Raw genomic sequence first — 113919 nt, forward strand, 5'->3', positions numbered from 1 at the left:
TCCACCCAGATCGGCTGGCGCAGCCCCAGGCCGAGCGGCTGGTCGGCCGCCAACAGTGTTGGTGGCGTAGTGCCCTCCAGGGTCCAGGCGAACCGCTGACGGCGACAGTTCGGGTCGCCCTTGGCCATGGGCTGGCCGAGGGGCCAGCAGATGGCCGCCACATTTACCTCCGGCGGCTGCGGGTCCAGCGGTTGGGCGATGCCGCGCTGGGTGTCGCGGTTCATTAACAGGTCATGCACCTGCAGCAACAGCGGCGCGGCCGACGCCAGGCCGAACTGGCCAGGTACCGGGGTGCCGTCGGGGCGGCCTATCCACACGCCGATCAGGTGACGCGGGCCAACGCCGATGGCCCAGGCATCGCGCAAGCCATAGCTGGTGCCGGTCTTCCAGGCCAGCACCGGGCGCTGGGTCAGCCTTGCACGCGGGTCGCGGTCCGGGCGGGCCTGGCCGGCGAGGATGCGGCGGATGATCCAGGCGGCGCCGGGCGACAGCAGCCGACGCTCCTGCAGCACGTCCTGGGGCTGCAGGCGCAGGTGAGCGACGCGGCCCCGGCGAGCGAATGCGCTGTAGCCGCTGACCAACTCCTCCAGCTTGCTGCCGGCACCGCCGAGGATCAGCGCCAGGTTGGGTTCACTGGCCGCCGGCAGCACCAGCGGTACGCCGACGTTGCGCAATTCCCCAGCGAAGCGCTTCGGCCCATAGGCCTCCAGTAATTGCACAGCGGGCAGGTTGAGGGACATGCCCAGCGCCTCGCTGGCAGACACCGGGCCGGTGAACCCCGCGGCAAAGTTGCCGGGACGGTAGTCGCCGTAGCGCCGCGGCACATCCTGCAGCAGGGATTCGGAATGGATCAGCCCGGCGTCCAGGGCCATGCCGTAGAGGAAGGGTTTGAGGGTCGAGCCGGGGGAGCGCAGCGACTCGATCATGTCCACATGGCCGAAGCGGCGCTCATCGGTGATGTCGACCGACCCCAGGTAGGCACGCACGGCCATGGTCTGGTGCTCCACCACCAGAATCGCCGCCGAGGTGCGCTCTGGAAGGCGCGCACGCCAACCCAGCAGTAGATCTTCCAGACGACGCTGCAAGGCGGCGTCGAGGGTGGTGCGGATCAGCGGCGGGCTGTCGGGTTTATTCAAGCGCCGCGCCAGCAATGGCGCCAGGCTGGGCTCCTGGCGCGGCGCCAGGAGCACCGGCTCCTCCATGGCCTCTTTCACGGCGCCCTCTGGCCAGACCTGGAACTGCGCCAGGCGTCGCAGCACCTTGTCGCGCGCAGCCTGGGCGCGTTCGGGATGGCGGTCAGGGCGCAGACGGCTGGGGGCCTGGGGCAGCACGGCAAGCAGCGCAGCCTCGGCGCGGGTGAGCTGGGATGGCGGTTTGCCGAGGTAGGCCCAACTCGCCGCCGCCACGCCCTGTAGGGTGCCGCCGAAGGGCGCGCGGTTGAGGTAGAGGCCGAGGATTTCATCCTTCGACAGGTGCCACTCCAACTGCGCCGTGCGCCAGAGTTGACGCAGCTTTCCGGTGTAGGTGCGGGGGTGCGGATCGAGCAGCCGCGCCACCTGCATCGACAGGGTGCTGCCGCCGGAAAGCACGCGCCCGCCGGTAAGGTTGAGCCAGGCGGCACGGGACAGGGCCAGCGGATTTACGCCGGGATGCTGGTAGAACCAGCGGTCCTCATAGGTGAGCAGCGCTTCCAGGTAATAGGGAGACACCTGGTCCAGGCTGACCGGGTAACGCCACACCCCCTCGGCATCGGCGAAGCGCCAGAGCGGCGTGCCGTCCTCGGCCAGCACCACCCGCGCCAGGTCGTCGCCCGGCAGCGGCAACGGGAACAGGCGGTCGGCCGACCAGAGCAAAGCCAGAATCAGCAGCGGGATGGCGAGCCAGGAGGCGCGGATACCAGGTTTGAACCAACCGATCTTCATGGAATTCGAACGCGCCTGATCGAAACCGCTTCCCGAATTTCATCCAGGCTACCAGGATGGGCAAGATCGTAGCCCGGATGGAATCCGGGAGCGACCTCACTCGCCCGCACTGACGACATCCAGTTCTGCACCACCCGCCCAATCCATGGGCAACATGCCCTTCTCGACGAAGCGATGAAAACTGGAAAGTCGCCAGTCACGCACTGCACCGGCCAAGCCGTGCCTGACTGGATTGAAGTGGATGTAGTCCACATGGGCAGCGTAATCCCGTTCATCGCGAATCAAGTGCTCCCAGAAGCGGCGCTGCCAGATATTGGCCTCGCCTTTCGCATTGAACGCCACGCCGACTTCAGGCCGCTGGCCTAGCAGCGCGACAAAAGCCGACTTCACCCTGCGTACCCGGGATGAAAAATCCGCATCTCCCGAAGGAAGCTCCATCAACAAATGAAGGTGATCAGGCAAAACCACGATGGCCGGTAGCTTGAAAGGGCTTCGCGTCATGGCCTGCCCCAGGGACTGGCGCAATTCCTCGTGGTAGCGGACAAGCAGATCACGCCGTCTGTCTTGCAGTGCAAGCGTAATGAAATAGCAGGCGCCGGGTACCCTCGCCCTTCGATAGTTGACCATCCTGCGACCTCCCTGCCGCGCAACTTCCCGGATTTCATCCGGGCTACTGGAGTGACATGCCTTTCGAATACCTGGCGTCAAAAATAAATCTATTTAATTCAATCACTTCGAAACCACTCATCGCTTTGTCAATACCGCATGCACCGTCCTCCACCACCGCACCTTTACAGGCAGCCGCCCAGCTTCTATACGACCATCAAACTGACATCACGGAGGCGACTATCTCCGCGATTCAGCCGAATGCGATGAAGTCCACAGGCAAGATCAGATAACTCATCACCGGGCACTGCACTGAAAAGTGGTGGCTCCACGCTTGCGCCCAACACTAGGAGAAACGAAAGATGAACGCAGCGATTTTGCGTGGTTCGCAGTTTCAGGTGGCAGTGCTAACAGCGCTGCTGACATCCGCCAGTCACGCCTTTGAACCCTCCATTGAGATTGTCGAGCCCAGCGGCACCCAATACGTCAGTGGCTTCCCCGCCCTGGTGAACGTCGGTTTGAACATTTCGGTATTCAACTCGCAAGGTGCCTGTCTGACCAATGCCATCAAGTCGCTGGTTGTGGACGCCCAGCATGCAGACGCAGCCGATCCGACGACAATCCATACCTCGCTCACCAATCCGTTCAACAATAACCCGGCGCTCTGCCCAGCCCCCTATAGCTTCCAGTGGAGCGTCCCCGGCCCTGGCACTTACAGCCTGGTCGCCACGGCAACCCACGGCAGAGACGATGGGTTCGAAAGCGCGATTGTCGAGTTTCTGATGCTGGCGGTGGAATTTCCAGCGCCGCCGGCAGTGGCCAACACCTACATCAACGGAATACCCGACTACAAAAGCGCCAGCGGCAAGAAACGTGGTTGCGTCATATCCAAAATCGCCGAGAACCATGCCAAGGACTCGAAATACGGTCCAAAAGGCGGTCCATACAGCGAGCCGATGATCACCGCAGACGTCGACGAGTACTACGCCAACGGGGCCTGCCCGGCCAAGTAGCAGCTGCAACAACGACGAAGCGGCTTGCGCCGCCTCGTCTTCGGTGGCGGATGACGATTCACCGAGATCGCTCGCTATTTCTCCTTGACCACCAACTGCTCCGGCGCATCCCCAAGGGCCTGCCAGTTCGGCCGGTACATGGATTCCACCGTGGGCGGCGGCACGCGGTAGGTGCCGGGGGTAACGGCACGGGCCAGGTAGAGCAAGTGGGTGGTGCCGTAGTCGCCGACATCCAGGGCGGCCACGTAGCGGTCGTCGCGAAACTCCTGGTGTTTGATGGCGGCGTTCTGCATGGACTTCTGCCACGCCTTCACCGCGCTGCTGGCGTCGTCCAGGCTTGCGGCGCTCTGGGCGAGGTTCTGGTTTTCCAGTTCCAGGCCGGCCGGCAGCAGGTCCACCACCAGCGCGTCGGGGACTCGTTCCTTGGCTTCGATGGCCAGGTGCACCAGCACCAGTTCGCCGCTGTCCAGGGTCTTGAGGTCGAGGCGCTGGCCATCCACGCCGAGGAATTCGCGGCGAATGGTGAGGTTATCGCCTCCGGCAGGCGGTGCCGCCAACGGATAGCCGGACAACGTCAGCTGCTGATAAAGCGGTTCGCTGCCGCCAGAGGCGATATGAAGCGGCTCGGCCAGCAGGGCGCCGTCCAGCTTGAGCCCCGGCTGCTGGTTGTTCAGCTCGCGCTGCTGGTCACCCGCGGTGAGCTGCGCGCTCCAGTTCGGCTCGGGTTTGCCCAGCAGGCCACGACCGGCCAGGTACAGGGCGTTGCGCTCCTGGGTGGACAGCCAGCGCTCGCCGGCCACCAGGTCGGCCAGGTCGAACAGGCGCTGCTCGCGGACGCCGGCGGCCAGGTCATGCTCCTCCAGCACGGCGAGAATCAGCGCCTGGTCGCGCAGCGGGCTGCCGTAGTCGGCCAGCCAATCGCGGCTCTCGCGTTGCACGCGCAGGCCCAGTTCGAGGGCCTGGTCGGCGCGAGGCGCGTCGCCCATTAGTTTGAGGGCCACCGCCAGTTGCACCAGCGGTAGGCCGGAGCGGGAATCGGCGCGACGTTCCCACAGGCTGCGCAGGGCACCCAGGGGCGCCTGCTGGCTGCGCGCCAGGACGTAACCGGCATAGGCCTGCACGGCGAAGCGCGTGTGGTCGGCATTCTGGCTGTAGCTGATCTCGATCAGGCCGCGCTCCTGCAGGTAGCGCAGCAGCCGCTCGCTGGCCTTCTTCAAGGCTTCCGGCGGCACGGCGAACCCCTGGTCACGGGCGCGCAGGAGGAAGTCGGTGACGTAGGCGGTCAGCCAGTATTCCTCTTCACCGTCCGAACTCCACAGGCCGAAGCTGCCGTTGTAGCGCTGCATGCCCAGCAGGCGTTCGATGCCCAGTTCGATGGACTTGCGGCGTTTGTCGTCCGGTTCGCCTTCCAGGCCCAGGCGCTTGAGGGAAGCGGCATCGGCGTAGAGCGACGGGTAGAGACCGCTGGTGGTCTGCTCGGCGCAGCCGTAGGGGTAGGCCTTGAGGGCGCGCACCTGCTCACCCAGATTCAGTGGCGGGCGGCTGGAGAGTTGCAGCAAGGCCTCGCGCCCATTCGGCTCGAAGGCGTCGAGAGTGCCCGCTGGCAGGCTCCAGGCATCGCCCTTGAGCACCGCGCGGAACTGCTTGAGCTGGGCCGGATAGGCCGGGCGCACGCCAAGGGTCCATTCGCGGCTGAACGGCGGCAGGTTCTCGCCCGGCAGTTCCAGGCCGTTGACCGTCACCTTGAAGCTGCCCTGGCCGTAGCCGCCCACGGCACGCACCGGGATGCGCAGGGTGGTGCGCTGGCCATCGGCGAGCTGGACGGGCGCAGTCTGGGCGCCACCGCTCTGGGCAAGGTCCAGTTGGCCGCTGCTTTCCAGGTTGATGTCCAGGCGCTGCGGCTTGCCGGAGAGGTTGGTCAGGTCCAGCGCCAGGGTGGTCTGGTCGCCACCAGCGAGGAAGCGCGGCGCAGCCAGTTCCGCTACCAAGGGTGCGGCCACGACGGTCTTGGCCTCCGCCATGCCGTAGCGCTCATCGGTCCAGGCCTGGGCCATCAGGCGCAGTTCGCCGTTGAAGTCGGGAATATCCAGGCTGACCTCACCCTGGCCCTGATCATCCAGGGTTACCGGCGCGCTTTGCAGGGCGACGATGGTGATGCTGGTCTGCGGGCGTTTGCCGCCGCCGGCCAGGGCGGCGTCGCCACCGAAGGCCAGGGTCGCCAGGCGCCCCTGGCCGGCTTCGATCAGTTGGCCGTAGACGTCCAGTTGGTCAGCACCGTACGCCTTGCGGCCGAAGAGCGTGGCGAAGGGGTCAGGCGTGGCGTAGCGGGTGATGTTGAGGATACCCACGTCCACTGCGGCCACCAGCACGTTCACCTGCTTGGGCAGGCTGCCATCGGCGTTCTTCGCCTGTACCTGGACCTTCAGCGGCTGCTTGGGCCGCATCTTCTCAGGCGCGGTGAGTGTGAGGGCCAGCTTGCGCGGCGCCCGTTCCAGCGGCAGGTGCAAAAGGCCCACGGCGCGCTTGGGCGTGACGCTGGCCTTGCGCTCGCCGGGGCGGATCACCAGCGCGCTGACATAGAGGTCGTGACGCGCCCAGTCCTTGGCCACCGGGATATCGAAGCGCTTGCCTTCGGCCGGTACGTCGATGGGTTGCCACCACAGCGGCCCTTCGGCGGACTCCACCAGCAGGTAGCCGCTGCCGGCGCTGGGCGGGGTGACGGTGACTTTGGCGGTTTCTCCGGCGGCATAGGCCGGCTTGTCCAGCGCCAGCTTGACCTGGTCCGGGCGCACTGCGCCGCCTTCGGCGTTGTCTTGCCAACGGTAGCCGGCCCAGAAGCGCAGGCTGCTGGTGATGCCGGTCTGCGGGTCTTCCACCTCCACGCGGTAGGGGCCCCACTCCACCGGGAAGCTGACCTTGGCGGTGCCGCCGGCTGCCACCTGCACCTGTTCTTCGGAGAGGTTCAGGTACTTCTCGTTGAAGTGGTAGGTCCAGCCATCGTTGTTGGAGTAGTTCCAGTAGTAGTCGCGGCGCTCGCGCACCAGACGCACCTTGAGGTTGTCGGCGGCCAGCTTGTTGCCTTCGGGGTCGGCCACCAGCAGCTCGAACTCGGCCAGGCTGTCGGCGTCGGTTTCCTCGCCGTCGAACAATGCGCGCAGGCCCGGCAGGCGCTCGGCCGGCCACACCGGCTGCACCAGGCGACGGGTGATCGGGCGGCCGCCGGATTCCTGCAGGCTGGCCTGGAGGATCAACTGCAGCGGCGACTTGGCCCCGGCCCAGCGGGTTTCGATGTTCAGCTCGGTCTTTCCGTCGGCGTCGAGTTGGGTTTCGTCCAGCTCGATGTCCTGTTTCAGCTCGTCCTCGGTCACCGAACCGAACTGGTAGCCGGGCAGTCCTTTCACGGCTTCACGCAACGGTCGCACGTAGAGCTGGCCAGTCAGACGGTTGCCGGAGGCGGGCGCGCCATAGAGGTAGCGGCCGGTGACCTGGAAGCGCGCACTATCGTGGGGCGCGAACGGCTGGTCGCTGCCCTTGAGCTCCAGGGCCATGCGCTCTGGCAGGAAGTCTTCGACAAGGAATTCGTAGAGCTGCGGCTTGCCATTACCCAGATCGAAGAGCAACTGCCAGCGTCCGGTGGGTGCTTCGGCGGCGAGCTGCAACGGGTACTGGTAGAAACCGCCCTCCCCGGATTCCCAGACGAAGCGGCGGCTGACCTGTTCGTCGGGTCGGCGCACTTCCACGGTCACCGGCTGGCCCGCCACCGCGCGACCATCGGCGTCGCGCAGCAAGGCGTTGAGCAGTACGGTCTCGCCCGGACGGTACAGGTCGCGCGGGCCGAAGACAAAGAACTGCAGGGCGTGGCTGGCCGGGCCGGCGATGTCGAACTCAGCCAGGTCCAGCGCGGGCGCGGACAGGCGCAACAGGCTGGTCTGTTCATCCTTGCGGGCGATCAGCACCTCGGCCTTGGGCGCCAGGGGCATTTCGGCGTGGCCCTTGCCGTCAGTCTTGCCCTCAGCCAGTACGCGGCCTTCGCCGTCCAGCAGCTCCAGGGCGATATCGGCCTGGGCAGCGCCCCCTTCCAGGGCCTGGGTGAAGACGTCCAGGCGGTCGCTGTAGCGGTGGGCGGAGAGGCCGATGTCGCTCAGGGTGAAGAGCGTCGCCGGGTTGGAATAGGTGTAGCTGCCGGCTTCCTTCATCACCGCCAGGTAGACACCGGGCTGCTTCATCGGATCGAGGTTGGCGATGGGCAGCAGCAGGGTTTCGCGGGTGTTGCGGGCGGGCTTCAGGTCGAAGCGGCCGGTGTAGACCAGGTCGGCCATCCTCAGCAGTTCGCGGGCTTCCCAGACGTCCAGGGCACCGCGCTTGCCCCAGCGGGCGAGGAAGCCCGGCAGGGATTCGGTCTTCACGCGGAAGAAGTCCACATCGACCCTGTCGACGTTCAGCGCGATCACCGGCAGGCCTTCGGCCAGGCGGGTGGGCAGCAGCGAGCCACGGCTGGCGAAGCCGACGGTGGCTTGCAGGTCGCGGGTTTCCAGGCGGGTGATGTGCTCCTCGGCCAGGCGCGCGTCATTCACCGCACGCAGCCCGGGGTCGATGGTCAGTACCAGCTTGCGCTTGGGCTCAAGGTGGCGCAGGCGCAGCTCCATCAGGTTGTCGGAGAGCTCCCAGGCGCCGTCCACCTTGCCGTCCTTGCTGTCCACCAGGTGCAGGCGCTCGGCGAACGTCTGCTCCGGGTCCAGCGGCACTGAGAAGGTCACCGACAGCGCACTGGCGCCGTCGAGCTGCACTTCGGACACATCGATCACCTTCAGCTCACGGCCGGCGTAGCGCGAGGCCAGGGCAGCGGTGTCGACGGCCGGGCGCGCCGCCTGCTCGATGGCGGCAGGTGGCGACTTGCTCGCGGCCTGCTCGGGGGTGGAGGAATCGCAGGCGCTGAGCAGGCTCAGCGCCACGGCCAGAAGTAGTCCTTTCTTCGGCATGGCAGGCTCTCGATGGGGAGTGCGTATAGGCGGCGAACTATAGACCAGCGTGGCGCTCCGGTGGCAGCCGGATGACGGCAGGGGCAATACGCCTCTCGAAACGTCGCGCGGCTATACTGCGCGGCTTGACTGGAGCCCTGCATGAGTCTGTTCCTCGACGCCTGGCGGCATTCCCCGACCCACAAGAAGGTCTGGGCGCTGGCCGCTCCCATGATTCTCTCGAACATCTCCGTGCCTCTGGTCGCTCTGGTGGACAGCACGGTGGTGGGCCACCTGCCCCATGCCCACCAACTGGGCGCGGTGGCAGTCGGCAGCACCCTGTACATGCTGCTGCTCGGTGTACTGGGCTTCCTGCGCATGGGCACCACCGGCTTCGCCGCTCAGGCCGCCGGCCGCGCGGACGGTGGCGCCCTGCGCCAGGTGTTGCTGCAGGGGCTGGGCCTGGCCTTGGGTCTGGCCCTGCTGCTGGGGCTGCTGGCAGTGCCTTTCAGCGACCTGGCCCTGGGGCTGATGAACCCCTCGGCCGAGCTGGACGCACTGACACGCGAATTCTTCCACCTGCGCCTGCTCGGCCTGCCAGCGGCGCTGGCCAACTACGCCCTGGTCGGCTGGTTCCTCGGCACCCAGAACGCCCGCGCGCCCCTGGCCATTCTGCTGGGCACCAACCTCGCCAATATTGCCTTGGCGCTGTGGTTCGTGCTCGGACTGGACTGGGGCGTGGCCGGTGCAGCGCGGGCGGCGGTGATTGCCGAGTGGAGCGGCGCGCTGATCGGCCTGGCGCTCACCCGTGGCGCCCTGCGTCGCCACCCCGGCCGCATCGACTGGCCGGCGCTGCGGCTGTGGTGCAACTGGCGGCCGTTGCTGGCGGTCAACCGCGACATCTTCATCCGCTCCCTGGCACTGCAACTGGTGTTCTTCCTGTTGACAGTGCAGGGCACGCGGATGGGCGACGCCACGGTGGCGGCCAACGCCTTGTTGCTCAATGGCCTGCTGGTCACCGCGTACGCCCTGGACGGCCTGGCCCATGCCGTGGAAGCCCTGTGCGGGCACGCCATCGGTGCCCGCGACCGCCTGAGCCTGCGCCGCTCCCTAGTGGTGGCCGGTGGCTGGTCGCTGCTGGCGAGTCTGGCCTTTGCGCTGTTCTTCGCCGTTGCTGGCGGCCTGTTCATTGATATGCAGAGCGATATCACCGCCGTGCGCGAGGTGGCTCACATCTACCTGCCCTACCTGGCGCTGCTGCCACTGATCGCGGTCTGGAGCTACCTGCTGGACGGCCTGTTCATCGGCACCACCCGGGCTCGCGAAATGCGCGACGCCATGCTGCTGGCAGTCACCCTTAGCCTGCCGCTGGGTTGGGGGCTACAGTTTCTCGGCAACCACGGACTCTGGCTCGCCTTCCTCGCCTTCATGGCAGTGCGCGGGCTCAGCCTCGGTACACTGGCATGGCGTCTGAACAAGCGCGACGCCTGGTTCGCCGGTGCCCACGAATAAGGAGTAGACAATGCTGGCCGCCCCCTGCCACCCCGATGAACCACGCCGCCTTCAGGCACTGCAGAACCTGGAGATCCTCGACACACCCGCCGAGCACTACCTCGACACCCTGGTGCGACTGACCCGCGACCTGTTCAACGTGGCCACGGTACTGATCAGCTTGATCGACCAGGATCGCCAGTGGTTCAAGGCGCGCATCGGCCTGGCGGCACAGGAAACACCACGGGACGTTTCCTTCTGCGGCCACGCCATCCTCAAGGACGACTTGTTGCTGGTGGAGGACGCCCGCCGCGACCCACGCTTTGCCGATAATCCGCTGGTGTTGGGCCCGCCCTACCTGCGCTTCTACGCCGGCCAGCCGATCTACTCCGCCGACGGCCAACCCATCGGCACCCTCTGCCTGCTGGACCCGACCCCGCGCGCCTTCAGCCGCTTCGAGCGCACCCGCCTGCGCGACCTGGCGACTCTGGCCCAGGGCTATCTGCAGATGCGCATGCTCAGCCAACAGACCCGCAACCTGCGCGAGGCGGTGGACCGCGAACAGCGCAAGGCGCTGATGGACCCGTTGACCCAGCTGTGGAACCGCGGCGGCTTCAACCAGTTCTACCCGCTGGAACTGGCCAAGCTACTCGGCAGCGACCTCAAGCTGGGGGTGATCTACTGCGACCTGGACCACTTCAAGAAGGTCAATGACCAGCATGGTCACGGCGCTGGTGACCAGGTGCTGTGGGAAAGTGCCCGCCGCATGAGCGCCGCGTTGCGGCCCCAGGACTTACTGGCACGCCTGGGCGGCGAAGAATTCGTCGCCCTGATAACGGTGCATGACGAGACCGAGTTGTTGCAGGTGGCCGAGCGCCTGCGCCGAGCCATCGAGCAGGAGCCCATCCCGCTGGAAGGCCACTCCCTGGTGCAGACCGCCAGCTTCGGCGCGACCCTGGTACAGCCCGGCGATACCCGGGTCACTGCCCTGGAACGCGCCGACCGTGGGCTTTACCTGGCCAAGCAGAATGGCCGCAACCGGGTGGAGTACGTCGCCCGGCAAGGATGACCACAACGACAACGATCCTGATGACTGAAGGAGTTCCCATGGGACAAGCTATTGCTGCGTACCTGCATTTCCTGTCGATTTTCGTGCTCTTCGCCCTGCTCGTCCTGGAGCATCGACTGTTCAAGCTGCCGCTGGACCTCGAACGCGCCCGCAGCCTGGTGCGCGTCGACATCGCCTACGGCCTGGCCGCCGGTGCGGTGCTGGCCACCGGCCTGGCGCGGGTGGTCTGGTACGGCAAGGGCCTGGACTACTACCTGGGTAACGCGATGTTCCACGCCAAGATGGGGCTGTTCGTGCTGATCGCCCTGCTCTCCAGCTTCCCGACCTTCGTCTTCCTCAACTGGCGCAATACGCTGAGCGCCGGGCAAGTGCCGGAGATCAGCCCCGGCAAGGCCAAGGCAGTGATCATGGTGATCCGCCTGGAGCTGTTGCTGGCATTGATCCTGCCACTGTTGGCGGTGCTGATGGCACGTGGCTTCGGTGTGATCGGCAACTGAAGGCAGGCGGTGCAGCTTGTAGGGTGGAAGTCGCCCTTTGCGTCCACCATTCGATAACGCCCCCAACACTGATCGTGGACCGCTGAAGCGTGGTCCACCCAACGTCACCGGGGATGCTGCGCATCCCTTGGCGAATGAATAGGCCCCTTCTACAGGACTACGTCGGGGAACGGCTCGGGGGCGAAGACCGGATTGAACGACAGGCGCTCGCGAGCCTGTTGCAGGGCCGCCGCCACGGCTTCGTCGCCATCGGCCAGGCCCTGCAGGTGGACGTACTCCACATGATGCAGGCCGATGATGCCGAGCACATGACGCAGGTAGGGGGAAAGAAAATCCATCTGCTTGGCCTTGGCCCCCAGGTAATGCCCGCCCGAACTCAGCACCACGAAGGTGGGCCGGTCTTCCAGCAGGCCGTCGCGCCGGCCGTCGTGTATCTCGAACGTGCGATGGATGCGCACCACGTAGTCCAGCCAGAGCTTCAGCGCCGCCGGCACCATGTAGTTGTGCATCGGCGTCGAGATGATCAGGTAGTGGCTCGCCTCCAGCTCACCGATCAACTGCTCCGAAAGGGTGAAGGCTGCCTCCGGGCAATCCGACTTGCCCACCACCGCCTCGGCATAACCTGCACAGAGCGGCGGCAGCGGCTCGCGCACAAGGTTGCGCACGATCACCTCGGCCTTTGGATGGATGCGCCGGGCCATTTCCCGGGCCAACTGGCCGCCGGGGGATGCCAGGTCGTTGGGGCTACATTCGAGCAGGAGGACGCGCGGCATTTGAGGTGCTCCGGACAAACCAGAATGGGCTGGCGGAAATGAAAGCGCCGGATCGGGGAATTTGCCAGGGGGTTGGTCGGATCGCGGCCCAGGAAAAAGCCCGGCGCGGAGCCAGGCTTTCTCATTCACTCGGCCATCAGAGCCTGTTCACGATTGTGCGAGCTAGAGAAGAACAAGGCGAAACTGGCGGAGGAAGCGGAGTTTACGACCGTAAAGGAGCATTCCGAAGCCAGTTTCAACGCAGTTGTTCCGACGCGCAGCCAATCGTGGACCGGCCCTCAGGACGACAGGTAGGACGAGCGCGTCAGCCCCAGCCGCAGGGCGTCAATGTACTGGGTACGCTCGCGCGGGCTCAGTTTGGCGCTGGCCACCTTGTCGCGGTAGTGCGCCATCAGCTCTTCAGGAGACAGGTGCACATAGCGCAGCATGTCTTCGATGGTGTCGTGGGTTTCGATGCCGGCGTGATACGCGCTGCCGTCATCATTCTGGTAGACGTTCACCGAGTCGGTGTCACCGAAGAGGTTGTGCATGTCACCGAGGATCTCCTGGTAGGCACCTACCAGGAACACGCCGAGCAGGTAGTCCTCACCCTCGCGCACCTCGTGCACCGGCATGCTGGTCTCGATGCTCTGCTCGTCCACGTACTGGTTGATCTTGCCGTCGGAGTCGCAGGTCAGGTCCTGCAGCACGGCGCGGCGCAGGGGCTCCTCGTCCAGGCGGTGCAGCGGGATGATCGGCAGCACTTGGCCGATGGCCCAGGTGTCCGGCAGGCTCTGGAACACCGAGAAGTTGCAGATGTACTTCTCCGCCAGCTTGTCGTTCAACTCGTCGAGCACCTGGCGATGGGAACGCTGGCGGGCCTTGAGCTGGTTATGCAGGCGACGGCAAATGGCGAAGTAGGTCTGCTCGGCCAAGGCCTTCTCGGCGAGGGTCAGTTTGCCCTCGGCGTATTGAGAGGCGGCATCCCCCATGTAGTGGGTGGCACGCCAGTAGGTCTCGGTGACCATCTCGGCATCGGTCGGGCCGAGCAGGTCCATCAGCCAGCGGACGATCTCCGGCTGCTCGGCGACGTTGTCGATATGCGGCACGGCGTCGTTGTGGCGTTCGACGTCGGTCACCTGCATCACCAGCACGGCGTGGTGCGCGGTCATGGCGCGGCCGCTCTCGGAGAAGATGTGCGGGTGCGGCAGGCCCTGGGCGTCGCAGAACTCCTTGAGCATGCCCACCACCACGCCGGCGTAGTCGTCCATGTCGTAGTTGATGGAGCTGGCGTTGCGCGAGTGGGTGCCGTCGTAGTCGACGCCGAGGCCGCCGCCGACGTCGATGTGGTCGACCGGCAGTCCGAGGTTACGCAGCTCCGCGTAGTAGCGGATGGCTTCCTTGAAGCCGTGCTGGTAGTCGGCCAGGTTGGCGATCTGCGAGCCCATGTGGAAGTGCAGCAGGCGCACGCCCTGGTCCAGGCCAGCCTTGCGGAAGCGCTCGACCACGGAAAGGATCTGCGCGGCGGAAAGGCCGAACTTGGACTTCTCGCCACCGGTGTCGGCCCACTTGGAGGACGCCAGGGACGACAGGCGCACGCGCAGACCCACCTGGGGGGCAACCTTGAGCTCGGCGGCGATGTCGATGACGAACTCCACCTCGGCTTCCTTCTCGATCACGATGAAGACGTTGTGGCCGAGCTTCTGGCCCATCAGTGCCAGGCGGATGAACTCACGGTCCTTGTAGCCGTTGCAGACGATGGTGCCGCCCTTCGGCGCCAGTGCCAGGACTGCCAGCAGCTCGGGCTTGGAACCGGCTTCCAGGCCGATGGATACGTTCTGGGTGGCGATGATGTTTTCCACCACCGCTTCCTGCTGGTTGACCTTGATCGGGTACAGGGCGGTGTAGCGGCTCTGGTACTCCAGACGCTCGATATTGGCGTCGAAGGCGCCGGTCAGCTGGCGCACGCGCTCTTGCAGGATATCCGGGAAGCGCACCAGCAGCGGCAGGCTGAGGCCTGCTTCGCGCAGGGTGTCGACCTGCTCGAAAAGATCGATCGGCGCACTGCCGGGACCGCGCGGCCGTACTTCGACTCGACCCGATTCGTTGATCGCGAAAAAGCCGGCCCCCCAGTGGCGAATGCCATAGACACTGCGGCTGTCGGCCACGGTCCAGCTGGTGCCATCGTCCTTGCGCGTGCGTCGTGCAGACATCGGTTTCCCCCTATGGGATAGAAAAGGGCCATGCCCGCCGGATCGTGCCGGGCGGGCGCGGACAGGTTAATTCGGTCGTGTGACGTTGGAGTGTTGACCGCTGCTATGACGGTCAGTTTAGAAAGCCGTGGCTCAGCCGCCGGATTTCTTGGCCTTGAAGCCGCGCTTGGCGAGTTCTTCAAGCAACAGGTCCACGTGGTCGCCCTGGATCTCGATCACGCCGTCCTTCAGGGCTCCACCGGTTCCACAGCGACGCTTGAGCGCACTGGCCAGATCCTTCAGGGCATCTTCGGCCAGCGGTACGCCGCTGACGGTGGTGACGGTCTTGCCGCCACGGCCCTTGGTTTCACGGCGCACGCGCGCAATGCCATCGCCAGCAGGCACGGCGGCTTGCTTGCAGACACAGGCGTCGAGAGGCTGGCGGCATTCCGGGCAATGCCGGCCGCTGTCGGTGGAGTACACCAGGCCGCCCAGGGCGGCAAAGGACGAAGCTTTCTTGACCACCGGCTTTCCTCGTAGGGGTCAGGATAGCGACTGGTCGGCGGGGCGCCGACCGCGAAGCCCCACTCTGGCAGGGGCAGCGCTGCCTGGCTGGGAGGCCAGGGTTGAAAGGCGGCGAAATTTAGCAGTTATCGCGGCGAATGCTAAGTACGAAAATGCGCCATTGATCGACAGATTGGCGACCTCGTGCAGCATCCCGCACGAAAGGGTCCGGGATTCTGCACAAACCCGCGCTGGGCGCGGGTTTGGAGGGGTAAAAGGCGCATTTCATTGTGAGGGCGATTTCAATCGCTGAGGGTTGCGCAGCGACCCCAATGACTGGTGAGGGCAACCCTGCGGGCTGCTTAGCGAATGAATTCGCCCCCACATCGTTCCCACGACTTAAAGCGTGGCGAGGTACAGCTTCAGCGCCTTGAGGGAGTCCGGGCAGCAAGGCTGCTGGACCAAAGCGTCCTGCACGTCCATGAACCGCGCGTCCATCACTTCCTCCGGCTGCAGCTTGAGCGGCGCGTCGGAAACGGCGGAGAACACTGCCCCCCAGAGGCGGTTGCCCGGCTCGTCGAAATAGAAGCGGCCATGTTCGCGAAGCGGCACGCCACCAATGCCGAGTTCCTCTTCCAACTCGCGGGCAGCAGATTCTGCGTACTCCTCGCCTTCCTGCACCATGCCCCCGGCGGCCACATCCCAGTAGCCCGGATAAAGCGCCTTGCTCAGGGTGCGGCGATGCACGCAGAGCTGGCCAGAAGAGTTGAACAACAGGATGAAGGTGCCGCGGGAGATCAGTCCGCGCTCGCGCAACTCGGCGCGAGGCAGACCGCCGAGTGGGCGGTCATCCTCATCGACCCAGGCCACCCGCTCCGCGTCGGAGGCGGCACGATGGGCCGCCTCGCGCTCGTCGATCATCATCAGCCCTGCTCCAGCAACTGGCGCAGGTCGATGACAGCGGCATTGGCGCGGGAGATGTAGTTGGCCATCACCAGCGAGTGGTTGGCCAGGATGCCGTAACCGCTGCCGTTCAGCACCATGGGGCTCCACAGCGGCTCCTGGGCGGCCTCTAGCTCGCGGATGATCTGCCGCACGCTGATGGTGGCGTTCTTCTTCGCCAGGACGTCGGCGAAGTCGACTTCAATGGCGCGCAGGATGTGCGACAGCGCCCAGGCCTGGCCACGGGCTTCATAGAAGACGTTGTCGATCTGCAGCCAGGGCGTCTCGACGACCTCTTCGCTCACGGCCGGCACCTGGCCACTGACCGCGGCAGCTTCCGGGCTGATATCGGTATTCAGGCGCACTCGGCCGACGCTGGCGGACAGTCGCTGGGACAGCGAACCGAGACGGGTGGCGACGTCGCCCAGCCAGTTGTTCAAGTTGTCGGCACGGGAATAGAACTGTGCGTTGGGTTGCTTGGGGTCGGACAGGCGGGCGAGGTAGCGATCCAGGGAACGGATACCTTCCTTGTACTCGGCCTCTGCGGCGGGCAACGCCCAGCTCTTGTTATCGAAGTTGAAGCGCGGCTCGGCCTTGGCCAAGTCCGGATCCTCGGTGGACTGAGACTGGGAGCGGGCAAAGTCTTTGCGCAGGGCGCGGGACAGGTCGCGCACCTGGACCAGCACGCCGTATTCCCAACTGGGCATGTTGTCCAGCCAGAGGCCAGGCGGGGCCAGGTCGTTGGAGAGGTAGCCGCCGCTCTTGTCGAGCAGGGTCTGAGCCACGGTCTTGAGGGCTTCCACCGTGGTGTAGCCATTGACCATCTGACGACCGGCGCGCTCGGCGGCCGCCTGGGCGTTCTGCTGCACAGGGAAGAGGTCGGGCTCGCGGCTCCAGTACCAACCCACCACCACACAGGCGAGCAGGTAGATCACCAGCAGGCTGCCGAGGGCGCGGCTCAACCAGATACCACCCAGGTAGCTGCGCACATCGTCAACCGAATCATCGACGCGCTCGCGTGCGTCGCCCATACGCTTCTTCCAGTCCAGCATGGCAGTGTCCTTCGAGTTTCGATCAGCACGGAAAGGTTCGACCACGCTCCGCCTAGGGCGTCGTGGGCGAGTCCTGCACTATAAGGGATGCGCGGGCGCGGCGCAGTGGCCGCGAACCAAACCATCATCCGGCGCGCGCACCTGTTTCGGCCCCTTGACCAGCGGCTGACGATATTTACCCCGCATTTCGTGAAAAACCGGGACAGGTGGCACTCGCGTACCGAACACAAGGTGATAGCATGAGGCCATTACTTAGATCGTCTCCAGGCGACACCCCGGCCATGACCGAGCACGAAGACCCCAGTCGCGACAGACTCAAGAACCACTTCGCCCAGCGGGTGATCAACCAGGCGCGGCATGTCCTGGAGATCTGGCAGCGCCTGCAACGCAGCGAGTGGAGCACGACCTGCATGACCGAGCTGGCCGACGCCAGCCTCAACCTGCAGCGCTATGCCGAACGCTTCGAGCAGCCCGAGCACACCCGCCTGGCAATGGCCATAGGTAATTGCCTGCGTGGCGTCGAGGAGAATCGCGGGCGCCTGTCCAGCGACCTGATCACTGAGCTCAGCCTGCTGATGCAGCGCCTGTCGCGCACCGGCCTGCGTCATGGTGACCAGTTCGAGCAGACCTTTCTGCCGCCCTTGCGCAAACCGGTTTACCTGGCGCTGCAAAGCAAGGAGCGCGCCGAGCGCCTGACCCAGCAACTGGATTTCTTCGGCCTCAACGCCCAGCTCTGCGAGAGCGCCAACGCCTTCCGCTCGGCCATGGCCGAACGGCATCCGGCTGCCATCGTGCTGGAAGTGGATTTCTCCGGTCCGGGCCAGGGCCTGGAGCTGGCACACGAGGCCCAGCAGGGACTGGAACAGAAGCTGCCGATCATCTTCTTCAGCCATGACGAGGCCGACGCCCCGACCCGCCTGACTGCCGTGCGCGCCGGCGGCCAGGAGTTCTTCACCGGGGCCCTGGACGCATCCAGCCTGCTGGAGAAGCTGGAAACCCTGACCCGCACCGCTCACTACGACCCGTTCAAGGTGCTGGTGGTTGACGACTCCCGAGCCCAGGCCACCCATACCGAACTGGTCCTCAACTCGGCCGGTATCGTCACCCGCGTCATCACCGAGCCGGTACAGGCCCTGTTGGCCCTGGCCGATTTCCAGCCAGACCTGATCATCCTCGACATGTACATGCCCGAATGCCTGGGCACTGAGCTGGCCAAGGTCATTCGCCAGCACGAACGCTACGTCAGCGTGCCGATCATTTATCTGTCGGCCGAGGACGACCTGAATAAACAACTGGACGCCATGAGCGAGGGCGGCGACGACTTCCTCACCAAACCGATCAAGCCGCGCCATCTGATCGCCACGGTGCGCACCCGCGCCAAGCGTGCGCGCAGCCTGAAGGCGCGCATGGTGCGCGACAGCCTCACCGGGCTGTTCAACCACACCCATACCCTGCAGTTACTGGAAGACGCCAGCTCCCGGGCACGCCGGGACGGCAAGCCGCTGTGCTTCGCCATGCTCGATATCGACCACTTCAAGAAGGTCAACGACACCTACGGTCACCCCATGGGCGACCGGGTGATCAAAAGCCTCGCCCTGTTCCTCAAGCAACGCCTGCGCAAGACCGACCACATTGGCCGCTACGGTGGCGAGGAATTCGCCGTGGTACTGCCCGATACCGACCTGGCGGCTGCGCAGCGTGTGCTGGAAGAAATCCGCCGACGCTTCGCCGAGATCCGCTACCCGGCGCAACCCCACGACCTGTCCTGCACCTTCAGTTGCGGTATCGCCCAACTGCAGGACGGCCTCGACATCAACCAGTTGTCCAAGCAGGCCGACGAAGCGCTCTACCGCGCCAAACACGGCGGGCGCAACCGGGTGGAGTTGCACCAGGACTGACCTCCCCGCCGTCACGGGACTGTCACCAAACAGCAATATCATCTGGCCATCCCTCAGAAGTCTGTCGAGGACAAGATGCGCCTGAAACTGCTCACCAACCTCATTACCCTGCTGCTGGTCACTGTGTGCCTGGCATTGGGGGCCACCCTCTGGTGGTCGCAGCAGGCCCTGCAGCGGCCCTACCAGCTAATGGAGCAGTACCTGGAACTGGCCCAGCACTTTCGCGCTGAAGTGGCGGACAACGTCCAGGCCTATCTCAACAGCGGCGACGCCCTGCGTCACAGCGCGGCCAGCCAGGGCATCGACAGCCTGGAACAGCGCCTCGGCCAGCTTCCCGACGAGTTCACCCGCGACCTGCTGCCCAGCTTCGTCGAGCTGCGCGAATTCACGCGCGGCGAACTGCTGGCCGCCGGCAAGCTGGCGGGCGACCCCCAGGGTCTGCTGATCCAGGCCGAGCGGGAAATCGCCGGGTCCCTCGACCAGCTCGCCCAGTACGCCGACTCCGCCAGCACCCCGACCGCCGGCGACTACCGCGCGCCCCTGTTCGCCGCCGCCCAGCACCTCAATCGCCTCAGCCAGGCCCGGGCCAAGCTGGTTGCCAGTGGCCGCGACGAGTTGGCCGCCGATGTCGAGCGTGAGCTGGAAGCCCTGGGCCGCGATAGCGCCCAGCTTGAGCAACTGCCCCTGCTCGGCGTAGCCGACAGCAGCAACTCGGCCGCCAACGACTTCGCCGCCATGATGGGCCTGGAAAGCAGTAGCGAAACCAGTCAGGCCGAGGACCGGGGCATCGCCCTCAAACGCGAGCTGGCCGGCCTGCTCAAGCGCTACCCTGGCGAGCTGACACGCACTCGCGAACTGATCCAGCGTCGCGCCGAACTGGCCGCCGCCACTGCCCGGCGAGTGGATGCCCTGCAAGCCGCACTGGCCGCGCTGGAGCCACAAGTGCGCGCCGAGCACGGCCGCATCCAGGGCGAGGTCCGCCTGATGCAGGGTCTGATGATCGGCCTGATCCTGCTCATCGCCCTGTGCATCGACCGCATCCAGCGTCGACTGACGCAGGTCCTCGGCCGCCTGGTTGTCGCCCTGGGGGCCTGGGCCGCCGGCGACTTCAGCCGTCCCATCGCCCTGGGCTCCAGCACCCTTGACCTGCGCCGCATCGAAGACTCGCTCAACCGCTTGCGCGATTACCTTGGCGAACTGGTCGGCACCATCCGCCAGCACGCCGAACGGGTTGCCGGCAGCAGCAGCGCCTTGGCCGACCTGAACAACGGCTTGCACGCCGGCGCCGAAGACCAGGCCGGCGGCACCGCGCAGATACGCGATGCACTGGGCGAGCTGGAAAGCACCATCCAGCAGGTGGCCGGTGACGCCAGCCTGGCCGCGGATGCCAGTCGCGACGCCGGGCTTGCAGTGGAGCAAGGCCAGAGCGTGATCGACCAGAGCCTGGCCGGCCTGCACCAACTGGTGGGCGAAGTGCAGAACAACGCCCAGGCGGTAGAGCGCCTGGCCGAAGAAACCGAAACCATCGACAAGGTGCTGACGGTGATCCGCGGCATTGCCGAGCAGACCAACCTGCTGGCACTCAACGCTGCCATCGAAGCCGCCCGCGCCGGCGAAATGGGCCGCGGCTTCGCCGTCGTTGCCGAGGAAGTGCGCTCCCTGTCCCAGCGCACCACCGGCGCCACCACGGAAATCCAGCAACTGATCGCCCGCCTGCAACAGGCGGCGCGGCAGTCGGTGGAAGCCATGCGCATCCAGGTGGAGCACGCAGAAGCCAGCGCCGAGCAGGCCGCGGCCGCCGACGGCGCGCTGGTGGAAGTGGTCAGCGCCATCCGCACCATCGCCAGCATGGCCGAGCGCATCGCCGACGCCACCGCCCAACAGAGCGGCGCGGTCAGCGACATCCGCGACCACAGCGAGCAGATCCATCAACTGGGCGGCGACAACCTGGCACGCATCAGCGAAAGCCGCAGCCAGGGCGAGCGCCTGCTGCAGCTGGGTGGCGAACTGCACACGGCGGTGCAGGCCTTCAGGGTGTGAGCCGAGCGCGACCTTTTGTCGCGCCGGAGCTTTCTGGAAGAGTGAACTTGCTCGCGAACCCATTGGCGTCGAAGCGTTCGCGAGCAAGCTCGCTCCTACAATCCGGCACCCGACCTTTCAGCCCGAGGACAAAACCGCTTACAGCCTGGAGCCTGCAGGAAGGCGCCGAGGTTCGCTATGATGCGAGCACTTTCTGCCCAAGAGACTTCCATGCGCCGCCTGCTGAGCCTGATCCTGCTGCTGGTGGCCCTGCCCGCTGGCGCAGGGTTGCTGGACAACCGCCCGAACCCGACCCTGGGTGCCTCCCTCAATAACAGTGGCGATTTCCTGCCGGTGCGCGAGGCCTTCCGCCTCAGCCTGGTAGAACGCACGCCTACCTCGGTGAAGCTGCGCTTCACCAATGCCGAGGGCTACTACCTCTATCGCCATCGCTTCCAGTTCCGCGCCGAACCCGCCGACAGCGGCCTGGGACAACCGGTGCTGCCCGCTGGCGAGCACAAGACCGACGAGTACTTCGGTGATGTGGAGGTCTATTACGGCGTGCTGGACGTGGACCTGCCGGTAGACCCGGCTCGCAAGGCACCAACCGAGCTACGCGTGACCTATCAGGGCTGCGCCGACAAGGGCCTGTGCTATCCGCCGGAAACCGAGGTGCTGAAGCTGGCCAATGGCGCGGCGGGCGGCGATGCGTCCGGGATTGGCGGCACCGCCACAGGCAAGAGCTGGAGCTGGCACGAACTGGCGCTGTTCTTCCTCGCCGGCCTGGGCCTCACTTTCACCCCCTGCGTGCTGCCGATGCTGCCGATCCTCTCGGGCGTGGTACTGCGCGGCCAGGCGGGTGGCAGCCGCGGCCTGGTGCTGTCTTTGGCCTACGTGCTGCCGATGGCCGCTTGCTTCGCCCTGCTGGGCGCGCTGATGGGCGTGTTCGGCGCCGAACTCAACCTCCAGGCGCGACTGCAATCCCCCTGGGTACTGGTGCCTTTCGCCGCCTTCTTCACCGCCTTTGCCCTGGCCATGTTCGGCCTGTACGAACTGCGCCTGCCGCGCTTCATCAGCGGTCCGCTGGATACCCTGGCCGGAAGCACCAAGGGCGGTTCGATCTGGAGCGCCGCACTGCTCGGCGTAGTCTCCAGCCTGCTGGTTTCCCCTTGTGTTTCCGCACCGCTGGCCGGAGCGCTGCTCTATATCAGTGCAAGCGGCGATGCCCTGGGTGGCGGCCTGAAACTCTTCGCACTCGGCCTGGGCATGGGCGCTCCCCTGGTGCTGTTCGCCACTGGCGGTGGCGCGCTTCTGCCCAAGGCCGGCCAGTGGATGGTCGCCGTACGCAACGCCTTCGGCGTGCTGTTGCTGGCGGTGGCGGTGTGGATGCTCGAACGCGTCCTGCCCGCCCCCCTGGCCCTGGGCCTTTGGGGCCTGCTGGCCGGCGGCGTGGCGCTGTTCCTCGGGGCCCTGGAGTTCACGCCCAAGGCGCCCCGCGAGCGCCTGGCGCAGCTCGGCGGCCTGGTCCTGCTGGTGTACGCCGTGGCCGCCTGGGCCGGCGCCCTTCAGGGCGAATCCGACCCATTGCGCCCGCTGGGCCGCACGCACCTGGTTGGTGCGCCGTCCGTCGCGCCGGCTACCGGACAATGGCAGACCATCAAGACCCCGACGGAACTCACCGGCGCCCTGGCCGAGGCCAAAGGCTCTGGCCAGCCGCTGCTGCTGGACTGGTATGCCGACTGGTGCATTAGTTGCAAGGTGATCGAGCGTGAAGTCCTTACTGCCACGGAGGTTACCTCGCAGCTGGGCGGCTACCGCCTGATCCGCTTCGACATGACCGAGAGCAACGCGGAACAACGCGCATTGCTCGACCGCTACAAGCTGTTCGGACCGCCAGCCATCCTGCTCTTCAACGGACAGGGTGACGAATTGGCCGATCTGCGAGTCGTAGGTGAAGTCGATGCCAAGGCCTTTGCCGCTCGTCTGCAACAGGCGAATGCATCGCGCTGATGCATGCAACGTCATATATTTGCCGTAAACACCGGGCATCTTGTCGACTATTGTTGACAACTGGACAGCCTTTCCGGCTATCCGGCATAGTGCCGCCTGGCCTCCAATAAGGAACAAAACAGCATGGCCACCCTGCTTGTCCTGCATGGCCCCAACCTCAATCTGCTGGGGACCCGCGAACCCGACAAATACGGGGCTACCACCCTGGCCGAGATCAACCAGGACCTGGAGCGACGCGCCCGCGAAGCCGGACACCATCTGATGTACCTGCAGAGCAATGCCGAGTACGAACTGATCGACCGGATTCATGCCGCCCGTGGTGAAGGAGTGGACTTCATCATCATCAATCCTGCGGCTTTCACGCATACAAGTGTCGCCCTACGTGACGCATTGCTCGCAGTGAGCATCCCATTCATCGAAGTGCACCTGTCCAACGTGCACAAGCGAGAACCTTTTCGCCATCACTCCTACTTTTCCGACGTTGCCGTGGGAGTGATCTGCGGTCTGGGTGCCACCGGCTACCGCCTGGCCCTGGACGCGGCGCTAGAACACCTTGAACGCCCCTGACCTCACCCTTGGGAGTTGATGATTAATGGATATCCGTAAAGTCAAGAAACTGATCGAACTGCTGGAAGAGTCCGGTATCGACGAACTGGAGATCCGCGAGGGCGAAGAGTCCGTGCGCATCAGCCGTCACAGCAACAAGGCCTTCGCGGGTCAACCCATTTACGCTGCCGCACCCGCGCCGGTAGCTGCTCCGGTCGCTGCTGCCCCAGCCGCCGCTGCTGAAGCCGCGGCCCCGGCTGCACCGAAGCTGAACGGCAGCGTCGTGCGCTCGCCGATGGTCGGCACCTTCTACCGCTCGCCGTCCCCGACGACTGCTTCCTTTGTCGAAGTTGGCCAGAGCGTGAAGAAAGGCGACATCCTCTGCATCGTCGAAGCCATGAAGATGATGAACCACATCGAGGCCGAGACCAGCGGCGTGATCGAATCCATTCTGGTGGAAAACGGTCAGCCGGTTGAGTACGACCAGCCGCTGTTCACCATCGTTTGAACCGCGGAGAGCCTGCGATGTTGGAAAAAGTCCTGATCGCCAACCGTGGCGAGATTGCCCTGCGCATCCTGCGCGCTTGCAAGGAGCTGGGCATCAAGACGGTGGCAGTGCACTCCACGGCCGACCGTGAGCTGATGCACCTGTCCCTGGCCGACGAGACCGTCTGCATCGGCCCGGCTTCGGCAGCCCAGTCCTACCTGAGCATCCCAGCGATCATCAGCGCCGCCGAGCTCACCGGTGCTACCGCGATCCACCCGGGCTACGGCTTCCTCGCCGAGAACGCCGATTTCGCCGAGCAGGTGGAGAAATCCGGCTTCGCTTTCATCGGCCCGAAAGCCGACACCATTCGCCTGATGGGCGACAAGGTTTCGGCCAAGGACGCCATGAAGCGCTCCGGCGTACCGACCGTACCGGGCTCCGATGGCCCGCTGCCGGAAGACGAGGAAACCGCACTCGCCATCGCGCGCGAAGTGGGTTACCCGGTCATCATCAAGGCAGCCGGTGGCGGCGGTGGTCGCGGCATGCGCGTGGTGCATGACGAAGAAGAACTGATCAAGTCGGCCAAGCTGACCCGTACCGAAGCCGGTGCGGCGTTCGGCAACCCCATGGTCTACCTGGAGAAGTTCCTCACCAACCCGCGCCACGTCGAAGTCCAGGTCCTGTCCGACGGCCAGGGCAACGCCATCCACCTTGGCGACCGCGACTGCTCCTTGCAGCGCCGTCACCAGAAGGTGCTGGAAGAAGCCCCTGCCCCGGGCATCGACGAGAAGGCCCGCGCCGAAGTACTGGACCGTTGTGTCCAGGCCTGTATCGAAATCGGCTACCGCGGCGCCGGCACCTTCGAGTTCCTCTACGAGAACGGTCGCTTCTACTTCATCGAGATGAACACTCGCGTGCAGGTAGAGCACCCGGTTACCGAAATGGTCACCGGCATCGACATCGTCAAGGAAATGCTCAGCATTGCCGCCGGCAACAAGCTGTCGATCAAGCAGGAAGACGTGGTCATCCGTGGCCATGCGCTGGAGTGCCGGATCAACGCCGAAGACCCGGACAACTTCATGCCCAGCCCCGGCAAGGTGAGCTACTTCCACGCCCCGGGTGGCAACGGCGTTCGCGTCGACTCGCACCTGTACAGCGGCTACGCGGTTCCGCCGAACTACGATTCGCTGATCGGCAAGCTGATCACCTACGGCAAGGATCGCGACGAAGCCATGGCGCGCATGCGCAATGCGCTGGACGAGATTGTCGTCGACGGGATCAAGACCAACATCCCGCTGCACCGCAACCTCACGCGCGACAAGGGTTTCTGCAAGGGTGGTATCAACATCCACTACCTGGAAAAGAAACTCGGCATGGACAAGCACTGATCACCGTCGGTGCCTGATCCACGACACAAGGGCTGCCAACTGGCGGCCCTTGTGTTTTTCCAGCCTGTGCTCAAGTAAGCTTGCGCGCCTGCCGCGTGTGCACGCTGAATATTCAAGAGGTCCCGCCATGCCCTGGTTACAAGTTCGTCTCGCCATCACCCCGGAACAGGCGGAAACCTACGAAGACGCCCTGCTGGAAGTGGGAGCGGTCTCAGTGACCTTCATGGATGCCGAGGACCAGCCGATTTTCGAGCCGGATCTGGGCACCACCCCGCTCTGGACCCACACCCACCTGCTGGCCCTGTTCGAAGCCGACACCGACGAAACCAGCCTGGTGGCGCACCTTGAACTGCTGACCGGCGGCACACTGCCTGAGCACCTGATAGAGCGCATCGAGGACCAGGATTGGGAACGCAGCTGGATGGACAACTTCCAGCCCATGCGCTTCGGCCGCCGTTTGTGGATCGTACCGAGCTGGCATGAAGCGCCCGAACCGGGCGCGGTGAACCTGCTGCTGGACCCAGGCCTGGCCTTTGGCACCGGCACCCACCCGACCACCGCCCTGTGCCTGGAATGGCTGGACGACCAGAAGCTCGACGGTTGCGAAGTACTGGATTTCGGCTGCGGTTCGGGCATCCTCGCCATCGCTGCTTTGCTGCTGGGCGCGCGCCAGGCCGTGGGCACCGACATCGACCCCCAGGCCCTGGAAGCCTCTCGCGACAACGCCTCGCGCAACGGCATCGACCCGGCGCACTTTCCGGTCTACCTGCCTGCCGACCTGCCGGCCAAGCCCGCCGAAGTGGTGGTGGCCAACATCCTCGCCGGCCCCCTGGTGTCCCTGGCGCCGCAGATCACCAGCCTGGTGGCACCGCACGGACGCCTGGCCCTGTCCGGAATCCTCGCCGAGCAGGCCGAAGAAGTACGCGCCGCCTACGCCGACGCATTCGACCTCGACCCCACGGCAGAGAAGGACGGTTGGGTACGCATCAGTGGCGTGCGCCGCTGAAGCGCTGGAAACCCAATGGATCGAGTAAAATAGCCTTTAGTTTCGACCGGATCGCCGCATGACCGACAGTTTCGTCACCCAATGCCCACAATGCCAGACCAGTTTCCGCGTCAGCCGCGCCCAACTGGCCGTGGCCCATGGCGCCGTGCGCTGCGGAGCCTGCCTGCATGTGTTCAATGCGGCGCAACAGCTGTTGGCGGCGAAGGGCCAGGCGGCTCCGACGGCCAGTAAACCCAAGACCCCAACCCCGGCCCCGGCCCCGGCCCCGGCGCCCAGGACAGAGGCGCCCCAGGTCGCGGCCCCCAGTGTCGCCACCGTGCTCAAGCAGCCGTCTGCACCGCAGGCGCAGGCCAAACCGGCCGGCAGCGAAACCCTGTGGATCCACGACGACCTGGACCTCGACAGCCTCGACCTGGATGAGGAGCTGGCCAAGCTGGAACAGGAAGAACAACGCCTGTCCCGTGACCTGCTCGGCCCGAACGCACCGGTACGCGCCGAAGCGCAACCTGCACCCCGCCCCGACGAAGGCTGGGCCGAAGCCCTGCTGGAAGCCGAAGAGCACAAGGCCCCTTCGGAACCCGCCCCCGAACCGGAGCCAGCGCCAGAGCCCGACTTCGAACGACGCGCCGAGCCCAGCGCCGAACCGGTCAGTCGCACCCCGGTGGAGCCACCCAAACCGGCTCCACGCACCGAGCCCAGCCTGTCCATGGACCTGGTGGAAGACGAGCCAGGCCCGGACTTCAGCCTCGGCTCCGCCCGCGACGACGAGCCCGACGACCTGGACAACGAAGTCGACGATGACCTCGACGAGCCGCAAACCGCCGCCCCCGCACGCCAGCAGCCCCAGCGCAGCGAGCCCGGCCTGCGCGAAGAAGGCCTGCTTGACCTCAGCGACGAGCCCCTGCAACTCGACTGGCAGGAATCCAGGCGCCCCTGGGGCCGTTGGATCGGCTGGACCCTGTTGAACCTGTTCGGCGCCTTCGCCCTGGCTACTCAGTACATCTGGTATCACTTCGACGAGTTGGCGCGACAGGACCAGTACCGCCCCTGGTTCCAGCAAATCTGCCCGGAGATCGGCTGCCAGCTGCCCTCCAAGGTGGACATCGCCCTGATCAAGAGCAGCAACCTGGTGGTCCGCAGCCACCCCGAGTTTTCTGGCGCCCTGGTGGTGGACGCGATCCTCTACAACCGCGCCGCCTTCGCCCAGCCCTTCCCGCTGCTGGAACTGCGCTTCGCCGACATCAATGGCCAGTTGCTGGCCAGCCGCCGCTTCAAGCCCGGCGAATACCTCTCCGGCGAACTGGCCGGGCAGGCAGAGATGCCGCCGCAGACCCCCATCCACATCAGCCTGGACATCCTCGACCCGGGCACCAAGGCCGTGAACTACAGCCTCAGCTTCCACTCCCCCGAATAAGCCGCAAGCGCCGGATTCCGGCGCTTCCAGGACATTTCTAACTCCCGGCAATAAGCGCAGGGCTGTTCAGAATTTGTTCAAAACAGCCTTTATCCAGTCATCGAGAGCGGGTATCATGCCCACCCTTTTTCGAACTCCCCCAGCACTCTTCTGAGCAGGCCCCAAAACAGGGAAGACCTATGTCGGCGGTTAGCATTGGCCCTTATGCCTTGCCCAATCAGGTGATACTCGCCCCCATGGCGGGTGTGACCGACCGGCCGTTCCGACTGCTTTGCCGCCGCCTCGGCGCTGGCATGGTGGTATCGGAAATGGTCACCAGCGACGTGCGCCTGTGGAACAGCCGCAAGTCGCGGCTGCGCCTGCTCCACGAAGGGGACCCGGAGCCCCGCTCCGTCCAGATAGCCGGTGGAGACCCGGACATGCTGGCAGAAGCGGCAAGGGCCAATGTTGAACTCGGTGCGCAGATCATCGACATCAACATGGGCTGCCCGGCGAAGAAGGTCTGCAACAAGGCCGCCGGCTCAGCGCTGATGAAGGACGAAGCCCTGGTGGCCGACATCCTCAACGCTGTGGTCAAGGCCGTCGACGTGCCCGTCACCCTGAAGATCCGGACCGGCTGGGACCGATCGAACAGGAACGGCATCACAGTGGCGAAAATCGCCGAACAGGCTGGTATCCAGGCCCTGGCCGTCCACGGCCGGACCCGCGCCGACCTGTACACCGGTGAAGCGGAGTACGACACCATCGCAGCGATCAAGCAGGCGGTGTCGATTCCGGTCTTTGCCAACGGCGATATCGATTCGCCACAGAAAGCCAGACAGGTCCTCGACGCCACCGGTGCCGATGCCCTGCTGATCGGTCGAGCGGCCCAGGGACGACCCTGGATCTTCCGCGAGATCGCGCATTACCTGGCGACCGGTGAACTACTGCCGGCGCCGGGCTTGATCGAGGTGGAACGGATACTGCTGGAACACCTGGCCGCACTGCACGCCTTCTATGGCGACGAGATGGGCGTTCGCATCGCCCGCAAGCATGTCGGCTGGTATCTGGCAACCCTGCCGGGCGCCAGGGAGTTTCGCGCCAAGTTCAATCGTTTGGAGTCCACGGACGCGCAGTGCGCCAACGTTCGGGAGTTCTTCGCCGAGCGTCACAACGAAGGGGAAAAGGCCGCATGACGACGATGACCGAGAATTTTTTTGATGGGGCAACACCCGTGAGCGACAACGCTAACCTGAAACAGCACCTGACGGCGCCCACCGCAGAGGGCCAGACCCTGCGTGGCAGTGTCGAAAAGGCACTGCACAACTATTTTGCCCATCTTGAGGGCGCCGCCGTCACGGACGTGTACAACCTGGTGCTTTCCGAAGTGGAAGCGCCGTTGCTGGAGTCCGTGATGAACTACGTCAAGGGTAACCAGACCAAGGCTTCCGAGATGCTCGGCCTCAACCGGGGCACGCTGCGAAAGAAGCTCAAGCAATACGACCTGCTCTGACGGTCGGGAGCTGGAAGCCGGAAGCTTGAAGCGGGACGCTCCCCGACGGTCAAGCTTCCGGCTTCCAGTTTCAGGCCTAGCCGCTAAATCCTCTCCCACTCGAATGGTTCCGAAATGACCGACCAGACCACCCGCCTTCCCGTTCGCCGCGCCCTGATCAGCGTCTCCGACAAGACCGGCATCGTCGAATTCGCCCGTGAACTGGCTGCCCTTGGCGTGGAAATCCTCTCCACCGGCGGCACCTACAAGCTGCTCAAGGACAACGCCATCGCCGCCGTGGAAGTCGCTGACTACACCGGCTTCCCGGAAATGATGGACGGTCGCGTGAAGACCCTGCACCCGAAGATCCATGGCGGCATCCTCGGCCGTCGCGACCTCGATGGCGCGGTGATGGAACAGCACGGCATCAAGCCGATCGACCTGGTCGCGGTCAACCTCTACCCCTTCGAGGCCACCGTCGCCAAGCCTGACTGCGATCTGCCCACCGCCATCGAGAACATCGACATCGGCGGTCCGACCATGGTCCGCAGCGCCGCGAAGAACCACAAGGACGTCGCCATCGTGGTCAACGCCAGCGACTACACCAGCGTCCTCGAAGGCCTGAAAACCGGCGGCCTGACCTACGCCCAGCGTTTCGACCTGGCCCTCAAGGCGTTCGAGCACACCTCCGCCTACGACGGCATGATCGCCAACTACCTGGGCACCATCGACCAGGCACGTGACACCCTGTCCACCGAAGGCCGTGGCACCTTCCCGCGCACCTTCAACAGCCAGTTCGTCAAGGCTCAGGAAATGCGCTACGGCGAGAACCCGCACCAGAGCGCGGCGTTCTATGTAGAAGCGAAAAAGGGCGAGGCCAGCGTCTCCACCGCCGTGCAGCTGCAGGGCAAGGAACTCTCCTTCAACAACGTGGCTGATACCGACGCCGCGCTGGAGTGCGTGAAGAGCTTCATCAAGCCGGCCTGCGTCATCGTCAAGCACGCCAACCCGTGCGGCGTGGCCGTGGTACCGGAGAACGAAGGCGGCATCCGCAAGGCCTACGACCTGGCTTATGCCACGGATACCGAATCCGCCTTCGGCGGCATCATCGCCTTCAACCGCGAGCTGGACTTTGATACCGCCAAGGCCATCGTCGAGCGCCAGTTCGTCGAAGTCATCATCGCGCCGAAAATCTCCGCCGCCGCTCGTGAAGTGGTCGCTGCCAAGGCCAACGTGCGCCTGCTGGAATGCGGTGAATGGCCGGCTGAGCGTGCCGCAGGTTGGGACTTCAAGCGCGTCAACGGCGGCCTGCTGGTCCAGAGCCGCGACATCGGCATGATCAAGGCAGAAGACCTGAAGATCGTCACCCAACGCGCCCCGAGCGAGCAGGAGATCCACGACCTGATCTTCGCCTGGAAAGTGGCCAAGTTCGTCAAATCCAACGCCATCGTCTACGCCAAGAACCGCCAGACCGTCGGCGTCGGCGCCGGCCAGATGAGCCGCGTCAACTCCGCCCGCATCGCCGCCATCAAGGCCGAGCATGCTGGCCTGGAAGTCAAAGGTGCGGTCATGGCGTCCGACGCCTTCTTCCCGTTCCGCGACGGCATCGACAACGCAGCCAAGGCCGGCATCACCGCGGTGATCCAGCCGGGTGGCTCCATGCGTGACAACGAAGTCATCGCCGCCGCCGACGAAGCAGGCATTGCGATGGTGTTCACCGGCATGCGCCACTTTAGACACTAACGGTCGCCCTCGAGCAGGCATCTGCTGTGTTGCCCGCCCCGTCCCCAATGCTCATTGCCAGAAGGCAACGCCGCTTGGTGACGGGGCAGGCGCCTTGCATCTACCAGCTCGATCGCAACCTCGACATTCGTAGGTTGGGTGGAGCGAAGCGATACCCAACGATCCGGCTCCAATCGGAGCCGATCAGGAGAACGCAATGAACGTACTCATCATCGGCAGCGGCGGTCGTGAACACGCCCTGGCCTGGAAAGTGGCCCAGGACCCGCGCGTGGCGAAGGTCTTCGTGGCTCCGGGCAACGCCGGCACGGCGACCGAAGCCAAGTGCGAGAACGTCGCCATCGACGTGCTGGCCCTGGAACAACTGGCCGATTTCGCCGCCAAGAACGTCCAGTTGACCATCGTCGGCCCGGAAGCGCCGCTGGTGAAAGGCGTGGTCGACCTGTTCCGCAGCCGCGGCCTGGACATCTTCGGCCCCACCGCCGGCGCCGCCCAACTGGAAGGTTCCAAGGCCTTCACCAAGGACTTCCTGGCCCGCCACAAGATCCCCACCGCCGACTACCAGAACTTCACCGAAGTGGAGCCGGCCCTGGCCTACCTGCGCGAAAAAGGCGCTCCCATCGTGATCAAGGCCGACGGCCTGGCTGCGGGCAAGGGCGTGATCGTCGCCATGACCCTGTCTGAAGCTGAAGACGCCGTGCGCGACATGCTCGCCGGCAACGCCTTCGGTGACGCCGGTTCGCGCGTGGTGATCGAAGAATTCCTTGATGGCGAAGAAGCCAGCTTCATCGTCATGGTCGACGGCCAGAACGTGCTGCCCATGGCCACCAGCCAGGATCACAAGCGCGTTGGCGACGGCGACACCGGCCCCAACACCGGCGGCATGGGCGCGTACTCCCCCGCGCCGGTCGTCACCGCCGACGTGCACCAGCGCGTGATGGACGAAGTCATCTACCCGACCGTGCGCGGTATGGCCGAGGAAGGCAACGTCTACACCGGTTTCCTCTATGCCGGCCTGATGATCGACAAGAGCGGTGCGCCCAAGGTCATCGAATTCAACTGCCGTTTCGGCGACCCGGAAACCCAGCCCATCATGGTGCGCCTGGAGTCTTCCCTGGTCCTCCTGGTGGAAGCCGCCCTGGCCAAGGCCCTGGACAAGGTCGAAGCCACCTGGGACCCGCGCCCCACCGTAGGCGTGGTTCTGGCCGCCGGCGGCTACCCCGGCGACTACGCCAAGGGTGACGTGATCGAAGGCCTGGACGATGCCGCCGCCCTGGACGGCAAGGTGTTCCACGCCGGTACCGCGCTGAAGGACGGCCAGATCGTCACGGCCGGTGGCCGCGTGCTCTGTGCCACCGCCATCGGCGCCAGCGTGTCCGACGCTCAACAGCAGGCCTATCGCCTGGCGGAGAAAATCCGCTGGAACGGTGGTTTCTACCGCAAGGACATCGGCTACCGCGCCATCGCCCGGGAACGCAACGACGGGTAAAGGGTCAGTAAATAGTGCTCACCCAGGCGGCCAAGTGGCCGCCTTGGTCATATTCCGCACAAGAGGGGCTTGGCTATAATCCGGCCACTCACCCACGAAGGGACCTCGACCGTGCTTCGGCTCAGGATTGCCACAGGATTGATCGCCAGTCTGCTACTGGCCCTGCTCTATCTGTCGCCCGCCCAGGCGGCGGAAGAGCGGCAGTGGAGCATGCTGCTCGACCCCAGCGCCAACCTGCAGCTGCAGGAAGTCCGCACTCAGCAGGCCCTCTCCCAGTTCACTCCGGTCGACCTCGACCAGCTTTACACCCCCGGTGGCAGCAGCGCCCTCTGGCTACACTACCGGCTCCTGCCCAGCCAGCATGAACAGCTGCTGCGGGTCTTCGCGCCTTACCTGGCCTACCTCGACCTTTACGTCCTCAAGGGCGATGAGCTGGTCGCCCATACCCGCACCGGCAGCCGCCTGCCCTTCAGCGAGCGTCCGCTGCCCAGCCGGGATTTCCTCCTGCCCCTGCCGGTCCAGCAGGAGCCCCTGGACCTCTACCTGCGCATGGCCTCGGAACACGCCCTGCGCCCCACGGTGACGCTGCAGTCTTCGGCGCTGATGGCCGCCGACGATACCCGTCCGCTGCTCTTCGGGCTGATGCTCGGGGGCCTTGGCATGCTGGTTTATTACAACCTCGTGCGTTACGCCTACTCCCGTGCCGCCGTCAGCCTCTGGCTGGCCGCCGCGCAGAGCTGCCTGATCGTCACCAGCGTCAGCCTGCTGGGCATCAGTTCGCCCTGGTTGGGCGACTGGCAGAGCGCGCAACCGCAGATCGCCAATCTTTCCATGCTGATGGCCATGGTCTGCGCCCTGGCCTTCACCGTCAGCTTCTTCCACAAGGTCTGCCCGAACACACCACTGACGCTCTTGTTGCTGGGCGAGATCGTGCTGATCACCCTCACCGCCGCCCTGCTGCTGATCGTCACCGACCTGCAGTTCAACCAACTGGTGTATGGGCTGGCCGCCATCGCCAGCCTGAGCATGTTCGCGTACGCGCTGGTCCACTGGCACCAGGGCTACCACCCGGCGCGGCTGTTCAGCCTGGCCCTGGGCGTGTTCTGCGTGGCCATCCTTGGTGCCCTGCCGGCGCTGTTCGGCTACTGGCACCTGCAATCCGACTGGCTGGCCTACACCCTGCTGGCAATCTCCACCGTTAGCGGCGTGTTCCTCAGCATGGCCCTGAGCGAACGCCAACGACGCCTCCAGAACGAAGCCTTCAGCGCCAGCCGGGCCCTGGCCGCCAGCTCCGCCGAACTCAAGGCCAAGGGTGAATTCCTCGCCAAGATCAGCCACGAAATCCGCACCCCGATGAACGGTGTACTGGGCATGACCGAGCTGCTCCTGGGGACGCCGCTGTCGGCCAAGCAGCGCGACTACGTGCAGACCATCCACAGCTCCGGCAACGAACTGCTCACCCTGATCAACGAAATCCTCGACATTTCCAAGCTGGAATCCGGCCAGATCGAACTGGACGACGTGCAGTTCGACCTCAACGCCCTGATCGACGACTGCCTCGACATCTTCCGTGCCAAGGCCGAACAGCAGCGCGTTGAGCTCATCAGCTTCATGCAGCCCCAGGTGCCCCGCGTGATCAGCGGCGACCCTACACGCCTTCGGCAGATCCTCCTCAGCCTGCTGGACAACGCCTTCAAGCAGACCGACGAGGGCGAAATCCTCCTGGTAGTAGCGCTGGACAACAGCTCGGCCCGACCCCGCCTGCGCATCGCCGTGCAGGACAGCGGCCGCCCCCTGGAGGCCGGCGAGCGCGAAGCCCTGCTCAACGCCGAATTGCAGAGCAGCGACTTCCTCGCGGCGTCCAAGCTCGGCGGCCGCCTGGGCCTGGTCATCGCCCGTCAACTGGCGCGCCTGATGGAGGGCGAGTTCGGTATCCAGAGCGGTTCCGGCCAGGGCAGCACCCTCTGGCTGACCCTGCCCTTGGACAGCCAGCACCTGGAACGCCCCGTTGCCGACCTCGACAGCCCACTGGAAGGTGCACGCCTGCTGGTTGTGGACGACAACGACACCTGCCGCAAGGTGCTGGTCCAGCAATGCAGCGCCTGGGGCCTGCAGGTCAGTGCAGTACCGTCCGGAAAGGAGGCCCTGGCCCTGCTGCGCACCAAGGCACACCTGCGCGAGTACTTCGACGTGGTCCTGCTGGACCAGGACATGCCCGGCATGACCGGCATGCAACTGGCGGCCAAGATCAAGGAAGACCCGAGCCTCAACCACGACATCCTGATCATCATGCTCACCGGCATCAGCAATGCGCCGAGCAAGATCATCGCGCGCAACGCCGGCATCAAGCGCATCCTCGCCAAGCCGGTGGCCGGCTACACGCTGAAGACCACGCTGGCGGATGAGTTGAACCAACGCAAGGCCGGCGGTTCCATCTCGCTGCCGGGCTCCCAAGTCAGCGAACCTATCCACGTCCCCAATGACTTCCGCATCCTGGTGGCCGAGGACAACAGCATCTCCACCAAGGTCATCCGCGGCATGCTGAGCAAGCTCAACCTCGAGCCGGATACCGCCAGCAACGGCGAGGAGGCCCTGAGCGCCATGAAGAACCAGCATTACGACCTGGTGCTGATGGACTGCGAGATGCCGGTACTGGACGGCTTCACCGCCACCGAGATGCTGCGGAACTGGGAAAACCTGGAACAGCGCCCGCGCACGCCGGTAGTCGCCCTCACCGCCCACATCCTCAGCGAACACAAGGAACGCGCCCGTCAGGCCGGGATGGACGGCCACATGGCCAAGCCGGTGGAGCTCTCGCAACTGCGCGAACTGATCGAATACTGGGTAGCCGAGAAGGAAATGCGCGAACGGCATGCGATGCATAGCTGACGGTTTCCCTGCGGCCTCAATGGTGGGCTTAAGCCCACTGTGGGGGCGATTTCAATCGCTATGCGGACCGCAGGTTCGCCCTTCAAATCTTCCAAGGGGCGGCTTCGCCGTCCATAGCGAATAAATTCGCCCCCACAATAGGCTGCTGGCCGGCCCCGCTACGCCCACCTCACCGCAAAAATCGGTGGCAGGTGCCCCGCCACCAGATTCCAGCTATCGCCCTGGTCCTCCGACACCCATAGATGCCCGGTGGTGGAGCCCATCACCAGGCGCTGACCGCTCGCGTCCACATCCAGCCCGTGGCGATACACCAGGTCGTAGCAGAGCTGTTGCGGCAGGCCCTGCTCCAGTACATCGAAGCGCTTGCCACCATCACGGGTGCGCGTAACGCGTAAACGCTGGTCGGCGGGGACGCGACATTCATCCTTTACCGCCGGCACGAACCAGGCACAGTCCGGCTCGGCGGGGTGCACCGCTACGGCGAAACCGAAAGTAGACGGACCGGCCTGCGGGATCTCCCGCCAATTCAGCCCACGGTCGTCGCTGACGAAGATGCCGTTGTGGTGTTGTACCCAGAGTCGCTCCGGATCAACCGGGCAGGCCACCATGCGGTGCGGGTCCTGGATGTCCGGCTCCTCGGCACGCTCCGGCGGCATGTACGCGGCGCGCATGCCACGGGTGCGATAACTCCAGCTCGCCCCCTCATCCTCGCTGTGCCAGACGCCACCGCAGGACACGGCCAACGTCAGGTGCCGGCTGTTGCGCGGGTCCACGCAGATGGAGTGGATACCCGGCTGGTCATAGCCCCCTCCGAACCAGTTGGCCCGTTCCGGGCGCTGCCACAGGCTGTCCACCAGGGCCCAGGAACTGCCATGGTCGCGGGACCTGAACAAGCCACCGGGAATGGTCCCTGCCCACAGGGTGCCTGGCTGGTCGGGGCCGCCAGGCTCCAGGCACCAGATCATCTCAACCGACGCCCCGTCCTCGCCCTCCGCGGCCTGCGCAAAGGCCGGGGCGGCGATCTCTTCCCAGTTGAGTCCCGCATCGGCCGAGCGCCACAGCTTGGGGCCGAAGTGGCCCAGGTGCAGGGCAGCGTAAAGGTGCCCGTCGCGCGGATCGGCCAGCAGCATGCTCACCGGTTCGCCCAGGAAATCCTGACGCGCCAGGCGCCAGCCATCACCCTCAGGCTCGAAACGCAGCAGGCCCTTGCGGGTCGCCACATGGATGCATCGGCTCATGGTCCTTCTCCTTGCGCCGGCTCAGCCGCCGGACAGCGCCTGGACGACGAAGATGTCGCTGGCCGCCCCGACCGGGTCGCTGAGCCGGCGGCAGTCACTGACCTGCTGGGCGTCGACGAAAACCACCACATGCCGGCGCAGGTGCCCCTGGTCATCCAGCAGGTAGCTGCGCAGCCGTGGATTGGCGGCGAAAGCCACCTCCAGCGCCTCGGCCACAGAAACGGCCATGACATCCAGCTCGGGGACATCGAGGTGACGCTGCAGGTTGGGGGTGAAGCTGATGTGCGCCATCAACGGCTCCCTGCGCGACGAAACGACCCAGTGGGAGAAGGTATAGCCGACCCCGGTGGGGCGGTTATAGTTGTGCGCCCAATGGCAGGGCAGCCTCTACACTGAGGAACGGCCCTCGCAGTCACGAACGGATGCCCCCATGCTCGAAAGCCTTTCCAGCCTGTACCTGAAGATGCTGGTGCTCTATAGCCCCTTCTTCGTGCTCTCCTGCTTCATCAGCCTGACCCGTGGCTACACGGTGAAGGAGCGCAAGAGGCTCGCCTGGAAAGTCGCCCTCGGCACCCTGGTCGCCAGTGCCCTGCTCTATCTGTTTGGCCAGGCCATCTTCAATGTCTTCGGCATCACCATCGACGCTTTCCGCATCGGCGCCGGTACCGTGCTGTTCATCTCCGCCCTCGGCATGGCCCAGGGCAAGCCGGCGGTGCAGGCGGACAACGTGCAGCAGGACGTCACCATCGTGCCGCTGACCATCCCCCTCACCGTCGGCCCCGGCACCATCGGCGCCATGCTGGTAATGGGCGCGGGCCATGTGCATTGGGACGACAAGCTCACCGCGCTGTTCGCCATTGCCATCGCCAGCGTAACCGTGGGCGCCATTCTCTATCTCTCCGACCATATCGAACGCCTCCTTGGCGACCAGGGCCTGCAGATCGTCAGCCGGCTGATGGGCCTGTTCGTCTGCGCCCTGGCCGCACAGATCATCTTCACCGGGGTGAAGAATTACCTGGTGTCCTGAACCCCCTGGGGCGTTTGCCTCAACGACGAAGCACAGCCCTCGTAGGATGGGTTGAGCCTGCGATACCCATCAGCCGATGTGATGGGTATCGCTCCGCGCAACCCGTTCTACGTGGTTCAGTCGGAAGCCCGGATGCACCAGCCAGTTGCCGGAGCGGTCCCGGGCGCCCCGGCGCGGTGCGAGCACATCCCCGCGCAGACCACTCCAATAAAGCCCCGAGCCAGCTACCACGCGCCTTTCCCGGATCTGGCACCACCCTTGCTCAAGGAAATTCCAACTTGGATACAAGATGGAACTCCAGAGCATGTCCGACGTCCCTCTCGCCTTTACCCTGACCGACTGGCAACAGGCCTATCGCGATCAACTGCAACCTGCTGACTTGCTGCACGCCCTGCGCCAGCGTCTGAGCACGGAAGACAATGCCTGGATCAGCCTGGCCAGCGCCGAACAGTTGGACGGCCAGCTCAGCGAGCTCGCCGCCCTATTGGCCGCCGCCGACGATCGAATGGAGAGCCTGCCGCTGTACGGCGTGCCCTTCGCCATCAAGGACAACATCGACGCCGCCGGCTGGACCACCACGGCCGCCTGCCCCGCCTTCGCCTACCCGGCCAGCAAGGACGCCACGGTGGTCGCCCGGCTGCGCGCAGCCGGCGCGATCATCATGGGCAAGACCAACCTCGACCAGTTCGCCACCGGGCTGGTGGGCACCCGCTCGCCCTACGGTGCGGTGAGCAACGCCTTCAACCCCGAGTACATCAGTGGCGGCTCCAGCTCCGGCTCGGCCTCCGTGGTCGCTCGCGGCCTGGTGCCCTTCGCCCTCGGCACCGACACCGCCGGCTCCGGCCGGGTGCCCGCTGGCTTCAACAACATCGTCGGGCTGAAACCCACCAAGGGCTGGCTGCCCAACACAGGGCTGGTTCCGGCCTGCCGCACGATCGACTGCATTTCGGTGTTTGCCCTGACCGTGGCCGACGCCGAGACCGTAGCGCGCATTGCCGGCGGCTACGACGCCCGCGATCCCTACTCGCGGAAGAACCCCAACAGTGCGCCGGTGAGCATGGGCGCCAAACCGAAGCTCGCCATACCGGATACGCTGGAGTTCTTCGATGACGAGCAGACCCGCGCCGTCTTCGAGACCGCCCTGGACAAGCTCCGCGCCCTCGGTGCCGAGATCACGCCAATCGACTTCAGCCCCTTCCGCCAATTGGCCGAGCAGCTCTACCAGGGCTCCTGGGTGGCCGAGCGCACCGTGGCGGTCGAGGGGGTCGACCCTGCGCACATCGACCCGGTGGTGCGCGGCATCGTCGAGAACGGCCAGAACTACAGCGCTTGCGACGCCTACAGGGCCGAGTACCTGCGGGCCGAATTGGCGCGCCGGATCAATCTGGCCCTGGAACCCTTCGACGCCCTGGTGGTGCCCACCTCGCCCACCATCCGCCGCATCGCCGAAATGGCCGAAGAACCGGTGCTCTTCAACGCCCAGTTCGGCACCTACACCAACTTCACCAACTTCTCCGACCTCAGCGCCCTGGCCCTGCCCGCCGGGTTTCGTGCCGACGGCCTACCGGCCGGCATCACCCTGCTCGCCCCGGCCTGGCACGACGCCGCCCTGGCCGCCTTCGGCAAACGCTGGCAAACCAGCCTTGACCTGCCGCTGGGTGCCACCCAGCGCGCCCTACCAGCACAGGCGCCGGCCAAGCAGGCCCCTGGCTGCGTGCGGGTGGCGGTAGTGGGGGCGCACCTCACCGGCATGCCGCTGAATTTCCAACTCACCAGCCGCGACGCAGTACTGGTGGAAGAAACCCGCACCGCCGCCGATTACCGCCTGTTCGCCCTCCCCGGCACCGTGCCGCCCAAACCGGGGCTGGCCCGCAGCCAGGACGGTGCGCCGCTGATCGTCGAGCTTTGGGACATCCCCCTGGCGCGCTTCGGCGAATTCGTCGCCGAGATTCCGCCGCCACTGGGCATCGGCAACCTGCAGCTGGAAGACGGCCGCTGGGTGAAAGGTTTCATCTGCGAGCCCTACGCACTGGAAGGCGCTCGCGACATCACCGGCTTCGGCGGCTGGCGCGCCTTCATCGCCAGCCAGCAGCGCTGACCATGCAGCTCGCCAGCACCACTAACGGGCGCCGCGAGCGCCCCGACAGCCTCGCCGGGCGCATCTACGCGAGGCTCAAGACCGAGATCAGCGAGTTCCGCCTGCTGCCCGGCGACCGCTTCAGCGAAGGCGATGTGGCCGAACGCATGCAAGCCAGTCGCACACCTGTACGCCAGGCCCTGCACCGCCTGGAGCGCGAGGGTTACCTGGAGGTGCGTTTTCGCAGCGGCTGGCAGGTGAAGGCTTTCGACTTCGAACATTTCGAGGAGCTGTACGAGCTGCGCATCGTCCTCGAACTGGAAGCGGTACGTCGCCACTGTGCGCGCCCCACACAGGAGCAACCCGAAGCACTGCAACGGCTCAGCCGCACCTGGTTGGTGCAACCGCAACCACGAGACGGCTTCGAAGTGTCACGCCTGGACGAGGACTTCCACTGCCAATTGGTGGAAGCCGCAGGCAACCGCGAGATGGCCCGTATCCACCGCGAAGTCAGCGAAAAGATCCGCATCATCCGCCGCCTGGACTTCACCCAGGCGCCGCGCATCGACGCCACCTACAGGGAGCACGCAGCGATTCTCCAGGCCATTGGCGAGCGAAAGTGCGAAGAGGCACAGCAATTGCTGAGGACCCACATCGAAACGAGCAAGGCCGAAGTACGCAAGATCACCCTGCACATGTTGCACAGCGCTCGGCAAAGACCGCAGCCGGCCCAAGGGTGACGAGGAAGACCCTTTGAAAACTGCCCGGATAACAAGCCAATAAACGCAGTAATTTCAAATACTTGTGAGAATGGAGACCGACCCCATGCAACGTCGCAGCCTGATCAAGGCGTTCACCCTTTCCGCATCCATTGCCGCCATGGGCATGTCCTGGACTATCCAGGCGGCCGAGACCATCAAGGTCGGCATCCTGCACTCCCTGTCCGGCACCATGGCGATCTCCGAGACTTCGCTGAAAGACATGGCGCTGATGACCATCGACGAGATCAACGCCAAGGGCGGTGTGAACGGCAAGCAGCTTGAGCCGGTGGTGGTCGACCCGGCTTCCAACTGGCCGCTGTTCGCCGAGAAGGCCCGTCAACTGCTGACCAAGGACAAGGTGGACGTAGTCTTCGGCTGCTGGACCTCGGTATCGCGCAAGTCCGTGCTGCCGGTGTTCGAGGAACTCAACGGCCTGCTCTTCTACCCGGTGCAGTACGAGGGTGAGGAACTCTCCCCCAACGTCTTCTATACCGGCGCCGCGCCGAACCAGCAGGCCATCCCGGCCGTGGAATACCTGATGAGCGAAGACGGCGGCAGCGCCAAGCGCTTCTTCCTGCTGGGCACCGACTACGTTTACCCGCGCACCACCAACAAGATCCTGCGCAGCTTCCTGCACAGCAAGGGCGTAGCCGACAAGGACATCGAAGAGGTCTACACCCCCTTCGGCCACAGCGATTATCAAACCATCGTCGCCAACATCAAGAAGTTCTCCGCTGGCGGCAAGACTGCAGTGATCTCCACCGTCAACGGCGACTCCAACGTGCCCTTCTACAAGGAACTGGCCAACCAGGGCCTGGAAGCCACCGATGTGCCGGTCGTGGCTTTCTCGGTGGGCGAAGAGGAACTGCGCGGCATCGACACCAAGCCGCTGGTGGGCCACCTGGCCGCCTGGAACTACTTCGAGTCCGTGGATAACCCGGTCAACGGCAAGTTCGTCGAGCAGTGGAAGGCCTACGCCAAGGCCAAGAACCTGCCCAACTACCAGACCGCAGTGACCAACGACCCGATGGAAGCCACCTACGTCGGCATCCACATGTGGGCCCAGGCCGTCGAGAAAGCCGGCACCACCGAGGTGGACAAAGTGCGCGAGGCCCTGGCCGGCCAGACCTTCGCCGCGCCCTCCGGCTACACCCTGACCATGGACAAGACCAACCACCACCTGCACAAGCCGGTGATGATCGGTGAAATCCAGGAAGACGGTCAGTTCTCGGTGGTCTGGCAGACCGAAGGCCCGCTGCGCGCCCAGCCCTGGAGCCCCTTCATCCCCGGCAACGACAAGAAGCCGGACTACGCGGTGAAGACAAACTGAGTTGAACGAGGACGTCCGGAGACTGCGCTGACCCTGACTCCCCTCCCCCCTAGCCCCTCTCCCGCAGGGAGAGGGGAACTGTTCGGAGTCCGCGGGAAAGCTCGGTGTCCGGCACGACGTCACCCCTCTCCCCCTGGGAGAGGGGCCGGGGGTGAGGGAGGTGCCTGCTGGCACAACCCTCTCTCCGCGCCATGAACCAGGAACACCCAATGCCGACAGTCCTCTATCGAATCCTCCTCGCCCTGGCCCTGCTGCTTCCTGTCGAAGCACTGGCCGGCGATGCCAACGACTTCGCCGCCGCCAATCCGGCACAGCAGGCGAAGCTGCTGGAGCGCTGGGCCGCCGAGCCCGACGCCACGCGCCAGCCGCTGCTCGATGCCCTGCAGCAGGGCCGCTTCGCCGTTGACGCCAAGCAGGCCTTCCTCGAACAGGATGGCGCCTATGCCGCCGCCGAAGGTGACGCCGCACCCAGCGGTACACCGAAGAAACTGCGCCTGAACAACCGCCTGCGCGGCCTTCTGATCACTGCCCAGGCCAGCCACCAACTGCTTGCCGCCGAAGCCACCATTCGCCTGGACGCCGCGCGCCAACTGCAGAAGAGCGCCAAGCCCGCCCAATTGCCCCTGCTCAACCAGCGCATGGTGGCCGAAGAGGATACCGGCGTGCGTGACGCCCTCTCCCTCGCCCTGGCCAACCTGCAGCTGGTCGACCCGGACCCGGCCATCCGCCTCAACGCCGTGCGCCTGCTCGGCGAAACCGGCGACCCACTGGCTCGCACCCGCCTCGAAGCCTTGCTCGATCCGGCCGTGGAAACCGATGCGGGCGTGCGCACCGCTGCCGAAACCAGCCTGAGCCAGGTCAAGCGCCGGTTGCTGGTGGGCGAGTTGCTTGGCCAGGCCTTCAGTGGCCTGTCACTGGGCTCCATCCTGCTGCTCGCCGCACTGGGCCTGGCCATCACCTTCGGCCTGCTCGGGGTGATCAACATGGCCCACGGCGAGATGCTGATGCTCGGCGCCTACACCACCTACATGGTGCAGCTGGGCTTCCAGCACTTGGCGCCGGAGATGCTGGCCCTGTATCCGCTGGTGGCGCTGCCCGTGGCCTTCTTCGTCACCGCCCTGGTGGGCATGGCGCTGGAGCGTACGGTGATTCGCCACCTCTATGGCCGTCCGCTGGAAACCCTGCTCGCCACCTGGGGCATCAGCCTGATCCTGATCCAGCTGGTGCGGGTGATCTTCGGCGCGCAGAACGTCGAAGTGGCCAACCCCGCCTGGCTCTCCGGCGGCGTGCAGGTCCTGCCCAACCTGGTGCTGCCCTATAACCGCATCGTCATCATCGGCTTCGCCCTGTTCGTGGTGGCGCTGACCTGGCTGCTGCTGAACAAGACCCGTCTCGGCCTTAACGTCCGCGCGGTCACCCAGAACCGCAACATGGCGGCCTGCTGCGGCGTACCCACCGGCCGTGTGGACATGCTGGCCTTCGGGCTCGGCTCCGGCATCGCCGGTCTTGGCGGCGTGGCGCTGTCGCAGGTCGGCAACGTCGGCCCCGACCTCGGCCAGGGCTACATCATCGATTCGTTCCTGGTCGTGGTGCTGGGCGGCGTCGGACAACTCGCCGGTAGCGTCATGGCCGCCTTCGGCCTCGGCGTGGCGAACAAGATCCTTGAACCGCAGATTGGCGCCGTGCTGGGCAAGATCCTGATCCTGGCGCTGATCATCCTCTTCATCCAGAAGCGCCCGCAGGGACTCTTCGCACTCAAAGGAAGGGTGATCGACTGATGACTCAACCCCTCAACCAGACCCTGCTCGCCCGCGCCACGACGACCCTCGGCCCGCGTGTGTCGCTGGCCATCGGCGTCGCGGTACTCGCCGTCCTGCTGGCCCTGCCACTGCTGCACCTGCTGCCCGCGGACAACCCGCTGCAAGTCTCGGCCTACACCCTGACCCTGGTGGGCAAGATCCTCTGCTACGCCATCGTCGCCCTCGCCCTGGACCTGGTCTGGGGCTATGCGGGGCTGCTGTCCCTCGGTCATGGCTTGTTCTTCGCGCTCGGCGGCTACGCCATGGGCATGTACCTGATGCGCGAAGCGGCCGGCGACGGCCTGCCGGCCTTCATGAGCTTCCTCGCCTGGACCGAACTGCCCTGGTACTGGGCCGGCACCCAGCACTTCCTCTGGGCCATGTGCCTGGTGGTGCTGGCGCCCGGCCTGCTGGCCCTGGTGTTCGGCTTCTTCGCCTTCCGCTCGCGGATCAAGGGCGTGTACTTCTCGATCATGACCCAAGCGCTGACCTTCGCCGGCATGCTGCTGTTCTTCCGCAACGAAACCGGTTTCGGCGGCAACAACGGCTTCACCGACTTCCGCCGCATCCTCGGTTTCGACATCACGGCGCCGGGCACTCGCGCCGTGTTGTTCCTCGCCACGGTGGCCCTGCTAGTGGGGAGCCTGCTGCTCGGCTGGCGCCTGGCGCGGAGCAAGTTCGGCCGGGTGCTCACCGCCCTGCGCGACGCCGAGAACCGCCTGATGTTCTGCGGCTACGACCCACGCGGCTACAAGCTGTTCATCTGGGTGCTGTCGGCTGTGCTCTGCGGCCTGGCCGGCGCGCTTTACGTGCCCCAGGTGGGCATCATCAACCCCAGCGAGATGTCGCCCACCAACTCCATCGAGGCGGCGGTGTGGGTCGCCCTCGGCGGACGCGGCTCGCTCATCGGCCCGCTGCTCGGCGCGGGCCTGGTCAACGGCATGAAGAGCTGGTTCACCGTGGCCTTCCCGGAATACTGGCTGTTCTTCCTCGGCGCCCTGTTCATCCTCGTCACGTTGTACCTCCCCAAAGGCGTGATCGGCCTCGTCAGAAAGGGAGACAAATGATGCGCGCAACCCCGGTACCCGAACTCATGCTCGAACCCGCCTTCGACCCCAACCGCGACGCCGGCAGCGGCCGCGATGCCCTGGGCCTTGGCCATGTCGCCGGCCAGGGCCTGGACGTGCGCCACGGCACCATCCTCACCCTGGAAGACATCAGCGTCAGCTTCGATGGCTTCAAGGCGCTGCGCGATCTCAACCTCTACATCGGCGTCGGTGAGCTGCGCTGCATCATCGGTCCCAACGGCGCTGGCAAGACCACGCTGATGGACGTGATCACCGGCAAGACCCGCCCCGACACCGGCAAGGCCTGGTTCGGCGAAACCCTCGACCTCACACGCATGAGCGAAGTGGAAATCGCCCAGGCCGGCATCGGCCGCAAGTTCCAGAAGCCCACGGTGTTCGAGGCACTCTCGGTGTTCGAAAACCTGGAGCTGGCACAGAAGACCGACAAATCCGTCTGGGCCAGCCTGCGGGCGAAGCTCACCGGCGAGCAGAAGGACCGCATCGACGACGTGCTCGCGGTGATCCGCCTGGAAGCCTCGCGCAATCGCCCGGCCGGCCTGCTCTCCCACGGCCAGAAGCAGTTCCTCGAGATCGGCATGCTGCTGATGCAGGACCCGCAACTGCTGCTGCTCGACGAGCCGGTGGCGGGCATGACCGACGCCGAGACCGAGTTCACCGCCGAGCTGTTCAAGAGCCTCGCCGGCCAGCATTCGCTGATGGTGGTGGAGCACGACATGGGCTTCGTCGGCTCAATCGCCGACCACGTCACCGTGCTGCACCAGGGCCACGTCCTGGCCGAAGGCTCGCTGGCCGACGTGCAGGCCAACGAACAGGTGATCGAGGTCTACCTCGGCCGCTGAAGAAACAACACTCGTAGGGTGGATGACGCTTTTCTCATCCACCGCCTTGCAGGGTGGATCGGTGAAGCGCGATCCACCCTACGCAAAGACAAGGACATCGACATGCTGACAGTCGACAAGCTCCACCAGTACTACGGCGGCAGCCACATCCTTCGCGGCCTGTCGTTCGACGTGAAGATCGGTGAAGTCACCTGCCTGCTCGGGCGCAACGGGGTGGGCAAGACCACCCTGCTGAAATGCCTGATGGGCCTGATTCCGGCCAAGGAAGGTGCGGTGAACTGGGAAGGCCGCGCCATCACCGGTTTCAAACCGCACCAGCGCGTGCACGCCGGCATCGCCTACGTGCCCCAGGGCCGTGAGATCTTCCCGCGCCTGACGGTGGAAGAGAACCTGCTGATGGGCCTTTCCCGCTTTCCCGCCGGCCAGGCCAAGGCGGTGCCGGAGTCCATCTACGAACTCTTTCCCGTGCTGCGGGAGATGAAGCACCGCCGCGGCGGCGACCTCTCCGGCGGCCAGCAACAGCAACTCGCCATTGGCCGCGCGCTGGCCAGTCAGCCGCGCCTGTTGATCCTCGATGAGCCCACCGAAGGCATCCAGCCCTCGGTGATCAAGGAAATCGGCGCGGTGATCCGCAAGCTCGCCGAGCGTGGCGACATGGCCATCTTGCTGGTGGAGCAGTTCTACGACTTCGCCGCCGAACTGGCCGACCAGTACCTGGTGATGAGCCGGGGCGAAATCATCCAGCAGGGACGCGGAGAAAACATGGAAGCCGAGGGCGTGCGCGGCCTGGTGACCATATGATGTACCCGAACCTTTGCACCGCTTGGGTTACGCCGCTTCGCGGCTAACCCACCCTACAAGAACGATCCATGAACGCACCTGCCAACACTGCCCTCTTCACTCCCAGCTGGCACGCCGAGCTGGAGCTGGCCTATGCGCTCGACGGCGCCACCACGCGCCCGGTACAGCGTCGCCACATCGGCCCGCTGCGGGTGCAGAAACACCTGCACGCCGAAGGCCCGCAGGTGTGCCAGCACATCATCGTCCACCCGCCCGGCGGCATTGCCGGCGGCGATCGCCTGGCTATCTCCGCCCGCGTCGGTGAAGGCGCCTGGGCGCAGCTCACCAGCCCCGGCGCAGCCAAGTGGTACCGCGCTGCCGGCCCGGCCTTCCAGAGCGTCGAGCTGAGCGTTGAAGCGGGCGCCACGCTGGAGTGGCTGCCCCAGGAAACCATCGTCTTCTCCGGCGCCCAGGCCGAACTCGAGACCCGCATCGAACTGGCCGACGACGCCCGCCTGTTCTATTGGGACATGGTCGCCCTCGGCCGCCCCGCTGCCCACGAACGCTTCGTCGAAGGCCACTTCCAGGCGCATCTGGATATCCGCCGCAATGGCACCCTGATCTGGCATGAACGCCAGCGCCTCGAGGGCAACGACGGCCTGCTCGATTCCCCCATCGGTCTCGCCGGCCAACCGGTGTTCGCCACCCTGATCGCCGCTGGCGAGATCGACTCCGACCTGCTCGAACGTTGCCGCGAACTGCCCTGTGCCGGGCGCGGCGACCTGACCCAATTGCCAGGCCTGCTGGTGGCCCGCTGCCTCGCCTCCGAGGCGCTGCACGCCCGCGCCTGGCTGATCGACCTCTGGCGCCTGTTGCGCCCTGCCTTGCTCGGCCGCGAGGCCGTGCCTCCTCGCATCTGGAGTACCTGATGGACCTCACCCCAAGAGAGAAAGACAAGCTGCTGATCTTCACCGCTGGCCTGGTGGCCGAACGGCGTCTGGCCCGTGGCCTGAAGCTCAACTACCCGGAAGCCATGGCGTTCATCTCCGCCGCTCTGCTGGAAGGTGCCCGCGACGGCCGGACCGTGGCCGAGCTGATGCACTTCGGCACCACCCTGCTCGCCCGTGACCAGGTGATGGAAGGCGTGCCGGAGATGATCCCGGAGATCCAGATCGAGGCCACCTTCCCCGACGGCACCAAGCTGGTGACCGTGCACCAGCCGATTGCCTGAGGCCCGTTATGTCTTACGTGATTCGCGATGCCGTCGAGGCGGACCTGCCCGGCATCCTCGCCATCTACAACGACGCGGTGGAGAACACCACGGCGATCTGGAACGAAACCCTCGTCGATCTGGCCAACCGCCGCGCCTGGCTGGCCGAGCGCGCGGCCGCCGGCTTTCCGGTGCTGGTGGCAGTGAACCAGGCAGGCGATGTGCTGGGCTACGCCAGCTACGGCACCTGGCGCACCATCGAGGGTTTCCGCCACACCGTGGAGCACTCGGTCTACGTGCGCAGTGACCAGCGCGGCCAGGGCCTTGGGCCTGCGCTGATGCAGGCGCTGATCGAACGCGCCCGCAAGGCTGGCCTGCATGTGATGGTGGCCGCCATCGAGAGCGAGAACGCCGCCTCCATCCGCCTGCACGAACGCCTCGGCTTCGCCACCACCGGGCAGATGCCCCAGGTGGGCCGCAAGTTCGAGCGCTGGCTCGACCTCACCTTCATGCAACTCATCCTGGAGTGACCTGATGATCCCCGGCGAATACCAGATCCAGGACGGCGAGATCGAACTCAACGCCGGCCGCCGCACCCTGACCCTCTCCGTGGCCAATACCGGCGACCGGCCCATCCAGGTCGGCTCCCACTACCACTTCTTCGAAACCAACGATGCGCTCGCCTTTGACCGTGCGGCCGCGCGCGGCATGCGCCTGAACATTCCGGCCGGCACCGCCGTGCGCTTCGAGCCCGGCCAGAGCCGCGAGGTGGAGCTGGTCGACCTGGCCGGCAACCGCCGCGTGTTCGGCTTCGCCGGCCGGGTGATGGGCGACCTCTGATCGCAACCGCAAGCATCACAGCATTCGTAGGATGGGTAGAGCGGAGCGAAACCCATCACTTCACAGCGCCGATGGGTTACGCCACTGCGTGGCTAACCCATCCTACGGACAGGACCCACGATGAAGATTTCCCGCCAAGCCTATGCCGACATGTTCGGCCCCACCGTCGGCGACAAGGTGCGCCTGGCCGACACCGACCTGTGGATCGAAGTTGAGAAGGACTTCACCACCTACGGCGAAGAAGTGAAGTTCGGCGGCGGCAAGGTGATCCGCGACGGCATGGGCCAGGGCCAGTTGCTGGCCGCCGATGTGGTCGACACCCTGATAACCAACGCACTGATCATCGACCACTGGGGCATCGTCAAGGCCGACGTCGGACTCAAGGACGGCCGCATCGCCGCCATCGGCAAAGCCGGCAACCCGGACATCCAGCCCGACGTCACCATTGCCGTTGGCGCCAGCACCGAAGTGATCGCCGGCGAAGGCATGATTCTCACCGCCGGCGGTATCGACACCCACATCCACTTCATCTGCCCACAGCAGATCGAAGAAGCGCTCATGAGCGGCGTCACCACCATGATCGGCGGCGGCACCGGCCCGGCCACCGGCACCAACGCCACCACCTGCACCTCCGGCCCCTGGCACATGGCGCGCATGCTCCAGGCCGCCGACGCCTTCCCGATGAACATCGGCTTCACCGGCAAGGGCAACGCCAGCCTGCCCGAGCCGCTGATCGAGCAGGTGAAGGCCGGCGCCATCGGCCTCAAGCTCCACGAAGACTGGGGCACCACGCCGGCAGCCATCGACAACTGCCTGTCGGTCGCAGACCAGTACGACGTACAGGTGGCCATCCATACCGACACGCTGAACGAATCCGGCTTCGTCGAAACCACCCTGGGTGCCTTCAAGGGTCGAACCATTCACACCTATCACACCGAAGGTGCCGGCGGCGGCCACGCCCCGGACATCATCAAGGCCTGCGGCTTCTCCAACGTGCTGCCCAGCTCGACCAACCCGACCCGCCCCTTTACGCGCAACACCATTGACGAGCACCTGGACATGCTCATGGTCTGCCACCACCTGGACCCGAGCATCGCCGAGGACGTGGCCTTCGCCGAAAGCCGCATCCGCCGCGAGACCATCGCCGCCGAAGACATCCTTCATGACCTCGGTGCGTTTTCGATGATCAGCTCCGACAGCCAGGCCATGGGCCGCGTGGGCGAAGTCATCACCCGCACCTGGCAGACTGCCGACAAGATGAAGAAGCAGCGCGGCGCCCTGCCCGAGGACGTTCCCGGCAACGACAACTTCCGCGCCAAGCGCTACATCGCCAAGTACACCATCAACCCGGCCATCACCCACGGCATCAGCCATGAAGTGGGCTCGGTGGAGGTGGGTAAATGGGCCGACCTGGTGCTCTGGCGCCCGGCCTTTTTCGGTGTGAAACCGACGCTGATCCTCAAGGGTGGCGCCATCGCCGCGAGCCTGATGGGCGACGCCAACGCCTCCATCCCCACCCCACAACCGGTCCACTACCGCCCGATGTTCGCGAGCTACGCCGGCAGCCGCCACGCCACCAGCATCACCTTTATCAGCCAGGCGGCGTTCGAGGCGGGCGTACCCGCGCAGCTGGGCCTGCAGAAGAAGATCGGCGTGGTGAAAGGCTGCCGCACGGTGAAGAAGCAGGACCTGATCCACAACGACTACACCCCGACCATCGAGGTCGACCCGCAGAACTACCAGGTGAAAGCCGACGGCCAGTTGCTCTGGTGCGAACCGGCGGACGTGTTGCCGATGGCGCAGCGGTACTTCCTGTTCTGAAATCGGCTAGTGGGCTTCGCTGCGCTCAACCCAGCCAGCAACACTTGAGTCAATCCAATAAAAAGACCAAAATTTGGCTCCATATATAGGAGCCAAATTCATGCAAAACGTTCTTGCCGATGTTGCCGTCAGCGTTTCCGAGTTGAAGAAGAATCCGTCTGCCGTGGTGTCCCAAGCCAAAGGTTCCCCAGTCGCGGTTCTCAACCACAACAAGGTCATGGCCTACATGGTTCCGGCTGAAACCTTCGAAGCCTTGATGGAGTATTTGGACGACCAGGCGCTGGCGGAAATCGTCCGCAGCCGCGCCCACGAGAAGGGAGTGAAAGTCAGCCTCGATGACCTATGAACTGGAGTTCCTGCCCTCGGCGCTCAAGGAATGGCGCAAGCTCGGCGACACCGTCCAGGATCAATTCAAGAGAAAGCTGAAAGAGCGTCTGCAACGGCCGCGAGTTCAGGGCGACGCCCTTCATGGGATGCCTGACTGCTTCAAGATCAAACTTCGATCAGCCGGATATCGCCTGGTGTATCGCGTCGAAGAGGGGCGAATCACTGTGGTGGTGATCAGCGTCGGCAAACGCGAACGTGGTTCGGTCTATGAGAGCGCCCGGAACCGAAGCTGAGACCGCCGCTCAACGCAACTGACTATCCTTGCTCCCCCGCCGGTTGTACCCGGCATAGGCAGCGCTTTCCCGGTCGTGCTCGGCCTGGCAGTTGACGCACAGGCGCACGCCGGGGACGGCCTTGCGCCGGGCTTCGGGGATAGCGGCGCCGCACTCTTCGCAGTGCGTCAGGCTCTCGCCTTTCGGCAACTGGCTGCGCGCGCGCTGGATGGCGTCTTCGATAGTGCTGTCGATCTGTTCCTGGACGGCGCCGTCGCCGGCCCAACCACTGGCCATACTGACCTCCCGCTTGCTCAAGGCCCAGTGAAAGATGTGGGCTTTCTTCCGGCCTTTTGCAAGGGGGGCGGTCGCGAGGCGACAAGTGGAGGTCGCGCTATTCCTTCACGTCCATGAACTCCTCGGCCCAGATGATGTAGTCCTCGGGCAGGGTGTACTTGTGGGTCAGTTCGGTGGCGGTGAGCTCAGTGCCGGTAGCGACCTGGCGTTGCTCGCGCAGGCAGTCGTAGGTGGCCTTGATGGCGGCGAAGTAGGCGGCATGGCCGTTGACCACGATGCGCACGCCAAGGCGGGCGAGGCGTTCGTTGTCGCGCAGCTTCGGGTTGCCGTAGGTGACCAGCATCAGCGGGATGCTCAGGTGCTCGGCGATTTGCTCCAGGTGCTCGAAGTCGGTCACGCCGACCATGCAGATGCCGTCGGCACCGGCAGCCTGGTAGGCCTTGGTGCGTTTGATCACTTCTTCCACATCCAACACCCCGGCGTGGGTGCGGGCGATGATGGCGAGGTCCGGATCGACGCGCGCCTCCAGGGCTGCGCGGATCTTGCCGACGCCCTCTTCCACCGGGATCAGGTCGGTGGACTTGCGGCCAAACTGGGCCGGCAGCAGGGTATCTTCGATGGTCAGTGCGGCGATGCCGGCACGTTCCAGCTCGACCACCGTGCGCATCACATTGAGCGCGTTGCCGTAGCCGTGGTCGGCATCGGCGATCACCGGCAGGCGCGAGACGCGGCCGATACGGGTGGCCTGCTCGACGAATTCGCTCAAGGTGATCAGCGCGAAGTCAGGGGCGGCAAGCACCTGCAGGGAAGCGACCGAACCGCCAAGGATGCCGACTTCGAAACCGAGGTCAGCGGCGATGCGGGCAGACATGGGATCGAACACCGAAGCGGTGTGATAACAGGAATCCGAGTCCAGCAGCGCACGAAAAGCCGTGCGCAACTCGTGATGAGAAGCTCTACGCATAAAGGGCACCAAAGATCAGAGGGGGGTCAGGATGAAGCCGGCTCCGTAACTCTGGAGTCGACGCCCCCGTTTTTCCATTGTCAGACTGCGCCCATTCTAACGGATCAGTCTTTCAGTTCGCTTAAGCGCCACGCGGCTTGTCCGTCACTTCGTCGGCCGCCACACTGACGCCCCCCTTTTTCGAGACGTTGCCGTGCTGGCACTCACCGCCTACCTTGGCCTGCTCCTCTCCGCCTTTGGCGCCGCCACCTTGCTCCCCCTGCAATCGGAAGCCGTGCTGGTCGCCCTGCTGCTGGGCAAGGCCCACCCGGCCTGGGCGCTGGTGGCGGTGGCGACCGTCGGCAATGTGCTGGGCTCGCTGGTGAACTGGTGGCTGGGGCGCTACCTGGAGCACTTCCATGACCGCCGCTGGTTTCCGATGAAGCCGGCGCAGTTGGCGAAGGCACAAGCTTTCTACCACCGCTACGGACGCTGGTCGCTGCTGCTGGCCTGGGTGCCGCTGATCGGCGATCCGCTGACCCTGGTGGCGGGCGTGATGCGCGAGTCTTTCTGGGTATTCCTGGCGTTGGTGACCCTGGCCAAGGCGGGGCGTTATCTGGCGCTGGCGGCGCTGACGCTTGGCTGGAACTGATGGGTCTCGCGGGCTCTACTCCTCATACGTGGATGCGCCGATGGTGGATATGAAAAGCGATTTCCCCCTACGCCCGAGAGGCCAGCCATTGTGTTTCGGGATACTGCCCAGGCGGCGGCGAACAGGTAGAGCGCCTACGCTTTCCGGGTCGCTGCCTGGAGGCCAACGCCATGAGAAAACTTGCCCTGTTGCTCGCCTTCTTCGCCCTGGTGCTTGGCGCCACGGCCGCCTTCGCCCATCACGGCTGGAGTTCCTACGACGCTGACAAGCCGCTGACCATCGAGGCCCCCGTCAAGGATCTCTCCTACCGCAACCCCCATGCCCATATCACCATCGACTACGACGGACGCGAGTGGCACGTGGTGCTGGCACCCATCAGCCGCATGTCGGCGCGTGGGCTGCCCGAGGCGGACCTCCTGCCCGGCAAGCGAGTGACCATAGTCGGCTACCCGCGCAAGGACGGCGAGGCGGAAATCCGCGCCGAGCGGGTCATCGTCAACGGACGCACGGTAGAACTGCGCTGAGGCGCCGATGGAGTTCATCCTGCCTTGGGCGGAACGTCTGGAGACGTCCCCCTTAGGTGCGCTGATGCGCGAGTCGACGCTGCTCTACCCGGCGGCCAATCTGCTGCACCTGGCGGGGCTGGTGATGTTGCTGGGGTCGATGATTCTGCTCGACCTGCGTCTGCTCGGAATCGCTCGTGAAGTTCCGCTACCGGAAGTATCCCGTCGCCTCACTCCGATTGCCATTGCCGGACTGCTGCTCCTGCTGCTCACCGGTTTCTGTCTGTTCGCCGCCGACGCCGGGCCGCTCACTGGCAATTGGCTGCTGCAGCTCAAGCTGCTGCTGGTAGGGCTGGGGATCGTCAACGCCTTGCTGTTTCGCGCCAGCTGGAGCCAACGCCTGGCCGACTGGGACCTGCGGCCGCCCCCCGCGGGACGCCTGCAGGCAGCGCTGTCGATCCTGATCTGGTGCGGGGCAATGTCGGCGGGGCGGCTATTGGCGTATATCTAGTCCGTCTTCGGACAACAGCTCACGGACGAACTGCGCCGGACAACCCCGCCTTGCTCGCGTAAACTGCGCGGCCGTTTTTTTGCCGGAACACCCGCGACATGAGCAACGTCCTCCCCGCCCAGGCCCTGGGCATCGACTTCGGAACCTCCAACTCCACCGTTGGCTGGTGGCGCCCGGACGCGGAACCGCTGATCGCCCTGGAGGACGACAAGATCACCCTGCCCTCGGTGGTGTTCTTCAACACCGAGGAGCGCCGCCCGGCCTATGGCCGCCAGGCCCTGCACGAGTACCTGGAGGGCTACGAAGGCCGCCTGATGCGTTCGCTGAAGAGCCTGCTGGGCTCGCCCCTGCTGAAAAGCGAGACCACCGTGCTGGGCAGCGCCCTGCCCTTCAAGGACCTGCTGGGCCTGTTCATCGGCCAACTCAAGCGAAGGGCCGAAGCCGCTGCTGGCCGCGAGTTCGAGCAAGTGGTACTGGGCCGTCCGGTGTTCTTCGTGGATGAAGACCCCGAAGCCGACCAGGAGGCCCAGAACACCCTGGTGGCAGTCGCACAGAAACTCGGCTTCAAGGACGTGTCCTTCCAGTACGAACCGATTGCCGCGGCCTTCGACTACGAGCGCGGTATCGAGCGCGAAGAGCTGGTGCTGATCGTCGACATCGGCGGTGGTACCTCGGACTTCTCCCTGGTACGTCTGTCGCCCCTGCGCCGTGAAGTGGCCGAGCGCCAGGACGACATCCTCGCCACTGGCGGCGTGCACATCGGCGGTACCGACTTCGACAAGCAGCTCTCACTGGCCGGCGTGATGCCGCTGTTCGGCTACGGTAGCCGGATGAAGAGCGACGCGCTGATGCCCACCAGTTACCACCTGAACCTGGCGACCTGGCACACCATCAACGCCGTGTATGCACAGAAGTCGCAGCTGGCGCTGAAGAACATGCGCTACGACATCGTCGACGCCACCGGCATCGACCGCCTGTTCAGCCTGATCGAACAGCGCGCCGGCCATTGGCTGGCCATGCAGGTGGAAGACAGCAAGATCGAACTGACCGAAGCGAAGAGCCGCCGCATAGACCTGGCGCGCATCGAGCCGGGCCTGGACGTGGAGCTGACCCGCGCGCTGTTCGAGAGCGCCATCGACGACCTGCTGGTGCGCATCCGCGCCAGCGTCGATGGGCTGCTGGCCCAGGCCGGCGTCAGCGCCGACCAGGTCGACACCCTGTTCTTCACCGGCGGTTCCAGCGGCATCCCAGCGCTGCGCCAGAGCGTTGCCGCCATGCTGCCCAATGCCCGTCAGGTGGAGGGCAACCTGTTCGGCAGCATCGGCAGTGGCCTGGCCATCGAGGCCAAGAAACGCTACGGCTGACCGAACATCGACCCACCGTCCCGACGCCAGCCGCCGGGACGCAGCGGCCACTCAGGTCGTTTTTCCAAGTGCCTGCTAGGCTCAATCCCATCGCGGGGCAAGCCCGCGCCAGATAGGGAAGATTCGCCATGAGCAAGCAAGCGATCCTGCTGGCCTGCGCCCTGGCCTCCACGGTCGGCTGCGCCAGCAAGATGGAAAACCCCACCGATTACTACACCTACCGCAACCAGCCGCTGGTCAAGCAGGTGGATGAAGGCATGACCGAAACGCAGGTGCGCAACATCGGCGGTCCGCCGTCGTCCTCGATCCGCCGCAAGGTTAACCCGGGCATCTGCAACAACTACATCCTCAATCAGGACGGTCACCAGCAGGCCTACCACGTCAGCTTCGACGGCAGTGGCCGGGTCGAGGAGCAAGGCTTCATGACCTGCGAGCAGCGGGAGCAGCTCGAACTCGAGAAGGCGCAGAAGAAGGTCGAGCACGGCGGCGGTTATTGATCCGCCTTATCGAGGCCGCCCAGGCGAAACCCATCAGTTTGCCATCACCGTATCTGGAAGCCTCGCCAGCCGAGGCTTCCAGGCTTCTCATCGAGCATTTAGCCAGCTACTGGCGCAATGCCGTCCATCGCCTGATCGTCCTCCCGACGTTCTCGGGCGAACTCTCCCCACTTTCCGATGTTCCAAGCGCAGTGTTTCAACTGCGTTAACCTTGAGGACCCATGATGTACAAGCAAGCGCTTGTCATGGCTTGTGCCCTGGCATCGATGGCGGGCTGCGCCAGCAAGATCGAAAACCCCACGGACTACATCACGTTCCGCAACCAGCCACTGGTGAAGGAAGTCGAACCCGGCATGAGTCGACAGCAGGTGCTGATCATCGGCGGGCGCCCCTCCTCCATCGTCCAGCGCAGCGTGCATCCGGGCTCCTGCAACAACTACATCCTCAACAATCAGGGTCACCAGCAGCCCTACCACATCAGCTTTGACAGCACCGGCCGGGTGCGCCACAAGGGCTTCATGACCTGCGGCCAGCGCGAACAGGCCGAACGCGACCAGCTTTGACGCGCCCTAGCGCTTACCCATCTGCTTGAGCAGCGGCGCACAGGCATTGTCCTCGCCTCCGCCCGCTGCCGGCGCCACCAGGGCCAAGAGCGCCGCTGCGGGCGCCACCGCCACCCCCAACGCCAGCATGCCCGCGCCACGGACCATCAAAGGCACCGTCTGCACCCCCGCCTGGGGATGCTTGAAGGTCCCGCGCACGTAGAGCGGCGACCGCAGGGAAAACACCCGCACCCCCTTGGAATCCGGATTGACGCGGAGGTCCAGCTGCTCGTTGCGGAAGTTGGCAGTGCCGTCGATCTGAACCAGCGCATTCTCGGTATCGAAAACGAACAGCCGGGGTGTCATCAGGCCGCCCTTCAAGCCCAGGTCCGCCGCCGCGCAATTGATCTTCACTTCCTCATCACCGAACAACTTGCCCACCAGGTAGTTGCCGATGTTGAGCCCGGCGATCTCCATCAGGTTGCGACTGATGGTGCCGTCATTGACCAGCATCTGCAGGTTGCCGTTGGCCGTGCCCAGCAATGCCGCCACTGAGTTGCCGGTGCCTGAGACATCCGCCGTGCCGTTCAGCTCGCCCAGGCTGTTGCGCATGGACTGGACGTTGGGAAACAGCGCCTTGAGCTTGAAATGCCGGGCCTTGAGCCGCGCCTTGCCGGTCAATGGCGCGCGCCTGCCGTCGAGTTGGATGGTGGCATCCAGGGTGCCTCCGGCTACGCCGAAACGCAGGGGCTCCAAGCTGAGCTGGCCGTCCTCGAGCAAGACATGGGTAGAGAGATCGGTGACGGGCAATTTCTCACTGTGCTGGATGCGTTTGCCGGTGAAGGTCACGTCGGCATCCATCGCCCGCCAGCGCTCGGTGCGGAATTCCTCCACCGGCAGCACCTTATCCGTCGGTTGCCGGGCGGCCACGCCACGGGCCTGCTGTCCGGCTCGAGAGTCGGCACCGATCAGCGGTGCCAGGTCGGTAAAGCGCAGCTGCTCCGACGTCAGGGCGCCGGAAAGCCTGGGCCGCGGCTGGCTGGCCACAAAGGTGAGGTCGCCGCGGATATCGCTGCCGCCGATCCGGCCGTTGAAGCCCTGGTAATGGAATGCCGCACCGCCGGGCTCCTTCAAACGGGCCACTAGCCGGCCATCGGTGGAATAGGCCGGGGTTTCCGGCAGGGTCACGCCGACGAGCGGATAGAGCTGGGCCAGGCTCTTGCCGGAAAGCTGTAAACGCAGGTCCAGGGCACCGAGCTCGCGCGGGTCGGTCAGGGTGCCCAGCAGGGTGATGCGGGTGTCGCCAGCCTTGATCTCTGCCTGGAGCGGGAACGGCAGGTCGGCATTTTGCAGCGCCAGCAATCCGCCCACCTTGCCTTTGCCGTCCAACGACTGGCCTTTGTAGCTGCCCTTGGCCTGCCAGCCGAACGCGTAGTCCTGGGCGGCGACCGTAACGGGCCGGGCCCCCTTGGCCGGCATGAGCTCGCTGAAAGGGATGGGCTTGCCAAGGGGATCGACGAGGATCTCAAGGCGCGTATGGGTCAGCGCGTCGTCCACCTGGACCTGCCCCTTGTCGAATCCGATGGTGCCGATATCGAGGGTCCAGCTGGAGGCTTTCTCCTCCTCGCCCTCGGTTTTGGGTGGCAGCTCGAAGGTCCAGTTGTTGCGACCATCGGCCAGACGCCAAACGCTGGCTCGGGGGCCGCCCAGTTCGATGCGCGGAATGCTCAGTTGCTGCCAGAGCAGTGGCAGCGGGGCGACGCGAAACCCCACCCGTTCCAGGCTGACGAAATCGCCGCCCTTGGCCCACTCGGGATTGCCCAGGCGCAGTTGCTCGGCAACGAAATGCGGCCAGGGCACCAGCGCCCGCCAGCCACCTTCGCCATCCTCGCGCTGCCAGACCACGCTGAGGTCCCCTTCGATGGCGAACGCCCTTCCCAGCTCAGCGGACACCCGTTCGTTGAGCGCGGGCTTGATGCGGTTCCAGTCGAACGTGCCAACCAGCACCAGCAAGGCCGCCAACAGCAGCGTCAGAACCAGCAACACCCTGCCCAGGATGCGAAGACTTCGTGTCATGCCCTTCTCCCCGTTGCCCACGGCGGCCCCTGCCAAGGCTGCGCGTTCTCCATGCCTTATCGACCCACAAATGCGCGGAGATGCTCCGCGCCATGGCCGGAAGCACATTGCCCGAATCGGGGAAATTGCCGCAAGGCATTGATTACAAAGCGATCACCTGACCATCAACGACGTTGATGGTCTCTATCTGGAGCGATCACTTCTTAATCAACGCCCCATCCGTAAGATTGGCTCCGTACCCAGTTTCCAGCCCCCTTGAGGAGCCCACGATCATGAAAACCCAAGCCTTCGCCGCCCTGTTCATCGCCGCCCTGAGCACCTCCGTCTTCGCCCTGCCGTCTGACTCCCAGCCGGTGCTGGGTGAGTCGCGGGAAGCCACCACTATCCAGGTCATCGAGCCGGTGGCTGCCGAAGGTGGCTTCATGGTGCTGGACCGCGTTGCTGAAGGTGGCGCCGACCGCACCAGTGCCAACCGCATTGCCGAAGGTGGCGCCGACCGCACCGGTGCCAGCCGTATTGCTGAAAGTGGCTCGGATCGCACCAATAGCGTCCGCGTAGCTGAAGGCGGCTCCGATCGCACCAATGCCCTGCGCGTCGCCGAAGGTGGCGCCGACCGCCTGCCACAAGCCCAACGTGTCAGCTGATCGCTACTCGCTGCAAACCCTCAAAGCCCGGCGGATGCCGGGCTTGTTGTTTGTGGGCATCCGCAATCTGTAGATCCCAAGCAAAGGCCGCCCGCACTAACCTACAAGAGCGGTTCCATAGGCGTCGTGATCAGAACAGGCTCAACTGGTCCTGCCCGTTGATCGCTTCAGGCGTCGGCGCTTGCGGGTTGTCGACAGGAGCCGCGACGCCCAGGCGCTCCGCCAATCCCGCTGCCCGCTCGGCACGGGTCGATACCGCTTCACTGAGCCGTGCCGGAAGCCCCCAGATTTCCACCTTCTTCTTCGCCCGGGTGATACCGGTGTAGAAGAGCGCGCGGCTGAGCAGAGGGCTGGGCTGCTCCGGCAGGGCCAGCAGCACCTCGGTGAATTCCGACCCCTGGCTCTTGTGCACCGTCATGGCGAAGGCACTGTCATGGCTCGGAAGCCGGGCTGGAGCGAAAGGCCGGTAGCCCTCATCGCCCTCGAAGAACACTCGCAGGCCGTGGGACGTAGCGAGGCAGAGGCCGATATCGCCGTTAAACAGGCCCAGGGCGTAGTCATTCTGCCGCACCATCACCGCGCGGCCGGGGTACCAGCGCTCGCGCGTAGGCACGCCCAGGCGGCGCTTGATACGCGCCTCCAGTGTTTCGTTGATGCCACTCACGCCCCAGGGGCCTTCGCGCTGCGCGGTGAGCGCACGGAAGCCGTTGAAGGCGGCAAAGGCGGAAGCCGGGTCAGCGGTGCGCACGGCAGCGAAGTAGGGCGCATAACCCGTCTCCAGCCGCTCCAACAGGGCCGCCGGAGTAGGGCCGGCATTCCACGCCAGGTCTGGGTGATCGCCGCGCAGCAGCTCAAGGGTGCCACGGGCATCGCCACCGTTGATGTTCCGCGCCAGCTCGCCAATGCCACTGTCGCCGGCGAATCGGTGGCTGTGGGTCAGCAGTACCACGGCGTCCCCGAGGCGCGAGCGGGGTTGTTCCACGGGCACCGGTTGGCCGGTGATGCGGGTCAGGTCGGCGGCCGCAGCCGCATCCAGGCCACGCCCTTCGCACAGCTCGGCGAACACCGCACCCGCCTCCACCGCTGCCAACTGGTCCTTGTCACCCAGCAGGATCAACCGCGCATTGGGCGGCAGGGCATCCAGCAGCTTGGCCATCAGCGCCAGGTCCACCATCGAGGCCTCGTCCACCACCAGCACATCCAGCGGCAGCGGGTTATCAGCGTGATGGCGAACCTTCGGCGTGTCGCCACGACTGCCCAGCAGCCGGTGCAAGGTGCGCGCTTCTTCCGGCAGCGCGGCCTTGATGGCGTCGGCTACCGGCAATTCGGCCTTGGCGTTGCGGATGGCCTCGGCCATGCGCGCGGCGGCCTTGCCGGTAGGCGCGGCCAGGCCGATGGCAAGCCTTTCACCGCCCGGCTGTTCCAGCAGCGCCGCCAGCAGACGTACCACGGTGGTGGTCTTGCCGGTACCGGGGCCACCGGAGATCACGGCCAGGTTGCGCCGTACCGCCTGCGCGGCTGCCAGCCGCTGCCAGTCAGGCTGCTGAGTGTTGCGGGCGAACAGGCGGGTCAGGGATTCGCCCAGTTGCGCCTCGTCCACCTCGGGGCGGGCCAACGCGCGTTGCAGCAGGTTCTCCGCCAGATGGGCCTCGTAGGCGTGGTAGCGGCTGAGATAGAGACGGGCACCGTCCAGGGTCAGCGGTGCATAGCCACCGGGTGGCGCCACCAGGGGCGAGGCTTGAAGGGCCGTGAGCCAGACGGGCAGGGCAGGCGCCTGCAGGCCGGGGCCGCCCTCGACGAACAAGGGCTGCCCGGCCCAGCGTGCCAGGGGCAGGCAGACATCGCCGTCACCCAGCGCCTGGCAACACAGCGCGGCGGCGGCCAGCACGGCGTCCGGCGCCTGTGGGTCGAGGCGTTGCAGGCTCTCGGTGAAATGGCGCTCCAGCGGTCCCAGGGACCAGTCGGCCAGGCCCATCAGCGGCCCTCCTCGAACAACAGGTCCAGCGCATCCAGCAGGCTGTCGGCGGGACGATGGAAGAACACCCCGGCATCTGGCATGCCGCGCAGGAAGAGGTACCAGGCGCCGCCCAACTGCTCGCTGGCGAAGCCCGCCAGGCGCTGGCGCAGGAAGCGTCGCAGCGCCACCAGGTAGATCAGGTATTGCAGGTGATAGTGCTCGGCAGCGATAGCCTGCTCCAGGCGCTCACCGCCGTAGTAGCCGGCGTCCGGGCCGAGCCAGTTGGATTTGTAGTCGGCGATGTACCAGCGCCCGTCGTGCTCGAAGGTGAGGTCGATGAAGCCCTTCATGAAGCCCTTGAGCGTGTCGAACTCCAGGCGCTCGGCCGCCAGGCGCATCACCTCCGGCAGCCCGTGGGCGGGGTCGGCAAGGATCGCTCGCAGGGGGCCGACATCCAGCCCGGCCACCGGGAAGGTGAAACCCAGCTCCGGCAGCCGGCGGTTGGGGGCCAATGCGGACAGGCGCAGGCCCTGGCCATCCAGGTCGGTATCCAGTACCCGCTGCAGGTGGGCGCTGGCGATCTCCGTCCAGCTGTCCGGCAAGCCGTGGCCCTGCAAGTGTTTCTGCACCAGCGTCGGCAGTTCGCCTTCACCGCGCATCCAATCCTCCAGCATGGCGTGCAGGCAGGTACCGGCGCGGGCACCACGGGGGAAAGCGAAGAAGCCCGTACCCGGTTCGCTGGCCGGCGGCACGACCAGGCCGTCGCGGTCGGGCGCTTCCATGTGCAGGCCAGCGGCCAGGCCGGAGAAGCTGCCCACCCGCCAGGCGCTGGCCAGGGTGCGGTCGAGGGTGGCCAGGCCAGCCGGGGGCAGGGCGCGGGACTCGCCCTGGGCGCTGGCGTCCTCGGCCTGCCGCGCCACCACGGCGATCTGGCCGCCACTGGCATCGGCCAGGGCCTCCAGCTCAACACGCAGGGCGGCGCCGTCGCGAGTAGCCAGGTGCTGGGCGAGCGCACCGAGCACATCGGCCTCATCCAGCTCGCGGCCATGCAACAGCCAGGCAAGGGCACAGCTGTGCAGGCCATCTTCCGGCAGCTCGCCGTCCTTCTTCGCCTTGGGCAGGGCTACCGGCCCCCAGTGCAGCCAGAGGCGGTCACGGGCGCGGGTCAGCGCCACGTAGGCCAGGCGCAGGCGCTCGGCGAAGCGCTCACGGCGGGCACCGGCACGGTGTTCGTCGAAATGCTCACCCCCCAGATCGAGCAGCGGAGTGCCGTCCTCGGCATGACAAGTGATGTCCTCGTCGCGGCGTAGCAGCGCGCCGTCCCAGAGGTAGGGGCAGAACACCAGCGGATACTCCAGGCCCTTGCTGGTGTGCACGGTGACGATCTGTACCCGCTCGGCATCGCTCTCCAGGCGCAACAGGGCGTCGTCGCCGTGGCTTTCGGCGGCGCGCTGGGCATTGAACCAGGCCAGCAGCGGCTCCAGGCCGGGACGCTGGAGGCTTTCGGTCTGCAGCAGTTCGGCCAGGTGGAGGAGGTTGGTCAGGCGTCGCTCGCCATCGGGCAGGGCAATCAGGCGCTCAGCCACGCCCTGCTCATCGAGCCAGGCGCGGAAAGCACGCATGAAGCCCTGCTGCTGCCAGAGCTGGTGGTAGCGTTCGGCGTTCTCGCGCTCTTCGTCCCAGGCATGCTCGTCGTCCTGGCAGCGCGCCAGTTGCTGGGCATCGCGCCCCAGCAGGCGGGTAGACAGGGCATAGCGCAGCACGCCTTCGCGGCCGGGCTCGGCATAGGCGGCCAGCACCGCTGCCAGCTCCTCGGCCTCTTCGCTATGCCAGACGCTGTCGCGGCCGCGACGCACGCTGGGTACGCCACGGGCAGCCAGCTCGGCGGCGACGTCCCCAGCCTGGCGATGGCTGGCGACCAGTACGGCGATATCACCGCCTTTTAGCGGCAAACGCAGGCCATCCTCGTCGAAATAAGCCTCGCCACGGGCACTGGCGGCCAGCAGGCCGGCAATGCGCCGGGCAGTGTCAGTGGCCACCGCGCTGCCGGCCTCCCCCTTGCCCAGGGGCTCATCGCCCAGCCAGACCAGCTCCAGCGGCGCACCGGTTTCTGGCAGCACCAGCTGCGCACGGGCTTTGCTGCTGGCGCCTACCGGCGGGTAATCCAGGCCAGGCTCGGCGAAGGGCAGGGGACGGTCGAATACCCGGTTGAGGGCCGCGATCAGCTGCGGCGTGGAACGGTGATTGGTGTCCAGGCTGTATTGCCGCGCGGCCTCGTCGCGGGCCTTGAGGTAGGTGGCGAGGTCCGCACCGCGGAAGGCGTAGATGGCCTGCTTGGGATCACCGACGAAGCAGAGGTCGCCCTGCTGCTCGTAGACCCGGTGGAAGATCGCGTACTGCACCGGGTCCGTGTCCTGGAACTCGTCGATCAGGGCCACCGGATAGCGCTCGCGCAGGGCCTGGCCCAATGCGTCGCCAGCCGGTCCACGCAGGGCGTCGTCAAGGCGATTGAGCAGGTCGTCGAAGGCCAGCAGGCGCTGGGCGGCCTTGCGCGCCGGCAACTCGCGATTGAGGGCGTCCAGCAAGCGCACCTGCAGGTCAATCAGGCGGGCCTCACCGGCAGGAGCGGCTTCCGCCAGTGCGTCGCAGAGCCGTTGCAACGCGGCGCAGACGGCATGCTCCGGCGCATCGAAGCCTTTTTTGGTGGCCTTTGCCAGTGCCTCGGTGCCGAGCTTTTCCAGGCCCGTTGGCGCGGCGAACAGAGCGGCCGGATCGGCGAAGTAGGCATCCAGTTCGGTCTGCCAAAGCGCGAACTTGGCGGCGTCGTAGCTGCGCTTGTTGAGGCCGTCGAGTTGGGCGAGCTGGGCAACGCATTCGGCACCCTGGCCCTGCCAGAAGCCCTGTGCATGGCTCCAGGCCTCGCTCGCGGCGGACAGATCGCCAACCTCGTGCTCCCGCGGCTCGACACGCAAGTAGGGCTTGCCCAAGTGCGAACGCAGACGCTGGCGCAACCAGGTCGGGGTAATGCGTTTCTGTGCCAAGAAGCGCGCCCAAGCCGGCTCAGCGTCGGCCAGCTCCCGCCGCCAGAGGTCGGCGAGCAGCGCATCGAGCACTTCGCGGTCGTCGGTGGCCAGCTCGCTGTCGAAATCGCCGCCGGCCTCGAACGCGGCGTCCTGCAGGGCGCGCTGGCAGAATCCGTGGATGGTGAAAATGGCCGCCTCGTCGAAACCATGTACCGCCAGCAGCAGGCGGCGATGGGCATCTTCGCCGGGATACTGCGCGTACAGCCCGGCCAGCACCGGGTCGGGCGCCGGCGCGCCTTCGTACATGGCCAGCAACGCCGCCAGTCGCGCACGGATGCGCTCGCGCAACTCGGCAGTGGCCGCCGTGGTGTAGGTCACCACCAGGATCTGCCCGACGCCGAGCTTGCGCTCCAGCAACAGGCGCGCGTACAGGGCGGTGAGCGTCCAGGTCTTGCCGGTGCCGGCGCTGGCCTCGATCAGGCTGCGGCCGGTGAAGGGGTCCTTGAGCAGGTCGAGGCTCATACAGCATCCTCCGGCTCGAACGGCTCCCTCTGGGAGAGGGTTGGGGTGAGGGAGATCAACGCCACTGCCGGGTTTCGAGGGGCAGAGCTGTAGTCTGCTTGGCGAATGAATTCGCCCCTACAGATGGATGCGTCACTGCAAGAGTGCACGGCGTCATTCCTCATCTTCATCTCCCGCCAGCGCATCCAGCGCCGGGCCCAGCAGGGTTTCGGCCAGTTGTTCGAAGCGCTCGCCCAGTGGCTCGCGGTCGCGGAAGGCGAGGGCGTACCAGGGGTCGCGGGATTCGCCGACCGGGCCGAAGTCGATGCCCTCCCAGGCCACGCGGGCCTTGGATCGGGCAGCCTCGATCGGCTCCTTGCGGCCCGGTTTGCGCAGGCCATGGACGAAGCCGTAGCTGGCCTTGGTCAGCAGGGGCAGGGGCGTGAGCAGGGCTTCGCGGTAGGCGTGTAGCCAGGGCTCCAACAGTTCGCGGGCGTTGGCCAGGGGGCCGGCCTGCCAGTCGCCAGCGGGAGAAAGCAGCCGGCTATCGCGGGCGATGCCAGGGGTGGCGGCCAGGTTGAGCAGCAGGTGGCGCAGCCAGAAGGGCGCCAGTTCCCACTCACCGAGACGGTTCAGGCGCCAGCCGAACAGACCTTCCGGGGTAACCCCGTCCAGCCAGCCGTGGATGCGCACGCCGGCCAGTTCGATATCCACCAGCAGCGGTTGTGGCACCGCCTCGGGCCGGGCTTCGAACAGACGCGGCGCGAAGGCGCGTACCGGGCCGCGCAGTTGTCCCCAGAGGGCATGGCCCAGTTCGCCGACGGGTAACCAGCCGGCGGCGCGGGCGATGCGCTTTTCGTCCTGCTCGGACCAACCACGCTCCACAGCGTCCAGGGCGAGCTGGCGCAGCCCACGCCACGCCGGGCCCTCGAGGCTGAAGGGCTCATCGCTGGCCAGGGCCTCTTCGGCCTCGGCAAGACGCAGGCCGAGGCGCTGTTCCAGGAGGAAGCGTGCGGGATGGCGGAAGCACTGGATCAGTTGGGACGGTTCCAGGGTCAACCAGTCGGCGTCCGGCTCCGGCAAGGGCAGGGCGAAGGGCGCGGCAGCTGGCTGGGGGGCTTCCGCCAGGCGCTGGGCCGCACGGAACCAGGGCGCGGCGAAGCCGGCCTGCTGCGCCCCGCCGAAGTTGGTCGAAGCGAAGGGCTGCAACGGGTGGTGCACCAGCACCCGCTCGCTGGCCTTGCACTCGCCCGCAGTGGCAGTGAGGTCGACGGTTTCCAGCAGTTCGCTGACCAGCACCGACGGCGGCAGATGGGCGTTATCCCGCGGGTCGCGGCCGACGAAGCTGAGGTAGAGACCGTCGCGCGCCGATTGCAGGGTCTCCAGCAGCAGGTAGCGGTCGTCCAGCCGCCGGGCCCGGTCGCCACGTCGGGGCTTGCGCGCGATCAGGTCGAAACCGGCGGCCGGGGTGCGGCGCGGGAAGGCGCCGTCGTCCAGGCCGAGCAGGCAGACCTGACGGAACGGCAGGCTGCGCATGGGCACCATGGTGCAGAAGGTCACGGCGCCGGTGAGGAAGCCCGAGGCGCCGCTGCCCTGATCGAGGGCCGCCACCAGGTGCTGACGCACCAGGGTCAGTTCCAGCGGGCGCTCGATGCCGGCGGCCTCGGCCTGCTCACGCAGGGCACCGCAGGCCTGGGACAGCAGCAGCAAGATATCGCCCGCCTCGCGCTCGTCGAACAGCAGGTCGATCAGGCCCTGCAGGGTTTCCGCCCACTCCGCCAGCGGGCGTGGTCGGGCCATGTCGTCGGCCAGGGCGCCCAGGCGCTGGACGAAGCCGACGAGGCGGCCGAGCAGTTGGGCGCGGGCGCCTTCCAGGGCATCCAGCGGCCAGCTGTCGCCGAGCAGGGGGGGCGCGTCGCCGGCCAGTTGCGGTGGCGCGGCGAATCCCAGCAGCAGGCGGTCCAGCCCTTGCCTCCAGCTGAAAGCACCTTCTTCCGGCAGGCCAAGACGCGCGCGGTGGGCGCCATCGCGGCCCCAGCGCACACCGGCGTCGCGCAGCCAGTCGCGCAGCAGCGGCAGGTCTTCGTTCTCGATTCCGGCACGGGCGGCCAGGGCCGGTTGTTCCAGCCAGGCCAGCAATTCTTCGGCGGCGAAGCGGCTCTGCGGCAGTTCCAGCAGGGCGAGGAAGGCTTCCACCAGCGGCAACTCGGCGCGCAGGCTGCGGTCGGCCAGGCTGAAGGGGATGCGCGGCACGCCTTCGCGCGGGGCGAACACCGCTTCGATGTAGGGGGCGTAGCGCTCGATATCCGGGGTCAGCACCACCACCTGGTCCGGGGTAAGGCCGGGGTCGGCCTTGAAGCGCGCCAGCAACTGGTCATGGAGCACTTCCACCTCGCGCAGGGGCGAATGGCAGAGGTGCACTTCCAGCGATCGATCATCCTCGCGCATGACCATGCGCTCTCCGGGATGACGGGTACGCAGGCGCAGGATGTCGTTCTGCACGGCGCGCAGCAGGCTGCTGTCGTGCAGGTCGTCGTCCTCGGCATAGACGCCGATGTCCTGGCCGCCGAGGGTGAAAAGGGCGTCGAAGAAATCACGTCCCTGCTTGCCGAGGCTAGCCAGCAGCGGATGGCCGACGTCCAGGTACCAGTCGTCGATGCCGGGCTCCGGCAGCCTCGCCAGCTCGCGGATATCGCGGATATCACCCCAAGCCTCGCGGCACGGGTTGAGGGCGAAGAGGATCACCTCGCAATGCCGCGCCAGGCCTTCCAGTACACGCATGTGATGCGGTGGCAAGCTGCTGATGCCAAACACCACCAGTCGCTCCGGCAACCCTTCGACCGGCTCACCGTGCAACCGGGCGAGCAGATCGCCCAGCAATCGCGCACGGTGGGGGTGACCATCGGCAGTGAGTTCACGCCAGAGCAGGGCCTGCCATTCTTCGTCCGCGCCCAACCCCAGCAACTCACCGCGTTCCCAGGCATCCAGCCAGTCGTCGCGATAAAGCAAGTACTGGTCGAAGACGTCGGCGATGCGCGAGGCCAGGGTCAGCCGGCGGCGTTCGTCGCCGCCTTCCAGGTACTGCGCCAGGCGTGGCGCACGGGCGAGGTTGTGCGGTTCGCACAGCCAATCGTAGAGACGCCAGCCAAGGGTGACCGGATTGAACGCGGACTGCGGCGGCAGCTCGCCAAGCACCAGGCGGGTGACATCCCAGACGAAGCGTGCCGGCAACTGGATGTCCAAGTGCATGGCGATGCCCTGCTTGCGCGCCAGTTGCAGGGTCAGCCAGCGCCCCATGCCCTGGCTCGGCACGACGACCCGGGCGGGTGCCAGCGGGTCGTTCTGGGGTTGTGCGAGCAAGGCGCAAGCCAGCTCGCCGAGGCTTTCCAGGTCGTTGGCGTGGTAGAGGTTGAGCATGGGGGCGCCGCTTGCTGAAGGTCGGCACAGGTTAGCAGCCGATCCGGCCGGCGGTCGCCCCCGTCCGCAGGGTTTTCAGAGCTCCGAGGCGGGGCCGCGGAGCTTGGCGCGGATGCGCTGGGGCAACGACCAGACATAGGCGAAGCCGATGCCCGCCGGGTGGTCGAAGCGGTCCGCGCTGTCCTGGGCGGTAAGGCTGTAATCGAACAGAGCGTGGTCGGTTTCCCGCCCCTCTACCGTGATGCTGCCCTTGTACAGGCGCAAGGCAATGGTGCCCGTGACATTCGCCTGGCTGGCGTCGACGAAGGCATCCAGCGCCTGGCGCAAGGGCGACCACCACTGGCCGCGATAGACCAGTTCGGCATATTTCAGCGCCAGCTCGGCCTTGCAGTGCAGGGTGTCGCAGTCGATCGTCAGGTCCTCCAGCTCGCGAAGGGCAACGTGCAGGATGGCGCCGGCCGGACTCTCGTAGAGGGCGCGGTTCTTGATGCCCATCAGGCTGTTTTCCACCATGTCGACGCGCCCCACGCCGTGCCGGCCGCCCAGTTCCGTGAGGCGACGCACCAGCTCGACGGCGTCCAGGCGCTGGCCGTCAAGGCGCACCGGCGTGCCCTGCTCGAAACCGATGGTCAGGCGCGCCGGGAGGTCCGGTGCGCACTCGGGGTCTGCGGTCAACTGGTAGGCATTGGCTGGAATCTTGGTACGAAAGTCGTCGATGCTGCCGCACTCTGTGCTGGTGCCCCATAGGCTGCCATCCATGCTGAAGGGGCTGTCTGGCGTGGCGCTGACGGGAATGCCATGTCGCCGGGCATAGGCCAATTCCTCGTCGCGGGACTTCAGCTCCCATTCGGCGCAGGGCGCCAGCACCTGCAGCGCCGGGTCGTGGGCCACCACGCCGGCATAGAAGCGCACCTGATCGTTGCCCTTGCCAGTGGAGCCATGGGCCACGGCCTCGGCACCTTCGGCATGGGCGATGCGCACCAGCTGGCGCGCGATCAGCGGGCGGCCCAGGGGAGCGGCCATGGTGTATCGACGCTCATAGAGAGCGCCGGCCCGCAGCGCCGGAAAGACGAAATCGCGCAGGTACTCCTCCCGCAGGTCTTCGATGAACACCTTGCTGGCGCCACTGGCCAGGGCCTTTTCGCGAATTGCCTGGAAGTCCTCCGGCTGGCCGAGATCGGCGCAGAAGGCGATCACCTCCGCCTGGTAGCGCTCCTTCAGCCAACGCAGGGCGACGGAGGTATCCAGGCCACCGGAATACGCAAGAACTATCTTCATGGGGTGCTCCTTCCCTGGATGCGGGCCGTGTCGTACCAAGAACCGTTGAAACTCATGGAAGAAACTCATGCTAGACCATGCCATGGACGCCGCCCTGGTCAGGGCCGCCGAGCGTTTCGCAACCCCGCTCTTCACCTATGACCTGGCGCGCATCCGCCGCCAGGCGATGAACCTGCTGGCGGCCCTGCCACCGGGAGCGGCAGTGCACTATGCCTTCAAGGCCAACCCGTCCCTGGGGATCTGCCGCACGCTGCAGGAAGTCGGACTGGGCGCGGATATCAGCTCGGAAGGCGAGTTGGTTACGGCCCTGGCGGCAGGTTTTCCACCGCAGCGACTGCTGTTCACCGGCCCGGCGAAATCCGCGCCGGTGCTCGAACGCCTGGGCGCAGCACGCCCGGCGCTGGTGGTGATCGAATCCCTGGAGGAAGCGCGCCGGCTCAACGACCTGGCCCGACGCCTGGGTTATTGCCAGGACGTTTTACTGCGCGTGCACCCACCAGCCAAGTTGCTGGAGGAGGCGGCCCGCGACGGTATCCCGGTGGCGGAGGCGAGCAGCAAGTTCGGCATGGAGGACGCCCGGCTGTTCGAGGGGGTGGCCGGCCTGGGCGGGCTGGCCGACCTGCGCCTGCGCGGCCTGCAATGCTATGTGGCGAGCAATGTGCTGCAGCCCGGGCGCCTGCTGCGCCCCGCCAACTGGTTGCTGGGCCGCCTGGAGGCGCTGCGCCGGCAGGGTCACGACCACCTCGACTGCCTGGATATCGGCGGCGGCCTGGGCGTGCCCTATGCCGGGGATGAGCCCGCCTTTGACCTGCCGGGCTTCAGCCAGGGCCTGCGGGCGCTGCTGGCTGACGCGTCGATGCCGGTGCGCCTGCTGCTGGAGGTCGGCCGCTACCTGGTGGCCGAAAGTGGCTGTTACCTGACCCGCGTGCTGGACGTCCGCGAGTCGCGCGGGCGCACCTGGGTGATCGTCGACGGCGGCATCCACAACCTGCTGCGCGGTTACAACGGCAAAGCCAACCGGCTGCTGCGCCTGATTGGCGGGCAAGGGCGCCCGCTGCAGCGCGTCAGCATCGCCGGCTGCCTGCCCACGCCCCAGGACGTGCTGGTGGAGGACCTCGAACTGCCGAGCCCCGTACCGGGGGACCTGCTGGTCCTGCCCAACTGCGGCGCGTACGCCTATCACCACAGCCTGCTGCAGTTCGGACTGCATCCCGCTCCGGCGGAGGTGGCGCTGAATGAACAGGGGAGCTGGCTGCTGCGACGGCGGGGGCGGGCAGAGTCAGTGCTGGAGGACCAGTATTACGCCCGATGAACAACATTTGACTTATTGGTCAGCGGTACTAATTTTCCTTCCCACCACGGAAGAACCAGGGACGGGCGACAGGATGCGCATCGTTTTCTTCGGCTTTCAGCGCTGGGGGACCGAAACCCTCGAGGCGCTCCTCGACAGCGGTCACGATATTCCCCTGGTGGTGACCCACCCGCCGAGCCGCAACCCCGCCGACAACCTCTGGGCGGCCTCCGTGGCAGACCTCGCGGAGCGCTGGCGCATTCCGCTTGTCGAATGCCGCTACGCCAACGCCCCGGAGCTGTGCGCGCGCATCGCCGCGCTGCAGCCGGACTTGCTGGTGCTGTCCAACTGGCGCACCTGGTTGTCGCCCAAGGTCTGCGACCTCGCCCGCCACGGCGGGATCAACCTGCATGACGCGCTGCTGCCACGCTATGGCGGCTTCGCCCCGATCAACTGGGCCGTCGCCAACGGCGAGACCCAGACCGGCGTCACCGTGCATCGCGTGGAAGACGAGTTGGACCTGGGCGCCATCCTGCTGCAGGAAATCGTCCCCATTCATCCACGGGACACCGCCACCGACATTTTCCAGCGCACCCTGCCGCTGTTCGCCAGCCTGGCCATCGCCGCAGTGGATGCCCTGGCGCAGGGAACCGCCCGCTTCACTGCGCAGGACGCCAGCCAGGCGACCTTCTTCCACAAGCGCGGCGAACGCGAAATGCGCATCGATTGGTCGCTTCCCGTACGGGATATCCACAACCTGATTCGCGCCCAGTCTCCCCCTTATCCCGCCGCTTTCAGCACCTTCGCCGGCCAACGCCTCGAACTGCTCGGAGCCTCGCCAGCGCCGCGGGACTACCGTGGCACGCCCGGCCGCCTGCTGTGCACCGCCGATGGCGTCGTGGTCCTGTGTGGTCCGCCCGGCCCACAGGGCCTGCTGATCGAAACCGTGGCAACCGAGCAGCACCCGGCCATGCCGGCCAGACAGTTCTTCGCCGGTTGCTCCGGCTACTTCGACTAGTCGCAAGAGGCCCACGGCGGAACTCGCCGTCGTGGAAATGGAAGACCGCGCTACACAGGAGGAACCTAAATGGACCAGTTCGTCATCGCGCCGAGCATCGGCATTGCCAGGGTCGGCAACAGCCCAGACGCCTTCTATCTCGCCCCCGAATCCATCGGCGGCCGTCCCCTGGCCTGCGACGCCCAGGGCCAGCAACTGTTCGACCACGGCCAGCCGGTGTATGTCGAGCAGTACAAGGACGCCGAAGGTCGCATCAAGCGCCAGGCCGCGCGTTTTGCCGTGTACGCCGTGGCGGCGGACGGTTCCACCCGCGAAGTCACCCTGGACGACCCGCAAGTGGCCAGCGTGCAATGGACCGTGCACGTCGCGAACAAAAAGGCCGTCTGGTACAACTTCCAGGAACTCCAGGGCAACCTGCTGCTGGGGCCGGACAACAGCTACGAGAAGGTCGGCGTGCCCCTGCGCAATGCCAGCGTTACCGGCGAGCAGGCACGCCAGCAGCTGATCATCGATCCCGGTCCGCGCACCCTGCAGGGCGCCGGCGGCGTGGCCGACTTCTCCAGCGACAGCATCCCGCCGGACTACCGCTTCGGCTCCTTCCCGCCACCGCCATCCCAGGGACTGCCGATCAAGACACTCGGGGAGATGCGCACTGACCCGCAGGGCCGCCTGCTGGTGCTGGGCGGCTACGGCCACGCCGGCGGCAACCAGTCGATCACCAGCTTCGCCGGCGCCGACGGCTGGCATGACGACATCTCCGACGGGCCGGTGACCTGCACCCTGACGCTGACCAGCGGCCAGGTGCTGAACCTGACGGCCTGGTGCATCGTCGGCTCGCCCAAGTTCGCCCCGGAACTGGAAAACATCGTCACCCTCGACGACCTGGCCTTCGATGTCGCCGTGCGCGACCTCGGCTTGCTACCGGAACTGTTCAGCAACGGCTGCTACAACCCCGACTACGTGGCCAACTACAGCCGCGACATCGAGCCCATCCTGCGACGCCCCGGTACCTACCGCTGGGTCGCGTCGGTGCCATCGCTCAACAGCTTCTCGCCGCCGCCCTTCGATGCCACCGACGCCAGCGAGCGAACTGCCGAACTGCGCCAGGCCTACTTCCGCCTGTTCCGTGATCCGGGCGAGAACGGTTTCACCGACGGCCAGCAGGGCCAACTGTTCGACGCGGACTCGGGCATCCCGATGATGCCGCTCAACTCAGGCTCCAACTCGGTAAGCAACGCGGTGCTGGCCAAGTTCCTCACCCTGACCCGTACCCAGTACTTCCTGCTCGGCCAATGGGCCGCCGGCAAATTCAGCCTCGATGCACCGGCGCCGTTGCCCGGTGTCACCGCGCTGGACCGCGCCAGCGTCGGCAACTGCGTGGGCGGCCCGCTCTGCCCCGGCATCGAAGTGACCTGGAGCCTGTACAGCCCGGAGCTCTATGAAGCGCCGTTCCGCATCCGCCACCGCCACGACGAGGCCTACTACTACCAGTACGGCCTGGACCCGCAGGAGAACGAGACCGTCCCCGGCCTGGCCTTCCAGGGCTGCGAACCGGGCGACCTGACCAAGCGCATGGCCATTCCGTGGCAGGCCGACTTCTTCCAGTGCACGGTGCAATACGTCAACTTCACCGACCCGGACGTGAACAAGGAAAACGGCGTGCCCAAGGCGCCCAGCTATTACGCCTACTGGTGGCCGCCGCAAAGCCCATGGAACGTGCTGCCCGGCGACAGCACGGCGCTCAGCCAGGACCAGTCCGGCATCCCTGCGGCGCTGCAGTCGATCTACAGCCGCGGGATCAACAGCTTCTCGGAGATGATCCAGGCCTGGCATTACCTGGGCTTCATCACCAACCAGGCGACCGGGCCCTACCGCAGCCTGTTCCCCTACTTCGTGGAGACCGAACGCAACAACGAGCGGTTCGTCGCGGCCAGCGTGGCGGTGGCAGGCGCCGGCAACGTCCTGACCGGTGCCGACGCCAACTTCTTCAACACCTGGTACCTGGCGCCCGATCCCGAGCGGCCGACGGTGGATACACGCCGGGCCATCGCCACGCGGGGGCACCTTGCACGCTGAGGCGCCGAGGACCCTCGACGTGGTGATCGCCGGGGGAGGGCCGGCCGCTTGTGCGGCCGCCCTCACCCTGCGGCGCTACACCGGTCTCTCGGTGATGCTGCTGGAACAATCGGACTACGACAGCGACAAGGTGGGCGAAACCCTTTCCCCCGGCGCACTGCCCTTGCTGGAGTACCTCGGCGTGGCCGAGGCCTTCCGCGCGGCTGGCTTCCGCCCGTCCTATGCCTTCACCGCTGCCTGGGGTGACGACCAGGTACAGGCGCGGGACTTCCTCTTCACCGGCCGTGGCTACGGCTGGCACCTGGATCGACGTCGCTTCGACAAAGGACTGGCTAGCGCAGCCGGGGCCTTCGGCGCCGAACCCGTGCTCAATGCGCGGCTGCGGCAGGTCACGCGTGAGGAAGACGGTTGGCGGCTGAAAGCGACCGTGGAAGAACACGAGCTGGCCCTGCGTTGCCGCTTCCTGATCGACGCCACTGGCCGCAGCGCATGGCTGGCAAGGGCCGTGGGTGCGAAGAAGCAGCGCCATGACCGGCTGGTGGGCATCGCCACCTACCACGACGCGTCAGCGACATCGGTAGAGGCCTGCTCCCTGGTGGAGTCCGTGCCGCAGGGCTGGTGGTACAGCGCACCGGTGCCCGATGGCCGAGTTGTATCGGTGCTGATGACCGACTCCGACCTTCTGCAGGACAACCATGCCAGCCGCACCGCGTTCTGGCAGGCCGCGCTGGAGTTGGCGCCGGGGACGCGGGCGCGCATCGGCGGGCTCGACGTACTGGAGCCACTGCGCGTCTGGCCCGCCCATTCGCAATGGCTGGAACCCTGTTGCGGCGACGGCTGGGTAGCGGCAGGCGATGCGGCGGCGGCCTTCGATCCGCTCTCGTCCATGGGCATTGGCTACGCCCTCAGCACCGGTATCCAGGCCGCGCGACTGGCCGCCGCGTACTTCACCAACCCGGCCGGAGCCCCGCTCCAGCGCCAGGCCTACAGCGACGACATACGCCACCACGTGGACGAGTACCTCACCCTCAAGCGTGGCTACTACGGTGCCGAAGGGCGCTTCGCCGGAGAGCCATTCTGGGCGCGGAGGCAGAACGGCTGAAGCCATTGACGCCTGCCGCGCCGCCTGCGCTGCCTGGGGGAGCGATTTCAGTCGCGGATGATTTCGCTCCCACAAGGCGTCTTCTTGCGGAAACAACCTCAACTTTTTTCTTCAAGCCATTGATCGGTAACGAGCAAAATGGCTGCGAACAGTCTTTACTTGTCAGCAGATACCAGAAAAGCCAGGCGAGCCCCGGATAACCGACAGGACCATGAAGGTCTAAAGATGACAATCGCGTTACACCTCGCCTGACAGCGCCGCTGTTTCCCCGCGCATGGACACAGCGGCCTTCGAGATCGCCAGGAGGGCCACCATGCTGACGCTGCTCAATCTCCTCTCGGCCGTCGCCTTGCTCATCTGGGGCACGCACATCGTGCGTACGGGCATTCTCCGCGTGTATGGCGCCAACCTGCGTCGCCTGCTCAGCCGCAGCGTGCGCCGCCCGCCCCTGGCCTTCGCCGCCGGGATCGGCGTCACCGCCCTGGTACAGAGCAGCAACGCCACCGCGCTGCTGGTCAGCTCCTTCGTCGCCCAGGGGCTGATGCTGCTGGCCCCGGCCCTGGCGATCATGCTCGGCGCCGACGTCGGCACGGCCCTGATGGCGCGGGTGCTGACCCTTGACCTGTCGTGGCTGTCGCCGCTGCTGATCTTCTTCGGGGTGATCTTCTTCCTCTCGCGCAAACAGACGCGCCTGGGCCAACTCGGACGCGTGGCCATCGGCCTCGGACTGATCATCCTCGCGCTGCAACTGATCATCGCCGCCGCCGAGCCCATCACCACCGCCAAGGGCGTGAAGGTGCTGTTCTCTTCCCTCACCGGCGATGTCCTGCTGGACGCGCTGACCGGCGCGCTGTTCGCGATGATCTCCTACTCCAGCCTGGCCGCCGTGCTGCTCACCGCCACGCTGGCCGCGTCCAAGGTGATATCCCTGAAGGTGGCGCTTTGCCTGGTGATCGGTGCGAACCTCGGCAGCGGAGTGCTCGCCCTGCTCAGCAGCAGCCTGCAGAACCCGGCGGGGCGCCGCGTGGCCCTGGGCAGCCTGCTGTTCAAGCTGGCCGGCTGCGTCCTGGTGCTGCCGCTGGTGGGGCCCCTGGCCAACTGGATCGACAGTTGGCCCATCTCCAACGCCGAACTGGTGATCGCCTTCCACCTGCTTTACAACAGTGTGCGATGCGCCCTCTGCCTGCCGCTGGCGGTGCCCATGGCGCGCTTCTGCGACTGGCTGCTGCCGGACCGCCCGCAACCCGACGACGTGGCCAAGCCGCGCCACCTCGACCCCGCAGCCCTGGACACCCCGAGCCTGGCGCTGGCCAACGCCGTGCGCGAAACCCTGCGCATGGGGGATATCGTCGAGCAGATGCTGAACAACCTGCTGCACTTGCTGCGCGGCGGCGACCCCCTGCTAGGCAAGGATATCCACAGGCTGGACGACGACATCGACGCGCTTTACACGGCCATCAAACTCTACCTGGCGCGCATGCCCCATGAGGATCTCGGCGAGCGCGACAGCCGACGCTGGGCCGAAATCATCGAGCTGACCATCAACCTGGAGCAGGCCGGCGACGTCATCGAGCGCATGCTCGATGACGTGCAGAGCAAGAAGAACGCCCAGGGCCACGCGTTCTCCGATGAAGGGCTGGCGGAGATCGTCAATCTCCACGATCAGTTGGTGGAGAACCTGCGCCTGTCTCTCTCGGTCTTCCTCAATGGCGACCAGGAGAACGCCAAACGCCTGCGCCGGGCCAAGCAGCGCTTTCGCATCCTCGAGCGGCGCTACGCCCATGCGCACGTCTCGCGCCTGCACCAGCAGGTAGTGCAGAGCATCGAGACCAGCGCCCTGCACCTGGGCCTGATCAGCGACATGAAGCGACTCAACTCGCTGTTCTGCGCGATTGCCTACGCGGTGCTGGACAACCCCGACGCGCCAGAGGCAGTGGAAGAGGAGCGCGTATCGGTCGAACCGCAGCGCTACTTCGAGCCGGAGATCGGCTCACATCGTTGAGCCGCGCTCTTCCCAGCACGCTGGCCGCTGGGCAGAATCCGGGGATGACCCCACATGACCCGTCCAGTGCCTCGGTCAGCGCCAGTCTGACCCAGGCAATCCTGCATGCTGCGACCCAGCTCGGCCTCAATCGCCAGGAGCTGCTGCGCGCCAGCCAGCTCGACGAACTCCGCCTGGGAGACCCGGACGCGCGCATCCCCTTCCGTGCCCAGGAAGCGCTCTGGGACGCCATCCACACGCGCTTGCCTCATCCGGAACCGGGCCTGGCCATTGGCCGCGCCCTGGCACCTGGCCAGTTCAGCGTGCTCGGCTACCTGCTGCAGAGCAGCCCGACCCTGGGCGAGGCCCTGGAAGCCGAGCTGCGTTATCAGCGGCTGGTTGGCGAGGGCGGCAGCCTGGCACTGGAGGTGCGGGGCGACGAACTCTGGACCCTGTATCGCCCGCTGAACCCGAAACTACCGGCGACCCGTGCGCGAGTACTGGCATTGATGGCCTTCTGGCTGGAACTGATGCGCCCGCTGCTGGCAGATCTGCGTCTGGTGCGGGCCTGCTTCGTGCATGCGGCGCCGACGGACATCACGCTCTACCAGCAATGCTTCGCCTGCCCGCTGCAGTTCGACGCAGAGGATTACGCCCTGGTGTTACCCCTGGCCCTGCGTTCGGCGCCACTGAAACAGGCAAACCCGCCCCTGCAGGCGGTGTTGCGTCAGCACGCCGAAGCCTTGCTTGCGCGCCTGCCCAGCGAAGGGTTGCGGGCGCGGGTGGTGGCCCTGCTGGGGGCGCAACTGGCGCGTGGCGAACCCGATCGCGGCGCGCTGGCCGCCGCGCTCGGCGTCAGCGAACGCACCTTGCAGCGGCGCCTGGCGGACGAGGGCAGCAGCTACCAGCAACTGCTCAATGACACCCGCTGCCACCTGGCCGAGCGCCACCTTGAGGAAGGCCACCTGCCCATCGCCGATATCGCCGTGCTGCTGGGCTACTCCGAGCCCAGCGTGTTCTTCCGCGCCTTCCGCCAATGGACCGGGCTGACACCGGGGGAATACCGGCAGAAGCACAAAGACTGATCACCGGGACGCTTGGCAACTTCATCTGTAGGAGTCAACCCACCTTTGGCGCGACTCCCCGCGCCTTGAGGAACGCCAGGAACGCTTCGCGGCTGGAATACGTCGGGCGGTAGCCGAACTCTTCCTTCAGGCGGCGGTTGTCCAGTACCGGGCGGTAGCGCAGGAAATCCAGTTGCTCCGGGCCGTACTGGGTCAGGCCGAGTGGCTTGAGCAGGGCCAGGGCGGTGCGCAGCAGGCCGGCAGGTAGGGGGCGGTAGGGCTTGCCGAGGATGCCGGCGATCTCGGCCATGCTCAGCGCACCATCGCCGGCCAGGTTGTAGATACCTTCGGCGCCGCGCTCCAGACCCTCGCGGATGATCGCCACCACGTCCTGGTCCCAGATGAACACGAAGCGGCTCTCATGGCCCTTGATGCCCAGCACCGAGCGCTTCTGGAACAGCTCGGTGATCTGGTTGTTCACCTGCTCGCCGAGGATGGTGCCGGGACGCAGGACCAGTTGGCGCAGCTGCGGATGTTGCCTGCGCGCATCGGCCAGCAGCAGTTCCACCTCACGCTTGTGGCGGGCATAGGCGAAAAGGTCGTGGCCACGCAGCGGTTGATGTTCGTCGATCCACTCCGCGTTCTCCGGGTAGTAGCCGTAGGCGGCACCGGAGCTGGTGACGACCAACTGGCCCACACCAGAAACCACAGCCGCGTCCAGCACGGCGCGGGTGCCGCCGACGTCGATGGCGTGCAGACGCGCTTCGCTCATGCCGCGCGGCGGCGTCACCACCGAAGCCAGGTGCACGATGGCGTCGGGCTTCCAGCGCTGCACGCAGGCGGCCACTTCGCGGGGCAGGCTGATGTCCAGCGACACCGGCTCGATGTTGGACTTGAGCCCTTTATGACTCAGTGGGCGGATGTCCGCGGCCACCAGGGTCCAGTCCGGGTGACGCGCGGCCAGGTCGTTCAAGACCTGCTGACCGATGAAACCGGCGGCACCGGTGATCAGGACACGCACGGCATTTCCTCCTGGACGCGAGGCGCGCGGCGACGCCAGACAGCCACCAGCAACAGGCCGGACACGATGTGCCAGAGCCCCCAGAAGCCCGCCACCAGGGCCATGTCCAACTGGCCGCCGAACTGGGTCAGGATCAGCCCCAGCGCCAGCCCGGAGTTCTGCATGCCAACCTCGATGGTCAGGGCGCGGCGGTCTGCCTCGGCCAGTCCGACCAGGCGCGAGGCGCTCCAGCCCAGCAGCAAGGCGGTGGCGTTATGGCCGACCACCACCAGCAGCACCAGGCCGGCATTGGCCACCAGCAATTGCCAATTGCCTACCGCCGCCACGACCAGGAATCCACCGAAGGCCAGCAGCGAAAAGCGTTTGAACCACGGCAGCACGCGAGCGCTCAGGGCCGGCGCGAGGTTACCCGCGGCCATACCGGCCAACAGCGGCAGCACCAGCAGTACGACCAGGCCGCCGATGATGCCGCCGGCATCGACATCCAGGCTGCTCATCTGGCCCTGGAGGAAGGCGGCGGTGTCCGGGTTGAGGCTGGCGGTGGCGGCGAAGTTCAGCGGCAGGCTGATGATCGCCAGCAGGCTCGAAAGGCTGGTGACACTCACCGAGAGCGCGGTGTTGCCGCGCGCCAGATGGGTGATGACGTTGGACAGGTTGCCGCCAGGGCACGCGGCCACCAGCAACATGCCCAGCTCCAGGCCGGGGCGCAGATCGAGGAAGAAGGTGACGACGAGGGTCAACCAGGGCAGCAGCAGGCACTGGCAGAGCAGCCCTACCAGGGCCGGCAGCGGACGTTTCAGTACCAGGAGGAAATGGGCCAGGCGCAGCTCCAGGGCCACGCCGAACATCAGCGCGGCGAGCACCAGCCCGAGTATCAGTTGCTGACTGCTGTCGTAGTTCATCGAGGAGAGTCTCTTGTTGTTCTTATGTCGCCCATGCAGGCGCAAGGCCAGAGCAGCTTAGCCCTCAACCCTCGCACCGGCAGTGACCGACATCGCCAGGCCGAGTGGCCAATCGCGACAGACACCAGCCGGTTGCCAGTCCATACGCACTGGGCCAGAGTGCCAGCATTCGCCCCGGAGCAGGACGCCCATGTCGATCAGGAAACTGCGCATCAGCGATATCGAAGCCTTGCACCGGCTGTTCGCCGACGTCAGCGCCGAAGGCGAGTTTCTCCTGCGCGCCGAAGCGCCGCCGATCGGGCCTATGCGCGCCATGCTACTGCGCGCGCTACCGTTGAACCTGCCGCAGTTCGTCGCCGATTCGGAAGGCGAGCTGGTGGGCTCCATCGAGATTTTCCCGGCCAGTTTCTGCCAGCAAGGGGACGACTCGGGCGAGGACTTCGGCTTGCTCGGCATGCAGGTGCGCAAGGACCATCGCGGCCAAGGCCTGGGAGGCCTGCTGATGGAAGCGGCGCTGGAGCAGTGCCAGCAACTCGGCATGCCGCGGGTCGACCTGACGGTGCTGAAGTCCAACCTCCCGGCCATCCGCCTCTACGAGCGCTTCGATTTCCACTGGGTGGAAGACCTGCCGCCTGTGACCCTGCCCAACGGCCGCCCCGACCAACCGCAGAAGATGCGCTTGCGCCTGGTCTGAGCCGCAGGCCGTCAGGCCGGTCGCCGCGTGCCTTCTCAGGGCTGGCGGCGGACAGTATCCTGCGCGCCTCCGTCACCAGCCCTGTCGCGACCGATGCTGCTGCCCGCCTTCAAACCCCATGTGCTCAAGCTGATCGAGCTGTTGCAGCGTCACCCACGGCTGATCGCCCTCTATGGCTTCTGCTCGGGCATGGCGAGCTTCTTCCTGGTCGATCGGGGCGCGCGGGTGGCCAAGGTGATCGCCATCCTGCTGCTGGTCAGCTGGATCTGGCTGATGCTGGAGAACCTCTTCCGACGCAGCGTCGAACGGCTCTTCGGTATCGAGCTGCCGCCGCCGCTGATGCGTTTCCTGACCCAGTTGATCCACCAGGAAAGCCTGTTCTTCGTACTGCCGTTCTTTGCCATCACCACCAGTTGGAACAGCGGCCAGGCCCTGTTCACCGGCCTGCTGGGGGCGGCAGCGCTTTGCTCGATCACCGACCCGATCTACAACCGTCACCTGGCGCCGCGCCGCTGGTTGTTCCTGGCCTATCACACGCTCACGCTGTTCGCCGTGCTGCTGGCGGCGCTGCCGCTGATCCTCCAGCAGACCACCGCCCAGAGCTACCGCTGGGCGCTGGGCATTGCCGTGGCGCTGTCCTTCGTCAGTCTGTTCGGTGTCATCCGCGTGCAGAGCTGGTGGCGCGGCCTGGGGCTGGTGGGCCTGACGCTGGCCCTGGGTGGGCTGGGCTGGGTGACGCGGAGCTGGGTGCCTCCGGCAACCCTCTGGCTCACCGAAGTGGCGGTCACCCCTGACCTGGACAACCACAAGCGCACGCCGGGTGATGGCATCAACGAAGTCAGCGCCGCCGAGCTGCGTAGCAAAGGGCTCTACGCCTATACCGCAATCAATGCGCCGCGCGGGCTGAACGAACGCATCTACCACGTGTGGCGCTTCAACGGTCGCGAAGTGGACCGCATCGCCCTGGATATCCATGGCGGCCGTGAAGCGGGCTATCGCGCCTGGACCCACAAGCAGAACTTCCCCGGAAATCCCGTGGGCCGCTGGCAGGTGCAGGTGCTGACCGAGGCAGGGCAGATGATCGGTACCCTGCGCTTCCGGGTGACACCGTCAGAGCTGCCGCCCAAGCCCCATTGATTACTCGGTCGAACGTCTCACAGCCCCCGAAGGATCAGCCGAAGAACCAGTAGCAGACGCCGATGGCCGCCAGCACGCCGGCCAGTTCCGCCGCCAGGGCGCAGCCCACGGCGTGGCGCACACGCTGGATACCCACCGAACCGAAGTAGACCGCCAGCACGTAGAAGGTGGTTTCCGTGCTGCCTTGCACCGTGGCCGCCACCAGCGCCGGGAAGCTGTCGACGCCCTGGCTCTGCATGGTTTCGATCAGCATGGCGCGGGCCGCGCTGCCGGAGAATGGTTTGACCAGGGCGGTGGGCAGGGCCTCGACGAAGCGGGTGTCCCAGCCGAACCACTCGACCATCGCGCGAATGCCATCCAGGCCGAAGTCCAGCGCGCCGGAAGCACGCATCACGCCAATGGCGCAGAGCATGGCCACGAGATAGGGCAAGAGGTTCTTCGCGACCTCGAAGCCTTCCTTGGCACCCTCCACGAAAGACTCGTAGACCGGCACGCGCTTCAGCGCGCCCACCAGGAGGAAGATCAGGATGATGCCGAACAAAGTGAGGTTGCCGAGCAAGGAAGACAACGCCGCCAGGGCCGTGGCGGAAAGGCCGGCAAGCAACGCCATGAAGCCACCCAGCAACAGCGCACCGGGCACCAGGTAAGCCAGCACCACTGGGTCCCACAGCCGCAGTCGTTGCACCAGGGCCACCGAAAGCAGCCCCACCAGGGTGGACGCGCTGGTGGCGAGGAGGATGGGCAGGAACACCAGGGTCGGGTCCTCGGCGCCTTGCTGTGCCCGGTACATGAAGATCGACACCGGCAGCAGGGTCAGGGACGAGGCGTTGAGCACCAGAAAGAGAATTTGCGCGTTGCTCGCCGTGGTCGGGCTGGGGTTGAGATCTTGCAAGGCGCGCATCGCCTTGAGCCCGATGGGCGTGGCGGCGTTGTCCAGCCCCAGGCCATTGGCGGCGAAGTTCAGGGTGATCAGGCCGAGGGCGGGGTGTCCCTTGGGCACTTCGGGCATCAGGCGGTGGAACAGCGGTGCGAGAATGCGCCCGAGCCACTCGACCAGGCCGGCCTTCTCGGCGATGCGCAGGAAGCCCATCCACAAGGTCAGGGTGCCGAACAGCAGGATCATCACTTCGACCGAGAGCTTGGCCATGGCAAACAGGCTTTCCACCATCGCCGCCCAGACACCCGGGTCACCCCCGATCCAGCGCCCCAGCGCGGCCACTGCCGCCACCAGGAAAAACCCCAGCCACAGGCCGTTGAGCATTTGCAGTCCCCCCGAAATCAATGAGGCGGATTCTAGCGGGGCAGCCTGTACCGCGGCGAATTCATTGGCGATGTCTGCGTAACCTGTTGGAGGGTCCGGAGTCGCCTTGTAGGAGCTGGCTTGCCAGCGAATGCGGACAGGTTCGCCAGCCAGGCCGAAAGGCTGCCCCATCACCGCAGCGAACGCCGGCTAACAAAAAGCCCCGACCAGGTCGGGGCTTTCCGTCGATCAGATGAAGGCTCAGTCGATCACCGTACTGCCTTGGCGCTGCGCGTTGCCGTTGCGAACGCTCGGCAGGGAAGCCAGGTAGCGCTCGCCCTTTTCGGCGTCGTACATGCCCTCCCACTTGGCGATCACCAGCACCGCCAGGGCGTTGCCGATCACGTTCAGGGCGGTGCGCGCCATGTCCATGATGCGGTCGACGCCAGCGATGAAGGCCAGGCCTTCCAGCGGAATACCGACGCTGCCCAGGGTGGCCAGCAGGACCACGAAAGACACGCCCGGCACGCCGGCGATGCCCTTGGAGGTGACCATCAAGGTCAGCACCAGCAGCAGTTGCTGGCTGAGGGACAGGTCAATGCCGTAGAGCTGGGCGATGAAGATGGCAGCGATGCTCTGGTAGAGGGTCGAGCCATCGAGGTTGAAGGAGTAGCCGGTGGGCACCACGAAGCTGCTAATGGCACGCGGCGCGCCGTAGGCTTCCATCTTCTCGATGATGCGCGGCAGTACGGTTTCCGAGCTGGCGGTGGAGTAGGCCAGCACCAGCTCGTCCTTGAAGATGCGCATCAGCTTGACGATGGAGAAACCGAACAGGCGCGCCACCAGGCCGAGGACCATGAAGGCGAAGAAGGCGATGGCGAAGTAGACCAGCACCACCAGCTTGGCCAGCGGCAGCAGGGAGGCGAAGCCGAAGTTGGCCACGGTCACGGCGATCAGCGCGAACACGCCAATGGGGGCGTAGGCCATGATCATGTGGGTGACCTTGAACATGGTCTCGGACACGCCCTGGAACACCCTGACCAGTGGTTCGCGGGTTTCCGTCGGCAGGCTGGACAGGCCAAGGCCGAACATCACCGAGAAGAAGATGATTGGCAGCATCTCGCCGCGGGCCACGGCGGCGAAGATGTTGGACGGGATCAGGTTCAGCAGGGTCGAGATCAGCGCGTGGTCGTGCTGCACTTCCTGGGCGGTCTGCTGGTACTTGGAGATATCCACGGTACCCAGCGTGCTCATGTCGATGCCGGTGCCGGGCTGGAAGAAGTTGGCCAGCAACAGGCCGACCACAATTGCCACCGTGGTGATGATTTCGAAGTAAAGGATGGTCTTCAGGCCGATGCGGCCGAGCTTCTTGGCATCGCCCACGCCGGCAATGCCGACGATGAGCGAGGCGATGACGATCGGGATGACGATCATCTTGATCAGGCGGATGAAGATGTCACCCGCCGGTTGCAGGACGTTGGCGATCCACCAGGCCTTCTCGGCACTGAAGTGGTTGAGCAGGGCGCCAATGGCGATACCCAGCACCAGCCCGATGAGAATCTGCCATGCGAGGCTCAATCTGGCCTTGGTCATAGTCGTCACCCTCTGATTTCTTGTGGAAGTAGGGAGCACGGCCTCGTCCGGGATGGCCGGCCGAACCGCAAAGGGGCGCCATGATTCATAGGGTGCTAACGGTCGTCTAATGCCGTAACCGTCTACCCCATGCCGAATCGGCATGAGCTTGTGTTGATGGAACGATGGTTCCAGCGATATCCGTATGGCGACTTCGGCATAGGACTTTTCCTAGGACGGCGGCGGCAAAGTGCATGCGCGCCATCTAGGCTGACTGGGGCCGGCCCGATCGGGCCGCCAATCTGTGGCTGAATGGAGAGCGGCGATGAAGAAGGTCCTGGTGCTGTATTACTCGATGTACGGTCATATCGAACGCATGGCGGAATCGGTCGCTGAAGGTGCGCGCAGCGTACCGGGCGTGGAAGTGACCCTGAAACGGGTGCCGGAAACCATGCCTGAGGACGTCGCCCGCAAAGCCGGCGCCAAGCTGGACCAGGCTGCACCTGTTGCCAGTCCGCAGGAGCTGGCCGACTACGACGCCATTCTGTTCGGCACGCCGACGCGCTTCGGCAACATGACTGCACAGATGCGCAACTTCCTCGACCAGACCGGCGGACTCTGGGTGAAGGGGGCGCTGATCGGCAAGGTCGGCAGCGTCTTCACCTCCACGGGCACCGGCGGTGGCTCGGAAACCACCATTACCTCGTTCTGGAACACCCTGGCGCACCACGGGATGCTGATCGCCGGCCTCCCTTACTCGGCGCCGGAACTCGGCGACATCAGCGAATTGCGCGGCGGCTCACCCTATGGTGCGGCCACCGTGGCCGGCGCTGACGGTTCGCGCACGCCAAGCGCCAAGGAACTGGCCCTGGCGAAATTCCAGGGCGCACACGTGGCGACTTTGGTGAGCAGGATGAAGTGAAGGGAGGCGAACGAAGCATTCAGTACCGAATCAGTATTTTTCCGCTGCCCACCGGGAGCTGGAGCATTTCCAGCTCCCGGCAGCAGCTTGCCTGACCCGGCCCGCATGGCTGCGGAGGCACCCCGTCTGCCCCTGGGTCACGCCGCTCCAGATGACGCGGAACAACCCGGCCCCCTGGTCCTTCAGCCCGTTACCGGGCATTGATCCCTGAAGCGTTCGAACCTCGTCAGCCGGATCGGCGCCCCATGATGAAGGACACGATGAACAGCACCAGGAAGATAATGAAAAGAATCTTCGCGATGCCCGCGGCGGTCCCGGCGATGCCGCCAAACCCCAGCACGGCGGCAACGATAGCAATGACCAGGAAAGTAAGTGCCCAGCTCAACATGGCCTTTCTCCTTCTGCTTTTGGTGTTGTCAGCGCAGCGGCCGTTGGCGCGACTGCGTAAGGACCACCGGCACGACACAGGGTGTTAGGCCGGCAGGTGTTGCGATTCTGTAGAAAGCACTGCGCGAAAAGACGAAGCGGCACAGCGAGCGGCTCAGGGCGGCGACAAGGTTCCACATGGCAAAACGCCCCCCGAGAAATTCAGAACGCCCAGCGCGGCTGGATGCCGATATCGGCCTGGATGCGCGCGCTCACCTCGTGCATCGGGCCGTCGGCGCGAACCGGTGCCGTCGACCTGCTTTGCTCCGCTGCGGGAGTCTGCAATGGCCGGGGCTGGACGCGATCACGCAATTGATACTCGACAAGCGTGCCGAGTATCACGACCAGTGCGATCAGCAGGGCCATAAGCCACTTGGATGAGCACCATGGGAAACCGTTCATCCTCGAATCCTCCCTTGGGACGGATTTGCGACCTCGAGACTTCAAGTGCATGGCCCATGCCACTCAAGGCCATCAAAGAAGCACTGCCAATTCAATTGGTTACGCCAGCGCTCCAGCCTGGCCTGACGGCACTTTGCACGATGCGGGTCTGCTCATCAGGCAAATTGCACGCTCTCAAAAGGCCCGGAACCTCCCTGTTCCGGGTGGAGTGCTCCTGGGGTGCGCAGGGGCCACAAGAGGTAAAAAGACCCATGCACATTCAGGTACAGGGAATATGGCAAGGCCTGTGCCAGTCTTTCCGATTGATAAATATCCATATGGATCAAATGGTTAGCTTTTGAGCCAGGACTTCCTACACTTGCATGCTGCAAGGGCTGTAGGAAAAGCGCGTGCAACTTGCACGATATTTCTTGGACTAACTTTCTATGACTCGGAAATGGAGTGAGAGCATGGAACAGGTAACCGAGAACCAGGGACGAATCCTGCTGGTGGATGACGAAGCCGCCATCCTGCGTACCTTCCGCTACTGCCTCGAGGACGAGGGCTACAGCGTCGCTACCGCGGGCAGCGCGGCGCAGGTCGAAGCACTCCTGCAGCGACAAGTGTTCGATCTGTGCTTCCTCGACCTGCGCCTGGGTGAAGACAACGGCCTGGATGTGCTGGCGCAGATGCGCGAGCAGGCCCCCTGGATGCGCGTGGTGATCGTCACCGCGCACTCAGCAGTGGATACCGCGGTAGACGCGATGCAGGCCGGAGCCGCTGATTACCTGGTCAAGCCCTGCAGTCCGGATCAGTTGCGCATGGCCGCTGCAAAGCAATTGGAAGTGCGCCAACTCACGGCGCGCCTGGAAGCCCTGGAGGGCGAGATGCGCCGGGTCGGCGATGGCCTGGATTCGCAGAGCCCGGCGATGATGACGGTGCTGGACACCGCCCGGCAGGTGGCCGCTACCGACGCCAACATCCTCATCCTTGGCGAGTCTGGCACCGGCAAGGGCGAATTGGCTCGTGCCATCCACGGCTGGAGCAAACGGGCGAAGAAGTCCTTTGTCACCATCAACTGCCCCTCGCTTTCGGCGGACCTGATGGAGAGCGAGCTGTTCGGCCACAACCGCGGCGCCTTCACCGGCGCCAGCGAAAGCACCCTGGGCCGGGTCAGCCAGGCCGACGGCGGCACCCTGTTCCTCGATGAGATCGGTGACTTCCCGCTGAGCCTGCAGCCCAAGCTGCTGCGCTTCATCCAGGACAAGGAGTATGAGCGGGTTGGCGACCCGGTAACACGCCGCGCCGATGTACGCATCCTCGCCGCAACCAATCTCGACCTGGACGAAATGTCCCGAGATGGCCGCTTCCGTGAAGACTTGCTGTACCGCATCAACGTGATCGCCCTGCGCTTACCGCCATTGCGGGAGCGCCACGAGGACACCCTCGACCTTGCCGAGCGCTTCCTGGCCCGCTTCGTCAGCGAGTACGGACGCCCCGCACGCGCCTTCAGCGAAGAAGCGCTGGCAGTGATGCTGGGTTATCGCTGGCCGGGCAACGTGCGCGAACTGCGCAATGTGGTCGAACGCGCCAGCATCATCTGCAACCAGGAACAGGTGGAAGTCAGCCACCTGGGCCTGGGCGACGCCCCCATCGCCAATGCACCACGGGTGGGCGGCCCGCTGAGCCTTGAAGAACTGGAGCGCGCACATATCGCCGGCGTCCTGGCCAGCAGCGAGACCCTTGACCAGGCTGCCCGCACACTCGGCATCGATGCCTCGACCCTGTACCGCAAGCGCAAGCTCTACGGCCTCTGAACGGGCCGCCGCCATGCGACTGCGTACCAGGCTGTTCCTGAGCATTTCCGCGCTGATCACCGTGGCCCTGGTGGGCGTCTTGCTGGGGTTGGTCAGCGTGATGCAGATGGCCGGCTCACAGGAGCGCCTGATCAATCAGGCCTTCTCCACCATCGATATCAGCCTGCGCATGCGCCAGCACCTGGGCGACCAGATGGTCAACCTGATGGGCAAGGATCTCGATTCGCCGGCCCTGCAGGCGTCGCAGCAAAAGTTTCTCGCCGCGCTGGAAGAGGGTCTGAATTCGACGACGGATGCGCAGACCCGCGAGCACTTCCAGCGGATCGCCGCGTCCTACCAAGTGTTCCTCGACGTGATGCGCCAGCCCGCGAGCCTGCGCTGGAGCCTGCTGGACGACGATGATTTCAGCCACGCGCTGGACATCCTGCGCACCAGCATGGTGGAACTGCAGCGTCATTCGCTGTCGGTCGTGGGAGACGCGGAAAGTGCGGCGCGCGACCGCGCCTTGCTGATCGCCAGCCTGCTGGGACTGCTCGGGGTGGCGGTGCTGCTGATCGGTTTCGTCACTGCCCAGGGAATCGCCCGGCGCTTCGGTGCGCCCATCGACGCACTGGCCAAGGCGGCCGACCAGATCGGACGCGGGGACTTCCGGGTCACCCTGCCGCTGTCGCCGGTGAACGAGATGGCGGCACTGATCCGCCGCTTCGGCCTGATGGCCGAAGCCCTGCGCCTGCTCAAGGAAACCAATATCGAGAAACTGCTGGCTGAACAACAGCGTTTGAAAGCGGTGCTCGACAGCATTGACGACGGCCTGCTGATCGTTGATCGCCAAGGGCGCATCCAGCACGCCAATCCGGTGGCCCAGCGACAGCTGTCCTGGGCGGAAGCACCGCTCGGCCGGCCGCTGTCGCAGGCCCTCGGCCGACCGGATCTGGACGAGTTGGCGCAACGCGTCTTGCGCGGTGAAACCCTTGAGGACGAGCCTGAAGACCTGGTGATCGAAGCCGATGGTGAGCAACGCCTGCTCAGTTGGCGGCTGACGCCGGTGCTGCTGGACGAGGGGCGCCTGCTGGGCGGGGTGATGGTGTTGCGCGACGTCACCGAAGAGCGTGCCTTCGAACGGGTACGCAACGAGTTCGTGCTGCGTGCCTCCCACGAACTGCGCACACCCGTGACCGGCATGCAGATGGCCTTCGGGCTGCTCAATGAGCGCCTGCGCTTCGATCCGGAAAGCCGCGAAGCCGACCTGCAGAGGACGGTCGACGAAGAGATGCAGCGACTCGTGCGACTGATCAACGACCTGTTGGATTTCTCCCGCTACCAGAGCGGTGTGCAGGCCCTGGAGCGTGAACCCTGCGACCTGGAGGAACTGCTCGCCACCCTGCGCCAGCGCTACAGCGCCCATGCCGGCGAGCGCGGCATCGAGATTGAACTGGAACTGCACCCACCGCTGCCACGGGTAAAGCTGGACCGCCTGCAGATCGAGCGCGTGCTGGACAACCTGGTAGGTAATGCCATGCGCCACAGTTCGGAAGGCGGGCATATTCGCCTGCAGGCCCGTCGCCACGGCGAACGGGTGCTGTTGAGCGTGGCGGACGACGGCGAGGGCGTGCCTTACAGCCAGCAGGCGCGGATCTTCGAGCCCTTCGTGCAGGTCGGCCACCGCAAGGGTGGCGCCGGCCTCGGGCTGGCCCTGTGCAAGGAGATCGTGCAACTGCATGGCGGCCGCATCGGCCTCTCCTCACGGCCGGGGCAGGGCGCGCAGTTCTATATGACGTTGCCGGTTTAACGTTGCCTTGCGGAATCCTTGTGGAGTCGAATTCATTCGCCCCTACAGCTTCATTCCGTTGAGCACCAGCAGCAGGGCGGCGGTTTCGGCGTCGGGCTGGCCGTCGTAGAGACGCTGGCGGTACTTCATCTGGAACGCGGCGACGATGTTGCGGGTTTCCTTATCCAGCACGCCGGTCTGCGGGGTGGTGTAGCCCTGGCGGGCGAGCTGCTGCTGGAACCAGCCGACGGTAGGCAGGGCAACGGCGAAGCGCGCCTGCTCGCGGGCTACTGCGCGCGCGTCAGGCCAGGGCACCAGGCCGGCGTCGGCGAGGCGTTTCCACGGGAACAGCGGACCTGGGTCGACCTTGCGCTGGGGCGCGATGTCGCTGTGCCCAATGATGCTGCCCAGTGGCAGGTTGTGGCGCTGGACGATGTCCTTGAGCAGCAGGATGAGGGCCTCGATCTGCTCTTCACTATAGGGTTGGTAGACCCGTCCGGCAGGGGTATCGCGGTAACCGTCGTTGACCAGTTCAATCCCGAGGGTACTGGCGTTCAGCCAGGTTCGGCCCTGCCATTCGCTCTCCCCGGCATGCCAGGCGCGACGGCTCTCATCCACCAGGCGATAGATCCTGGCCGGCTGATCGCCGATCAGGTAATGGCTGCTGACGCCATCACGGGTCAGCAGGCGCAGGGAGCTCTCCATGTTGGTGGAGGTGTAGTGCAGTACCACGTACTGCACACGACTGCTCTGGCTTACAGAGCGGTGGCTGTCATCGATGCGCAGGCCGCCGGCGCAGCCACCGAGCAGGAGCAGGGCGAGACTCAGAACGAAGGTCTTCATGGGTTCAGGTGCAGGATGCTTTGCAGGTTATCGAGCAACATGTCGACACTGAGCATGATCAGCAGCATGCCGGTCAGGCGCTCGACGGCCATCAGGCCGCGGTCGCCGAGGAAGCGCTGCAGGAAGGCGGCCTGCAGCAGGATCACAGCGGTGCAGGCCCAGGCCAGCAGCACCGCGACGTAGAGTTCCCAGAGCGCCCCTTCATGGGTGTTGCGCAGGGTCATCAGCACGGCGAGAGCCGAGGGGCCGGCCACCGCCGGGGTGGCCAGGGGCACCAGCATGGGCTCGCCGCCGGGCAGATCGCCGAGCACGCCCTCCGGACGCGGGAAGATCAGGCGCAGCGCGATGATGAACAGGATGATGCCACCGGCGATGGCGATGGACTCACGGGACAGGCCGAGACCGCTGAGGATCTTGTCGCCGAAGGTGAGGAACAAGAGAAGCAGCGCCAGGGCGAACAACAACTCCCGCAGAGCTATGCGCAGGCGTCGTTCGGGTGCCACGCCTTTGAGGGCGGCGATGAAGATCGCGATGTTGCCGAACGGGTCGGTGACCAGAAAGATCAGGACGGCAATGCCTAGGATGTCCATGGGGGCTCCCCTTAATCGATGGGCAGAAGTGTAATGGCCGGATGCGCCGGCGTCTGCGCGCAGGCTCGCGCGCAGCGCGGCGAACCTGTTGCGAAATCTTCCCCAGGCACGGCGAAGGGAAAAAGGGGGCGCGGATTATAGCGCGAGGCCAGCATGGCAATCGGACATGGGGCCTACCGGTCGGGATGAACGGCAACATGGCTTTTCCGGCTGCAGGTAATGTTGTAGGTAAGGGACACCCCAGCCGAGGAAGACCGCCATGCGCCGCGCGCTGCTCTGGTTGAAGCAGGATCTCAGACTCGACGACCACCCGGCGCTACAAGCGGCGCTCCAGGCAGATCGCCTGTTGCCCGTGTACGTCCTCGACCCTGCCTTGCTTCGACCCTCACCCTTTGGCCCACGACGGCTCGGCGTGCACCGCGCACGCTTTCTGCTGGAAAGCCTGGCGGCCCTGGATTCGGGCCTGCGCCAGCACGGTTCGCGGTTGCTGGTGGTGCACGGCCGCGCCGAGCTTGTGATCCCGACGCTGGTGGATCACTTGGGCCTGGACGAAGTGCTGACCTTGGGTGAAATCGCGCCTTACGAGCGCAATGAAATGCGCCGCGTGCGCCATGCTCTGGGCGTACCGCTCATCGAGCTGCCAGGAAACAACCTGCTGCGCGAAGAGGAGCTGCCCCGGCCGCTGAACGAACTGCCGTCGGTCTTCAACCAGTTCCGCGACCTGATGGAGAAGCGCCTGCACGTCTTCCAGCCGCGCCCGGCGCCGACCCACCTGCCGCCACTGCCCAGCGGCGCTGCAAGCCTGATGGCGCCCCTGCCGACCTTGTCGCGGCTGGGCCTGGGCGAGCCCCAGGGAGTACCCACTACCGCTTTCCCTTTTTCCGGCGGCGAACCCGCGGCCCTGGCGAGGCTGCGCGACTACCTCTGGGAAACCCAGAGCGTGCAAGGGCACCAGGAGTCCCGCAACGGCATGATCGGCAGCGAGTATTCCTCCAAGCTGTCCCCCTGGCTGGCCAACGGCTGCCTGTCGCCGCGCCGGGTGGCTGCGGAGCTGCATCGGCTGGAGGCGCAACGCGGCCGCAACGAGTCGACCCAGCAGCTGTGGATGGAACTGCTCTGGCGCGAATTCTTCCGCTGGACACTGTTGCGTTACGGCAGCGCCCTGTTTCGAGCAGACGGCCTGAAGGCCACCGCACGGGCGCCAGCCAATCTCGATGAGCGCTACCTGCACTGGTGCAACGGACGTACGGGCATGCCACTGGTGGACGCCAACTTGCGTGAGCTGGTGATGACCGGCTGGATGTCGAGCCGTGGCCGTCAGGTGGTGGCCGCTTACCTGGTCAACGATCTGCAGCAGGACTGGCGCTACGGCGCGGCCTGGTTCGAGGAGCACCTGCTGGACTACGACCCGGCGAGCAACTGGGGGAACTGGGCCTACCTCGCCGGAGTGGCCAGCGATCCGCGTCGCGCACGGGCCTTCAACGCCCTGCGCCAAGCCCGTCAGCATGACCCGGATGCCACCTACGTCAGCCTCTGGCTACCGGAGTTGCGCGGCCTGCCGGTAGAGCATCGGCACACGCCTTTCATGCTCAGCGAGCCGCAACTCGCCGGGCTGGACTACCCACGTCTGGAGCATATTCCGGAAAACTGGAAGCCCTACATCTCGAGTGCTGCCTGAGTAGACGAACCCGTTCAACCTGGTTCCGGCAGCCCTTGCGGATCGGCTTCGTTGTGCCCGGCTGACGGCTGCGCGAGCGACAGTTCGATGCGGTTGCGCCCCTGACGCTTGGCGCGGTAGAGCGCCTGATCGGCGCGCTGGAATGCGGCGTCGCTGGGCTCACCCGCGAACAGTGCAGTGAGACCGGCGGAAAGGGTGATCGACACCCGCTCGCCCTTGAAGTGAAAAGGACAGACCTCGATGGCCTGGCGCAGGTTGTCGAGCAGTTGCCGGCCACCTTCCATGGGCGTCGAGGGCAACAGCAGGACGAACTCTTCACCGCCGAATCGGGCGATGAAGTCGGTCTTGCGCAGGCGCCGGCTAAGTTCGCCGGCAATGATCTTCAGTACCTTGTCGCCAGCCAGGTGGCCGAAGCCGTCATTGATCCGTTTGAAGTGATCGATGTCGATCACCGCCAGCAACAGATCACCGCCATAGCGCTGCTGCCGGGCCAGTTCGATTTCCAGCCGCTCGTTCCAGGCCGCACGGTTGGGCAGGCCGGTGAGGGGGTCTTGCAGGGCCTTCTGGCGCTGAACTTCGAGGTTGTCGTGGAAGGTCTTGGCTTCTTCTTCCATGGTCGCAACCCGCGTCATCAGCACCTGCAGGCGTTCACTCACTTCGTGCTCGCGGGCCGTACGCTGTTGCTGGTAGCGGTTCATGGTGTCGAGCAGACCATCGAGGCGCTGCTCCAGGCTCTGCTTCAGTTGGTTCAGGTCGGTGGCGTCCTGCACGCTGGCCTGCAGGCCGCTGACCTGCTCGCGCAGTTGGTCGTCCAGGGCGCGGGCATTGCCCAACGACTCGGCATAGCCTTCCTGGGCCGCACTGAGGTGTTCGAGGAACAGCACCAGGCGCTGGTTGAGCTGCTTGAGGTAGCCGGCGAACTCACGATGGCCGCTGTCGGTTACGGCCAGCACCAGCACGCCGAGGTCGTCCAGCACCGGTACCAGCTCGTACCAGTTGAGACCGCCTTCCAGGCGCTGGCGCAGCGCCACGGCCTGGGGCTGGTGATGCTCGGGCAGGTCCAGCTCGTCGAGCAGTGCGCGCAGACTGTCGGCTACGTGAGGGGCGATGGCGCTGTATCCCGGCTCCGGCAGGGCGGGCAGGGCATATGCGGGGTCGCCTTCGCCGGTGAGGATGGCGGCGGCCAGCGGCAGGCTGTCCAGTGCGCTGCTCCGTACAGGAGCAGCCGGGAACACCGCCGGTTGTAGGGCTTCGACAGGAGCAGGCGCCTGCGGTGGGGGAGTCGGCTCGGCGACGGGCGGTGTCTCGTCCCCACCGCTGCCGAACAGGCGCTGCAGCAGCCCCGGCTTGACCACCGTCGCGTCGTCGCTGGACAACGCCTGCAGGGCCTGGCCCTGGAGTACGCCCAGCTCAGCCAGCAGTGCCGGCATTTCGCGCGATTGGCGGGCGCGTTCGTCGATCCTTTTCGCGAACTGCTTGAGGCTCTTGCGCACCTCCCGCGGCAAGTCGAGTGCAAGCATGCGGTCGGCAATGCCGGTGAGGGCGCTGACGTTCTGTTCAATTCGCTGCTGACGGCGCTGCTCGGAGTCCAGCACGGCCTTTTCCAGTCGCGGGATCAGGGCCGAGAGGCCGGCGTCCATCTGCTCGCTACGGATAATTTCGCGCAGCTCCTGCATGCACAGGTCGACTGCCTTGTCGGAACCCTCGGCCGCCAGGGAGCTGCGCACCAGGCCGCGACGCAGCAAATCGAGGCGGGCGTCCCAGCGCTTCTCGATCTTCTCCTGCTGTTCGAGGTTTTCCAGGTACTTGGCTTTCCAACGCTGGGCGTCGTCGCTCATGCAGGGATTCCGCGCTTGGGTTCGCTGAGGGTAAGGGGCAGATCGGCCCGCAGTTCGTCGGGCAGGCGTATGTCCACCGCCACCGGCAGGTGGTCGGAGATCGGCTGGCTGAGTACTGCCACTCGCTCCAGGGTAAGGCTTGGGCTGAGCAGGATGTGGTCGAGGCAGCGTTGCGGGCGCCAACTGGGGAAGGTCGCTTCGACCTGCGGGGCCAGGAGGCCGAGGTCGCGCAGGGGCGAAAACTCCAGCAGATCGTTGGCGTGGGTGTTCATGTCGCCCATCAGAACAAGGTGGCGGTATCCGCTCACCAGCTCGCGGATGTAGGCCAGTTGGCGGGTGCGGGTTCGGGCGCCGAGGGACAGGTGCATCATCACCACGGCGAGCGCATCACGTCCCTTGCCGAAGCGCATCAGGATCGCGCCACGGCCGGGCGGCCCCGGCAGCGGGTGGTCTTCCAGCAGGTTGGGTTGCAGGCGACTGAGCAGGCCATTGCTGTGCTGGGCGATGCGCCCGAGATTGCGGTTGAGCTGCTGGTACCAGTAGGGGAAGTCGCCAAGCTGGGCGAGGTGTTCGACCTGGTTGATGTAACCGGAGCGGATGCTGCCTCCGTCAGCCTCCTGCAAGGCGACCAGGTCGTAGTCGCCGAGCAGGGCGCCGATTCGTTGGAGGTTCCCAGCGCGCCCGTTGTGCGGCAGCAGGTGCTGCCAGCCACGGGTCAGGTAGTGATGGTATCGCTCGGTGCTGATACCGACCTGGATATTGAAACTGAGCAAACGCAAGCGGCCATCAGCAGGCAGCTTGCCCTTGTCGCAATGGGGGTTCACCCGTGCATCGCACGAGCTCGCCGCCCTTTCACCCACCCAGCGTCTGAGCATCGGGCGAATGCGCCGCTTACTTCGCGGCGCGCTCCTTCTCGATCAGGTGCTCGGCGACCTTGAGGGTCTGCTCCGGACCACCCGAGGAGCTGATGTCGAAACGGTACTTGCCGTTGACCACCAGGGTCGGCACGCCAGTGATCTGGTAGGCCATGGCCAGCTTCTTGGCCTTCTCCATCTGGCTCTTCACGCCAAAGGAGTTGTAAGCCTTGAGGAAGGCGTCCTTGTCCACACCTTGACCGGCGAGGAACTCCGCCATTTCATCCGGGGTGGCGAGCTTCTTGCCTTCCTTGTGGATGGCTTCGAACACGGCTTTGTGCACCTGATGTTCGACCTTCATGCTTTCGAGGGTGATGAACAGCTGGCCGTGGACGTTCCACAGGCCGCCGAACATGGCAGGAATACGAACGAAGTTGACGTCTTCCGGCAGCTTCTCGGCCCAGGGGTTGAGCGTCGGTTCGAACTGGTAGCAGTGCGGGCAGCCGTACCAGAACAGCTCCACCACTTCGATCTTGCCCGGAACGGATACCGGAACCGGGCTGCTCAGCTCGACATACTGCTTGCCGGCCTCGATGTCGTCAGCCTGGACGGCGCTCATGCCCAGCAGGCTGGCACCGGCAAGAACGGCGGAAAGGATCAGGTTACGCATGCTTCACTCCTTGAGGGGTAATGGGGCCGCAGGGGCCATGATTCGACCTGCGGCAATGCGGCGGGTTCCGGCCATTGTAACGGGCCTGGGAACGAAAAAGGGTGGCCTAAGCCACCCTCCTTCAGGTTCCAGACATCGCCCCTTAGTGTAGGCCCTGGATGTAGCTGGACACCGCTTCGATGTCCTTGTTGCTCAGCTTGGCCGCGATGCCGCGCATGATCATGCTGTCGCCATCGTTGGTGCGGTTGCCTTCGCGGAAATCGGTCAACTGCTTGGCCACGTACTGGGCATGCTGCCCCCCCAGATGCGGGAAGCCGGCGGCCGCGTTGCCGGAGCCGTCAGGCGCGTGGCAGCCGGTGCAGGCGGGCATGCCCTGTTCGAGCTTGCCGCCGCGGAACAGCGCTTCGCCACGAGCGACCACTTTCGGATCGGCGGCGCCAACGCTGCCTTTCTGGCTGGCGAAGTAGGCGGCGATGTCAGCCATATCCTGATCGCTGAGGTTGTTCAGCAGACCGGTCATTTCCAGCACGGTGCGGTTACCGGCCTTGATGTCCTTCATCTGCTTGAGCAGGTAGCGCTCGCCCTGGCCAGCCAGTTTCGGGAAGTTCGGGGCGGCACTGTTGCCATCCGGGCCATGGCAGGCACCGCAAACAGCGGCTTTGGCCTGGCCAGCCTTGGCGTCACCAGCGGCGTGGGCCATGCCGGTGATGCCAAGGGTCAACAGCAGACTCACGATTACTTTGTTCATCAGCTAATCCAACTACGGCTAAAGGGTAAAGGTGTTATGCGCCGGGCTACTTTATTGGCTCATCCACTGGATGACGGCCTTGTAGTCCTCGGCACTGCAATCCATGCACAGGCCTTTCGGCGGCATGGCGTTCAAACCATTGGTGACGCTCTGCACCAGAGTGTCCATGCCCTTGGCCATGCGCGGTTCCCAGGCAGCCTTGTCGCCTTTCTTCGGCGCCATCGGCAGCTGACCACTATGACAGGCAGCGCAGGCCCGGTTGAAAACCGCTTCCGGATCCTGAGCTGCTTGCGCGGCGAAGGACAGCGCCGCAAGGCTAGCGACGAGCAGTATTTTCTTCATGATCAACCTCATCGGAGGGCATCGCCGCGCATTCTGTCGTGCGTCGGTCGCTGCCGTGGACACCAGACCCTGGGGGATAAAGCGCACACTAAATCCGCGGCATTATATACTGGCGATGCATAAACGGAAACGAAACCGCCCTCTGCGACACCGCGTCGCACCCCTTGGATTCCCCATGTCATTGAAGAACCCCATCCTCGGTCTGTGCCAACAGGCCCGCTTTCTCATCAGTGCCGCCAAGGTCGACCAGTGCCCGCCGGATAGCGGCCTGGAAGTGGCTTTTGCGGGCCGCTCCAACGCCGGCAAGTCGAGTGCGCTGAACACCCTGACCCACGCCAGTCTGGCGCGCACCTCGAAAACACCGGGACGCACCCAGCTGCTGAACTTTTTCTCCCTGGACGAAGACCGTCGCCTGGTGGACCTGCCGGGCTACGGTTATGCGAAGGTGCCGATTCCCCTCAAGCAGCACTGGCAGCATCACCTGGAGGCCTATCTCAGCAGCCGCGAAAGCCTCGCCGGCCTGATCCTGCTGATGGACATCCGCCACCCGCTGACGGACTTCGACCGCCTCATGCTGGACTGGTCCAGCGCCGGCAACATGCCGATGCATATCCTCCTGACCAAAGCCGACAAGCTGGCCTTCGGTGCGGCGAAGAACGCGCTGCTCAAGGTACGCCAGGAAATCCGCAAGGGTTGGGGCGAAGGTGTGTCCATCCAACTGTTCTCGGCACCCAAGCGCCAGGGCATCGAAGAAGCCCATGCGGTGCTCGCGCACTGGCTGCAGCTGGACCTGGAAGAAGGCGAGGCCGAAGCCTGAATCGCAGGCAAAAAAAACCCCGGACTTCGTATGGGGAGGGGGAAGTTCGGGGTTTAAGTCTGAACCGCTAGGGCGGGGTTCAGATATCTGCCAACACTAAACACAGCAAAAGGAGCATCGAAAGGCTTCACCAGCCATTCAGTTGTGTGACTCCCCCGTCTCGCAGAAAGTTCAGACTGATTATCAAAACAGTTTGCTATGAAAATAATCCTGTTTATTCGATCAGGAACTAAGCATCTGTTTCATGCCTGAAACAGATGCTCGCCCCGAGGACGCACTCAGTGCGCCTCGTCCCAGTTGTCACCCACGCCCACTTCCACGACCAGCGGCACGTCCAGCTCGGCGGCACCGCTCATGAGCGGACGAATCTGTTCGCTCACCTGCGCCACCAGGTCCTCCCGCACTTCCAGCACCAGTTCGTCGTGAACCTGAAGGATGACGCGGGCATCCAGGCCGCTTTCCTGGAGCCAGTCGTCCACAGCGACCATGGCGCGTTTCATGATGTCCGCCGCGGTGCCTTGCATCGGTGCGTTGATCGCGGTGCGCTCGGCACCCTTGCGCATGGCCTGGTTCTTCGAGTGGATTTCCGGCAGATAGAGGCGACGACCGAACAGGGTCTCGACGAAGCCCTGCTGCGCAGCCTGCTCCCGAGTGCGTTCCATATAAGCCAGCACGCCGGGGTAGCGGGCGAAATAGCGATCGATGTAAGCCTGGGCCTCTTTGCGGTCGACGCCGATCTGCTTGGCCAGGCCAAAAGCGCTCATGCCGTAGATCAGGCCGAAGTTGATCGCCTTGGCACTGCGACGCTGGTTGTTGCTGACTTCGTCCAGCGGCACGCCGAAGACCTCGGAGGCGGTGGCGCGGTGCACGTCGCGGTCGTGGCGGAAGGCATCCAGCAGGCCTTCATCCTTGGCCAAGTGAGCCATGATGCGCAGCTCGATCTGCGAGTAGTCCGCCGCCAGCAGCTTGTAGCCCTTGGGCGCGACGAAGGCCTGGCGGATGCGACGCCCTTCGGCGGTGCGGATCGGGATGTTCTGCAGGTTCGGGTCGGTGGACGACAAGCGCCCGGTGGCCGCTACCGCCTGATGGTAGGACGTGTGGATGCGCCCGGTTCGCGGGTTGATCTGTTCCGGCAGCCTGTCGGTATAGGTGCTCTTGAGCTTGCTCAGGGAGCGGTACTGCATGATCACCTTGGGCAGCTCGTAATCCTGCTCGGCGAGGTCCGCAAGCACGTTCTCGGCAGTCGAAGGCTGGCCGGTCGCGGTCTTGGCCAGCACCGGCAGACCAAGTTTCTCGTAGAGAATGGCACCGAGCTGCTTGGGCGAACCGAGATTGAATTCCTGCCCGGCCAGGTCATAGGCCTGGCGCTCCAGCGCCACCATTTTCTCGCCCAGCTCCAGGCTCTGCTGGCCCAGCAGCTTGCCATCGACATAGGCGCCATTGCGCTCGATGCGCGCGAGCACCGGCACTAGCGGCATCTCGATTTCCTTCAGCACCTTGGCCAGGGATGGGATGGCCTCCAGCTTCTGCCAGAGCGTCAGGTGCAGGCGCAGGGTGACGTCAGCGTCCTCGGCCGCATAAGGGCCGGCCTGTTCGAGGGCGATCTGGTCGAAGGTCAGCTGCTTGGCGCCCTTGCCCGCGATGTCCTCGAAGCGGATCGTGCTGTGGCCCAGGTATTTGAGGGCCAGGCTGTCCATGTCGTGGCGGGTGGCCGTAGCGTCCAGCACGTAGGACTCGAGCATGGTATCGAAGGCGATGCCCCGCACGGTGATGGGCGTCGAGGCATGGGCCAGGACGTTCATGTCGTACTTGACGTGCTGGCCGACCTTGGCCTTGCCCGGGTCTTCCAGCAGCGGCTTGAGGGCCTTGAGCACGGCGTCGCGGTCCAGCTGCGCCGGCACACCCATGTAACTGTGAGCGAGCGGAACATAGGCGGCTTCCCCTGCCTCGACGGCGAAGGACACACCCACGACCTGCGCCTGCTGGGCGTCGATGCTGGTGGTCTCGGTGTCGAAAGCAAAGAGCGGCGCGGCTTCAAGCTTCTTCATCCAGGCGTCGAACTGCGCTTGCTCCAGCACGATCTCGTAGCGCTTCTCGGCATCGGCCACCGGCGCTTCCTCCAGCGCGAGCTGCTCGCCACTGGACTTGGCCTGGCGTTGCAGGTCATCCAGCCAGGTCTTGAATTCCAGGATGCGATAGAGCTCGGCCAGGGATTCGCGATCCGGCTCGCCGGGGTGCAGGGAGTCGATTTCGACGTTCAGCTCGACGTCGCATTTGATGGTGGCCAGCTTGTAGGACAGGTAGGCCATGTCCTTGTGCTCTTCGAGCTTGGCCGGCAGGCCCTTGGCGCCACGGATCGGCAAGGCGGGCACCTTGTCCAGGCTGGCATAGAGCACGTCGAGCCCGCCACCCACTCCGGTGAGCAGGCCGAGGGCGGTCTTCTCGCCGACGCCGGGCACGCCCGGGATGTTGTCGACCTTGTCACCCATCAACGCCAGGTAGTCGATGATGAGTTCAGGACCGACACCGAATTTCTCCTTCACGCCATCCACGTCCAGCGCGCTACCGGTCATGGTATTGACCAGCGTAATGTGCCCGTCGACCAGTTGCGCCATGTCCTTGTCACCGGTAGAGATCACCACCGGGCGACCGCCCGCGGCGCTCTGCCGGGCCAGGGTGCCGATCACGTCGTCGGCTTCCACGCCTTCCACGCAGAGCAGCGGGAGGCCGAGGGCTCGGACGCTGGCGTGCAACGGCTCAACCTGCACCCGCAGCTCGTCCGGCATCGAGGGACGATTGGCCTTGTACTCGGCGAACATCTCATCGCGGAAGGTGCCGCCCTTGGCGTCGAAGACCACCGCGAAGGGGCTGTCCGGATACTGCCGACGCAGGCTCTTGAGCATGTTCAGCACACCTTTGACCGCACCCGTGGGCAAGCCGGCGGAGGTGGTCAGCGGCGGCAGGGCATGGAAGGCGCGGTACAGATAGGAAGATCCGTCCACCAGGACGAGGGGGGCTTGGCTCATGCGTGAAATCAACCTTTATTCACCGGACCCGAAGTAGAATGGACCGATCATTGAACAGAAGGGACAAGGTTACCATGCGCGCACTGAACCGCCTTTTGCTGGCCAGCCTGCTGGCCGTCGCTCCAGTCGCCTCGTTCGCCGCCGACGAGCCATCCGGGGAACCGGACGTCACCATCCGCCAGGAAGGCGACAAGACCATCCAGGAATACCGCGTCAATGGTTTCCTCTACGCCATCAAGGTGACTCCGAAGGGCGGCAAGCCGTACTTCCTGGTTCGTGCCGACGGCGAAAGCAACTTCGTCCGCTCGGACAACCCCGACATGCTTATCCCCGCGTGGGAAATCTTCAGCTGGTAGCGCACACGCAACCCCGTAACAAGGTAGTCCAATGTCCGTATTCACCCCACTCGAACGTCCGGAACTGGAAGCTTTCCTCGCCCCTTACGGGCTGGGCCGGCTGAAGGATTTCCAGGGCATTGCCGAAGGCTCCGAGAACAGTAACTTCTTCGTCAGCCTGGAACAGGGTGAATACGTGCTCACGCTGGTTGAGCGCGGGCCGAGCCATGACCTGCCGTTCTTCATCGAACTGCTTGACGTGCTTCACGACGCGAACCTGCCAGTGCCCTTCGCCCTGCGTACGGAAAGCGGTGAAGCCCTGCGTGAGCTGGCAGGCAAGCCGGCGTTGTTGCAACCGCGCCTGCCGGGTAAGCATGTGCACCAGCCCAATGCCCATCACTGCGCGGAAGTCGGCAGCCTGTTGGCGCGCCTGCACCTGGCCACCCGCGAGCAGGTGCTGGAGCGCAAGAGCGATCGCGGACTGGACTGGATGCTCAATGAAGGCCCGTCGCTGGCATTGCAACTGGACGAGCACGCGCTGCCGCTGCTGCGCGATGCGCTGAAGGAAATTGCCGAGGTGAAGCAGCGCTTCCTCGCCCTGCCACGCGCCAACCTGCACGCCGACCTGTTCAAGGACAACGCGCTGTTCGACGGCACCCACCTGTCCGGGGTTATCGACTTCTACAACGCATGCGCAGGGCCCATGCTCTATGACCTTGCAATTTGCCTGAACGACTGGTGCTCGGACGCCGACGGTCGTCTCGACGCCCCCCGCGCCCGCGCCCTGCTCGGCGCCTATGCCGCACTGCGGCCGTTCACCGCCGCCGAAGCCGAACTCTGGCCAACGGCACTGCGCATCGCCTGCGTGCGTTTCTGGCTGTCCCGCCTGATCGCCGCCAACACCTTCGCCGGACAGGACGTGCTGATCCACGATCCCAATGTGTTCCAGATGCGGCTGGCGCACCGGCAGAAGGTCGAGCTGCCGCTGCCGTTTGCGCTCTAACGCCGGGTCGGATTCGCGTTTCGTAGGGGCGAATTCATTCGCCCCGACAAGGTTCCAGGCTCACCCACATTTGGAATGCCCGCAGTTGAGGCAGGTGGCGCAACCATCCATCTGCACCACCGCCTGTGTGCTGCATTTTCCGCAGAGCTGGGCGCCGGGCGGGAAACCCTCGCCCGGCTCGGCGGTGGAGGTGCCCAGGCTGGCTTCGTAGGCGGCGCGCTTTTCGGCGAGGTAGAGCTTGTGCTCCTCGTCCAGCTTCTGGCCTTCCATCAGGCCGATGGCCACCAGGTGGCGCTCCAGCACGGCACCGATCTCGGCCACCAGCGACGGCATATAGACGCCTCCACGCTTGAGGTAGCCGCCACGCGGATCGAACACGGCCTTCAGTTCTTCCACCAGGAAGGTGCAATCGCCGCCCTTGCGAAACACCGCCGACATGATGCGGGTGAGTGCGACTATCCACTGGAAGTGCTCCATGCCCTTGGAGTTGATGAATATCTCGAAGGGCCGGCGCTGCTCGAAGGCAGTGCCCGGGTTGAGCACGATGTCATTGATGGTCACGTAGAGCGCGTGCTCGAACAGCGGCGACTTGATCTTGTAGGTGGCGCCGACCAAGGTCTCCGGGCGTTGCAGGGTCTCGTCCATCTGCACCACGGCGGCCGCTTCCTCGGCGGCCTTGCGGGCCTTTTCCTGGTCCAGGTCCACCAGGCTGAAGCCCTTGATCTTCTTCTCGATCTTGATGGTCATGGCGGCCTCCGACCGTTCAGTACTTGCCGTAATAGCCTTCCTTCAACGCCTCGAAGAGATTGGCGGCGGTATGCACTTCGCCGTCGTACTCCACTTCTTCGTTACCGCGCAGCTCCACCTGGGTGCCGTCCTCCAGCTCGAAGCGGTAGACGGTCCTTTCCAGGTCCGCATCTTTCACCAGTACGCCCTGGAAGGCGGCTGGATTGAAGCGGAAGGTGGTGCACCCCTTGAGGCCCTGTCGCCAGGCCTGGAGGTAGATGTCCTTGAAGTCTTCGAAGGGAAAATCCGTGGGCACGTTGGCGGTCTTGGAAATGGAGGAGTCGATCCACTTCTGCGCCGCCGCCTGCATTTCTACGTGCTCGGCTGGGCTGATGTCGTCGGCGCTGACGAAATAGTCCGGCAGGCGCTGCGCCGAATGCTCGGCATCGGGCCGCGCCTGGCTGTTGACCAGTGCGCGGTACGCCAGCAGCTCGTAGCTGCGCACCTCGATCTTCTCCTTGGTCTTGCGCCCGGGGCGGATCAGGTTGCGTGAATACTGATGGGCGTAGCTCGGCTCGATGCCGTTGGAGGCGTTGTTCGCCAGGCTCAGGCTGATGGTCCCGGTGGGCGCGATTGAGCTGTGATGGGTGAAGCGCGCGCCCACCTCCGCCAGCTCGGCCACCAGCTCTGGCGCATGCTCGGCGATGCGCTGCATATAGCGGGAATAGCGGGCATGAAGGATGCGGCCGGGCACCCGATCCCCGACCCGGTACCCGTCGTCCACCATCTCCGGACGTTTGCGCAGCATGGCGACGGTCACGTCATAGTCCCGGGCCAGGACGGGGGCCGGGCCTTTCTCCCGGGCCAGCTCCAGGGCGACCTGCCAACCGGCCAGGGCCATCTCCCGCGCAACCTCTTCGGTAAACACACAGGCCTCGGTGCTGCCATAGCGCAACCTGAGCAGCGCCAGGGCAGAGCCCAGGCCAAGGAAACCCATGCCATGACGACGCTTGCCAAGGATCTCTGCGCGCTGTTGCTCCAGCGGCAGGCCATTGATCTCGACCACGTTGTCGAGCATCCGGGTGAACACCCGCACCACGGCGCGGAAACGCTCCCAGTCGAAATGGGCGTCTTCGCTGAAGGGCTCTTCGACGAAAGCCGTGAGATTGATCGAGCCGAGCAGGCAGGAGCCATAGGGTGGCAGGGGTTGTTCGCCGCAAGGGTTGGTCGCGCGGATCGCCTCGCACCACCAGTTGTTGTTCAGCGCGTTGACCCGGTCGATGAGGATGAAGCCTGGCTCCGCGAAATCGTAGGTGGAGACCATGATCATGTCCCACAGGTGCCGGGCCTGGACACGACCGTAGACCTTGCAGGCCACCAGGCCGTCCTCGCGGGTGATGTAGCCGTCGTGCACCGGCCAGTCGCGCCAGATCACCTGGGCGGAGTCGCTGAAGTCCAGCTCATCACGCTCCTTGGGGTGTACCGGGTAGAGCAGGGGCCATTCAGTGTCGTTCTCCACCGCATGCATGAACGCGTCGCTGACCAGCAGGCTGAGGTTGAACTGGCGCAGGCGGCCATCCTCTCGCTTGGCGCGAATGAACTCGCGCACGTCCGGGTGGCAAACGTCGAAGGTGCCCATCTGCGCGCCGCGGCGGCCGCCGGCTGAGCTCACGGTGAAGCACATCTTGTCGTAGATATCCATGAAGGACAGCGGCCCGCTGGTCTGCGCGCCAGCCCCGGAAACGAACGCGCCATGCGGGCGCAAGGTGCTGAACTCGTAGCCGATGCCGCAGCCGGCCTTGAGGGTCAACCCGGCTTCGTGGACCTTGCCGAGGATGTCATCCATGGAGTCGCGGATGGTGCCGGAAACCGTGCAGTTGATAGTCGAGGTGGCGGGTTTGATGTCCTGGGCGCCGGCATTGGAGATGATTCTTCCGGCAGGAATGGCGCCGTTGCGCAGGGCCCAGAGGAAGCGTTCGTACCAATGCTCGCGAGCCGCGGTGTCGGCCTCCACCTCGGACAGCGCACGAGCCACGCGCTGCCAGGTGGCGTCCGGGGTGAGATCGATCGGCGTACCGTCCTTGTGCTTGAGGCGGTACTTGCTGTCCCAGATATCCTCCGAGGCCGCCTGCAAGGCGATGCCATGGCTGCCCTGGACCTGCTTGGGCGCTCCCGTCCTGGCCATCCGCTGCCCTCCTTCAATGAAGAGTCCAGACTAGTCTGACCACGAATGCCGGCCGCTGATTCGCATCAATGCGGCCCGCGGCCCCTCTTTCACCTTAGCAGGCACTGCCGACCACCCACTCAACGTAGGCCCTGGAGCGATTACAACGCTTCCAGGCAACCGGCGAGGCCATCGCCGAGGTTCTGCAACAGGGTCTCGTAACCATTGGCGGCGACCGGTGCATTCATGCCCAGGGCATCCAGCTCGGCCAAGCGCACTTGCAGGCCGGCGGTCAGGGTGTCGGCGAGGCGCGGGCGCACTGGCGGTTCGCTGAACACGCAGCTCGGACCGGCTTTTTGCAGGCGTTCACGCATGGCGGCGACATGGCGGGCGCCGGGCTGCACTTCACTGGCCACGCTGAACACGCCGGTATGGCGCAGGCCATAGGCTGCCTCGAAGTAGTCGAAGGCTTCGTGGAAGACGAAGAACGGCTTACTGGAAACCTTGGCCATGCGTGCCTTGAGGCGGGCGTCGAGCTGGTCGAGGCGGCTTTCGAATGCTTTCAGGTTGGCCTGGTAGCGGGCGGTGTTGGCTGGATCGGCAGCCGCAAGATCGGCGGCCATGCGCGCGGCGATCACCCGGGCATTGGCCGGCAGCAACCAGAGGTGGGCATCCAGGGAGCCTGGACGGTGGTCATGGTCATGCTCGTGTTCATCGTGGCCCTCCTCTTCATGCTCGTCGTGAGGGGCCTCGAAGTGGCGTAGTTGCATGCCAGGAAGCTCCTGCAGCACTACGTTGGGCTTGTCGCGCCCCTGCAGCACTCGAGGCAGGAAGCCTTCCAGGTCCGGGCCAACCCAGTAGAACAGATCCGCCTCGCGTACCCGACGTACGTCGGATGGGCGCAAGGCGTACTGGTGCGGCGAGGCGCCGGGGGGCAACAGCACGTCGGGCTGGCCGGCGCCATCCTGCACGGCGGCGGCGATCAGTTGCAGCGGTTTGATGCTGGTCAGCAGGCGCACGTCGGCCTGGGCCGACAGGGCGCAAGCGCTGAGGAACAGGGAGACGAAGAGACGGTACACGGCACAGACTCGGCGGCAAAAGAGTAATAGAATAACGTCTCTTTCCCCAAACGTCGCCGCCACCATGCTCAAGCCGATCAGCGTGAAAGCTCCCCTGGCCTGCCGCCCCCACGACCACTCCCATTGCGTGTCCAATGCCCTGGCCGAAGCCGATGCCATCTGCAGCCGCGAGGGCCTGCGCCTGACAACCCTGCGCAAACGGGTGCTGGAACTGGTCTGGCAGAGCCACAAGCCACTGGGTGCCTACGACATTCTCGGCGTGCTGGCTGAAGAAGACGGTCGCCGCGCGGCGCCGCCCACCGTTTACCGTGCCCTGGACTTCCTGCTGGAGAATGGCCTGGTACACCGCATCGCCTCGCTCAACGCCTTCGTCGGCTGCAACCATCCGGGCGATGCCCACCAGGGCCAGTTCCTCATCTGCCGTAACTGCCAGACCGCCATCGAGCTGGAGCAATCCAGCATCAGCCAGGCCATCGTCGACAGCGCCAAATCCGTCGGCTTCGTCGTCGAAGGCCAGACCGTGGAGGTTGTCGGCCTCTGCGCCAGCTGCCAGGTGGCCGCATGAGCGATGTGCTGATCCGCCTGGACAAGGTCGGCGTCGACTTCGCCGGCCAGCCGGTGCTGCAGGACGTTCACCTGGCGGTGAAGGCAGGGGAGATCGTCACCCTGATCGGCCCTAACGGCGCTGGCAAGACTACCCTGGTACGCACCGTGCTCGGCCTGCTCAAGCCCGATAGCGGCGACGTCTGGCGCAAACCGCGCCTGCATATCGGCTACATGCCGCAGAAGCTCCAGGTGGACGCGACGCTGCCTCTGACTGTACTGCGCTTCCTGCGCCTGGTGCCGGGCGTGGACCGCACGAAGGCGCTCGCGGCCCTGGACGAAGTCGGCGCCACCCAGGTCATCGACAGCCCGCTGCAAACCATCTCCGGCGGCGAGCTGCAGCGCGTACTGCTGGCCCGCGCCCTGCTGCGCGAGCCTGAACTGCTGGTGCTGGACGAGCCGGTGCAGGGCGTCGACGTCGCCGGCCAGGCCGAGCTCTACCGCCTGATCACCCGCCTGCGCGACCGCCACGGCTGCGGCGTGCTGATGGTCTCCCACGACCTGCACCTGGTGATGAGCACCACCGACCAGGTGGTCTGCCTGAACCGCCACGTCTGCTGCTCCGGCCACCCGGAACAGGTCAGCTTCGATCCGGCCTTCGTCGAGTTGTTCGGCCAGGATGCCAAGAGCCTGGCCGTCTACCACCACCATCACGACCATGCCCACGACCTGCATGGCGAAGTGGTGAAGACCCCCTTCCCCAGCGGCACCCGTTTCACTCCCGTCCACAAGCACGGCCCCGACTGCAACCATGGCTGATTTCCTGCTCAACGCCCTGCTCGCCGGCCTCGCCCTGGCCCTTGTGGCTGGCCCCCTCGGTTCCTTCGTGGTCTGGCGGCGCATGGCCTATTTCGGCGACACCTTGTCCCACGCGGCGCTGCTCGGCGTGGCCCTCGGACTGATGCTGGACGTCAGCCCGACCCTGGCCGTAACCGTCGGCTGCGTGTTGCTTGCCCTGTTGCTGGTGACCCTGCAACAGCGCCAGCCGCTTGCCTCAGACACCCTGCTGGGCATCCTCGCTCACAGCACGCTGTCACTCGGCCTGGTGGTGCTGAGCTTCATGAGCGACGTGCGCATCGACCTGATGGCCTACCTGTTCGGCGACTTGCTGGCAGTGAGCCGCACCGACCTCTACTGGATTCTCGGCGGCAGTGCACTGGTGCTGCTGGTGCTGATCCCCATGTGGCGGCCGTTGCTGGCGATCACCGTGCATGAGGAACTGGCGCGGGTCGAGGGCCTGCCAGTGGCGGCGATCCGTCTTGGCCTGATGCTGCTGATCGCCATCGTCATCGCCGTGGCCATGAAGATCGTCGGCGTACTGCTGATCACCTCATTGCTGATCATTCCGGCAGCGGCGGCCCAACGCCACGCCCGCAGCCCCGAACAGATGGCCCTGGGTGCCAGCCTGCTGGGCCTGGTGGCCGTATGCGCCGGCCTCGCGCTGTCTTGGTTCAAGGACACGCCGGCCGGCCCGTCCATCGTGGTTTCCGCCGCCAGCCTGTTCCTCTTCAGCTTTGCCTTGCCGCGACGCGCCTGAGGTCGGCAAGCACCAGGGACGCGGCCTTCTCCGCGATCATCAGCGTCGGTGAGCAGGTGTTGCCGGAGACGATCTCCGGCATCACCGAGGCATCGGCGATGCGCAATCCCGGCACCCCGTGCACCTTCAGTTCGGCGTCCACCACGGCCTCCCGCCCCTGGCCCATGCGGCAGGTGCCCACCGGGTGGAAGATGGTGGTGCCGATCTGGCCCGCGGCCTCATACAGCTCCTTTTCGCTCTGCAGCGCCGAACCTGGCAGGTACTCTTCCGGCCGATAGCGCGCCAGGGCCGGCGCGGCTGAAATGCGCCGGGTCAGGCGGATGGCGTCGGCGGCCACGCGCAGATCCTCGACGTGACTCAGGTAGTTGGGCTGGATCAGCGGCGGAGCCTTGGAATCGACGGAACGTATATCCACCCGTCCGCGACTCTGTGGACGCAGGTTGCACACCGAAGCGGTGAAAGCCGGGAAAGGGTGCAGCGGCTCACCGAAGCGCTCCAGGGACAACGGCTGCACGTGGTACTCGAGGTTCGCCCGCGTCTGCTCCGGACCTGAGCGAACGAAGGCACCCAACTGGCTCGGCGCCATGGCCAGCGGCCCGCTGCGGCTGGCCAGATAACGCAGCCCCATGCCCAGCTTGCCCCACAGGCTGCCCGCCATCTGGTTCAGGGTTGGCACGCCAGACACCTTGAAGATCAGCCGAAGCTGCAAGTGGTCCTGCAGGTTGCCACCCACGCCGGCCAGTTCATGTCGCACGCCGACACCGAGGCGCTCCAGCAATGGCCTGGGGCCGATCCCTGAACGTTGCAGCAGCATGGGCGAGCCGACCGCGCCGGCACAGAGAATCACCTCTCGCCTCGCGCGAAACTCCTGCTGCAGACCCTCCCAGCGTCCCGACACACCCACCGCGCGGCCTTGCTCCAGCAACAGGCGATGCACCTCGACACCCGTCCGAACCGTCAGGTTCGGTCGCTGCAGGACCGGCCGCAGGAACGCCTTGGATGCGTTCCAACGCACGCCGCTGCGCTGGTTGACCTGGAAATAGCCACAGCCCTGGTTGTCACCGGTGTTGAAGTCTTCCACTGGGGCGATGCCGCATTCACCGGCGGCCTGGCGGAACGCATCGAGGATTTCCCACGACAGCCGCTGGCGCTCCACTCGCCATTCGCCGGTGTCGTTGTGGAACGCACTGGCGCCGGCGAAGTGGTTCTCGCTCTTGCGGAACAATGGCAGCACGTCGTCCCAGCTCCAGCCTTGATTGCCCAGCTCGGCCCAGCGGTCGTAGTCGGCGGCCTGGCCGCGCATGTAGATCATCCCGTTGATCGAGGAACTGCCGCCCAGCACCCGTCCACGCGGGTAGCCCAGGCTGCGACCGTGCAGGCCGGGTTCGGCCTCAGTGCGAAAGCACCAGTCGGTGCGCGGGTTGCCGATGCAATAGAGGTAGCCGACCGGGATATGAATCCAGGGATAGCTGTCGCGACCGCCAGCCTCCAGCAGCAATACGCGCACGCTCGGATCGGCCGAGAGCCGATTGGCCAACAGGCAGCCGGCCGGGCCGGCGCCGACGATGAGGTAGTCGAATTCCTGGTGGACTGGGTACATGGCACTCCTCGCCGTTCCTGTCGTTATGGCCAGCCATCTTGCAGCAACTCCAGGCCGGACAGGAGCCGAGAAAGGTCCGCAAGACCGGTCAGATGCCTCCAGAAATGCCATCCTCGCGGCCGATTTGCCCCTACTTTTTGTCCTGAGCAGCGCCGCCGTGTAGAATCGCGCGTTTTTTGAGCAATCAGAGACCCGCCGGAATGACGCTGTTCGCCACTCGTTGCCTGCCTGTTGTCGCCTTTTCCCTGCTGCTGGCTGCCTGCCAGACCGCCCAGCAAGTGGCCGACGTACCAACGGACGAACTGGTTAGCAGCTTCCGCCAACTTGACCAGGACCTGTCCGAAGACAAGCTCACCGAGGCCGAAGGCCGCCTCAAGGGCCTGGAAAGCGCCGCCGCTGGCGATACTCGCCTCGAGCAGTACCAGCGTCAGCTTGCCGAAGCCTGGCTGAAGCGTGGCCAGGTCGCTTTGCAGCAAGGCGACCTGGACACTGCCGCCAAGGCGCTCAGCCATGCCCGCAGCCTCCTGCCCCATGCTCCCGCCTTGGCCACCAGCCTGGACGGCGCCCTCGACAAGGCCCGTGAAGCGGCCGAATCCCGTGCCGAGGAAACCCGTCGCGCCGCCGAGGCCGCAACCGCCAAGGAAAATGCGGCACGCCTGGAGCAGGCCCGGCAACTGCGCGAAGCCGCCGAGCGCCAGGCCGCCGCCATCCAGGCGAACACCACACTGCCCAACGCCCCCGAGGGTGAGAAACCCCTCGTCCAGGCCGCCAAGCCGCTGCGCGCCCTAACGCCGCAGGTAGAACTGCCGCAATTCGACCGTGACGACAACGAGAACCTGCGTCGCCTGCTGGATGGTGTGGCCGCCGATATCGTCGCTCACGATTGCGCCGTGCAGATTCAGGTGCGCGAGGCCAAGGACTATCCCTGGGTCGCCGCCCTGTTGTCGGCACGGGTGAAGAAACTCGACCCCGGCTTCAAGGCGCAGTACAGCCAGGCCCTGAAGCCCGATCAGGTACCTCGCCTGGTACTCAGCCCCCGCCACTGAACACCGCTGCGAGGCTGCGACTAGACTGCACAAGGTCCGCCTGTCGCTTATTCCCTATTGCTATAGCCATAGGTCCAGAAAGATTTTCTGTGCCTATGTGCCAACAGGTAAACTTGCCGGTTTTTAGCCGATCCGGCTAACGACGAACCCACAAGGTTTCCGCAGTGATCGAATTTCATAACGTCCACAAGGCGTACCGCGTCGAAGGCCGCGAAATCCCAGCCCTGCAGCCGACCGACCTGACCATCCAGAGTGGCGAAGTGTTCGGCCTGATCGGCCATTCGGGCGCCGGCAAGAGCACCCTGCTGCGCTTGATCAACCGTCTGGAAGAACCTTCCGGCGGTCGCATCGTCATCGATGGCGAAGACATCACCACCCTCGACAGCGAAGGCCTGCGCCGCTTCCGCCAGCGCGTTGGGATGATCTTCCAGCACTTCAACCTGCTGTCGTCCAAGACCGTGGCCGAGAACGTCGCCCTGCCACTCAAGCTGGCCGGCGAACTGTCGCGCAGCGAGATCGATCGCCGCGTCGCGGAACTGCTCGCCCGCGTCGGCCTCAGCGACCATGCGCGCAAGTACCCGGCACAGCTTTCCGGCGGCCAGAAGCAGCGCGTCGGCATCGCCCGCGCCCTGGCTACCCAGCCGAAGATCCTGCTCTGCGACGAGGCCACCAGCGCCCTCGACCCGCAGACCACCGCCTCGGTTCTTCAGCTGCTGGCCGAGATCAACCGGGAACTGAAACTCACCATCGTCCTCATCACCCACGAGATGGATGTGATCCGTCGGGTCTGCGACCGCGTGGCAGTCATGGACGGCGGCGTGATCGTCGAGCAAGGTGCGGTGGCCGATGTGTTCCTGCATCCCCGGCACGCCACCACCCAGCGCTTCGTGCTCGAGGACGAGCAAGTAGACGAGGGTGAGCAGCGCGATGACTTCGCCCACGTCGCCGGCCGCATCCTGCGCCTGACCTTCCGCGGCGAGGCTACCTACTCCCCGCTGCTGGGCACCGTCGCGCGCCAGACCGGCGTTGACTACAGCATCCTTGCCGGGCGCATCGACCGCATCAAGGACACCCCCTACGGCCAACTGACCCTGGCCCTGACCGGCGGCGATATTGACGCCGCGCTCGTCTGCTTCCGCGAGGCCGACGTGCACCTGGAGATCCTGCGCTGATGGACGCCCTGCTCGCCAATATCGACTGGTACGAAATCTGGCTCGCCACCGTCGACACCTTCCTGATGCTGGGCGGCTCGCTGCTGTTCACCGTGCTGCTCGGCCTGCCGCTGGGCGTGCTGCTGTTCCTCACCGGACCGCGCCAGCTGTTCGAACAGAAGGCCGTGTACGGTCTGCTGTCGCTGCTGGTCAACGTGCTGCGCTCGCTGCCCTTCATCATCCTGCTGATCGTGATGATTCCCTTCACCGTGTTCATCACCGGCACCTCCCTGGGCGTTGCCGGCGCGATCCCGCCGCTGGTGGTCGGTGCCACACCGTTCTTCGCGCGCCTGGTGGAAACCGCCCTGCGCGAGGTGGACCGCGGCATCCTCGAAGCCACCCAGGCGATGGGCGCCACCACCCGGCAGATCATCGTCAACGCGCTGCTACCGGAAGCGCGGCCGGGCATCTTCGCCGCCATTACCGTCACGGCCATCACCCTGGTGTCCTACACCGCGATGGCGGGCGTGGTCGGCGCGGGAGGCCTGGGCGACCTGGCCATCCGCTTCGGCTACCAGCGTTTCCAGACCGACGTGATGGTCGTCACCGTGATCCTGCTGCTGGTGCTCGTACAAATCCTGCAAACCGTCGGCGACAAGCTGGTGGTGCACTTCTCTCGTAAATGACCCAGGCCGGCGCCGACCGCGCCGCCAAATGACTTCCCACAAGGAGCCGCTCATGAAGAAACTGCTGGTGGCCTTCGCCGCCCTGACCGCCCTCTCCGCCCAGGCCGACACCCTGAAAGTCGCCGCCACCCCGGTGCCCCACGCGGAGATCCTCGAATTCATCAAGCCGCAGTTGGCCAAAGAAGGCGTGGACCTGCAGGTGAAAGTCTTCACCGACTATGTACAGCCCAACGTACAGGTCGCCGAAGGCCGCCTGGACGCCAACTTCTTCCAGCACCAGCCCTACCTCGACGAGTTCAACAAGGCCCGTCAGACCAAGGTGAAACTGGTCTCCGTGGTAGGTGTGCACGTCGAGCCCTTCGGCGCTTACTCCAGCAAGGTGAAATCCCTGGCCGAACTGCCTGAAGGTGCCCAGGTGGTCATCCCCAACGACGCCACCAATGGCGGCCGTGCCCTGCTGCTGCTGGACAAGGCCGGCGTGATCAAGCTGAAGGACAACACCAGCATCACCGCCACCCCGAAGGACATTCTCGAGAACCCGAAGGGCATCAAGGTCCGCGAACTGGAAGCCGCGACCCTGCCGCGCGTGCTCAACCAGGTTGACCTGGCGCTGATCAACACCAACTACGCCCTGGAAGCCAAGCTGAACCCCACCAAGGACGCCCTGGTGATCGAAGGCAGCGACTCGCCCTACGTGAACATCCTGGTTGCCCGCGAGGACAACAAGGCCAGCGCCGACATGCAGAAACTGGCCAAGGCCCTGAACAGCCCTGAGGTGAAGAAGTTCATCGAAGAGAAGTACAAGGGCGCCGTAGTGCCGGCGTTCTGATCACTTCGCGCTGAATGAAAAAGCCCGCTCGATTGAGCGGGCTTTTTTGTGGGTGTCGAGGTATCGGTGGGCAGCGCCACCTGTAGGGGCGAGTTCATTCGCCAAGGGCTGCGAGGCGGCCCCGAGCTCAGCCCTTCGGCGTCACCAGCCCCGGCAGTTGCTCCTTGAGCTTCTGGTTGTTCAGCGGCGAGCGAATGAAGCCGCGCTGGGTACCGTCAGGCCCCAGGACCACCAGGTTGCCGCTGTGGTCCACGGTGTAGTTTTCCTTGCTGGTGTCAGCCGGGATGAAGGGGATGCTTACCGCATTGGAGAGTTTCTGCAGGGTCGGCAGGTCGGCGGTCAGGCCGATGAAGGCCGGGTCAAAGTAGCCCAG

98 protein-coding genes (1 of these 98 only partly in view) are annotated in these 113919 nt (G+C 65.5%); 62 read left to right on the forward strand and 36 right to left on the reverse strand.

What is annotated here, in order from left to right; all coding sequences use genetic code 11:
- Positions 1 to 1922 (reverse strand): peptidoglycan glycosyltransferase PbpC (pbpC, locus tag E8F20_RS18385; protein WP_280285015.1); only part of this gene is annotated, 1922 nt, incomplete at its 3' end.
- Positions 1923 to 2018: 96 nt separating this feature from the next.
- The gene (locus E8F20_RS18390; RefSeq protein ID WP_280285016.1) at positions 2019 to 2549 is read right to left on the reverse strand and encodes a transposase; all 531 of its coding nucleotides are present in this window, start codon (positions 2547 to 2549) and stop codon (positions 2019 to 2021) included.
- Between the two features lie 341 nt (positions 2550 to 2890).
- Between E8F20_RS18390 and E8F20_RS18395 the strand changes: the two genes are divergently transcribed.
- On the forward strand, positions 2891 to 3541 hold the full coding sequence (locus E8F20_RS18395) for a hypothetical protein (RefSeq protein ID WP_280285017.1): 651 nt from the start codon (positions 2891 to 2893) through the stop codon (positions 3539 to 3541).
- Between the two features lie 74 nt (positions 3542 to 3615).
- Here the strand turns inward: E8F20_RS18395 and E8F20_RS18400 are convergent, their stop codons facing one another.
- Positions 3616 to 8520 carry an alpha-2-macroglobulin gene (locus E8F20_RS18400; RefSeq protein ID WP_280285018.1) on the reverse strand — a complete coding sequence of 1635 codons (4905 nt, stop codon included), beginning with the start codon at positions 8518 to 8520 and terminating at the stop codon, positions 3616 to 3618.
- A gap of 141 nt (positions 8521 to 8661) precedes the next feature.
- Here E8F20_RS18400 and E8F20_RS18405 point away from each other — a divergent pair, with 141 nt between their 5' ends.
- The 3 genes from E8F20_RS18405 to E8F20_RS18415 are packed head-to-tail and all read left to right on the forward strand — an operon-like array spanning position 8662 to position 11556.
- Positions 8662 to 10011 (forward strand): MATE family efflux transporter, encoded by a 1350-nt coding sequence (locus E8F20_RS18405; RefSeq protein ID WP_280285019.1) that lies wholly within the window; start codon positions 8662 to 8664, stop codon positions 10009 to 10011.
- Positions 10012 to 10021: 10 nt separating this feature from the next.
- A complete protein-coding gene (locus tag E8F20_RS18410; RefSeq protein ID WP_280285020.1) occupies positions 10022 to 11059 on the forward strand; it encodes a sensor domain-containing diguanylate cyclase in 1038 nt (345 codons plus the stop codon).
- 38 nt (positions 11060 to 11097) lie between these two features.
- On the forward strand, positions 11098 to 11556 hold the full coding sequence (locus tag E8F20_RS18415; RefSeq protein ID WP_280285021.1) for a DUF2214 family protein: 459 nt from the start codon (positions 11098 to 11100) through the stop codon (positions 11554 to 11556).
- Positions 11557 to 11705: 149 nt separating this feature from the next.
- On the opposite strand, the gene E8F20_RS18420 is transcribed toward E8F20_RS18415, so the two are convergent.
- The 5 genes from E8F20_RS18420 to E8F20_RS18440 form a co-directional block, all read right to left on the reverse strand.
- Complete coding sequence (locus E8F20_RS18420; RefSeq protein WP_280285022.1) at positions 11706 to 12329, reverse strand: NAD(P)H-dependent oxidoreductase; 624 nt, start codon at positions 12327 to 12329, stop codon at positions 11706 to 11708.
- A gap of 278 nt (positions 12330 to 12607) precedes the next feature.
- Positions 12608 to 14521: an arginine decarboxylase gene (gene speA, locus E8F20_RS18425; protein ID WP_280285023.1), complete on the reverse strand. Its 1914-nt coding sequence runs from the start codon at positions 14519 to 14521 to the stop codon at positions 12608 to 12610.
- Positions 14522 to 14653: 132 nt separating this feature from the next.
- Positions 14654 to 15025, reverse strand: a complete 372-nt coding sequence (locus E8F20_RS18430) for a translation initiation factor Sui1 (protein WP_137821163.1) — start codon at positions 15023 to 15025, stop codon at positions 14654 to 14656.
- Between the two features lie 378 nt (positions 15026 to 15403).
- Positions 15404 to 15928: an NUDIX hydrolase gene (locus E8F20_RS18435; RefSeq protein ID WP_280285024.1), complete on the reverse strand. Its 525-nt coding sequence runs from the start codon at positions 15926 to 15928 to the stop codon at positions 15404 to 15406.
- A complete protein-coding gene (locus E8F20_RS18440; protein WP_280285025.1) occupies positions 15928 to 16998 on the reverse strand; it encodes a DUF2333 family protein in 1071 nt (356 codons plus the stop codon). Before E8F20_RS18440 ends, E8F20_RS18435 begins: the two co-directional genes overlap by 1 nt.
- 281 nt (positions 16999 to 17279) lie before the next feature.
- Here E8F20_RS18440 and E8F20_RS18445 point away from each other — a divergent pair, with 281 nt between their 5' ends.
- The 13 genes from E8F20_RS18445 (at position 17280) to E8F20_RS18505 (ending at position 35355) form a co-directional block, all read left to right on the forward strand.
- Complete coding sequence (locus E8F20_RS18445) at positions 17280 to 18896, forward strand: PleD family two-component system response regulator (RefSeq protein WP_280285423.1); 1617 nt, start codon at positions 17280 to 17282, stop codon at positions 18894 to 18896.
- A 75-nt stretch (positions 18897 to 18971) separates the two neighbouring features.
- Positions 18972 to 20936 (forward strand): methyl-accepting chemotaxis protein, encoded by a 1965-nt coding sequence (locus E8F20_RS18450; RefSeq protein WP_280285026.1) that lies wholly within the window; start codon positions 18972 to 18974, stop codon positions 20934 to 20936.
- Between the two features lie 210 nt (positions 20937 to 21146).
- The gene (locus E8F20_RS18455; protein ID WP_280285027.1) at positions 21147 to 22925 is read left to right on the forward strand and encodes a protein-disulfide reductase DsbD; all 1779 of its coding nucleotides are present in this window, start codon (positions 21147 to 21149) and stop codon (positions 22923 to 22925) included.
- Between the two features lie 123 nt (positions 22926 to 23048).
- Positions 23049 to 23492 (forward strand): type II 3-dehydroquinate dehydratase, encoded by a 444-nt coding sequence (gene aroQ, locus E8F20_RS18460; RefSeq protein ID WP_028630732.1) that lies wholly within the window; start codon positions 23049 to 23051, stop codon positions 23490 to 23492.
- Between the two features lie 25 nt (positions 23493 to 23517).
- Complete coding sequence (gene accB / locus E8F20_RS18465; protein ID WP_280285028.1) at positions 23518 to 23979, forward strand: acetyl-CoA carboxylase biotin carboxyl carrier protein; 462 nt, start codon at positions 23518 to 23520, stop codon at positions 23977 to 23979.
- A 17-nt stretch (positions 23980 to 23996) separates the two neighbouring features.
- Entirely contained in the window at positions 23997 to 25346 is a 1350-nt protein-coding gene (accC, locus tag E8F20_RS18470) for an acetyl-CoA carboxylase biotin carboxylase subunit (RefSeq protein ID WP_280285029.1), read from the forward strand.
- 127 nt (positions 25347 to 25473) lie between these two features.
- Positions 25474 to 26352 carry a 50S ribosomal protein L11 methyltransferase gene (prmA, locus tag E8F20_RS18475; protein ID WP_280285030.1) on the forward strand — a complete coding sequence of 293 codons (879 nt, stop codon included), beginning with the start codon at positions 25474 to 25476 and terminating at the stop codon, positions 26350 to 26352.
- A 58-nt stretch (positions 26353 to 26410) separates the two neighbouring features.
- The gene (locus tag E8F20_RS18480) at positions 26411 to 27766 is read left to right on the forward strand and encodes a DUF3426 domain-containing protein (RefSeq protein WP_280285031.1); all 1356 of its coding nucleotides are present in this window, start codon (positions 26411 to 26413) and stop codon (positions 27764 to 27766) included.
- A gap of 179 nt (positions 27767 to 27945) precedes the next feature.
- Positions 27946 to 28941 carry a tRNA dihydrouridine synthase DusB gene (dusB, locus tag E8F20_RS18485; RefSeq protein ID WP_028630727.1) on the forward strand — a complete coding sequence of 332 codons (996 nt, stop codon included), beginning with the start codon at positions 27946 to 27948 and terminating at the stop codon, positions 28939 to 28941.
- Positions 28938 to 29258, forward strand: a complete 321-nt coding sequence (fis, locus tag E8F20_RS18490; protein WP_028630726.1) for a DNA-binding transcriptional regulator Fis — start codon at positions 28938 to 28940, stop codon at positions 29256 to 29258. The genes dusB and fis overlap by 4 nt, the downstream gene beginning before the upstream one ends.
- A gap of 114 nt (positions 29259 to 29372) precedes the next feature.
- A complete protein-coding gene (purH, locus tag E8F20_RS18495; protein WP_280285032.1) occupies positions 29373 to 30980 on the forward strand; it encodes a bifunctional phosphoribosylaminoimidazolecarboxamide formyltransferase/IMP cyclohydrolase in 1608 nt (535 codons plus the stop codon).
- 196 nt (positions 30981 to 31176) lie between these two features.
- Positions 31177 to 32466 carry a phosphoribosylamine--glycine ligase gene (purD, locus tag E8F20_RS18500; protein WP_280285033.1) on the forward strand — a complete coding sequence of 430 codons (1290 nt, stop codon included), beginning with the start codon at positions 31177 to 31179 and terminating at the stop codon, positions 32464 to 32466.
- A 111-nt stretch (positions 32467 to 32577) separates the two neighbouring features.
- On the forward strand, positions 32578 to 35355 hold the full coding sequence (locus E8F20_RS18505) for a hybrid sensor histidine kinase/response regulator (RefSeq protein ID WP_280285034.1): 2778 nt from the start codon (positions 32578 to 32580) through the stop codon (positions 35353 to 35355).
- A gap of 158 nt (positions 35356 to 35513) precedes the next feature.
- On the opposite strand, the gene E8F20_RS18510 is transcribed toward E8F20_RS18505, so the two are convergent.
- Positions 35514 to 36593 carry an exo-alpha-sialidase gene (locus E8F20_RS18510; protein WP_280285035.1) on the reverse strand — a complete coding sequence of 360 codons (1080 nt, stop codon included), beginning with the start codon at positions 36591 to 36593 and terminating at the stop codon, positions 35514 to 35516.
- Positions 36594 to 36614: 21 nt separating this feature from the next.
- On the reverse strand, positions 36615 to 36884 hold the full coding sequence (locus tag E8F20_RS18515) for a MoaD/ThiS family protein (protein WP_280285036.1): 270 nt from the start codon (positions 36882 to 36884) through the stop codon (positions 36615 to 36617).
- Between the two features lie 139 nt (positions 36885 to 37023).
- On the opposite strand from E8F20_RS18515, the gene E8F20_RS18520 reads away from it, so the two are divergent.
- The 15 genes from E8F20_RS18520 (at position 37024) to E8F20_RS18590 (ending at position 50785) form a co-directional block, all read left to right on the forward strand.
- Positions 37024 to 37620 (forward strand): MarC family protein, encoded by a 597-nt coding sequence (locus E8F20_RS18520; RefSeq protein ID WP_280285037.1) that lies wholly within the window; start codon positions 37024 to 37026, stop codon positions 37618 to 37620.
- A gap of 304 nt (positions 37621 to 37924) precedes the next feature.
- Entirely contained in the window at positions 37925 to 39718 is a 1794-nt protein-coding gene (gene atzF / locus E8F20_RS18525; RefSeq protein ID WP_280285038.1) for an allophanate hydrolase, read from the forward strand.
- A 2-nt stretch (positions 39719 to 39720) separates the two neighbouring features.
- Positions 39721 to 40437: a GntR family transcriptional regulator gene (locus E8F20_RS18530; protein ID WP_280285039.1), complete on the forward strand. Its 717-nt coding sequence runs from the start codon at positions 39721 to 39723 to the stop codon at positions 40435 to 40437.
- A gap of 85 nt (positions 40438 to 40522) precedes the next feature.
- Positions 40523 to 41788 carry an urea ABC transporter substrate-binding protein gene (gene urtA, locus E8F20_RS18535; protein WP_280285040.1) on the forward strand — a complete coding sequence of 422 codons (1266 nt, stop codon included), beginning with the start codon at positions 40523 to 40525 and terminating at the stop codon, positions 41786 to 41788.
- A 209-nt stretch (positions 41789 to 41997) separates the two neighbouring features.
- Complete coding sequence (gene urtB / locus E8F20_RS18540; protein WP_280285041.1) at positions 41998 to 43566, forward strand: urea ABC transporter permease subunit UrtB; 1569 nt, start codon at positions 41998 to 42000, stop codon at positions 43564 to 43566.
- Complete coding sequence (urtC, locus tag E8F20_RS18545) at positions 43566 to 44654, forward strand: urea ABC transporter permease subunit UrtC (protein WP_280285042.1); 1089 nt, start codon at positions 43566 to 43568, stop codon at positions 44652 to 44654. Before urtB ends, urtC begins: the two co-directional genes overlap by 1 nt.
- Complete coding sequence (gene urtD, locus E8F20_RS18550) at positions 44654 to 45514, forward strand: urea ABC transporter ATP-binding protein UrtD (RefSeq protein WP_280285424.1); 861 nt, start codon at positions 44654 to 44656, stop codon at positions 45512 to 45514. Before urtC ends, urtD begins: the two co-directional genes overlap by 1 nt.
- Positions 45515 to 45616: 102 nt before the next feature.
- Positions 45617 to 46315, forward strand: coding sequence for an urea ABC transporter ATP-binding subunit UrtE (urtE, locus tag E8F20_RS18555; RefSeq protein ID WP_280285043.1), 699 nt, complete (start codon positions 45617 to 45619; stop codon positions 46313 to 46315).
- Positions 46316 to 46383: 68 nt separating this feature from the next.
- A complete protein-coding gene (locus tag E8F20_RS18560; protein WP_280285044.1) occupies positions 46384 to 47223 on the forward strand; it encodes an urease accessory protein UreD in 840 nt (279 codons plus the stop codon).
- Positions 47223 to 47525 (forward strand): urease subunit gamma, encoded by a 303-nt coding sequence (ureA, locus tag E8F20_RS18565; protein WP_028630711.1) that lies wholly within the window; start codon positions 47223 to 47225, stop codon positions 47523 to 47525. Before E8F20_RS18560 ends, ureA begins: the two co-directional genes overlap by 1 nt.
- 8 nt (positions 47526 to 47533) lie before the next feature.
- Positions 47534 to 48034, forward strand: coding sequence for an N-acetyltransferase family protein (locus E8F20_RS18570; protein ID WP_280285045.1), 501 nt, complete (start codon positions 47534 to 47536; stop codon positions 48032 to 48034).
- Between the two features lie 4 nt (positions 48035 to 48038).
- Entirely contained in the window at positions 48039 to 48344 is a 306-nt protein-coding gene (locus tag E8F20_RS18575) for an urease subunit beta (protein ID WP_280285046.1), read from the forward strand.
- A 120-nt stretch (positions 48345 to 48464) separates the two neighbouring features.
- On the forward strand, positions 48465 to 50165 hold the full coding sequence (gene ureC / locus E8F20_RS18580; RefSeq protein WP_280285047.1) for an urease subunit alpha: 1701 nt from the start codon (positions 48465 to 48467) through the stop codon (positions 50163 to 50165).
- A gap of 100 nt (positions 50166 to 50265) precedes the next feature.
- Positions 50266 to 50511, forward strand: a complete 246-nt coding sequence (locus tag E8F20_RS18585) for a type II toxin-antitoxin system Phd/YefM family antitoxin (RefSeq protein ID WP_028630708.1) — start codon at positions 50266 to 50268, stop codon at positions 50509 to 50511.
- Positions 50501 to 50785, forward strand: coding sequence for a type II toxin-antitoxin system RelE/ParE family toxin (locus E8F20_RS18590; protein WP_280285048.1), 285 nt, complete (start codon positions 50501 to 50503; stop codon positions 50783 to 50785). The genes E8F20_RS18585 and E8F20_RS18590 overlap by 11 nt, the downstream gene beginning before the upstream one ends.
- 9 nt (positions 50786 to 50794) lie before the next feature.
- Here the strand turns inward: E8F20_RS18590 and E8F20_RS18595 are convergent, their stop codons facing one another.
- Entirely contained in the window at positions 50795 to 51061 is a 267-nt protein-coding gene (locus tag E8F20_RS18595) for a DksA/TraR family C4-type zinc finger protein (RefSeq protein WP_280285049.1), read from the reverse strand.
- Positions 51062 to 51158: 97 nt separating this feature from the next.
- Positions 51159 to 52025, reverse strand: a complete 867-nt coding sequence (locus E8F20_RS18600) for an oxaloacetate decarboxylase (protein ID WP_280285050.1) — start codon at positions 52023 to 52025, stop codon at positions 51159 to 51161.
- 193 nt (positions 52026 to 52218) lie between these two features.
- On the opposite strand from E8F20_RS18600, the gene E8F20_RS18605 reads away from it, so the two are divergent.
- The 7 genes from E8F20_RS18605 to osmE (E8F20_RS18635) all read left to right on the forward strand — a co-directional run bounded on the left by E8F20_RS18605 (position 52219) and on the right by osmE (E8F20_RS18635) (position 56094).
- Positions 52219 to 52656, forward strand: a complete 438-nt coding sequence (locus E8F20_RS18605; RefSeq protein ID WP_280285051.1) for a YqaA family protein — start codon at positions 52219 to 52221, stop codon at positions 52654 to 52656.
- 170 nt (positions 52657 to 52826) lie between these two features.
- Entirely contained in the window at positions 52827 to 53180 is a 354-nt protein-coding gene (locus E8F20_RS18610) for a DUF6152 family protein (RefSeq protein ID WP_280285052.1), read from the forward strand.
- Positions 53181 to 53187: 7 nt separating this feature from the next.
- Entirely contained in the window at positions 53188 to 53670 is a 483-nt protein-coding gene (locus tag E8F20_RS18615) for a DUF6644 family protein (RefSeq protein ID WP_280285053.1), read from the forward strand.
- A 98-nt stretch (positions 53671 to 53768) separates the two neighbouring features.
- On the forward strand, positions 53769 to 55034 hold the full coding sequence (locus E8F20_RS18620; protein WP_280285054.1) for an Hsp70 family protein: 1266 nt from the start codon (positions 53769 to 53771) through the stop codon (positions 55032 to 55034).
- A 128-nt stretch (positions 55035 to 55162) separates the two neighbouring features.
- Positions 55163 to 55531 carry an osmotically-inducible lipoprotein OsmE gene (osmE, locus tag E8F20_RS18625; RefSeq protein ID WP_280285055.1) on the forward strand — a complete coding sequence of 123 codons (369 nt, stop codon included), beginning with the start codon at positions 55163 to 55165 and terminating at the stop codon, positions 55529 to 55531.
- On the forward strand, positions 55528 to 55740 hold the full coding sequence (locus tag E8F20_RS18630) for a hypothetical protein (RefSeq protein ID WP_280285056.1): 213 nt from the start codon (positions 55528 to 55530) through the stop codon (positions 55738 to 55740). The genes osmE (E8F20_RS18625) and E8F20_RS18630 overlap by 4 nt, the downstream gene beginning before the upstream one ends.
- 15 nt (positions 55741 to 55755) lie before the next feature.
- The gene (gene osmE, locus E8F20_RS18635; RefSeq protein WP_280285425.1) at positions 55756 to 56094 is read left to right on the forward strand and encodes an osmotically-inducible lipoprotein OsmE; all 339 of its coding nucleotides are present in this window, start codon (positions 55756 to 55758) and stop codon (positions 56092 to 56094) included.
- Positions 56095 to 56100: 6 nt separating this feature from the next.
- On the opposite strand, the gene E8F20_RS18640 is transcribed toward osmE (E8F20_RS18635), so the two are convergent.
- The gene (locus E8F20_RS18640; protein WP_280285057.1) at positions 56101 to 58149 is read right to left on the reverse strand and encodes an AsmA family protein; all 2049 of its coding nucleotides are present in this window, start codon (positions 58147 to 58149) and stop codon (positions 56101 to 56103) included.
- Positions 58150 to 58421: 272 nt separating this feature from the next.
- On the opposite strand from E8F20_RS18640, the gene E8F20_RS18645 reads away from it, so the two are divergent.
- Positions 58422 to 58793, forward strand: a complete 372-nt coding sequence (locus E8F20_RS18645; protein ID WP_280285058.1) for a phage infection protein — start codon at positions 58422 to 58424, stop codon at positions 58791 to 58793.
- 130 nt (positions 58794 to 58923) lie between these two features.
- On the opposite strand, the gene recD is transcribed toward E8F20_RS18645, so the two are convergent.
- The 4 genes from recD to E8F20_RS18665 form a co-directional block, all read right to left on the reverse strand.
- Entirely contained in the window at positions 58924 to 60768 is a 1845-nt protein-coding gene (recD, locus tag E8F20_RS18650) for an exodeoxyribonuclease V subunit alpha (protein WP_280285059.1), read from the reverse strand.
- Positions 60768 to 64295 carry an exodeoxyribonuclease V subunit beta gene (gene recB / locus E8F20_RS18655; protein WP_280285060.1) on the reverse strand — a complete coding sequence of 1176 codons (3528 nt, stop codon included), beginning with the start codon at positions 64293 to 64295 and terminating at the stop codon, positions 60768 to 60770. Before recB ends, recD begins: the two co-directional genes overlap by 1 nt.
- 153 nt (positions 64296 to 64448) lie before the next feature.
- Positions 64449 to 67691 (reverse strand): exodeoxyribonuclease V subunit gamma, encoded by a 3243-nt coding sequence (gene recC, locus E8F20_RS18660; RefSeq protein ID WP_280285061.1) that lies wholly within the window; start codon positions 67689 to 67691, stop codon positions 64449 to 64451.
- Between the two features lie 75 nt (positions 67692 to 67766).
- Positions 67767 to 68969 carry an argininosuccinate synthase gene (locus E8F20_RS18665; protein ID WP_280285063.1) on the reverse strand — a complete coding sequence of 401 codons (1203 nt, stop codon included), beginning with the start codon at positions 68967 to 68969 and terminating at the stop codon, positions 67767 to 67769.
- Between the two features lie 67 nt (positions 68970 to 69036).
- On the opposite strand from E8F20_RS18665, the gene E8F20_RS18670 reads away from it, so the two are divergent.
- The 6 genes from E8F20_RS18670 (at position 69037) to E8F20_RS18695 (ending at position 77522) form a co-directional block, all read left to right on the forward strand.
- Positions 69037 to 70281 (forward strand): hypothetical protein, encoded by a 1245-nt coding sequence (locus E8F20_RS18670; RefSeq protein ID WP_280285064.1) that lies wholly within the window; start codon positions 69037 to 69039, stop codon positions 70279 to 70281.
- A gap of 73 nt (positions 70282 to 70354) precedes the next feature.
- A complete protein-coding gene (locus tag E8F20_RS18675; protein ID WP_280285066.1) occupies positions 70355 to 71278 on the forward strand; it encodes a methionyl-tRNA formyltransferase in 924 nt (307 codons plus the stop codon).
- 69 nt (positions 71279 to 71347) lie between these two features.
- Positions 71348 to 73354: a CTQ-dependent lysine 6-oxidase LodA gene (lodA, locus tag E8F20_RS18680; RefSeq protein WP_280285067.1), complete on the forward strand. Its 2007-nt coding sequence runs from the start codon at positions 71348 to 71350 to the stop codon at positions 73352 to 73354.
- Positions 73344 to 74456: a tryptophan 7-halogenase gene (locus E8F20_RS18685; protein WP_280285068.1), complete on the forward strand. Its 1113-nt coding sequence runs from the start codon at positions 73344 to 73346 to the stop codon at positions 74454 to 74456. The genes lodA and E8F20_RS18685 overlap by 11 nt, the downstream gene beginning before the upstream one ends.
- 313 nt (positions 74457 to 74769) lie before the next feature.
- Entirely contained in the window at positions 74770 to 76458 is a 1689-nt protein-coding gene (locus tag E8F20_RS18690) for a Na/Pi cotransporter family protein (protein WP_280285069.1), read from the forward strand.
- 44 nt (positions 76459 to 76502) lie between these two features.
- Entirely contained in the window at positions 76503 to 77522 is a 1020-nt protein-coding gene (locus tag E8F20_RS18695; RefSeq protein WP_280285070.1) for an AraC family transcriptional regulator, read from the forward strand.
- A 34-nt stretch (positions 77523 to 77556) separates the two neighbouring features.
- Here the strand turns inward: E8F20_RS18695 and E8F20_RS18700 are convergent, their stop codons facing one another.
- Positions 77557 to 78522: an SDR family oxidoreductase gene (locus E8F20_RS18700; protein WP_280285071.1), complete on the reverse strand. Its 966-nt coding sequence runs from the start codon at positions 78520 to 78522 to the stop codon at positions 77557 to 77559.
- Positions 78510 to 79424 (reverse strand): bile acid:sodium symporter, encoded by a 915-nt coding sequence (locus tag E8F20_RS18705; RefSeq protein ID WP_280285072.1) that lies wholly within the window; start codon positions 79422 to 79424, stop codon positions 78510 to 78512. Before E8F20_RS18705 ends, E8F20_RS18700 begins: the two co-directional genes overlap by 13 nt.
- Positions 79425 to 79614: 190 nt before the next feature.
- Between E8F20_RS18705 and E8F20_RS18710 the strand changes: the two genes are divergently transcribed.
- Together E8F20_RS18710 and E8F20_RS18715 are read left to right on the forward strand one after the other, a co-directional pair.
- Positions 79615 to 80118 (forward strand): GNAT family N-acetyltransferase, encoded by a 504-nt coding sequence (locus E8F20_RS18710; protein WP_280285073.1) that lies wholly within the window; start codon positions 79615 to 79617, stop codon positions 80116 to 80118.
- Between the two features lie 93 nt (positions 80119 to 80211).
- Positions 80212 to 81255 carry a DUF5924 family protein gene (locus E8F20_RS18715; RefSeq protein ID WP_280285074.1) on the forward strand — a complete coding sequence of 348 codons (1044 nt, stop codon included), beginning with the start codon at positions 80212 to 80214 and terminating at the stop codon, positions 81253 to 81255.
- 34 nt (positions 81256 to 81289) lie between these two features.
- Here E8F20_RS18715 and E8F20_RS18720 read toward each other — a convergent pair whose 3' ends face one another.
- Together E8F20_RS18720 and gltP are read right to left on the reverse strand one after the other, a co-directional pair.
- On the reverse strand, positions 81290 to 82516 hold the full coding sequence (locus E8F20_RS18720) for a spore maturation protein (protein WP_280285075.1): 1227 nt from the start codon (positions 82514 to 82516) through the stop codon (positions 81290 to 81292).
- A gap of 240 nt (positions 82517 to 82756) precedes the next feature.
- On the reverse strand, positions 82757 to 84088 hold the full coding sequence (gltP, locus tag E8F20_RS18725) for a glutamate/aspartate:proton symporter GltP (protein ID WP_280285076.1): 1332 nt from the start codon (positions 84086 to 84088) through the stop codon (positions 82757 to 82759).
- Between the two features lie 304 nt (positions 84089 to 84392).
- On the opposite strand from gltP, the gene wrbA reads away from it, so the two are divergent.
- Complete coding sequence (wrbA, locus tag E8F20_RS18730; protein ID WP_280285078.1) at positions 84393 to 84989, forward strand: NAD(P)H:quinone oxidoreductase; 597 nt, start codon at positions 84393 to 84395, stop codon at positions 84987 to 84989.
- Positions 84990 to 85215: 226 nt separating this feature from the next.
- Here the strand turns inward: wrbA and E8F20_RS18735 are convergent, their stop codons facing one another.
- Together E8F20_RS18735 and E8F20_RS18740 are read right to left on the reverse strand one after the other, a co-directional pair.
- A complete protein-coding gene (locus E8F20_RS18735) occupies positions 85216 to 85377 on the reverse strand; it encodes a DUF1328 domain-containing protein (protein WP_028627098.1) in 162 nt (53 codons plus the stop codon).
- Positions 85378 to 85577: 200 nt separating this feature from the next.
- The gene (locus E8F20_RS18740) at positions 85578 to 85781 is read right to left on the reverse strand and encodes a hypothetical protein (protein ID WP_280285079.1); all 204 of its coding nucleotides are present in this window, start codon (positions 85779 to 85781) and stop codon (positions 85578 to 85580) included.
- Positions 85782 to 86266: 485 nt separating this feature from the next.
- Here E8F20_RS18740 and algB point away from each other — a divergent pair, with 485 nt between their 5' ends.
- Together algB and E8F20_RS18750 are read left to right on the forward strand one after the other, a co-directional pair.
- The gene (algB, locus tag E8F20_RS18745) at positions 86267 to 87613 is read left to right on the forward strand and encodes a sigma-54-dependent response regulator transcription factor AlgB (protein WP_280285080.1); all 1347 of its coding nucleotides are present in this window, start codon (positions 86267 to 86269) and stop codon (positions 87611 to 87613) included.
- 13 nt (positions 87614 to 87626) lie between these two features.
- Positions 87627 to 89402, forward strand: a complete 1776-nt coding sequence (locus tag E8F20_RS18750; protein ID WP_280285081.1) for a KinB sensor domain-containing domain — start codon at positions 87627 to 87629, stop codon at positions 89400 to 89402.
- A 42-nt stretch (positions 89403 to 89444) separates the two neighbouring features.
- On the opposite strand, the gene E8F20_RS18755 is transcribed toward E8F20_RS18750, so the two are convergent.
- Positions 89445 to 90224, reverse strand: a complete 780-nt coding sequence (locus tag E8F20_RS18755; RefSeq protein WP_280285082.1) for an N-acetylmuramoyl-L-alanine amidase — start codon at positions 90222 to 90224, stop codon at positions 89445 to 89447.
- Complete coding sequence (locus E8F20_RS18760; RefSeq protein WP_280285083.1) at positions 90221 to 90814, reverse strand: MarC family protein; 594 nt, start codon at positions 90812 to 90814, stop codon at positions 90221 to 90223. The genes E8F20_RS18755 and E8F20_RS18760 overlap by 4 nt, the downstream gene beginning before the upstream one ends.
- A 259-nt stretch (positions 90815 to 91073) precedes the next feature.
- On the opposite strand from E8F20_RS18760, the gene E8F20_RS18765 reads away from it, so the two are divergent.
- Positions 91074 to 92492 carry a DASH family cryptochrome gene (locus tag E8F20_RS18765; RefSeq protein ID WP_280285084.1) on the forward strand — a complete coding sequence of 473 codons (1419 nt, stop codon included), beginning with the start codon at positions 91074 to 91076 and terminating at the stop codon, positions 92490 to 92492.
- A gap of 14 nt (positions 92493 to 92506) precedes the next feature.
- On the opposite strand, the gene E8F20_RS18770 is transcribed toward E8F20_RS18765, so the two are convergent.
- The 5 genes from E8F20_RS18770 to E8F20_RS18790 form a co-directional block, all read right to left on the reverse strand.
- Positions 92507 to 94330, reverse strand: a complete 1824-nt coding sequence (locus E8F20_RS18770; RefSeq protein WP_280285085.1) for a GGDEF domain-containing protein — start codon at positions 94328 to 94330, stop codon at positions 92507 to 92509.
- Positions 94327 to 95205, reverse strand: coding sequence for an endonuclease/exonuclease/phosphatase family protein (locus E8F20_RS18775; protein WP_280285086.1), 879 nt, complete (start codon positions 95203 to 95205; stop codon positions 94327 to 94329). The genes E8F20_RS18770 and E8F20_RS18775 overlap by 4 nt, the downstream gene beginning before the upstream one ends.
- A gap of 16 nt (positions 95206 to 95221) precedes the next feature.
- Positions 95222 to 95854, reverse strand: a complete 633-nt coding sequence (locus E8F20_RS18780; protein ID WP_280285087.1) for a thiol:disulfide interchange protein DsbA/DsbL — start codon at positions 95852 to 95854, stop codon at positions 95222 to 95224.
- 142 nt (positions 95855 to 95996) lie between these two features.
- On the reverse strand, positions 95997 to 96602 hold the full coding sequence (locus E8F20_RS18785) for a c-type cytochrome (RefSeq protein ID WP_280285088.1): 606 nt from the start codon (positions 96600 to 96602) through the stop codon (positions 95997 to 95999).
- 51 nt (positions 96603 to 96653) lie between these two features.
- Positions 96654 to 96944 carry a c-type cytochrome gene (locus E8F20_RS18790; protein ID WP_028627087.1) on the reverse strand — a complete coding sequence of 97 codons (291 nt, stop codon included), beginning with the start codon at positions 96942 to 96944 and terminating at the stop codon, positions 96654 to 96656.
- Positions 96945 to 97119: 175 nt separating this feature from the next.
- On the opposite strand from E8F20_RS18790, the gene yihA reads away from it, so the two are divergent.
- Positions 97120 to 97761, forward strand: a complete 642-nt coding sequence (gene yihA, locus E8F20_RS18795; protein ID WP_280285089.1) for a ribosome biogenesis GTP-binding protein YihA/YsxC — start codon at positions 97120 to 97122, stop codon at positions 97759 to 97761.
- Positions 97762 to 98039: 278 nt separating this feature from the next.
- Here yihA and polA read toward each other — a convergent pair whose 3' ends face one another.
- Positions 98040 to 100787, reverse strand: a complete 2748-nt coding sequence (gene polA, locus E8F20_RS18800; protein WP_280285090.1) for a DNA polymerase I — start codon at positions 100785 to 100787, stop codon at positions 98040 to 98042.
- A 74-nt stretch (positions 100788 to 100861) separates the two neighbouring features.
- Between polA and E8F20_RS18805 the strand changes: the two genes are divergently transcribed.
- Together E8F20_RS18805 and E8F20_RS18810 are read left to right on the forward strand one after the other, a co-directional pair.
- The gene (locus E8F20_RS18805) at positions 100862 to 101143 is read left to right on the forward strand and encodes a DUF2782 domain-containing protein (protein ID WP_280285091.1); all 282 of its coding nucleotides are present in this window, start codon (positions 100862 to 100864) and stop codon (positions 101141 to 101143) included.
- Between the two features lie 31 nt (positions 101144 to 101174).
- On the forward strand, positions 101175 to 102125 hold the full coding sequence (locus E8F20_RS18810; protein ID WP_280285092.1) for a homoserine kinase: 951 nt from the start codon (positions 101175 to 101177) through the stop codon (positions 102123 to 102125).
- Between the two features lie 60 nt (positions 102126 to 102185).
- On the opposite strand, the gene E8F20_RS18815 is transcribed toward E8F20_RS18810, so the two are convergent.
- The 3 genes from E8F20_RS18815 to znuA form a co-directional block, all read right to left on the reverse strand.
- Positions 102186 to 102872 (reverse strand): NrdJb, encoded by a 687-nt coding sequence (locus E8F20_RS18815; RefSeq protein ID WP_028627083.1) that lies wholly within the window; start codon positions 102870 to 102872, stop codon positions 102186 to 102188.
- Positions 102873 to 102888: 16 nt separating this feature from the next.
- The gene (locus tag E8F20_RS18820; RefSeq protein WP_280285093.1) at positions 102889 to 105036 is read right to left on the reverse strand and encodes an adenosylcobalamin-dependent ribonucleoside-diphosphate reductase; all 2148 of its coding nucleotides are present in this window, start codon (positions 105034 to 105036) and stop codon (positions 102889 to 102891) included.
- Positions 105037 to 105176: 140 nt separating this feature from the next.
- Entirely contained in the window at positions 105177 to 106160 is a 984-nt protein-coding gene (gene znuA, locus E8F20_RS18825) for a zinc ABC transporter substrate-binding protein ZnuA (protein ID WP_280285094.1), read from the reverse strand.
- Between znuA and E8F20_RS18830 the strand changes: the two genes are divergently transcribed.
- Genes E8F20_RS18830 through znuB form a run of 3 tightly spaced genes read left to right on the forward strand, consistent with a single transcriptional unit; the run spans position 106159 to position 108234 of the window.
- Positions 106159 to 106659 carry a Fur family transcriptional regulator gene (locus E8F20_RS18830; protein WP_028627080.1) on the forward strand — a complete coding sequence of 167 codons (501 nt, stop codon included), beginning with the start codon at positions 106159 to 106161 and terminating at the stop codon, positions 106657 to 106659. The genes znuA and E8F20_RS18830 overlap by 2 nt on opposite strands.
- On the forward strand, positions 106656 to 107456 hold the full coding sequence (gene znuC / locus E8F20_RS18835; RefSeq protein WP_280285095.1) for a zinc ABC transporter ATP-binding protein ZnuC: 801 nt from the start codon (positions 106656 to 106658) through the stop codon (positions 107454 to 107456). The genes E8F20_RS18830 and znuC overlap by 4 nt, the downstream gene beginning before the upstream one ends.
- Positions 107449 to 108234 carry a zinc ABC transporter permease subunit ZnuB gene (gene znuB, locus E8F20_RS18840; RefSeq protein WP_280285096.1) on the forward strand — a complete coding sequence of 262 codons (786 nt, stop codon included), beginning with the start codon at positions 107449 to 107451 and terminating at the stop codon, positions 108232 to 108234. The genes znuC and znuB overlap by 8 nt, the downstream gene beginning before the upstream one ends.
- Here the strand turns inward: znuB and E8F20_RS18845 are convergent.
- Complete coding sequence (locus E8F20_RS18845; protein ID WP_280285097.1) at positions 108206 to 109834, reverse strand: GMC family oxidoreductase N-terminal domain-containing protein; 1629 nt, start codon at positions 109832 to 109834, stop codon at positions 108206 to 108208. The two genes, znuB and E8F20_RS18845, sit on opposite strands and share 29 nt — an antisense overlap.
- Before the next feature lie 200 nt (positions 109835 to 110034).
- Between E8F20_RS18845 and E8F20_RS18850 the strand changes: the two genes are divergently transcribed.
- The 4 genes from E8F20_RS18850 to E8F20_RS18865 all read left to right on the forward strand — a co-directional run bounded on the left by E8F20_RS18850 (position 110035) and on the right by E8F20_RS18865 (position 113546).
- Positions 110035 to 110880, forward strand: coding sequence for a PA5502 family lipoprotein (locus E8F20_RS18850; protein WP_280285098.1), 846 nt, complete (start codon positions 110035 to 110037; stop codon positions 110878 to 110880).
- Between the two features lie 164 nt (positions 110881 to 111044).
- Entirely contained in the window at positions 111045 to 112052 is a 1008-nt protein-coding gene (locus E8F20_RS18855) for a methionine ABC transporter ATP-binding protein (RefSeq protein ID WP_280285099.1), read from the forward strand.
- Positions 112052 to 112717 carry a methionine ABC transporter permease gene (locus tag E8F20_RS18860; protein WP_028627074.1) on the forward strand — a complete coding sequence of 222 codons (666 nt, stop codon included), beginning with the start codon at positions 112052 to 112054 and terminating at the stop codon, positions 112715 to 112717. The genes E8F20_RS18855 and E8F20_RS18860 overlap by 1 nt, the downstream gene beginning before the upstream one ends.
- A gap of 52 nt (positions 112718 to 112769) precedes the next feature.
- Positions 112770 to 113546, forward strand: a complete 777-nt coding sequence (locus E8F20_RS18865) for a MetQ/NlpA family ABC transporter substrate-binding protein (protein ID WP_028627073.1) — start codon at positions 112770 to 112772, stop codon at positions 113544 to 113546.
- A 127-nt stretch (positions 113547 to 113673) separates the two neighbouring features.
- On the opposite strand, the gene E8F20_RS18870 is transcribed toward E8F20_RS18865, so the two are convergent.
- Positions 113674 to 113919: the 3' end of an SCO family protein gene (locus E8F20_RS18870; protein WP_280285100.1), read on the reverse strand. 390 nt of this gene lie beyond the right edge of the window; 246 of the gene's 636 nt are visible here — the last part of the coding sequence; the start codon falls outside the window, past its right edge; its stop codon occupies positions 113674 to 113676.

Source organism: Pseudomonas sp. BN415 (assembly GCF_029871195.1).
Taxonomy (GTDB): Bacteria; Pseudomonadota; Gammaproteobacteria; order Pseudomonadales; family Pseudomonadaceae; genus Metapseudomonas; species Metapseudomonas resinovorans.

Coding starts and splice junctions, on each gene's coding strand:
- E8F20_RS18390 (WP_280285016.1), bottom strand. CDS start 2,549: ATGGTCAACTATCGAAGGGCGAGGGTACCCGGCGCCTGCTATTTCATT.
- E8F20_RS18395 (WP_280285017.1), top strand. CDS start 2,891: ATGAACGCAGCGATTTTGCGTGGTTCGCAGTTTCAGGTGGCAGTGCTA.
- E8F20_RS18400 (WP_280285018.1), bottom strand. CDS start 8,520: ATGCCGAAGAAAGGACTACTTCTGGCCGTGGCGCTGAGCCTGCTCAGC.
- E8F20_RS18405 (WP_280285019.1), top strand. CDS start 8,662: ATGAGTCTGTTCCTCGACGCCTGGCGGCATTCCCCGACCCACAAGAAG.
- E8F20_RS18410 (WP_280285020.1), top strand. CDS start 10,022: ATGCTGGCCGCCCCCTGCCACCCCGATGAACCACGCCGCCTTCAGGCA.
- E8F20_RS18415 (WP_280285021.1), top strand. CDS start 11,098: ATGGGACAAGCTATTGCTGCGTACCTGCATTTCCTGTCGATTTTCGTG.
- E8F20_RS18420 (WP_280285022.1), bottom strand. CDS start 12,329: ATGCCGCGCGTCCTCCTGCTCGAATGTAGCCCCAACGACCTGGCATCC.
- speA (WP_280285023.1), bottom strand. CDS start 14,521: ATGTCTGCACGACGCACGCGCAAGGACGATGGCACCAGCTGGACCGTG.
- E8F20_RS18435 (WP_280285024.1), bottom strand. CDS start 15,928: ATGATGATCGACGAGCGCGAGGCGGCCCATCGTGCCGCCTCCGACGCG.
- E8F20_RS18440 (WP_280285025.1), bottom strand. CDS start 16,998: ATGCTGGACTGGAAGAAGCGTATGGGCGACGCACGCGAGCGCGTCGAT.
- E8F20_RS18445 (WP_280285423.1), top strand. CDS start 17,280: ATGACCGAGCACGAAGACCCCAGTCGCGACAGACTCAAGAACCACTTC.
- E8F20_RS18450 (WP_280285026.1), top strand. CDS start 18,972: ATGCGCCTGAAACTGCTCACCAACCTCATTACCCTGCTGCTGGTCACT.
- E8F20_RS18455 (WP_280285027.1), top strand. CDS start 21,147: ATGCGCCGCCTGCTGAGCCTGATCCTGCTGCTGGTGGCCCTGCCCGCT.
- aroQ (WP_028630732.1), top strand. CDS start 23,049: ATGGCCACCCTGCTTGTCCTGCATGGCCCCAACCTCAATCTGCTGGGG.
- accB (WP_280285028.1), top strand. CDS start 23,518: ATGGATATCCGTAAAGTCAAGAAACTGATCGAACTGCTGGAAGAGTCC.
- accC (WP_280285029.1), top strand. CDS start 23,997: ATGTTGGAAAAAGTCCTGATCGCCAACCGTGGCGAGATTGCCCTGCGC.
- prmA (WP_280285030.1), top strand. CDS start 25,474: ATGCCCTGGTTACAAGTTCGTCTCGCCATCACCCCGGAACAGGCGGAA.
- E8F20_RS18480 (WP_280285031.1), top strand. CDS start 26,411: ATGACCGACAGTTTCGTCACCCAATGCCCACAATGCCAGACCAGTTTC.
- dusB (WP_028630727.1), top strand. CDS start 27,946: ATGTCGGCGGTTAGCATTGGCCCTTATGCCTTGCCCAATCAGGTGATA.
- fis (WP_028630726.1), top strand. CDS start 28,938: ATGACGACGATGACCGAGAATTTTTTTGATGGGGCAACACCCGTGAGC.
- purH (WP_280285032.1), top strand. CDS start 29,373: ATGACCGACCAGACCACCCGCCTTCCCGTTCGCCGCGCCCTGATCAGC.
- purD (WP_280285033.1), top strand. CDS start 31,177: ATGAACGTACTCATCATCGGCAGCGGCGGTCGTGAACACGCCCTGGCC.
- E8F20_RS18510 (WP_280285035.1), bottom strand. CDS start 36,593: ATGAGCCGATGCATCCATGTGGCGACCCGCAAGGGCCTGCTGCGTTTC.
- E8F20_RS18515 (WP_280285036.1), bottom strand. CDS start 36,884: ATGGCGCACATCAGCTTCACCCCCAACCTGCAGCGTCACCTCGATGTC.
- E8F20_RS18520 (WP_280285037.1), top strand. CDS start 37,024: ATGCTCGAAAGCCTTTCCAGCCTGTACCTGAAGATGCTGGTGCTCTAT.
- atzF (WP_280285038.1), top strand. CDS start 37,925: ATGTCCGACGTCCCTCTCGCCTTTACCCTGACCGACTGGCAACAGGCC.
- E8F20_RS18530 (WP_280285039.1), top strand. CDS start 39,721: ATGCAGCTCGCCAGCACCACTAACGGGCGCCGCGAGCGCCCCGACAGC.
- urtA (WP_280285040.1), top strand. CDS start 40,523: ATGCAACGTCGCAGCCTGATCAAGGCGTTCACCCTTTCCGCATCCATT.
- urtB (WP_280285041.1), top strand. CDS start 41,998: ATGCCGACAGTCCTCTATCGAATCCTCCTCGCCCTGGCCCTGCTGCTT.
- urtC (WP_280285042.1), top strand. CDS start 43,566: ATGACTCAACCCCTCAACCAGACCCTGCTCGCCCGCGCCACGACGACC.
- urtD (WP_280285424.1), top strand. CDS start 44,654: ATGCGCGCAACCCCGGTACCCGAACTCATGCTCGAACCCGCCTTCGAC.
- urtE (WP_280285043.1), top strand. CDS start 45,617: ATGCTGACAGTCGACAAGCTCCACCAGTACTACGGCGGCAGCCACATC.
- E8F20_RS18560 (WP_280285044.1), top strand. CDS start 46,384: ATGAACGCACCTGCCAACACTGCCCTCTTCACTCCCAGCTGGCACGCC.
- ureA (WP_028630711.1), top strand. CDS start 47,223: ATGGACCTCACCCCAAGAGAGAAAGACAAGCTGCTGATCTTCACCGCT.
- E8F20_RS18570 (WP_280285045.1), top strand. CDS start 47,534: ATGTCTTACGTGATTCGCGATGCCGTCGAGGCGGACCTGCCCGGCATC.
- E8F20_RS18575 (WP_280285046.1), top strand. CDS start 48,039: ATGATCCCCGGCGAATACCAGATCCAGGACGGCGAGATCGAACTCAAC.
- ureC (WP_280285047.1), top strand. CDS start 48,465: ATGAAGATTTCCCGCCAAGCCTATGCCGACATGTTCGGCCCCACCGTC.
- E8F20_RS18585 (WP_028630708.1), top strand. CDS start 50,266: ATGCAAAACGTTCTTGCCGATGTTGCCGTCAGCGTTTCCGAGTTGAAG.
- E8F20_RS18590 (WP_280285048.1), top strand. CDS start 50,501: ATGACCTATGAACTGGAGTTCCTGCCCTCGGCGCTCAAGGAATGGCGC.
- E8F20_RS18595 (WP_280285049.1), bottom strand. CDS start 51,061: ATGGCCAGTGGTTGGGCCGGCGACGGCGCCGTCCAGGAACAGATCGAC.
- E8F20_RS18600 (WP_280285050.1), bottom strand. CDS start 52,025: ATGCGTAGAGCTTCTCATCACGAGTTGCGCACGGCTTTTCGTGCGCTG.
- E8F20_RS18610 (WP_280285052.1), top strand. CDS start 52,827: ATGAGAAAACTTGCCCTGTTGCTCGCCTTCTTCGCCCTGGTGCTTGGC.
- E8F20_RS18615 (WP_280285053.1), top strand. CDS start 53,188: ATGGAGTTCATCCTGCCTTGGGCGGAACGTCTGGAGACGTCCCCCTTA.
- E8F20_RS18620 (WP_280285054.1), top strand. CDS start 53,769: ATGAGCAACGTCCTCCCCGCCCAGGCCCTGGGCATCGACTTCGGAACC.
- osmE (WP_280285055.1), top strand. CDS start 55,163: ATGAGCAAGCAAGCGATCCTGCTGGCCTGCGCCCTGGCCTCCACGGTC.
- osmE (WP_280285425.1), top strand. CDS start 55,756: ATGTACAAGCAAGCGCTTGTCATGGCTTGTGCCCTGGCATCGATGGCG.
- E8F20_RS18640 (WP_280285057.1), bottom strand. CDS start 58,149: ATGACACGAAGTCTTCGCATCCTGGGCAGGGTGTTGCTGGTTCTGACG.
- E8F20_RS18645 (WP_280285058.1), top strand. CDS start 58,422: ATGAAAACCCAAGCCTTCGCCGCCCTGTTCATCGCCGCCCTGAGCACC.
- recD (WP_280285059.1), bottom strand. CDS start 60,768: ATGGGCCTGGCCGACTGGTCCCTGGGACCGCTGGAGCGCCATTTCACC.
- recB (WP_280285060.1), bottom strand. CDS start 64,295: ATGAGCCTCGACCTGCTCAAGGACCCCTTCACCGGCCGCAGCCTGATC.
- recC (WP_280285061.1), bottom strand. CDS start 67,691: ATGCTCAACCTCTACCACGCCAACGACCTGGAAAGCCTCGGCGAGCTG.
- E8F20_RS18665 (WP_280285063.1), bottom strand. CDS start 68,969: ATGAAGATAGTTCTTGCGTATTCCGGTGGCCTGGATACCTCCGTCGCC.
- E8F20_RS18670 (WP_280285064.1), top strand. CDS start 69,037: ATGCTAGACCATGCCATGGACGCCGCCCTGGTCAGGGCCGCCGAGCGT.
- E8F20_RS18675 (WP_280285066.1), top strand. CDS start 70,355: ATGCGCATCGTTTTCTTCGGCTTTCAGCGCTGGGGGACCGAAACCCTC.
- lodA (WP_280285067.1), top strand. CDS start 71,348: ATGGACCAGTTCGTCATCGCGCCGAGCATCGGCATTGCCAGGGTCGGC.
- E8F20_RS18690 (WP_280285069.1), top strand. CDS start 74,770: ATGCTGACGCTGCTCAATCTCCTCTCGGCCGTCGCCTTGCTCATCTGG.
- E8F20_RS18695 (WP_280285070.1), top strand. CDS start 76,503: ATGACCCCACATGACCCGTCCAGTGCCTCGGTCAGCGCCAGTCTGACC.
- E8F20_RS18705 (WP_280285072.1), bottom strand. CDS start 79,424: ATGAACTACGACAGCAGTCAGCAACTGATACTCGGGCTGGTGCTCGCC.
- E8F20_RS18710 (WP_280285073.1), top strand. CDS start 79,615: ATGTCGATCAGGAAACTGCGCATCAGCGATATCGAAGCCTTGCACCGG.
- E8F20_RS18715 (WP_280285074.1), top strand. CDS start 80,212: ATGCTGCTGCCCGCCTTCAAACCCCATGTGCTCAAGCTGATCGAGCTG.
- E8F20_RS18720 (WP_280285075.1), bottom strand. CDS start 82,516: ATGCTCAACGGCCTGTGGCTGGGGTTTTTCCTGGTGGCGGCAGTGGCC.
- gltP (WP_280285076.1), bottom strand. CDS start 84,088: ATGACCAAGGCCAGATTGAGCCTCGCATGGCAGATTCTCATCGGGCTG.
- wrbA (WP_280285078.1), top strand. CDS start 84,393: ATGAAGAAGGTCCTGGTGCTGTATTACTCGATGTACGGTCATATCGAA.
- E8F20_RS18735 (WP_028627098.1), bottom strand. CDS start 85,377: ATGTTGAGCTGGGCACTTACTTTCCTGGTCATTGCTATCGTTGCCGCC.
- E8F20_RS18740 (WP_280285079.1), bottom strand. CDS start 85,781: ATGGCCCTGCTGATCGCACTGGTCGTGATACTCGGCACGCTTGTCGAG.
- algB (WP_280285080.1), top strand. CDS start 86,267: ATGGAACAGGTAACCGAGAACCAGGGACGAATCCTGCTGGTGGATGAC.
- E8F20_RS18750 (WP_280285081.1), top strand. CDS start 87,627: ATGCGACTGCGTACCAGGCTGTTCCTGAGCATTTCCGCGCTGATCACC.
- E8F20_RS18755 (WP_280285082.1), bottom strand. CDS start 90,224: ATGAAGACCTTCGTTCTGAGTCTCGCCCTGCTCCTGCTCGGTGGCTGC.
- E8F20_RS18760 (WP_280285083.1), bottom strand. CDS start 90,814: ATGGACATCCTAGGCATTGCCGTCCTGATCTTTCTGGTCACCGACCCG.
- E8F20_RS18765 (WP_280285084.1), top strand. CDS start 91,074: ATGCGCCGCGCGCTGCTCTGGTTGAAGCAGGATCTCAGACTCGACGAC.
- E8F20_RS18770 (WP_280285085.1), bottom strand. CDS start 94,330: ATGAGCGACGACGCCCAGCGTTGGAAAGCCAAGTACCTGGAAAACCTC.
- E8F20_RS18775 (WP_280285086.1), bottom strand. CDS start 95,205: ATGCTCAGACGCTGGGTGGGTGAAAGGGCGGCGAGCTCGTGCGATGCA.
- E8F20_RS18780 (WP_280285087.1), bottom strand. CDS start 95,854: ATGCGTAACCTGATCCTTTCCGCCGTTCTTGCCGGTGCCAGCCTGCTG.
- E8F20_RS18785 (WP_280285088.1), bottom strand. CDS start 96,602: ATGAACAAAGTAATCGTGAGTCTGCTGTTGACCCTTGGCATCACCGGC.
- E8F20_RS18790 (WP_028627087.1), bottom strand. CDS start 96,944: ATGAAGAAAATACTGCTCGTCGCTAGCCTTGCGGCGCTGTCCTTCGCC.
- yihA (WP_280285089.1), top strand. CDS start 97,120: ATGTCATTGAAGAACCCCATCCTCGGTCTGTGCCAACAGGCCCGCTTT.
- polA (WP_280285090.1), bottom strand. CDS start 100,787: ATGAGCCAAGCCCCCCTCGTCCTGGTGGACGGATCTTCCTATCTGTAC.
- E8F20_RS18805 (WP_280285091.1), top strand. CDS start 100,862: ATGCGCGCACTGAACCGCCTTTTGCTGGCCAGCCTGCTGGCCGTCGCT.
- E8F20_RS18810 (WP_280285092.1), top strand. CDS start 101,175: ATGTCCGTATTCACCCCACTCGAACGTCCGGAACTGGAAGCTTTCCTC.
- E8F20_RS18815 (WP_028627083.1), bottom strand. CDS start 102,872: ATGACCATCAAGATCGAGAAGAAGATCAAGGGCTTCAGCCTGGTGGAC.
- E8F20_RS18820 (WP_280285093.1), bottom strand. CDS start 105,036: ATGGCCAGGACGGGAGCGCCCAAGCAGGTCCAGGGCAGCCATGGCATC.
- E8F20_RS18830 (WP_028627080.1), top strand. CDS start 106,159: ATGCTCAAGCCGATCAGCGTGAAAGCTCCCCTGGCCTGCCGCCCCCAC.
- znuA (WP_280285094.1), bottom strand. CDS start 106,160: ATGGTGGCGGCGACGTTTGGGGAAAGAGACGTTATTCTATTACTCTTT.
- znuC (WP_280285095.1), top strand. CDS start 106,656: ATGAGCGATGTGCTGATCCGCCTGGACAAGGTCGGCGTCGACTTCGCC.
- znuB (WP_280285096.1), top strand. CDS start 107,449: ATGGCTGATTTCCTGCTCAACGCCCTGCTCGCCGGCCTCGCCCTGGCC.
- E8F20_RS18845 (WP_280285097.1), bottom strand. CDS start 109,834: ATGTACCCAGTCCACCAGGAATTCGACTACCTCATCGTCGGCGCCGGC.
- E8F20_RS18850 (WP_280285098.1), top strand. CDS start 110,035: ATGACGCTGTTCGCCACTCGTTGCCTGCCTGTTGTCGCCTTTTCCCTG.
- E8F20_RS18860 (WP_028627074.1), top strand. CDS start 112,052: ATGGACGCCCTGCTCGCCAATATCGACTGGTACGAAATCTGGCTCGCC.
- E8F20_RS18865 (WP_028627073.1), top strand. CDS start 112,770: ATGAAGAAACTGCTGGTGGCCTTCGCCGCCCTGACCGCCCTCTCCGCC.